We start from the raw sequence: 115,343 nt of genomic DNA, 5'->3' as shown, positions 1-115,343 counted from the left end.
CGCGTATTTTTGATATTATGCTAGCTTTCCCTAGTATGCTACTAGCGATTGCAGTAGTGTCAGTGTTGGGTCCATCTTTACAAAATGCATTAATCGCCATTGCCATTATTAACGTACCGAATTTTGGGCGCTTAATCCGCTCTAAAGTTTTAAGCGTCAAGGAAGAGGAATATATTGTAGCAGCAAAAGCAATTGGCATGCGTGATGCACGAATTCTATTTTCTCATATTTTGCCAAATTCCATAACTCCAATAATTGTGCAGGGGACACTAGCGATTGCGACAGCTATTATTGAAGCTGCGGCATTAGGTTTCCTAGGATTAGGAGCACAAGCACCAGCACCAGAATGGGGAAAAATGCTGGCGGATGCACGGAAGTTTTTATTAAATGCTCCATGGACGATGATTTTCCCTGGTCTAGCTATCATGTTAACCGTTCTAGGCTTTAATCTAATGGGTGATGGACTACGCGATGCACTTGATCCAAAAATGAAAAGTTAGTAAATAGGAACAATAGCCTTCTACAAGTTAGAAGGTTTTTTCAGCTGTTTTGGCGAAACGTACAAATGGATATAAAAGGAACATTTTTAACGAAAAAACGTTCTAAGATATATAGAATGTATGAACCGCTTTCAAAAATAAGTGAAAACACCTTTTCGGAGCCATTAATTGAATTTTTTGTCACGTTATTTTAGACTTAATTTAAGTAGAAATCTTTTAGCTTAGTAGATTATTGCTTACCATAAAATCTTTCGTTTGAAATACATATTTGAGGAGGGTGTTAGAGTTGGGGATTAATTTACAAAAAGGACAAAGAGTTGATTTAACAAAAGGTAACGCAGGTTTAAATAAAATTAAAGTAGGTTTAGGGTGGGACCCTGTAAGTCAAGAGAAAAGTGGCGGCTTTTTAGGTGGTTTATTTTCCAGTAGAAATAGTGGCAGTGGCAGAAGTATCGACTGTGATGCTTCGGTATTAATGTTACAGGATGATAAGGTTGTAGCGGGTGACGATGTTGTTTATTTCGGGAAATTAACAAGTAGCTGTGGTTCTGTTCGACACTCAGGTGATAATTTAACAGGTGATGGCGATGGTGATGATGAGGTAATTACAATTGAGCTATCATCTGTACCTACGCAATATAACAAGCTTGTGTTTGTTGTAAACATTTATGATGCGGCAGGTCGCAATCAACACTTCGGCATGATTCATAATGCATATATTCGTGTGTATGATGACAGGACAGGAAGTGAACTAATTCGCTATAATTTAACTGATAATTATTCGAATTTAACGACGTTAGTATGTGGAGAAATTTACCGTCATAGTAATGAATGGAAGTTTGCTGCGGTTGGTACGGGAACAAATGACATAAAGCTTGGCGACGTTGTTCGAAGATATCAATAAATAATTGACTAAATAGGAGGAATAAAAATTATGGGCATTTCACTACAAAAAGGTCAAAAGGTAGATTTAACAAAAACAAATCCAGGATTAACAAATGTTGTGGTAGGTTTAGGCTGGGATACAAATAAATATGATGGTGGTCATGATTTTGACTTAGACTCATCTGTATTTTTACTTGCTGATACAGGCAAAGTAGCAGATCAAAATGATTTTATTTTTTATAACAATACTACAGGTGGTAATGGCTCAGTTGAGCATTCAGGCGATAATTTAACGGGTGTAGGCGAAGGTGACGATGAAGTGGTGAAAGTGGCATTAACTCAAGTACCTGCACATGTTCAGCGACTAGCCTTCACTGTAACAATCCATGATGCAGAGTCTCGCAGTCAGAACTTTGGCATGGTGTCTAATGCCTATATTCGTATTATGAATGCTGCTTCCAACGAAGAAATTATTCGCTATGATTTAGGTGAGGATTTCAGTATTGAAACAGCTATTGTTGTAGGGGAATTATACCGTCATAATGGGGAATGGAAATTTAATGCGATTGGCGCTGGCTACCAAGGTGGTTTAGCTGCTTTATGTAATGATTATGGCTTAAGTGTAAATTAAAATTTCATCTTTGAACAGAAAGGGAGATTTTGAATGGCTATACAATTAAGTAAAGGGCAACGTATCGATTTAACCAAGCAAGATCCAGGCTTAAATAGCATTGGCATTGGGTTAGGCTGGGATGTAAAGCAATTTGATGGTGGACAAGACTTTGACCTGGATGCATCTGTATTTTTACTAGATGCTTCAGGAAAATGTCGTAATGAACAGGACTTTATCTTCTATAATAATTTAGCGAGCCCAGACCAATCTGTTGTCCATACGGGTGATAATCGTACAGGTGCAGGAGATGGGGATGATGAAAAAATTCTTGTCAACTTAAAGCAAGTATCACCTCAAATTGAAAAAATTGTTGTGACGGTAACAATTTACGATGCAGAGGGGCGTCATCAAAACTTTGGACAAGTCTTAAATGCCTATGTTCGATTGACGAACGAAGAGTCGGGATCAGAGGTATTGCGTTACGATTTAGGAGAAGACTTCAGTATTGAAACAGCCGTAGTATTTTGTGAACTGTACCGTCATAATGGTGAGTGGAAATTTGCTGCAGTAGGCTCAGGTTACCAGGGTGGTCTAGCTGCATTAATCAATGCATATGGACTACAGTAACTAGTAGGATATAGGTACATGACGGAGGATTTTGTGTGGATGTAATAAACGAGATATTAAATACATATGCACAGTTTTTTAACTGGCAGATGTGGGGACAGGTTTTAACAGATCCAGTATCATGGGGCCTTATTTTTTCGTTGATTATTATGGAGGGCCTATTGTCTGCAGACAATGCGCTAGTTTTAGCGGTGCTTGTTAAGCATTTACCGCAACGTCAGCGAAGAAAAGCATTAATGTATGGGATGTTTGGGGCTTATTTTTTCCGATTTCTCTTCATCGGTATTGGTGTATATCTCGTAAAATTCTCTATTGTTAAAGTAATTGGAGCGACTTATTTAATGTGGTTAGTCATACTGCACTTTAAAAATAAAAGCACTGATGAAGGAGAAGCACACGAGTTTAAAAAGACGGGTTGGATGGTTCGTGTCTTTGGTACTTTTTGGGCGACTGTTATTTCAGTTGAATTAATGGATATTGCCTTTTCAGTAGACTCTATTTTGGCGGCATTTGCGATCTCAGATCAAGTATGGGTTCTATTATTAGGAGGCATTTTAGGTATTATCATGATGCGTACCATCGCTGGTGTATTCCTATCATTAATCGAACGAATACCAGAGCTTGAAACGACTGCCTATATTTTAATTGCCATTATTGTACTGAAAATGTTTGCTAGTATTTTTGGCTACCATCTTTCACATGAAATCTTCTTTATTATTTTAATTGCTGCATTCTTATTAACATTTGTTGTTCACAAGTTGAATAAGAAAACAGCAGTGTAAACAAGGCACTGTATTGGTCTGTGTGGAACAGGCTGATACAGTGCTTTTTTCACAAAAGGCATAGTTATTGGGGAGAGGATTAGATGCAACACTTTGCAACAGAAGCAGAGACGATATTTTATAAGAAGCCACAGCCATTTACTAAGTGGGAATCGCCAGATATTTTGTCGTATGCCTTAGGTGCGACTTTGTATATGCCCGCTTCCATGCCTACGATTGTGAGTTTGATCCGGTCACAAAAATATAAGGAACTCACATCACTCGTCATTGATTTGGAGGATGCAGTAGGGGATTCAGAGTTAGTAGATTGTGAAGCTAAGTTGATCGAGGATATTAGTGAATTATATGCACTCTATCAGCAAAAACAGCTATTGCTTCAGGAGCTCCCATTACTTTTTATTCGAGTACGACATGTTGAGCAATTTCAAAAGTTAACGACTGCTTTAGGGAAAAAGCAGGAAATATTAACAGGCTATGTCTTTCCGAAGTTTACTGCAGAACAGGGTGCCCGGTATTTTGAGTTGCTTGAACAAACCATTTTAGAAAATGATTTGATTTTATATGGTATGCCGATTTTAGAGAGTCGTGAGGTACTATATAAGGAATCTCGTATGGAAGCATTATTAGGCATTAAAGAAGTTCTACATCATTACAGAGCCCGTGTATTAAATGTACGAATTGGTGCCACGGATTTCTGTGGTATTTACGGAATTCGTCGCCGTATGGACTCCACCATTTATGATATTAGTGTGATTCGAGATTGTATCGCAGATATTGTCAATGTCTTAGGTCGTGAGGAAGATGGGTTTATTATATCGGGGCCTGTGTGGGAGTATTTTAATAATCAGCGTGTATTAAAGCCCGCATTAAGAGTGACGCCATTTAGTGAGAAAGGTGCTCTCGATGCAAGGAAAGCGTTGTTAGATGATTGTTTAGATGGATTAATGAAAGAAGTTTTAATGGATAAACAAAATGGCATAGTGGGAAAAACAATTATTCATCCGAGCCATATTCGTGTTGTGCATGCTCTCTATGCCATTTCGTATGAGGAATATCTAGATGCCCTAAGTATTATAGAAAATAATGATGGACGTAAAGGTGTTATGAAAAGTCACTATGCCAATAAGATGAATGAAATCAAGCCACATATGAGATGGGCACAGCGAATATTAAAACAGGCTCATGTCTATGGTGTTTATCATGAATCTGTCGATTTTGCCTCACTTTTATTACAGTCTGAAATAGGTGGTAGTGTGTATGCAACAACAAATGAGTAAATTAAGCATTTTACCGAATTATTCAATTGATATTGAAATTACCTACAATCCGCATAATTTTGCGCTAACCGATCTGTTTAGAATGGCAGCTCGGATTAATAAGAAGAGACAATTTTTGTTTGTAAGCACGGTTCTAGGCAAACATTTGGCTGTGCATCCGCAAATCCCCTTACTGACAGGAACTCTTCTAGCTATGCTGTATCAGCAGCAACTTATTGGACAAAAGGAGATGGCTTTGTCAGCTGTCGTAAAAGCTTTAAAAGACGGAGCAAATTTGGATGAAGTACAAAAATCCGTAGAAGGAACCATAGAGTTAACGGAAGAGACATTGTTTATTGGGTTTGCGGAGACGGCTACAGCACTTGGTCATGCAGTATTTAATGCCTTCCATTCGAATGCTATGTATATCCACACAACAAGGGAAGTGCTTCCTGACTTTGAACCGTTTATTACGTTCGAGGAGGAACATTCACATGCGACAAGCCATAGAATTTATACGGAGGAGCCAGAATTTTTACTGCAAGCTAAGCGCATTGTGTTAATAGATGATGAGATTACTACTGGAAATACGGTCATTAATATTATTGAGACATTAAGACAGAAGTTTCCTTTAGTGAAACAATATGCGGTACTATCTATTTTAGATTGGCGTTCTGAACAGCAGCAATCAATCTTTAAGCAATTAGAAGTACAATGGGATATCTCTATCGAATTCATCTCCATTATGTGCGGGAATTTTAGCTGTTCAGGTATTCCAAGCTTAACAAGCACGCAGCCAAATTTACGAACACAGGCTACAGAGGACATGGCACTATGGCCAATTCAAGTGCCTGTTGATCGAAAATTCTATCGATCTGTCGCTGAGAATGGTTTAGTAAATAATCAGCCTTATCTAGTAGCGACAGGGAGGTTTTTGCTCACGTCAAACCAGCATGTTGCACAAAAGAAATCGTTACAAGCTATCGCTAAGCAATTACAAGAGCTAAGAACAAATGGTCCAGCGCTTGTTATTGGCACGGGTGAGTTCATGTATGTTCCTATGCAAATTGCCTCTTATTTAGGAAATAATGTTTATTTTCAATCAACTACTCGAAGTCCAATCTATTGTACAGACGATTTAGGATATACGATTACCGAAAAAATAGCCTTTGAGAGTCCAGAGAATAACGGGGTTACTAATTATTTATATAATCTACAAAGCCTGTCCTACACGGAACTTTTCTTCATTGTGGAACGTATAGCAAGTGAAGAGGTAGTTGCTCGTGTGGTAAAGGCATTACAAGAAGCCACTAATGCAAAAGTATATGTGATTAGTATGGATGAATTGGAGGTAGAGCGATGATATCGACTTTGCAGCCAGATAAAATGGGGAGTTATGCACCAGAGGACGTTATTTTTTTATTGCGTGATATTGGAAGTGCATTTCTTGAAATGGATAATGAAAAACGTGAACAGCTCATTCAATCAGGCATCCATTATTCTGAAATGCTGCCAGTGGAGAAACAACCATCTAATACCTACATGAATCTTTTTTATAAAGCGCTAGATGCTCATGCAGAAAGAATAGCAATCGCCGTTGGAGTGGTAGCAGAACAAATCATTGAGACTAGAGGGTTAGAAAATTTAATTCTTGTGAGTTTAGCTCGTGCAGGTACACCTATTGGCATTTTAATCAAACGGTATATATCCATGCGTTATCGTGTGAATGTCCCTCATTACTCCATTTCTATACTGCGTGGTCGCGGGTTTGATGAAACGGCGATTCGTTATATTTTGACTCAGCACCCTCTAGGATGTCTTCAATTTATTGATGGTTGGACAGGAAAAGGGGCAATTACCAATGAATTAATCCAATCCTGCCAAAAGTTTAATTTACAATATCAAAAACAGTTAAGTGCTGATTTAGCTGTTTTGGCTGATCCGGGACATTGTGCCGCTATTTATGGAACTCGTGAGGATTTTTTAATACCATCTGCTTGTTTAAATTCGACTGTATCTGGATTGGTGAGTAGAACGGTGTTAAATTTGCAGTTTATGGATGCGAACGACTTTCATGGTGCAAAATACTATAAAGAATTAGAGGCCGTAGATGTCTCCAAGCTGTACATAGAACGTATCGTCACATGTTTTGAACAAGTGCAGAATACAATCGTGCAACAAATTCAAGAGGAAGACACCTCTCCGATTACTTGGGAGGGCATGAAGTCCGTGCAAACAATTCAACGAGATTTTGGTATTGATAATATTCATTTCATTAAGCCTGGTGTTGGTGAAACAACAAGAGTTTTGTTGCGAAGGATACCTTGGAAGATTTTAATTAATCCACAGTACATGCATGAATTGAAACATATTTTATTACTAGCGCAGGAAAAAAATGTATTGGTTGAAGAATATTCAAATATGTCCTATGCATGTTGTGGTTTAATCAAAGAATTATAGAGGAGAATATGATGATACTATTTACATCTGACTTAGATCGAACACTTATTTATTCTAAACGCATGATGGAGATGTTTCCGCCCGCTACAGAGACAATGGTCGTTGAACACAAGGCTGAAAAAGCAATGAGTATGATGACACAGGCAACAGCACCCCTATTGCAACAGGTACACCAACAAACATTATTTGTACCTGTTACGACAAGAGCATTGCATCAATATAAGAGAATCCATTTTATTCATGATTTATGCCCTGCTTTTGCAATTACAAGCAATGGGGGTACAATAGTAGAAAAGGGTCAGCCATATGAAAAATGGACGCAAACATTATCTAGACGTATTGAAGATTCTTCGATCCCTCGTAAGGATATGCTAAAGCTATTTGATAGGGTTAAATCTGATACATGGCTACAACGCTCTTTGTATATAGATGATCTTTTTTACGTACATCATGTGGATATTGAAATTTTACCTTCCGATGAATTACAAGCAATGATTCAAGAGTTCGATGTTCATGGTTGGTATGTGCTTCTACAAGGTAAAAAATTATATTTTATGCCTAAGGTACTGACAAAGGAAGCGGCCATAGAATATATAAAAGAGTTCTGTACATATGATGTGCATATCGCAGCAGGTGATTCTATTATGGATTATGGAATGCTTGCAATGGCTGATTTAGCTTATACACCAAATCATGGAGATTTAAAGGATAAACAGCCAAAAGTTTTACAAAATACAACTTACTCGCCTCACAATGGTGAAGCATTTACAAAAGACCTATTGGAAACGGTTTTACAAATGGCTTCACAACAAACGGTCGTATAGATGTTCAAATATTTTTCGTTGTCATTAGGTAGAGGCATTCAATGACAAATGAATGCTTCAGCATAGGCTGAGGATGATTTTTAGGAGGTGCGTTTGTATGCAAACAATCACAATTAAATCAGTGTTGGAGCGTCATCCTGATGATTGGCTACAGGCGTTTCAAGATTCACCAAAGGATCGTGCATTTTATGAAATAACAGAGCAACAAGTGAGCTTTAGTAGAATTGCTGTTCGTGTATTAGGCGTACCAATCGAAGAAGATGATTATTTCAATTCATTATTTACATTGTCACAAAACGCTAACATCCATATTTTAAGTGAGGAATTAAATAAACATATTGAACCAAAAGACTTTCAAGCAATACAAACGATCCTTTCGCAGCATCAACAAACACCACAAGGACTATCTATTAATCGTTTAGTGGCAATGATGTATGGTTATCAATTAATTCCTAAGCATGATGACAGTGTAATGAATCGCCATTTACAGTTAGCAACCATTAAAGTAGTAGAGCTCTTTCAAAAACAGCAATCGTTAGGTTTACTAGCAAATGACTTTCGCCGTTTTTTAATTGATATGGTGAAATGGCTAAAAAACCATTGGATTCTATGGACAAAATCCATGAAACCAACAGATGATTTTCCTAAAGTTGTTTGGTACGGGGAAGCAACTCTTAGTCAGCGCTATTTTTTATTACTATTAATGGAGCTTGGCTGTGATGTATTGATTTTTCATCCAACTAAAATAGATGAATTGGCAGAGATTGATCCTAATGATACATTCTCCATCACTTACGCATATACCAATCAAACAACTTTACAGCCATTCCCTGATAAGTTGCGTGACCGGCAGGCAACGGTCGGATATCGTTCTAGTCAGCATTTTGAACAATTAATGCATGATCAGCAATCAGGTGTCTATAAGCCTTGGCAGTTTAAAGATTTTATGCCGCGTTCCTTAACATTACGGATGACATATGATGATATTTTTATTTATGCAAAAGAGAAAGCTTTGGTTCGACCACAGTTTGAAGTGGTTGGGGATGAGATTGCCATTCCAGTCATATTTGCAAAAATTAGTGGGGTTTCGAGCCAACGTGAAGAATACTGGCATTATATGCATCAGTTATTAGCAAATCCGCAAACTGTTTTTGTCCAGAAATTCCCTTATGCAGCAACGAGCAGAGCCAATTTCCACTTTCACTATAAGCATTGCCTAGTGAATGGAGAGCTGTCAGTAGAGCGTATTATGCAAAGTGATTGGTGGCAATATGGTGAGTTAACATTGGAGCTACAGCGTGCGATTGCCCACACGATAAAAACTTCCTGTGAGCAGCCCATGCTGAAACAACAACCAAATGAGACCTTATATGATTTACAGTTATTTTTATTTAAACAAATGACGATGATTCCACAGGAGATTCTACGATTACTACAAAGCTTTGATTATTCCCAAGAGGTACCGAAGCTGGTATTATACCAAGCACCTCAACAACCAGCTTTATCACGTGAGGATATGGCGTTATTGGCCTTTTTAAATCGATTTGGTATGGACATTGTTTTTTACAATCCGACAGGTCAACTAGATTTAGAAAAGCATTTGCAAGAGGATAGTTATGATGTACACCGATTAGAACATATGCTATTTGACTTGCACTATGAAGAACCAAAGCAGCAAAAAAAAGCACCCGACAAAATCATAAAAAAACTCTTTAATCGTTTTTTCTGATGATAGGAAGGAGGCGACACGAATGTCAAATAACTCGTTGACGCTGGAGCAGCTGACACTAGAAACAGCAGAAGCCGTCAAAGAACAGCTACGGGACCATGCAGAGGTACAGCAAATTGCCAATCAAATCAATATAAAAAATCAGATAGAGCTATTGGCATTGGGAAAAGAGCCAGCAACAAAATTAGCTACATTTGCCGATCAAATTTTAGCAATCATCACCCAGTCAACAACTTTCGAATCAAATGAATTATTTAAGCAACTTGAAGCACTTATGCAGACATTCGACAAACAAGATTTTGCTGAACAAAAGGGCTTTTTTAAAAAGCTATTTGCACGTAAGACTAAAAATGATGGCGATCTATTTACGAAATACAATGGACTGGGTAGAGACATTGAGAAAATCCATTATCAATTTGTGCTGATGGAAGAGGAATTAGCAAAGGATAATCGAGTACTTGCACGCTTATATCAAGAAGACCTAATGTACTACCTTGAACTAGAAAAGTATATCGTAGCAACTGATATGAAACTACATGAGGTCCAAACAACATTGATTCCGATGTATGAAAAACAGAGCGACACAGGTAATCAGCTGGCGAAAATGGAGCTAAATCGTTTGCAAGCAATTGCAGAGTTGCTCCAGCAAAAAATAGATGAGTTAGATAAATCGCGTATGGTGGCGATTATAACAGCCCCTCAAATCGAGATGCTACGAAATGGCAATCGTGAATTAATTGAACAGATTAATGGTGCTTTTGTTAAGACCATACCTGTTTTTAAAATGGGGTTAATAAATGCAGTGAATGACAGGCGTCAACAATTACAAAGTCAATCTGCATCAGCGTTTGAAAACCGTATGAAGCAATTTGGAGGAGCCAGCAATGAAGCAGTGCAACTAAGTACTGCCATGGCTCAACAATCAAGCACAACGCAGACTCTTGAAGAAATGTGGGATACTATTGTTTCAGGTATTGCCAATTATCAGCAATTACGTGATGAGCAAACGGTCAAACGCCAGCAAGCAGAGCAACAGCTGTTAACATTGCGTCATTAGCTTCTATTCCTCTAAGTAGAGCACTACTTGGAGGTTTTTTTTGTATAAAAAAAGCAACAGAGTGATCTTCATTCAATGGGTGTTCAAAAGCCCCCCTGAATCAAGGTAATCTGTTGCCATAAAATGCTAGCTAAATGAATTCTTCTTCAAATTCTACATTGATTTCATGTCCATGATAGCTTTGGTAGGACACGATGAGTGTATCTAGATGTTCTAGGTTTTCCTCATAATCTAAAATACGCGATAAAATATAGAGTAGGTGATAGCTAGAAAACTCCGTATCGCCCTCTTCACGAGCAAAGTTGACTTGTTTAATGAAAATTTCCATTAATTCATTACGTTGGACATAGTCGATGCTTTTGCTCCACTCGGAATGCTCAGGTTTTAATTTCCCTGTATATTTTAACAGCAATTGTTCGTGGTACGTTAGCAAGGAATCAAGTCTCTCCTGAATCATTAAGTGAAATTGTGTAGGGAGCTGAGCTAATTCGTTTTCGTGATTATGCAAACGCTGTAGCAATTCCAAGCTTTTCTTGGAAGTTAAAATCATTTGTCGATAGACTACTAGTTTGCGTGCTTTCACATATTTTTTATTTTTAAAGTAATTACGCTCTTCCTTATATAAATCATACAGCGTATCCACTCGTAACATACGGTTCTTAAACTTACTTAATGCTGTCTTTGTGGATGTATGCTCAGAAGCTTGACGTACAGCCAGTCGTGTCCAACGAATAATATCATCTTGTAAAATATAAATTTTGCGAAATAGTTTTATCTCATATTTTGGTGGTAAGAACACAAGGTTAACAACAAATGCTGCTAATACCCCAACTAATATCGTAACAAAGCGTATCAAACCAAACGTTAAAAAGTCATCCCCTTGAAATTCCATAATAGCTACGACTGATACCAACGCTAGCGAAAGTGATTTTTCAAGTTTAAACTTCAACATTAAACCAATAGCTATTATGACGGCTATACCAATGGCAACAACATGATGGCCAAAAAGTAAGCCGAAAATGACGGCAATTGTCGCACCTATAATATTCGCTTGTACTTGCTCTACAATGGTTTGATAAGAACGATAAATAGAAGGCTGAATAGCAAAAATGGCTGCAATTCCAGCAAAAACAGGTGAAGGCAGTTTTAACAACTCTGCTATAAATAATGCAAATACGATAGCTACACCAGTTTTAAATACACGGGCACCTAATTTCATAAAGATGTCCTTTCTGTCTAATATTTTTTAGCTTCTTTACATTATAGAAGGAAGTGCTCATAAAATACATAGATTTGCACGGATGAATAATAAAAAGGCGACTTCTACTAGCAAGTCGCCTTTTTATTGTCATGATTACAATTGTGAAAACGCAGTATCTACTGCTTTAATTGTTTCCTGAATGTCTGCTTCTGTATGCTCAGTTGTTAAGAACCATGCTTCATATTTAGAAGGAGCTAGATTAATGCCTTGTTCAAGCATAAGTTTAAAGAAGCGTCCGAATATTTCACCGTCAGAGTTTTCAGCTTGCTCATAGTTTTCTACTTTCACGTCTGTAAAGTAAATAGTCAGCGCCCCTTTGAGACGATTTAACGTGATGGTTACGTCATGTTTTTTAGCAGCAGCTAAAATGCCTTCTTCTAAAATTCCACCCAATCTATCCATTTCCTCGTAAATGCCTGGTGTTTGTAGCACTTCTAGGCAGGCAATACCCGCTTGCATAGATGCGGGATTTCCAGCCATCGTACCCGCTTGGTAGGCTGGACCGAGTGGGGCAACAGTATCCATAATCTCTTTACGTCCGCCATATGCACCGATTGGTAAACCACCACCAATAACTTTACCAAGTGCAGTTAAATCAGGTGTGAGGCCAAGTAAATTTTGAGCGCCACCATAGTGGAATCGGAAGGCCGTGATGACTTCATCGTAAATTGTTAAGGCCCCTTTTTCTTTTGCAGTAGCGTGTACTAATTCAAGGAAGCCAGGATGCGGTTCAACAATACCAAAGTTTCCTACAATTGGCTCGATTAAAATAGCTGCAATCTCTTCGCCCCATTTATTCATGGCTTCTGTAAAGGCTTCAGGATTATTAAAAGGTACAGTAATAACTTCTTCAGCAGTCGAAGTTGTCACACCTGCTGAGTCTGGTGTTCCTAATGTTGCTGGACCTGATCCTGCAGCTACTAATACTAAATCGAAGTGACCGTGGTAGCAACCAGCAAATTTCATGATTTTTGTACGCCCTGTATAGGCACGTGCCACACGAATCGTTGTCATAACAGCCTCTGTACCAGAGTTGTTAAAACGTACTTTATCCATTGAAGGAATGGCTTCCTTTAACATTTTTGCGAAAGTAACTTCATATTCAGTCGGCGTCCCAAACAATGTACCATTTTCAGCTGCATGCGTTATTGCTTTTGCAATATGAGGATGGCCATGACCAGTAACGATTGGTCCATATGCTGCTAGATAGTCGATATAACGATTGCCGTCTACATCCCAAAAATAAGCGCCTTTTCCTCGAGCCATAGCTACAGGAGAACCGCCACCTACTGCTTTATATGAACGAGAAGGGCTGTTTACACCACCAACAATATGCTGTAATGCCTCTGCATGTATTGCTTCAGATTTTGCATGATTCATAGAATTGCCTCCTAACTTTTTATACGTAATCTATTGTAGACCTATCGCTGTAAGAAATCCAAAGAAATTAAGAGATATGACTTGATTTGTTACTTAGAGTAAAATAGAACCTACAGAGGAGGAGATTGTATGACTTTACTAGAAGGACAAAAGGCGCCGGATTTTTCTCTAATGAATGAAAAGGGCGAGATGGTGCATTTAGCTGATTTTAAAGGAAAGAATGTTATTTTATACTTTTATCCAAAGGATATGACACCAGGCTGCACGACAGAGGCATGTGATTTTCGCGATAAGTTTGAGGACTTCAGTCATTTAAATGCTGTTGTTCTTGGTGTTAGCCCAGATAATGCAAACAAACATACAAAATTTATTGATAAGCATGGTTTACCATTTTCATTATTAGTTGATGAGGATCATGCAATTGCTGAAGCATATGATGTATGGGTTTTAAAGAAAATGTATGGACGTGAATATATGGGCATAGAGCGTTCAACGTTTTTAATTGATACGGAGGGTAAGCTTGTAAAAGCTTGGCGTAAAGTTCGAGTAAAAAATCATATTGAAGAAGTTTACACATATTTAGCAGAACAGGAGGCAGCACAATGAGAATCTATTTTACATTTGAACCTAGACCAGATTTACGAGAGCCATTATTAGCAGAATTTCCACAGGTTGAATTTATCTTCGAAAAGGGCTTATCAAATGAAGAGCTTCAACAAGCGGATGTATTAGTTACATATGGTGAAGATTTAACAGAAGAAAGTATACAATATGCGACAAAGTTAAAATGGATTTTCGTTGCATCGGCGGGTATAGAAAAAATGCCAGCTCAGGCTATTATCGAACGTGGGATTCTAGTCTCAAATGTTCGTGGCATTCATAAAACACCTATGGCTGAGTCGATGCTCGCCCATATTTTAGCGATTAAACGAGCTTTGCCTTGGGTGTATGAGCAGCAAAAGAAAGGTGAATGGTCGAAAAAAGCGCAGCAAACGGAATTACGAGATAGTACGGCACTTATTTTGGGACCAGGTGCCATTGGTTCGGAAGTTGGGCGTTTATTGCAAGCTTTTGGCGTGAAGACGATTGGCTGTAACCGCTCTGGAAAAGAAGCGGCTTATATGGATACGATGATTAGCTTTGCCCATTTAAAAGAAGCGCTACCTAATGCGGATATTGTTATTTCTGTGCTACCAAAAACAAAAGAAACGACCCATTTATTAAAAGAAGCGCATTTTGCTGCAATGAAAAATAGTGCGATTTTCATGAATTTTGGTCGAGGTAATTTAGTTGATGAAAAGGTGCTCATTCAAGCGATTGAAACAAAGCAAATAGGACACGCAGTTTTAGATGTATTTGAAGAGGAACCTCTGTCATCTGACAATCCATTATGGACATTACCAAATGTCATAGTATCACCTCATGTATCAAGTCATTCTTCTCGTTATGTTGAGCGCAGCTTAGAAATTTTCAAGCCAAGCCTAATAAAATGGCTAAAGGGTGACACTGATTTAGAAAATGTTATGGATTTATCAAGAGGATATTAAGGAATAACCATTGATTTATTGAGAATAAGCAATGTGTGATTGTTGACGAAGTAGTACGAATTGGATACACTATTTATAACAATTATAAATTAATAATACTTATGGAAGAGGTGCATGACGATGTCTGCAACGCATTTACAAGATGCACTGGACACGTTGAAAACAACTGGTGTACGTATTACTCCTCAGCGTCATGCTATTTTGGAATATCTAATTCAATCAATGGCACATCCTACTGCCGATGAAATTTATAAAGCACTTGAGGGCAAGTTCCCTAATATGAGTGTAGCGACTGTTTATAACAACCTGCGTGTATTTCGTGAAGTAGGTCTTGTGAAAGAGCTAACTTACGGGGATGCTTCAAGTCGCTTTGATTTCGTGACAAACGATCATTACCATATGATTTGTGAATGCTGTGGTAAGATCGTCGATTTCCATTATCCTGGACTCGACGAAATAGAGCATTTTGCATCACAGGTAACAGGCTTTGATGTGCATTCGCATCGTTTAGAGATATACGGCACTTGTCCATCATGTAAAGCAGCTACTGCAAAAGTACAATAAAAATCCTAGCTCTTAAAAAAGGGCTAGGATTTTTTTGTTTTATTATTATAGGATTGATCAAACTCTTTACCTTCTAGAGTAGGATCAAGTGTTAATGGCTCATTGCAGTACATGCACATATCTACTCGGCCTAAAACCTTTGTATGTTTATGGCAATTAGGACACTCAACTTGAACAGCTCTTGTTGATAGTAATCCGATCCAAGCATATACAACTGTACTACCGATAATACAAAGAACACCTAAAGACATGAAAATTAAAACTAATATCGGGCTATTTTTAAAGAAAATGCCTCCGTACATGACAATAAAACCAAAAAAGATTAGTGCTAATGCGAATGAACGTATTTTATTAATTTTACTTTTATAAGGTTTCATATTTCATCTTGCCTCCCAATCTAAAATCTACTATAACATATAAGGGCAAAGTATTTTAGCTTTGAACTGAATGAAAGAAGGAATACTTTTAGAGTATGTCGAATTTTTAACGGAACAAAAGAACCTATATGAATAAAGGGGGGCTGAACATGGAGCAAGTACTGCGTCCAATATATCAAGAACGTGCGAGTCAGTCGAATACATTAGGCGTAATTTTAGTGGAAAAGCGTGAAGAACAAAGTAACGTTACAGATACATTTGATACAGTTTTACTCATTATCGTAAAAGAAGCAGAGCAACCAGTCTTTTCAAAACATTACTTATATGAAGGAAATAAAATCGCTCTACATACTGTTACGGAGAAATTAATTCGCAAATGGTTACTCATCGGTTCAAATAGGAAGGTCGTCGATTGGATATTCTTCGGTAGAGTACTATTTGATCGGAATGAGTTTCTGCATAAATTAAAAATAGAATTGCAGGAATTTCCGTATAGCGGCCGTAAAATTAAAACAGGTATTCAATTTTCAAAGTTAATTCGGCGCTATTTGGAAGGGAAAGAATACTTCGATAAAGGAAGTTACTTAGATGCTTATAATCACGTTGTTGATTCTCTACATCATCTAGGCCGTTTATCTATTATCGATAGTGGCCTGTATCCGGAAGTAACTGTTTGGGCACAAGTGAAAAAAATTGAGCCGGCTATCTATAAGCTGTATGAAGAGCTAGTGACAAGTAATGAACCAATAGAAAAGCGCTTAGAATTGTTGTTTTTAGCAAGTGAGTTTTTAATTCACTCTCGTACACGAGATGGAGCACAGCATATATTAGAAGTTATGCAAACAAAAGAAATGTGGACCATTCAAGAACTGCATGACCATCATGAGCTCGTAAATTACTCAGTAGATCTAGAAGTGTTTGTTGAGTATTTAGTGGATAAAGGCTATATTCAAATAGAACCAATTGCTGCGAAAAATGATAGAATATTTCACCGTCATTACAAGGTAAATAAAGATGCTCTAGAAATGGGGTAATGACTGTAGTATGCTTGTAATCGAGGTATTTAAAAATACCTCGATATTTTTTTTAGAAAAGTAGTTGACGGATGGTATTTTAGTATTGTATTATATTAATTGTCGCTAAGACATAACGAACAACTCAGAAAGAAACACAAAAAACTTTTTAAAAAAGTTGTTGACATGTTTTGAATGAGATGTTAATATAAAGGAGTCGCTGAAAAAAACGACTTAAACAATGAACCTTGAAAACTGAACAAGCAAAACGTAATCAATAAAGTTTTAAGTAGCTAGCTTCGGTTAGTGAACGAAACAAAAATTTTGGACATCAAAATTGATGCCAGCAAAACAATTTGAGCTAATCAAATTTCTTTTATGGAGAGTTTGATCCTGGCTCAGGACGAACGCTGGCGGCGTGCCTAATACATGCAAGTCGAGCGAACAGAGAAGGAGCTTGCTCCTTCGACGTTAGCGGCGGACGGGTGAGTAACACGTGGGCAACCTACCCTATAGTTTGGGATAACTCCGGGAAACCGGGGCTAATACCGAATAATTTGTTTCACCTCATGGTGAAACACTGAAAGACGGTTTCGGCTGTCGCTATAGGATGGGCCCGCGGCGCATTAGCTAGTTGGTGAGGTAACGGCTCACCAAGGCGACGATGCGTAGCCGACCTGAGAGGGTGATCGGCCACACTGGGACTGAGACACGGCCCAGACTCCTACGGGAGGCAGCAGTAGGGAATCTTCCACAATGGGCGAAAGCCTGATGGAGCAACGCCGCGTGAGTGAAGAAGGATTTCGGTTCGTAAAACTCTGTTGTAAGGGAAGAACAAGTACAGTAGTAACTGGCTGTACCTTGACGGTACCTTATTAGAAAGCCACGGCTAACTACGTGCCAGCAGCCGCGGTAATACGTAGGTGGCAAGCGTTGTCCGGAATTATTGGGCGTAAAGCGCGCGCAGGTGGTTTCTTAAGTCTGATGTGAAAGCCCACGGCTCAACCGTGGAGGGTCATTGGAAACTGGGAGACTTGAGTGCAGAAGAGGATAGTGGAATTCCAAGTGTAGCGGTGAAATGCGTAGAGATTTGGAGGAACACCAGTGGCGAAGGCGACTATCTGGTCTGTAACTGACACTGAGGCGCGAAAGCGTGGGGAGCAAACAGGATTAGATACCCTGGTAGTCCACGCCGTAAACGATGAGTGCTAAGTGTTAGGGGGTTTCCGCCCCTTAGTGCTGCAGCTAACGCATTAAGCACTCCGCCTGGGGAGTACGGTCGCAAGACTGAAACTCAAAGGAATTGACGGGGGCCCGCACAAGCGGTGGAGCATGTGGTTTAATTCGAAGCAACGCGAAGAACCTTACCAGGTCTTGACATCCCGTTGACCACTGTAGAGATATAGTTTCCCCTTCGGGGGCAACGGTGACAGGTGGTGCATGGTTGTCGTCAGCTCGTGTCGTGAGATGTTGGGTTAAGTCCCGCAACGAGCGCAACCCTTGATCTTAGTTGCCATCATTTAGTTGGGCACTCTAAGGTGACTGCCGGTGACAAACCGGAGGAAGGTGGGGATGACGTCAAATCATCATGCCCCTTATGACCTGGGCTACACACGTGCTACAATGGACGATACAAACGGTTGCCAACTCGCGAGAGGGAGCTAATCCGATAAAGTCGTTCTCAGTTCGGATTGTAGGCTGCAACTCGCCTACATGAAGCCGGAATCGCTAGTAATCGCGGATCAGCATGCCGCGGTGAATACGTTCCCGGGCCTTGTACACACCGCCCGTCACACCACGAGAGTTTGTAACACCCGAAGTCGGTGAGGTAACCTTTTGGAGCCAGCCGCCGAAGGTGGGATAGATGATTGGGGTGAAGTCGTAACAAGGTAGCCGTATCGGAAGGTGCGGCTGGATCACCTCCTTTCTAAGGATTATTTCGGAATACAAACCTTGGGTTTGTAAGATTACGTTTTGCGTTCAGTTTTGAAGGTTCATTCTTCTGAATGAAATGCTTCAAAACTTGTTCTTTGAAAACTGGATAAAACGACATTGAAATTGTAACAAACACATTTATTTTTTAAGTTTTTTATAGGCTTAATAACTTGGTTAAGTTATTAAGGGCGCACGGCGAATGCCTTGGCACTAGGAGCCGAAGAAGGACGGCACTAACACCGATATGCTTCGGGGAGCTGTAAGTGAGCTTTGATCCGGAGATTTCCGAATGGGGGAACCCACTACGTTTAATCGCGTAGTATCTTGACGTGAATACATAGCGTCTTGAAGGCAGACCCAGGGAACTGAAACATCTAAGTACCTGGAGGAAGAGAAAGAAAAATCGATTCCCTGAGTAGCGGCGAGCGAAACGGGAAGAGCCCAAACCAAGAGGCTTGCCTCTTGGGGTTGTAGGACACTCAATACGGAGTTACAAAAGAGCGAGTTAGATGAAGCGACTTGGAAAGGTCCGCCAGAGCAGGTAAAAGCCCTGTAGTTGAAAGTTCGTTCTCTCCTGAGTGGATCCTGAGTACGGCGGAACACGTGAAATTCCGTCGGAATCCGGGAGGACCATCTCCCAAGGCTAAATACTACCTAGTGACCGATAGTGAACCAGTACCGTGAGGGAAAGGTGAAAAGCACCCCGGAAGGGGAGTGAAAGAGATCCTGAAACCGTGTGCCTACAAGTAGTTAGAGCCCGTTAATGGGTGATAGCGTGCCTTTTGTAGAATGAACCGGCGAGTTACGATTACGTGCGAGGTTAAGCTTTAGAAGGCGGAGCCGCAGCGAAAGCGAGTCTGAATAGGGCGAAATAGTACGTGGTCGTAGACCCGAAACCAGGTGATCTACCCATGTCCAGGGTGAAGGTGAGGTAACACTTACTGGAGGCCCGAACCCACGCACGTTGAAAAGTGCGGGGATGAGGTGTGGGTAGCGGAGAAATTCCAATCGAACTTGGAGATAGCTGGTTCTCTCCGAAATAGCTTTAGGGCTAGCCTCGTGATGAGAATACTGGAGGTAGAGCACTGTTTGGACTAGGGGGCCATCCCGGTTTACCGAATTCAGACAAACTCCGAATGCCAGATATTTATACACGGGAGTCAGACTGCGAGTGATAAGATCCGTAGTCAAAAGGGAAACAGCCCAGACCACCAGCTAAGGTCCCAAAGTAATCGTTAAGTGGAAAAGGATGTGGCGTTGCACAGACAACCAGGATGTTGGCTTAGAAGCAGCCATCATTTAAAGAGTGCGTAATAGCTCACTGGTCGAGTGACGCTGCGCCGAAAATGTATCGGGGCTAAACGATTCACCGAAGCTGTGGATTGACATCTACGATGTCAGTGGTAGGAGAGCGTTCTAAGTGCGTTGAAGTCAGACCGGAAGGACTGGTGGAGCGCTTAGAAGTGAGAATGCCGGTATGAGTAGCGAAAGACGGGTGAGAATCCCGTCCACCGTATGACTAAGGTTTCCTGAGGAAGGCTCGTCCGCTCAGGGTTAGTCGGGACCTAAGCCGAGGCCGATAGGCGTAGGCGATGGACAACAGGTTGATATTCCTGTACCACCTCCTCACCGTTTGAGAAATGGGGGGACGCAGTAGGATAGGGTAAGCGCGCTGTTGGATATGCGCGTCCAAGCAGTAAGGCGTGTGTGTAGGCAAATCCGCACACTGTAACGTTGAGCTGTGATGGCGAGTCCGTATGGACGAAGTTCCTGATTTCACACTGCCAAGAAAAGCCTCTATCGAGGTGAGAGGTGCCCGTACCGCAAACCGACACAGGTAGTCGAGGAGAGAATCCTAAGGTGTGCGAGAGAACTCTCGTTAAGGAACTCGGCAAAATGACCCCGTAACTTCGGGAGAAGGGGTGCTCTTGAGCGTGCAAGCGCATGAGAGCCGCAGTGAATAGGCCCAGGCGACTGTTTAGCAAAAACACAGGTCTCTGCAAAACCGTAAGGTGACGTATAGGGGCTGACGCCTGCCCGGTGCTGGAAGGTTAAGAGGAGTGGTTAGCGCAAGCGAAGCTGCGAATTGAAGCCCCAGTAAACGGCGGCCGTAACTATAACGGTCCTAAGGTAGCGAAATTCCTTGTCGGGTAAGTTCCGACCCGCACGAAAGGCGTAACGATCTGGGCACTGTCTCAACGAGAGACTCGGTGAAATTATAGTACCTGTGAAGATGCAGGTTACCCGCGACAGGACGGAAAGACCCCGTGGAGCTTTACTGTAGCCTGATATTGAATTTTGGTACAACTTGTACAGGATAGGTAGGAGCCAGAGATCTCGGAGCGCCAGCTTCGAAGGAGGCGTCGGTGGGATACTACCCTGGTTGTATTGAAATTCTAACCCATGCCCCTTAGCGGGGCAGGAGACAGTGTCAGGCGGACAGTTTGACTGGGGCGGTCGCCTCCTAAAAGGTAACGGAGGCGCCCAAAGGTTCCCTCAGAATGGTTGGAAATCATTCGTAGAGTGTAAAGGCACAAGGGAGCTTGACTGCGAGACCTACAAGTCGAGCAGGGTCGAAAGACGGGCTTAGTGATCCGGTGGTTCCGCATGGAAGGGCCATCGCTCAACGGATAAAAGCTACCCCGGGGATAACAGGCTTATCTCCCCCAAGAGTCCACATCGACGGGGAGGTTTGGCACCTCGATGTCGGCTCATCGCATCCTGGGGCTGTAGTCGGTCCCAAGGGTTGGGCTGTTCGCCCATTAAAGCGGTACGCGAGCTGGGTTCAGAACGTCGTGAGACAGTTCGGTCCCTATCCGTCGTGGGCGTAGGAAATTTGAGAGGAGCTGTCCTTAGTACGAGAGGACCGGGATGGACACACCGCTGGTGTACCAGTTGTCTTGCCAAAGGCATCGCTGGGTAGCTATGTGTGGACGGGATAAGTGCTGAAAGCATCTAAGCATGAAGCCCCCCTCAAGATGAGATTTCCCATTACGCAAGTAAGTAAGATCCCTCAAAGACGATGAGGTAGATAGGTTCGAGGTGGAAGTGTGGTGACACATGGAGCTGACGAATACTAATCGATCGAGGACTTAACCAAAACGTTTGAAACATTCAATGCACGTTTATCCAGTTTTGAAAGAATAAAATATTATAATATACTTGTAATTTTTATAAGATATGTTATAATAAGTATTGTCTTTCAAATAGTCTAGTGATGATGGCAAAGAGGTCACACCCGTTCCCATACCGAACACGGAAGTTAAGCTCTTTAGCGCCGATGGTAGTTGGGGGCTTCCCCCTGTGAGAGTAGGACGTCGCTAGGCTATATACTAAAATTATTCCGAAGTAGCTCAGTTGGTAGTAGCACCTGACTGTTAATCAGGTTGTCGCAGGTTCGAGTCCTGCCTTCGGAGCCATTCTTGGAGAGTTGTCCGAGTGGCCGAAGGAGCACGATTGGAAATCGTGTAGGCGGTTAACACTGTCTCAAGGGTTCAAATCCCTTACTCTCCGCCAGCACTTTGATTTGTTCCAATAGTTGGCCCCTTGGTCAAGTGGTTAAGACACCGCCCTTTCACGGCGGTAACACGGGTTCGAATCCCGTAGGGGTCACCATTTAAATACCCAGATGGAGGATTAGCTCAGCTGGGAGAGCATCTGCCTTACAAGCAGAGGGTCGGCGGTTCGAGCCCGTCATCCTCCACCATTATTTTTTACAATAGTATATATCATTATCGCGGGGTGGAGCAGTGGTAGCTCGTCGGGCTCATAACCCGAAGGTCGTTGGTTCAAATCCGGCCCCCGCAACCAAATGGTCCCGTGGTGTAGCGGTTAACATGCCTGCCTGTCACGCAGGAGATCGCCGGTTCGATCCCGGTCGGGACCGCCATTTATTTTAATAACATGGGTCAGTAGCTCAGTTGGTAGAGCATTAGATTGAAGCTCTAAGTGTCGGCGGTTCGATTCCGTCCTGACCCATCATGTTTTTTTGCCGGTGTAGCTCAGTTGGTAGAGCAACTGACTTGTAATCAGTAGGTCGTGGGTTCGACTCCTATCGCCGGCACCATGTATTCCCGGAGGGGTAGCGAAGTGGCTAAACGCGGCGGACTGTAAATCCGCTCCTTAGGGTTCGGCGGTTCGAATCCGTCCCCCTCCACCAGTTTTAATCTAATAGGGGCATAGTTTAACGGTAGAATAGAGGTCTCCAAAACCTTTGATGTGGGTTCGATTCCTACTGCCCCTGCCAATTTAATTTTATGGCGGTTGTGGCGAAGTGGTTAACGCACCTGATTGTGGTTCAGGCATTCGTGGGTTCGATTCCCATCAGTCGCCCCATTTAATTTTAAATTAGAATAATACCAAATAGTAATTATGGCGGTTGTGGCGAAGTGGTTAACGCACCTGATTGTGGTTCAGGCATTCGTGGGTTCGATTCCCATCAGTCGCCCCATTTTTATCTAATTATCTTTTGGGGTATAGCCAAGCGGTAAGGCAACGGATTTTGATTCCGTCATGCCCTGGTTCGAATCCAGGTACCCCAGCCATTTTTTGCGGAAGTAGTTCAGTGGTAGAACACCACCTTGCCAAGGTGGGGGTCGCGAGTTCGAACCTCGTCTTCCGCTCCAAGTATGATGGCGGCATAGCCAAGTGGTAAGGCACAGGTCTGCAACACCTTTATCACCGGTTCAAATCCGGTTGCCGCCTCCATATTTTAACTGCTAATCGGTTTATCCGATTTTTTTTATCGCCATTATGCCGGTGTGGCGGAATTGGCAGACGCGCACGACTCAAAATCGTGTTCCTTTGGAGTGTCGGTTCGACCCCGACCACCGGTATCTAAAACTAGCAATAGAATGCTACGTATCAAGGCTTCACACTTAATTGTGTGGAGTCTTTTTTGTGTTCCTTTACACTACAAAATCAATTCAAGTAGTGTGCGGAGGTAGTGTAACAGAGCCTTTGTATGCAACAATTGCTGTTAATATCCCGACTTCGATAGTTGATTGTCCAATAGAATAATAGGGAATATAACCCAAAAGAAAAAACGTCACTACGGTTAAGTAAATGACGTTTTGTGATGTTATTGATCTCGTGATTTATTTGTGGTCATTTCTATTAAGTCTTGAATAAACTCAGGAGTCTCAATGGATGTAAAAATTTAGAAACTTGTTGTCGCGCTTGTTTCTCATTGTATGGGAACGGTCATGGGCCAATTTTATCAATTCAATCGCCAAACTCTTCTTGTACACGTTCTTCAATCCATAGGCTTTTGCGTTCAAAGCGATATTTAAGTGATAAAGTTCTTTGTCTGTTAGCGGTCTTTCTTCCATATATAAAACCCTCCGCCGATAATTTTTTTGTATCTTAGTAATTGGTGGATTTTAGTAATTAGTATTATGATAATAAATTGAAAAATAGCAGACAAATAGAAAATTTCCCTATTTTTTATTTTCGAAATATTCTTTTATATAATACCCTTCCTCCTCTGGCGTTGACAAACGAGTTGCTTTTCCTAGGGCTTCTTCACCTCCGCCTTGTTGTAATTTCCAAATTTTATTATGGTCGTCAACGGCGTTTGAAAAATCACCTTTCGACCATCTTTCCAATATTGGAATGTAAAGATCGTTATGTTCATAATCGTTCATTTTACATACAGCCAACAATCGGTCAACCTTTTCTTGTGTTATTTGCTCGTGACCCCATTGAGCACCAGATTGAACCTTTTGGTGAGACATGCTGTGAATGGCTTCATTTATTTTGTCTTCTATTAAGTTGTCAGGATAAAGCAATTCTTCTTTTGTTTTACTTTCGAGAATTGCTCCGTCACCTTCAACAACAATTGTTTTTGTTGAAAGTGAGCAGGTTGAGCAGGTTTTTCTATTGGATTTGTGAATTGAGTGTAAGCAAAAGCTGCACCGATGATGGCTGCTATTACAATGATAATAGTAGTCGATTTTGTTTTTCTTTTCATTCTATTAACTCCTCATTGTAATTTGTATGATTATGTAATTATATATTGCTTTATATTATGTAATTAGGTTAATAATAACAGATTATTATAATTAAACGGGATTGATTAAGGGAAGCAAAACAAAAAAAGTCCATGTTTATTTTTCAAACATGAGCTTTTTTAATAAAATTTAATTTGGACATTGTAAGGCGTTTATTGTTCTTCTACTGATACATTTCTGTAAAAGTATCGATTGCCAATTGATCGTTTCCTTCAATGGTTTCTTTTAGAAGATGTGCATAAGTTCTCATTGTTGTTTCAATGTCTTCATGACCTAAGCGTCTACTTATGTATTCCCCGCAAATCAAATTTTCTGTGAAAAGTGTGAAGTAAAAATGTTCCCTGAGGGCTATTGTTTGCCTGTTACCACATTTGAAGTGGAGACGGACAAGTGTGGGTGCTTTCCCCTCATTTATTTTAATTAGGAATAGTATACTTTTTCTACTTTATATAATGTTTGCTCGATAGTCGAGCAGAGAACGGCATCTACATTGTAAAATTTAACTCGAAAGTATAAACTTTTCAAAAAGTTCTTTATATTATTTTTTTGCTTAAAGGCAGGGAGAAATTCTGAATTTTTCTCCACATCACCAAAACTTTGAATCCATTGCTCTACATGAGTCTGACTAAGTATTTTTCTATTTAATACACTAATTATACATTTTACCATTCTTTCATCTTCCCCATCGGAGTAAACTCGATCTGTTATGGTCATCTTTTCGTAAACCAAATCGAGGATAGTTAAGAGGTCACTTTTATCCAGTTCGGAGCATTGGGCCAAATCATCTAAAGCATCTGCTGCATGGGCTATAGCATGAGCCCAGCCTTTTTCTTCGTCATACCCACGGTAATCTCGCTCTTCCTGTACATTGTAAAATACTTTCTCTTTTATCTGATGAATTTGCTCTCTTGAGAGAAATGGTGATTCTCTATTCCTTGTGAAGAGGAGCGGTATGACTAGCATGGAGAAAGATCGAGTGAAGACAGAGTCTGTATTTGTTTCACCAAGCTTAAAAAGCAGATGGTTTTTATCCAAAACAACTGGTAGAAGTTGTTCTAGTTCGTTTGCTGTTAGAGAATTATCAGGAATCCAATGTGATAAGGTCGTATAAATTAGCTCATCACGTAGTTGGGCATCCAAAGAACCGATGTTATTTATCATTTCTAGCATCAACTGGAATGTATCGGGGGGTGCCTGGTATCCATTTTCTTTTATTAATATCAACTTTTCTTTTAAATTCATTTTACACGCTCCTACTAGAAATTTTCTGAACTAACTTTTTCAAGGGTTTCTACTGACTATACGACTTCTTCCCTTACTATGAGGTACAGATAGGATCAGAGACAATCCGCAATAGCAGAAAGGAATAAATTATTTCCAAGAGGTTTATTTCCTCATAAAATCCATAAAATTCCTCCTCCTTCGATTGTATTTTATACGATAACTTACTATCTAAAAAACTTTCCCACCCGATTTTAGGATAAAGAACCCATATAATAATATTAAAAATTTTCATTGTAAGTTAATGGTTAGATAGTTATCATTTGTATGTTAAATTAAATTAATACAAAGTGCAATAACTAATGGAATTTAAATTTTGGGCGTGAACTTCTACTGAAGTAATAATTACAATCTATCTAATAAGAAAAGACAATATTCAGGAAATATTATCGTTGTCACCTACACAGCAAGGACTACTCTTTAAATATCAGATGGATCCTAAATCGAGCGAATACATGGAACAGGTTGTCCTAAAAATTAAAGGAGATATAACTGATAAAGAGATTGAAAGAGTATGGCATTACTTGATTAGCGCTTTGAAGAAAGAGTGAGAGATTGTACTACCATATTAAATGAAATACGGGATAATGAGCTGAAAAAAGGGATTGATTTAGCAATGGAGAAATAAAAAGCAAAACACAAAGAGGAGAAAGTTTGGCAGAATGTCTCAGCAAGAATTAGCAGAGAGCAACATGTACTGGGATTATGACTAGTCCCAATGCAGAGTATACATGTGGAGAAATCTGGACTAAGCGAAATTGTCGATAAAGCATTTATAAAATCATGATATAATGAAATGGAAGGATAATGAATTCATTCCCTAATATTACATAAATTTGTGGTGGAGGGAAATTTATGATTAGAATTAAAAAGATCATAATTCTTTTGAAAGGGTGATCATAATGAAAACAATTTATATTTATCCAAAATTAGCAATGGGATTTAGGGGATTTGCAACAGGTTTAGATAGAGAAGGATTTTTTTTGAAGAAAAGGTCAACGAGGCTCAAAAAAAATATAGACAATTCATTGAAAGAGAATAATTTGAGTTTTAATGTAGAAGTTACTCATGGGTTTGAATCTCCAGAGGAATTATTAGAAAGTGATGGCGTTTTGGTTTTGATTTCTCCATACTTAAAAAGTTTACTTGGTCACATTGATTTTTCTAAAAGTGGGTACTATCTTTTATCAGAGGCAGAATATAATTCTGAAAATATTGATAACATCTTAAAGTATATAAAAACGCTTTAAGAGTAAAAGAAAACTATTGAAATGCTAAAAAATCCAGTTTAGCTATTAGAAATATATGTAAAACAAGAATGTTTATATTAGCATTCTTGTTTTTTTTGTGTGATACAACCAATTTTATAATAAAAGGAAAAGTAGTAGATAAGGAATGATTCAATTTCAGACGGGAACAGGGAAGTTAAACTCGAAAGATTATGTAATCGAGGAGCTTTTCAACTTATTAACTACTCCAGTTCATTCACATAATTTTAGTAAAATTTGATAACCGTTTAAGACAGATGTATTATATAATTAAGACAATTGACTTAAATGGAAAAGGGGTGAGTATATATGAAAAAATTGCCTGAAGCAGAATTTGAGATTATGAAGATAGTTTGGGAAAGTAATCCTCCAATTACTACAGGTATCATAATGCACGAAATAGGAAATGAGAAAGGTTGGAAAATCCAAACCGTAGTATCTCTTATGAAAAGATTAACTGAACGTGGATTTCTTCGCAGTGAGAAAAAAGCTAAGGAGAGATTTTATTACCCTACAGTAGAAAAAGATGCCTATCTAAGCTTTGAAACAGAACAATTTATGAAGCTCTATCATAAAAATTCCTTTATGAATTTAGTAGGTACACTCTATAAATCCGATACTATTTCTAATGAAGATTTAGCTTCGTTAATTAAATGGGTGGAAGAAAAGAGGGATTAATATGCACAGTATCATGGTAGGTTTATTCTTTAAATCAGTAGTTATGTCCTTTATTGGACTACTCTTTATGGCTGTAACGCCTTTCCTTTTAAAACGATACAGTGCTAGCTGGCTTTATTATGGCTGGCTTGCTATCCTTGCAGGTTTTATTTTACCATTTACAATCAATAGATCGACCCCAGTTATTAATCTATCAGAATCGGTGCAAGTACCATCTAAAGAACCTATTCCAACTAACAGTAGTTACATAACGCTTGTGTCCTCATCCGTAGATACAGTGACAGCACTTTCTGTTTGGCAGATGGTGATGATCATTTGGATTTTAGGAATCGTTGTATTTTTGGCAGTTCATCTTGTAAAACATTATCGATTTATGTACATGGTGAAAAGATGGGGGCAAACGATATCTGAACCGAAAACCCTTCATTTGCTTGAAAAAGTTAAAAGCGAAATGAATATCACGAAGGAAATCGCATTGAAAGCATGTAGCTGTATCCATTCCCCCATGTTAGTGGGATTTACTAAAAATACTATTTGGCTACCTAATAATGCTTATCGAGAAGAAGAACTAACCTTGATATTGAAGCATGAGTTAGTTCATTTAAAACGAAAGGATTTATGGTATAAAGCTTTTGTATTGCTGATTAGTAGTATTCATTGGTTCAATCCATTGTTCTATCTATTCGTTAAAGAACTGGACAACCTTTGTGAACACGCTTGTGATGAGGAAGTAGTAAAAAATACTGACCTCCAACTTAGAAAAACGTATAGCCAGACGATACTACATGCCGAGAAATTAAAAAGAGGTGAGGGTATTTTTGCTACAAATTTTCTAGGAAGTACACAAATTCTAAAAAAGAGAATACTCTCCATTATGGATATGAGTAAGAAGAAATCAGGAATCGTTGTGATGGTACTATTAATTTTATTTACAACAGGTGGAATGGCTGTCAGTTCAGCATTTGCTATTTCCAGCAAGTCATTGAACTATTTAGATGAAACATTTATGAAAGAATCCATTTTAAATGGTGCATCAAGAGGCTACTTTGCAACAGACAAATTTATTATTTACCCAAAGAATATGAGTGATAGAAAAACGGTGCCACCTGAGCCTACTATAAACAAAGAGCTCTATCGAGATGTGTTTTCAGCGGGTGTTATTGGAACTGAAGCAAGATACCAATACCCAATTGAAATTGTGCATAAACAGAATGGACAAAAATATACAACGGTAATTCATATTGAATATGACTATGAGCTACTAGCACCTGTTGAATATGATGAGCTCAATACCCTTATCGAAGCCTATTTGCTGCCATTTAATGAGTTAAAGGCTATACCCTATGCAGATTTCATCGCACCGAATTACCTAGAAAATAGATTGAAGGACTATATGCGAGATATTGATACACAGAATACAGACGCACGAGTGGAATTCACATTTCGTTTTGGTGGTTGGGTAACGAACAATGATCATCTGCCTTTCCCAAGCCAGGATTCTATAGGTACTACACCACGATATATGAAGTCTACACCATAGAAATCGTGTTGTAGTCTTCTTCTTACAAAGAAGATAACGTTTTACTTCATTTGCATAGGATTTATAGATTTCACTTAAAATCTTGATTAGATATCTATTCCATTATTTATATTTACATGCTTTTATATAGAATGAAAATGAGATTCGTTACAGGAAATAACGAAATATTCCTATAATGAAAAAGTATATTATGTATGGATTTTCCAGCACATAATATACTTTTTATTTGCTTAGCATCACTACACATCTTCATTTAACTCTAAAAGTTTTCTCTTTATGAATTCGTCACTGAAACAGGGAAATCGTCCGAGTCCAAGTTTTTTTGAACAATAAATTCGACAAGCAAGTCTTCACCTGTGATCTCCTTTAATACTACTTTAAACAAATGAATATAATGATTATCGAGCCAATCACGAGCAAACACATTTGGCGCACTAATACTCAAAGTTGACCCATTATATGAAAATAGTTTAGTAGATTTCATCCACGTTTCGAAGCTTGGTTTAGAAACCCTTTGTTCAATTTGAGCCAGGACAGTGTTCCATAGTTCTTCTAAACTATTAATCTCTAGTACTACGTTTTTCAAGTTTTCATCTGGCATTTGTTTATTTACTTGTTTTTTCGTTGTAGGTTTAGGTTCGCTCATTGTTGGAATAATTGTGTTCATACACAGATTTCCTAGTTCGCCAGCAATGTAACTGAGGTTTTCATCCATTTCATCAAAACGTTTGTCCAATTTAACTAGGCGTTGATTTATCTTTTGTTGTTCTTGCTTTATTTCTCGTAACAATTCAATCATAATTTTTTCTGTTTCGTTTTCCAATTTAGTTCACCTCCAGTTCTATAATATCACTTAAATCTGTAAGTAAAATTGTTTAGTTTTACTCATGTTAGAATATTAAATTGGAGATTTATGGCCACTTAGAAGGTATGACTAGCTTAAGAAAAAGGCTGAGAGGAAGTAAATCAGTGGCTATTAAAGAATAAGCGCCTAAGTAAATTTCTGAACAAAATAATACAATGAGCTATTTTTTAAAACGATCCCTCTAAAGGATAATAAATGCCCTTTAAAGAGCGGTTTTTTTATATTATCCCTACATTTTAATGATTAGTTCATGCTCTGTTCATTTAACAATTTTAAGCTATGAGTAATCAAAGAAATGGAGGGGTTAGTGATGAATCTTGCCTGGAAAGAAATGAAGAAGAATAAAGTACGGTTTTTAATCTTGGGCTCCATTATCTTCCTAGTTAGTTTTTTAACGTTTATTATCTCGGGATTAGCAAATGGTCTGTCACAAGATAATGCAGCTTTAATTAAGGATTTACCAAAGGGACAATTTTATATGGCTGAGGATGCAGATGGGACGTTTAATCTTTCAAGAATCGATAGCAATCTGCAGCAGGAAGTCATTAGTCAAGAAAAAGAGGCAGTAGCTTTTTCGATACAGATGGGCTTTTTAAACGATCAGGATGATAAACAGCAAAGTGTTGCCTTTGTCACATCTACGGAATCAACGCTATTTAGCAATGTGCATCAGGGTGAGGTACTTTTGGATAGCTCGCTGCAAGATAAAGGAATTCGAGTTGGAGATATATTAACGAATAATCAATACAGTGGAAAGTTCATTGTAAAAGGTTTTATAGAGCAAAAGAAATATAGCCATGCTCCTGTCGCTTATATTAGTGAAGAGGCTTATGAGGAGATGTATCGAGTAAATGATAAGCAGTTAATTTATGTACCAAATAGCGAGCCGAAAGATTTTAAGGGGCTACAAGCATATAGCAATAAAGAATTTCTCAATACAATTCCTAGTTATAGTGCGGAACAGTTATCTTTAAATATGATTATATGGTTCTTAGTTGTGATTAGTGGGATGTTGTTTGCTATTTTCTTCTATATGATGAATGTCCAAAAAATTGGCTTGTATGGCATCTTAAAAGCGATTGGTTTAAAGACAAGCAAGTTATTTAAAATGATCTGGACACAGATGGCTATTATTACAGTCTTCTCACTTGTGGTATCTGTCAGCCTTAGTCAACTATTTAATATTGTTGCTCCTAAGGGGATGCCTTTCACCTTATCAATAGGTACTACAACACAGTTATCCATTGTGTTTCTTATCATTGGCTTTATCGGAGCTACATTGTCAGGAATGCAAATTAAAAAAATTGAACCGTTACAGGCTATACAGCAAGGGGAGGCTTAATCATGACGTTATTTACAATTGATGAAGTACGAAAAACGTTTAAGAATGGTGAAGTCGAGGAGGAGATCTTAAAGGGCATCAATCTTTCTTTACAAGAAGGAGAGATTACAGCATTGGTAGGTGCATCTGGCTCGGGGAAAAGTACATTATTAACGATAGCTGCAGGACTACAACCAGCAACAGATGGGCAAGTGCTATTTGAAGAACAAAATCTAACAACGATGAGCGCTGAACAAGTACGAAAATTACGTGCAAGTAAATTCGGCTTTGTCTTTCAGTTTGCACATCTCGTCCCATTTTTGACAGTTGAGGAACAATTGCTATTAATGCTAGATGTTGCTGAATCTCCATTAAAAAAGAATGAACAAAAACATGAAGTCAATCGCCTATTGCAATTAGTTGGAATGGCTCATCGTAAAACCGCTTATCCTTCTTCTTTGTCAGGTGGAGAGAAGCAACGCGTAGCAATCGCACGTGCTATTATTCATCAACCGAAAGTATTGTTTGCTGATGAACCAACGGCTAGTTTAGATTCCCAGCGCTCCAAGGAAATTATGTTGCTGCTAAAAGAATTAACCAAAACATTAAATATTACAACATTAATGGTGACACACGATGAGGAAATGCTTGCTTACACTGATCGTATTATTAAAATGAGCGATGGTGTCGTGTTACCAAATACTATGTACTAATAGGAATGACCACAATCATATAATAAATGGTTGTGGTATTTTTGTTTGAAGAGTAAGAGATAGCTTAGAAGGGTAATGAATGGAGGAAGGAGGGAAAACATGAAAAAACCATTGAAACTAGTATTTTTGATCCTAATGACGGTTGCCATATTACCTAAGGAAGCACAAGCGGCAAACTTTATAGATTTAGCAGATGAAACATTATCAACAGAGATAGATTATTTAGTGGAGCAGGATATTATAAAGGGCTATTCAAATAAACTATTCAAACCAAATGAAAATGTTACGAAGGCACAGGTAGCTGTTATATTAACTCGTGCCTTAGGATTAAATACAATCAATATAGAAAATCCAAAATTTCAGGATGTAACAACCACACATAAGTATTATAAAGAAATTGCAGCGGTACAAAATGCGGGGATCTTTGAAGAGGGCCGTATATTTAATCCAGATGCAATCATGACAAGAGGACAAATGGCCATTGTGCTACAAAGAGCCTTCCAGCTTAAGGGCTCCGCGCCTGATTACTTTACAGACTTAACAGAACAAACACCAGGATATAAAGAAATTTTAACCCTAGCTTATAATCATTTAGTAAGGGGGTATGAGGACGGTACATTTAAACCAGATGAACCTGTTACACGTGCTCACTTTTCAGCATTTTTAGCACGTGCTATGACGCTATCTAAACCAGATTTGCTAAAAGATCCTGCTTTTATTTATACGTATGCCTATTATTCTTTAAATGATCATCAACGTTATACGTTAAATTATCAATACGATCACCATGACGGTAAAAATGATGTATGGGTAGTCGAAAATTTAAGTACAGAACAAACCTTTCCTAATGAACTGATATACGGCGATGATCGTATCTACGGTCAAGCCATTGCTCGTGATGGTAACACACATTATGATTTATATTTGGAGCTACCGCTTAGAATAGGTGTTATATTACATGAGGATGATGCAGGAGTTACGTCAGGTGTACGAGTGACAGTCAAAACGACTAATGGTATTGTTCAAGCTGGAGAAGTGCAATATTCAGGTGTCGTCATTCTAGAAGAAAAATCCATAACTAATGGTACAGTGAAAACCTATTGTTTTGTGGATGGAATAGGTTTAGTGAAAGAGTTACACAATGACATTGTCGTGTTTGAGCTGCTTAATCGAACAATGAAAAAGTAGAAAGCAAGCCTGCTTTTCGAAGTGGGCTTGCTTTGTTTTTAGTCGTGTAATGTAATATGAAAAAAACGCTGAAGGGCTAGCAACCATTCCTTCTCAGTTTGTGTTGTGTAGGTTGTTAACGAAGAACCTTCATAGATTCTAAATTCATTGTTCATCATAGTATGACGACCACGAGTGGTGCGAATCATAGCAATTTTATTTTTTTGCTTGGAGAGTCGTGGTGCAAATTTTGCATCATTGGCATCGTCGTGAAAACTATATAGCAAACGCCAACTATGTTTAGTTTGTTCCAACAGCATCCAACCATTCGCTTCATCATAATCTATTTTATATAACTCTTTACCTTCACGATGTTGATAGCCAGCAATCAATGGCACTGGTTTACAGGGCGCTAAGGCACCGACACCTACATCTGAGATATAGAATTGACCACCATCGTTCACTAGCAATAGTTGATGCATGGGGATTTCCTCTGGAGGAGTATTTTCCGTTATGTTGCGCCAAAACTGGGCATAACGATTGGTGACAGAATAGCCAAGCTCCCGCAAAAGCCAGCTGAATAAGATATTTAGTTCAAAGCAATTGCCACCACGTTTATCAATAATTATTTTTTGAAATAAATCAGGAATAGCGAAGGAGATACCACGGTTCAAGGCAACATCTAAATTTTCATAGGGAATGGTTAATAGATGTTTAGTTTGTAGTTGTCCAAGTAACTGGATAGATGGCTCTAACGTTCCTTGAAATTGAATATGCTGTAAATAGTGCTGAATCTGTTCATTCATAAAATCGCCTCACTTCCTTATTAATAACATAACCGAAATAGTCTTGGATTACACGCATAAACTGAAGGAGGAAATGATAGAAAAATAGCTAAATAACTAGTAAGATTAATATATTAGCTACTATATAGTGAAATATTTTACATATTAGTTAATAATATTAATGGTAAGGGTAGGTATCGTATAAAGAATGAAATGGATAGAAGTGAATACATATGAGGAAATGAGTGAAGTGGCAGCTAACATTTTCTCGAAGCAAATACAGGAGAAACCTGATAGTGTTTTAGGTTTAGCAACTGGTGGATCACCTGTTGGTATGTATAAGGAATTAGTGACACGACATCAGGCTGGCCGTTTATCTTTTAAGGAAGTACAAACTTTTAACTTGGATGAGTATGTAGGTCTTGAGCAAACAAGTCCAGCAAGTTATTGGACATTTATGCATGAGAATTTATTTAATTTTGTAGATATACAGCCAGAAAATATTCATTTACCAAATGGGAAGGCAACCAATTTAGCTGATGAATGTGCTGCATATGATGAACGTATTGAAGATGCGGGAGGCATTGATTTACAACTTCTTGGCATTGGTGTTAATGGCCACATCGGTTTTAATGAGCCAGGAACATCGTTTGATTCTAAGACGAATATTGTGGAGTTAACAGAGTCCACAAGAACAGAAAATGCAATTTACTTTGATGATCCGTCTGAAGTGCCAACACATGCGATTACAATGGGCATTCACTCCATAATGAAGGCAAAGGAAATCATCCTCATTGCCTTTGGTGAAAAAAAGATCCCAGCGATTGAAAAATTGAAAAGTGGTCTTATTACAGAAGAATTCCCAGCAAGCCAATTATTAAACCATCCGAATGTTACCATAATTTATGGTGGTACGAATTAGAAAAAATAAGCAAAGACTTCTTAGGATTGAAGTCTTTGCTTGTTTGTTTTTCCTGATAGAATAACCCCCGCAACAACGGCTAGCCCACCTATAAGCTGAAATGAATGCAATTTTTCATCAAGAAAAAGGACGGCAAAAATGGAAGCGAAAACAGGAATGAAATTTAAATAAATACTTGCCTTGTTCGCTCCAAGCTGGATAACACCACTGTTCCAGCAGAGAAAAGCAACGATGGAAGCGAAAATACCAACATATAAAATAGCAGCAATGGTTGACCATTCCCAATGAATTACAGTTGCGCTAGACAGTGTTTCATAGAGAGAAAATGGGAATAACACAATAGCCCCAAGTCCAATCGTTACTAGAAAGGTAGATTGCCCTGGTAAACGAGTGGCATATTGTTTAATGAGCAATGAATACACGCTCCAACAAAATACCGCTGCGATCACAATTAAGTCCCCTTTGTTGAAAGTAAAATCTACCATCCTTGTAAAAGAGCCTCCCATTATAATAAAGGCAACTCCACACAGAGATAAAACGGTCCCTATTAACTGAAATTTTGATAGTTTTTCCTTCAAAAAAATAAAAGAAAGTATGTAAATCATTATAGGCGTAGAAGAGTTCATCAACGATGCATTAATGGACGTTGTGTAATGTAATCCAATGTAAACAAGCGTGTTAAATGCTGCAACACCTGTTAACGATAAGATAATGACAATCAGCCAATGTTTTTTCAGTATCCGCCATTCACGCTTTAATTGGCGAAATGCTATGGGAAAAAAGATAATAAATGCGACACACCAGCGTAAAAAGGCAAGTGTTAGGGGAGGGATATCTCCGCTAACGGCACGTCCAATAACAAAATTACCACCCCATAAAAGAGTTGCGAGTACTAATAATATATATGGTGGTATTTTCATGAAGCCATAACCCCTTTATTAATTGAATAGTAAAGTTAATTATAGGCAGTCAGCGTAGCAATAATCAATGCCTCTGAAGTTTTGCTATGCTAAAATAAGGAAAACAAGAGGAGGAATAACTGTGAAAAGTACCGTACCATGTTTACAAAAGGGAGATTTAGTCGGTGTTGTTGCACTTTCAAGTCTTGTAGAGCCTGAAAAACTAGGAGAAGCAGTAGCCTTTTTAGACGAATTGGGACTTCGTTATATTGTGGGTGATACGATTCATGCAAAACATGAATATTTGGCAGGTAGTGATGAAATCAGACTAGCTGATTTTCATGACATGGTGAAAAACCCAGAAGTGAAAGCAATCTTTTGTGTAAAGGGAGGCTATGGCTCTGCCAGAATAGCTGAAAAAATTGATTATGCCTTAATAGAGGAGAATCCTAAAATTTTCTGGGGCTTTTCTGATGTTACATATATACATTGTGCGATTAATGAATATGCCAATATGGTGACATTTCATGGACCAATGCTTATGTCAGCTAATAAGATGGATGATTTATCGAAGAAAATGTTTTTACAACTATTTTCCCCTATGGAAATTCAGTATACAGAGGCAATTTCTCCGTTAACAACGATTGCTGGAGGCATCGCACGTGGTGAAATGATTGGAGGAAATCTCTATCGTCTTGTCAGCACACTAGGAACCAAATTTGAAGTGCAAACTGAGGGCAGGATTTTATTAATAGAGGATATAAATGAAACGATTCCGGTTATTGATTCGATGCTTCAGCATTTAAAACAAGCAAGGAAGTTCGAGCAATTAGCAGGAGTCATCATTGGTTCATTTACACAGACAGGAACTGATGAAGCAGCACTTCATCTGTTAATGAAGGAGTATTTTGCAGATTTAGGGATTCCAGTCGTGGCAGGTTTTAAGATCGGACATGAAACAACGAATATTGCGATCCCATTAGGAACAGAGGCTATTTTAGACGCACAGGAAAAGGTGTTGAAGATACTACCAGGCGTGCATGTATGATAGGGAGAGGGAACTATGGATATTGAAAAAGCACTGTATGAAGCTGCGGTTGCACTAGCAGTAAAAAGATATCCCTCCGGATGGGGAGGAGCTGCAGCTTTATATACCGAAGATGGTCGGATTTTAACAAGTGTTGCACCAGAGGTCATAAATGCAGCTACTGAATTATGTATGGAAACGGGTGCCATTCTAGAGGCACACAAATTTAATACAAAGGTTACGCATTCGATTTGTGTTGCTAGGGAAGACGAAACATCTAAATTTGTAGTGCTAACACCCTGTGGAGTCTGTCAGGAAAGACTTTTCTATTGGGGAGAGAATGTAAAGGCAGCGATTACGAATGCAGATGGTGAATTGATATTTAAATCATTAAAGGAAATTCAACCATATCATTGGTATAAGGCATATGAACAATAAAGCAAAACATACTAACATTAGTAGTACAAACCAAGGCCATGGTTTGTGCTACTATTTTTTATTGTAGAAGTGAAGAAAAGTCGACCAGCCTCTGGGACCATTTGTGAGTCCGTATATAAAACCGGCTAACTTCATACCCTTAGAGGAATCAGTTTAGTATGTTGGGTCCTAAGAGATCGTGTATAAGAAAGTGGAATCAATAAGGTACTGTGAAGGCTTCTATGATTGGTCAAAAGGAGAAGAATGAGATGAAACATGTCATTGCGTTAGATGTCAGTAAAGGAAAAAGTACTGTTGCGATTTATGATGGTCACCGCCAATGTGAATTCGAAGGTGTGCTACTTCATACACGCGGTGATTTTGAGCGATTAAACGAACGAATAGAACAAGATGGACAAGCACCAGCTATCGTATTTGAAGCAACAGGTACCTATTCAAAACCTATCGAAGCATTTTTCAAAGATTACGGCTACGCATACTGCCGCATGAATCCACTTGAAGCGAATTTACAGATGGCAACGATGCGTCGTCATAAAACCGATATTAGTGATGCCCATGAACTTGCGAAGACTCATTTTAAAATGGAACGCGAAATAACGTACATACAAGACGATTATTATGAACAGATGCGTGCACTGACTCGTTACTACGATGAAATTGATGAAGAAATCATTTTACTCAAAAGTAGAATGCATGCCATTTTACAGCTGAGTTTTCCAGAATTAGAAAAGCTGATTACACCGAGTTCAGCACTATTTTTAAATATTGTACAACTCTATCCACACCCCGCACTTTTACAAGCCCATTCAAAAACGATGATTAAAAATCGTTTAAAGGCCAATACGCGAAAAAACCTCTCGCTAATGCGTGCGGAGGCTAAAGCTATTACATTATTAGAAGCAGCTGAAAATAGTTACCCCGCGATTAAACCAACAGATATTCGTTGTGATCAAGCACGAGATTACGCAGCTCGCATTGCGGATTTACAAGAGAAGAAAGATACGCTTGTGAAACAGATGGTGGAATTGTCGGAAGGACGAAAAGAATATCTAGTATTTCGATCGATTCCTGGAATTGGCGATTCAACGGCGTGCCGATTAATTGGAGAGATTGGTGACATCCACCGCTTTCAAAATGCGAAACAACTGAACGCTTACGCAGGCATTGATATTATGCGGTACCAGTCTGGGAATATGCAATATCGAGACAGAATTAATAAACGAGGAAACAAACATTTACGAAAGATTTTATATTTTATGGTGTGCGCAATGCTTATGGCTAAAGGAAAACCGAATCATTTTGTGGACTATTACTACAAATTAAAAAAGCAACCTCAGAGGAAGCCTCATAAGGTTGCGATCATCGCCTGCATCAATAAGTTTCTGAAAGTGACATTTCAGTTACTGACGCGTGGCATTCTTTACGATTATGAGTCCGCACTACCAGCTCAGAAATCGTAATCACCTACATAGAACTATATCATAATGACCTTTCGAAAAAAATAAAAATCGTCAGGTCTTTTTGGCGTATCTAAAAATGAGTGTGAAGTGGTGAGGGATATCCCTCACCACTTCACACTCATAAAAATATAAATTATTCATTAAATAAAGTTGACTAATCGTAAGAAAGAGGCTGGGACAAAAGTGTTTCAGCCAACAAAAAAACCTAACTATCCACTGAAACGCTCACGTGAAGTGTTTCGGAATAGTTAGGTTTTTCTAGTTATCATGTTTTGTTAATTTAGAGATTATTCGGGTTTAAGAAGGTCCCAGTTAGTTATGTTCCAGCCTCTTTTTTAGCTTAGTTAATAAGGCTCGGCATCGTGTCCTTTATTCATAGCATCTTGTGGTGCTTGATCACCATTGATATTGCCAAGTGGTTTTGATGCAGAGGAGCCTTTTCTAGCGTTGTGCAAACCTTCCTTGAGTAAGCTACCATATTCTTCATCGGCTTCTTCTGCCAAAGCAATCATAGCGTTTTGAATGTCCTCATGACAGACCGATAGATCATTTATTAAATTTTCAAGAAGTTCATCGCGCTCCCACTGTTCAAAGTTACGATAAGTCTCACCGGCCTGTTTGGTATTACTTTGACGATCAATCGATTCGCGAACAAGGTTTCCTTCAATGTATGGTGTGTATTCTTTACCCGCTTGTGTTGCTTCCTTTAATCCATTAAGCATGGACGGCTCATAATTAATATGTGGATTTTGGCCAGGTGCCAAATCACGCTTGTACATCATTTGCCCACCATGTTGATTGGTTGCTACACGTTTTTTAGGTGCGTTAATTGGAAGCTGTAAGTAGTTGGCTCCTACACGATGGCGTTGTGTATCAGAATAAGAGAAAGTACGACCTTGCAACATTTTATCATCAGAGAAATCTAAGCCATCAACAAGTACCCCTGTGCCGAAAGTAGCCTGTTCCACCTCAGCAAAATAATCTTCAGGGTTTTTGTTTAACACCATTTTGCCGACTGGATACCATGGGAATTGATCGTTTGGCCAAAGCTTTGTGTCATCCAATGGATCAAAATCAAGCTCAGGGTGTGGGCCATCCTCCATAATTTGAACGTGTAGCTCCCATTCAGGGAAGTCTCCACGTTCGATAGCATCATATAAATCTTGTGTAGCATGATTGAAATTTTTCTGTTGGATTTCTTCTGCTTCTTTTTGTGTTAAATTTTTAATGCCTTGTAGTGGTTCCCAATGATATTTGACAAGGACTGCCTTGCCTTCACTATTCACCCACTTGTACGTATTAACCCCAGAGCCCTGCATCATACGATAATTAGCTGGAATCCCCCAAGGAGAGTACACGAATGTTACCATATGGAAGGTTTCTGGTGAGCTAGCGCAAAAATCAAAGAAACGTTCAACGTTTTGAATATTAGTAATGGGGTCAGGCTTAAAAGCATGAATCATATCTGGAAATTTCAGTGCATCCCGGATAAAGAAGATTTTTAAATTATTACCTACTAAATCCCAGTTGCCATCCTCTGTATAAAACTTTACTGCAAAACCACGGGGATCACGTAATGTTTCTGGAGAGTGACCACCATGGATAACAGTTGAAAAGCGCACAAAGACAGGCGTTTTCTTCCCTTTATCCTGAAAGACTTTTGCGCGTGTATATTTAGAAATGGGTGCATTGCCAACAACACCATAGGATTCAAAATACCCATGTGCCCCAGCACCACGAGCATGCACAACCCGTTCTGGAACTCTTTCTCTGTCAAAGTGGCTCATCTTCTCTAGAAAATCATAATTTTCAAGTGTTGCAGGACCTCGATTACCAACTGTTCTTAAATTTTGATTGTTCGTAATTGGATGTCCCTGTCGATTGGTCAATGTCATATCTTGCTCATGTGTTGAATCATTTTGCTGTGTCATAGTATGACCCCTTTCCTATAGATACTTCCATTTTGTCCTTGAATGGGGCAAACTAGTCATCCAAATTATTCTTTGAGCTAATAAAAAAGCTCTCCATACATAAATGTAGGAGAGCCTTGGATGGCGTTTTCAAATGGAATCAAGTTGTTTTGAGTATGGCCATTGCTTATAGTTGGTCATGAGTCATCGGTCATACAGTAACAGGTAACTTGTCATTGGTTTTTAACTAATTAGCCGAAAAGCTAGATTTGAAAACAGCACATCCAACTCGGTTTGGAGTCTCACCGCACCGAGGCTAGAAATAACGGGAATCGTCAAAGTTAATTTGAATACTGTAATTTTTTGAATTGATAAGATTGGATAGTTTATGTGCATCTTTTTCAAGCTTCGTTGCTCGTTCTCGATATTCATCCGGCTCATACAAAGCGATTTCATATAACATTGTATTTTCGCCATAGCCAAATCTTACACTCTCTTTTTCTCGCATACTGAAATCTTTACACAAATCAGCCTCGGCACGGAGTTGTGTCGCTAGTTCGATGGCTTCTACTAGTGCCAGCTTTTGACCTTTAAAATCTACTGTGTTTTGGATGTTTGCTTCATAGACTAGGCGGTCTAATGTACGTGTATCTAGACGAACTTGTGCTAAGTCAGCTTCAATAAGGGGGAGGGCTCGATTACTTGTTTTAGGAGCTTGTCCCTTTTCAACTGTTACAAAAGCACTGCGATGTAGTTCACTTACTAGCTCTTGAGTTTTCTTTCCTAAAATACTTTTTAGTTTAACAGCTTCTGCAAGATTAATCACGAAAACACGTCCTTTTTATAGTGTTATAGATGGCTCATCATTCGACATGAGGGCGATTTGATAATGTCCGCCATGAATTTGATTAAACATTTTCCCTGCTGATGCAAGTAGTTCGTTCGATACGTCATTTGTTAAAGATGGTCGGAGATAAAATAGATGTAACGCCTCTGTTGTTTCCTCTGTGACAGCTGTGCGTTTAGAATCAACAAAAGGTGAGCCAAATGCTCCTACCTCATCACGACTGTAGAGAATATTAGCTAATGTATTAAAGCGCCCATTCAAACCATCATAACCAATTTCGTCATGACCAAGATCAATTTCTACAAATTCTTTGATTTGAGCGATATCATATAGTCCAATAGGCATTTCATATTGGAGTGAAAAGAAGTTATTTAAATCAACACCTGAATGAATTGGCGTTAAGTAGTTTTGCTTACTAATTCGACGCATTAGGCTTTCTGCTGCGTGACGATAACGGTTTGGATCAGCACCAAGCTTTTTCCAGAGCTGTCGCCATTCTGCAATACCCTCACGCTGTGTTACAGGAAGTTCCTGCATTTCAAGAAAGAGATTTTCCTGATACAATTGCATACGCCCTTTAATCATTTGAGGAGATTCCGCTACGGCAATTTTGGTATAATGAATAATGCCGATTTTTAGCTCGGGATGTTGTGTTAATAGAGATTGGTTAATGGAAATTTCCAATGAACATCACCTACTTTATCTATTTCTATTATTGTACCATGTAAGGAGTTGGAAATAAAATGAAAATACACGACCTACAACATGATTTTGTGGCATATGCGATGTCCATTGGTGTTGATAAAATAGGTTTTACAACAGCAGCTCCCTTTACAGAATTAAAAAACAGATTGCGTCGACAGCAGGAGCTCGGCTATCAGTCTGGATTTGAAGAAAGTGATATTCAAAAACGTACAGAACCCCTTCAACTACTAGATGAAGCAGAGAGTATTGTAGCAATAGCGGTTGCTTACCCTTCACGTATGCAAAATGCACCAATTGGTAAAAAGGGTGCGCGACGTGGAATTTTCTGCCGTGCTTCATGGGGTGTCGATTATCATACAGCATTACGCGAGCGTTTAAAGTTATTATCTGCTTGGCTTGAGGAACATGTCGAAGGTGTACGTATTGAATCAATGGTAGATACAGGAGCACTTGTAGATCGGGCGGTAGCAGAACGTGCAGGCATTGGTTGGAGCGGCAAAAATTGCTCGATTATCACCCCTGAATTTGGTTCCTATGTGTATTTGGGAGAGCTCATCACAAATATTCCATTTGCGCCAGATAAGCCAATGGAGGATGAATGCGGAGATTGTCGCCTATGCTTGGATGTTTGTCCAACGGGAGCCTTAATCCAAGGTGGACAATTGAATGCACAGCGCTGTATTGCTTTTCTGACTCAAACGAAGGGAACATTGCCAGATGAGTTTCGTAGTCATATCGGTAATCGACTGTATGGCTGTGATACATGCCAGACCGTATGTCCTAAAAATAAAGGGAAAATTAATTGGATGCATGAAGAATTTATGCCAGATCCAGAGCTAGCCAAGCCATTACTGACACCGCTTTTAACGATTTCCAATCGAGAATTTAAGGCGAAGTATGGTCACGTCTCAGGCTCATGGCGTGGGAAAAAGCCTATCCAACGTAACGCCATCTTGGCACTTGCTCATTTTAAAGAGGAAGCCGCCATACCAGATTTGATTGCTTTACTTCATAAAGATGACCGTCCTGTCATTCGAGGAACAGCTGCATGGGCATTGGGCAAGATAGGCGGAGAAACGGCCCAATCAGCTTTACATGAAGCCGAAGCTATCGAGCAGGACGAAGAAGTACTGAGTGAAATTCATAAAGGTTTGCAGTTTTTCAAGTAAGATTGGATCTAGGGACAATTGGTTAACTACATTTCAATGTAGGGATGAAATCAGTTGATTGGAGTCCCTATAATTGGGAGAAGAGTCGCTCCAAAAGAAGAGTACCCCGCTCAATCTGTGTGAGAAGCCGCTCTAAAAGAGGAGGGAGCCGCTCTAAAAGAAGAGGGATCCGCTCACACCGTGAGGAGAACCGCTCTAACAGAAGAGAACCCCGCTCAAACTGGGGGGAGAGCCGCTCCAAAAGAAGAGGAATCCGCTCAACGTGTGAGAAGAGCCGCTCTAAAAGAAGATGAATCCGCTCAACGTGTGAGAGAAGCCGCTCTAAAAGAAGAGGGATCCGCTCAAACTGGGGGAAGAGTCGCTCTAAAAGAAGAGAAGCTCGCTCAACGTGTGAGAAGAGCCGCTCCAAAAGAGGGGAACTCCGCTCAACCCGAGAGAAGAGCCGCTCCAAAAGAAGAGAAGCTCGCTCACCCCGAGAGAAGAGTCGCTCTAAAAGAAGATGAATCCGCTCACACCGTGAGGAGAACCGCTCCAAAAGAGGATGAATCCGCTCAACCTGTGAGAAGAGCCGCTCCAAAAGAGGATGAATCTGCTCAACCTGTGAGAAGAGCCGCTCTAAAAGAAGCGAATCCCGCTCAACCTGTGAGAGAAGAGTCGCTCTAGAAGAAGAGAAGCTCGCTCAACCTGAGAGAAGAGTCGCTCTAAAAGAAGAGAACTCCGCTCAACGTGTGAGAAGAGCCGCTCCAAAAGAGGAGAACTCCGCTCACCCCGAGAGAAGAGTCGCTCCAAAAGAAGCGAATCCCGCTCAACGTGTGGAAGAGCCGCTCTAAAAGAAGATGAACCCGCTCAAACTTGGAGAAGAGCCGCTCTAAAAGAAGATGAACCCGCTCAAACCTGGAGAAGAGCCGCTCAAACAGTGAGAAGAGTCACTCTGAAAGAAGAACAACCCGCTCAACCCGTGAGAAGAGCCACTCTAAAAGGAGAGAAGTTGATCCAAAAGAGTCAGACTTCGTTTAATTCTTAAAAGAGGTAGCTTAAAGAAAAATTTAATAAGGAAGTGTGTCGTTATGCCATTGCATATCGTTTTATATCAACCAGAAATACCAGCCAATACAGGAAATATTGCTCGTACCTGTGCAGGTACTAATACATCGCTCCATTTAATTCGTCCACTAGGTTTTTCAACGGATGATAAAATGCTGAAACGAGCGGGCTTAGATTATTGGCATAGTGTGAATATTGTCTATCATGATTCACTTGATGATTTTATAGAGTACTCTAAAAATGGAGATGTTTATTTAATCGAAACGTATAGTGACGAGCCGTTTTCGACACATGATTTTAGCGATCAAGACCGAGATATTTATTTTATGTTTGGGAAAGAAACAACTGGTTTGCCGAAGGACTTTGCTTACGAACGCCGAGATATGTGCTTGCGTATTCCGCAAAGTGATCATGTGCGATCACTCAATTTGTCCAATACGGCTGCGATTGTTATTTATGAGGCATTACGTCAGCAAGGATATCCAGGTTTACATTAAAAAGCAGTTCTCCACATGTGAGAACTGCTTTTTTCATACTAAAACTTTAATAGCACGACATTTCCAGCTGGGTCCTCTGTTTGGAACCCTCCATCGATTTCCGTAACGGGTGACCCCATTACACGAAGGTTTTCTTTCATTGTTGCTGCTTGTTCTTCATTATCTAAGCGCAATGAGAACGTTTTTAAGCCGACCTGGTTTTGTCCAAGCTTTGGCGCATTTTCTGAGTGCCAAGTGTTTAAACCAATATGATGATGATAACGGCCTGTAGAAATAAATAATGCTTGGGACCCGTAGCGTGTGACAATATCATAACCTAATCCCTTTGTATAAAATTGCTCAGCTTCAGCTAAGTTGGAGACCGATAAATGAATATGGCCCATCACTGTACCAACAGGAAGTCCACTCCAGTTCCCATCGCCTTCTTCTAAAATAGAACGAATATTGAGTGGTTCTGTCACCATATGCACATGATCGTTATGCCATGTCCATTCACTTTCAGGACGATCTGTATATACCTCGATACCATTATGATCAGGATCATTTAAATAGAGTGCTTCGCTTACAGCATGGTCAGAAGCCCCAAGGTACACGCCTTTTTCGTGGAAATGAGTAATGATGTTAGCTAAGTCATGGCGAGTTGGTAATAATAAGGCGAAGTGATAAAGACCTGCCGTCATGCTAAGCTTTTCTTCCACTGTTTCAGGCTGAACAATGGTTAATAGAGCTGTTTCTCCATCGGCAGTTAATGTGGCTTTATGTGATTCTTGTTGTAAAATTTTAAAGCCGATGATTTCTTGATAAAAGGTTAAGGAGCGCTGTAGATCACTTACTTTTATTTCAACATTCGTTACATATGTGTTAGGTTTTTCATGAAAATGCATATAGGATTCCTCCGAATAGTTATTTTTTTTCATTAAGTTACTTTATGTAAGTTAGTTTATTTTAAAAATAAAGGAAAGTCAAGTATTTCTATTGTTCCACAAAAAAAGAAAATCACTAAGCTTTTCTAAATGCTTAGTGATTTTCTTGAGATATTATTTGTCAGCTTTGTAGTCGCCTTCGTATCCAGCAGTGAAAATAGCTGTTAAGAAAGCAACTGTTACACCAATGATTAATAATAATTTCATGGAAGTAACCCTCCTCATGTTATAAAGAAATCTCTTTTTAGTATAGCCTATCTACTTTAAAAATGAAACGACATAGCAGAATAAAATATGTCAGAAATGGTTCAAACAGATTAATATCGGGAAAACTATTAATGAGGTGATCATTATGGAAAAAAAGGTGCCAAATATTGAAAATGGGACAATGGTGAGAGATATGAAGGAATTAAAAGATTTGGGCAAACAGATGGAGCATTTACGTGATGGTCTAGAGCTTGCAGAGGATGAGCGCATCGCTGATCCAATTCAATTGGAAGATGTTGAACAAAAGAAAAAGTAGTATATAAAACAGCCGCTTTATTTTTCTTAAATCCAATTTTTTGTATAATGGTACTAGGAAAAGAAAGGGGTTGTGCTTTTTGAATTTACAATCAACGAAAACATTATCAAATGGTATAGAAATGCCTCGTTTTGGCTTAGGTGTTTACAAAATGACAGAACGTGAGGAAACATTACAGGCTATTGATAAAGCACTTCAATACGGTTATCGAGCTATTGATACAGCATCCTTATATGGGAATGAGGTAGAAGTAGGAGAAGCAATTCGTCATTCAGGCATTCATCGTGAAGATATTTTTGTTACAACAAAAGTATGGAATAATGACCAAGGATATGATGCAACATTACGTGCTTTTGAGGTTTCGCTAAAGAATTTAAATATGGATTACCTAGACTTATATTTAACTCATTGGGCTGTCCCAGAAACATTTGAAGAAACATATCGAGCTATTGAACGCCTTTACGATGAAAAATTAATTCGCGCAACAGGTGTATCGAATCATCATGAGCATCATTTAGAAAAAATATTGGCAAAGTCAAATATCGCGCCAATGGTCAATCAAGTGGAGATGCATCCATATTTACAGCAGCAGCCATTAAGAGCATTTTGCAGTGAACATCAAATTGCTGTTACGGCATGGTCACCACTAGGACGCGGAGGTGTACTTGCGGATCCTACCATTATTGAAATAGGGCAAGAAATCGATAAAACCCCTGCTCAGGTAGTGCTACGTTGGCATCTACAAAATGATACACTCGTTATTCCAAAATCAGTGACACCAAGCCGAATTGAGGAAAATGCAAAGATTTTTGACTTTGAATTAACACAAGAACAAATGGAGAAAATGGCAACATTAAATCGTAACCAACGTTTTGGGCAAGATCCAGATCAATTCAAATTCGATTTTTAGCAAATGAGTAAATCCCGCTCTCAGATAGAGAGGCGGGATTTCATATTGTTGAAAAAAGATTGTGTCACTAGCAGAAAAAGAACTTTTGCCAAGGTGAGGGGTTGATTTCCGTTCCGCCAACGTCCTTTCCAGGGGGCGTCCGATGAGCCGCTTCACTCACTTCCGTTCGCTCCAGGGTCTCCTCTGTGACGCTAAATCCCCTAGGAGCGACGCTGGCTCCACTCCAATCAACCATATGCAACCTTATCTTTCATACTAGCCGAAGCGACCAAAATAGCTCATCATTTGTATAATTAGAGATAGGATTGACTCTTATATTAAATGTGTAGTGACAACACCCCTCCATAACGAGTAGTGAACACCTTCATTATATTTGAAAACCTTTGCTAAAAAGTTAACATTTTGTAGGTTGGAGTGGAAGGCTACTTGACTCCCGTGGGATAGCGAGACAGGCGAGCCCCTGCACGGAGCGGTAGCGGAGGAAGCGGCTCGGCGCTCGCCCACAGGAAAGCAAGTAGCCTGCAACGGAAACCATTTTCACCTTTCACCAAAACTCTATTGATAGTTTTGTTTTTCAACACTATGAAATCCCGCTCTCCAATAGAGAGGCGGGATCTTTTTTCTTATTGCTCGTCCTTGACGATAATACGTTTATTTAAAAATGGATGTTCAAATTCTAATTGAATGGCATGCAGTTCGTAGTCATCACTTGCTGTTTCTCGTGCACCATACATAGTATCCCCAATAATTGGATGGCCGATATAGGCTAAATGCACACGAATTTGATGTGTTCGTCCAGTCTCAAGTATAAGATGAACAACACAGGAATTTTTGTAGCGGGCCACCACTTCATAGTGTGTTACAGCATGCTGTCCAGTTTTAGAAACAACACGTCTTGTGGCATGATGGCGGTCTTTGCCAATTGGTTCAGCAATCGTTCCAGAAGCTGTTCGTAAATTACCTTGCACTTCTGCTGCATAAGTACGAATAATGGTTTTTTCCTCAATCATTCGATCAAAAATGGACTTTGCTAAAGGGTGCTTTGCAACTAGTAATAAGCCTTGTGTCCCTTTATCGAGACGATGAACATGCTCAGCATAAATACCACCTTGTTCTTTGATATGTGCCATGACATGATTCATACATGTATGTGTATCACGAGCATCATTAGGATGTGTTGCCATACCTTTTGGCTTCGATACGATTAAACAATGGTCATCCTCATAGACTACATCAATAGCACATACAGGTGTTGGTTTGTAGCTAGATGTTGGAATAGGAAACGTAAATTTGATATTTGTTCCAGTTTGTAAAGGTGTTTTCCATTGAATCAGCTCATCATTTGCCAATGTGACGGCTTTGGCCATACGCAATTCATGAACGAGCTTTTTACCAAGTTGCCACTGATTACGTAGCAATTCTTCCACACTTAAGTTATCTTCAGCGATTTCATAATGAAACATAGATCTTCCTCCGTAGAAAAAACCGTATTCCAAAGGTAGAACACGGTCTTCCGATTATTTTGCAGCTTTAGAAGCTTTTATTAAATAAAAGCTTGCCCCTGCGATTAAAATAAATGCAGTTAATGCTAAAAACGGAATCGTAATAAAGCCTAACCAGTTAATATATTGTCCTGTACAGGAAACTGCGCCACAGGAAGGGGCATTTTCAGCTAAATAGCTAAGCTTTTGAATTCCGTAATGGTAAAGTGAAATACTGCCGCCAATGACAGAAAATACAGCTGTTGTGACAGCAATACGTGCATTTTTTTGTATAAATGCTACTGTCGTCATAATAACAATTGGATACATAAAAATACGTTGAATCCAACATAATTTACAAGGTTCATAGTGACGAATTTCAGAAAAATATAAAGAACCTAACGTTGCTATAGCAGAAACAATCCAAATAAATAATAAGCCATTTTCCTCTTTTTTAGACATATCCAATCTTCCCTTCATAAAACCATGTCCTTGTTCGATTATAGTGGTTCTAGTTTTATATGTAAATCAACTTACACAAAATAAGGTATGTGATGAAATTCAGTCTAAAGTATGAACGGCGGAAGCAGACGCTTTCAATAGCTTAATGGTATCATTAACAATAGTAATGCTAAAGAAGAGGTGTTTTCGTGAGGGAGAATGAGCATTCCAATATCAGTATTTTAAAAGAAATTGCTGAACTATTAAATGAAGAAACTGAAATTGTCACAATGCTAAAAGGTGCACTCATCAAATTTTTAAATGGCACCAACTTTGAAACAGGCTGGATTTTTTTTATTGATGCAAAGGGGCGCTCAGAGCTTGTTGTCCATGAAAATTTACCAGAGGCATTAGAATATAACAATTGTCATTATTTAAAAAAGGGTGGCTGTTGGTGTGTATCACGTTATCGCAATGAAGAGTTAAAAAAAGCCTCCAATATTATCGAGTGTCAGCGTATTGAAAGTGCCATAGCCGCAAATGTTGGGGATCATGAAGGAATTACACATCATGCGACAGTACCTCTACAATCAGGACAAGAACGTTTTGGGGTATTAAATGTCGCATCTAAGGATACAGTGCGTTTTTCAGAGGAGGAGCTAGCTTTATTAGAATCAGTTGCCTTTCAGATGGGTTCGGCTATTAAGCGAATTTTACTGACAAAGCAGGAGCAAGAAATGGCACTTGTGAAGGAGCGTAATCGTCTAGCTCGTGATTTACACGATTCAGTCAATCAACTACTCTTCTCGGTCACGTTAACAGCAAGAGCTGGCATTGAGATGACGAATGATTGTGAAGTAAAAGAAACATTTAAAGAGATTCAGCATTTAACACAAGATGCACTAACAGAGATGCGTGCGCTAATTTGGCAACTGCGACCTAAAGGGTTAGAAAATGGTTTACTTGAGGCCATGAAAGTATATGCTGAAATGCTTGGCTTGAAACTACATGTTACGGTTTCAGGTGTATTGCAATTTCCCTCACGTATTGAAGAAACATTATTTCGAGTAGCGCAAGAGGCTTTAAATAATGTACGTCGCCATGCAGGTGTATTAGAGGCAGCATTGTATATTACTGTTACATCAACAGATATATTGTTGGTTATTCGTGATGAGGGACGAGGCTTTGTTATTGATAACAATACAAAGTTGCTGTCGATGGGCTTACAATCTATCAAGGATCGTGCAAAATCAGTGGGTGGAACTGCTGACTGGGTAAGTGAAATTGGCAAAGGTACGGAGCTGCTAATCCGCTTGCCGTATTAAGGGGGAGAGGACATGATACGTGTATTAATTGCAGACGATCATCACGTAGTGCGAAGAGGACTACTGTTTTTCTTAAAGACACAAAAGGATATTGAAGTTGTTGGAGAGGCGAAAAATGGGCATGAAGCCGTAGCATTAGCGGAAAGCATCCAACCAGATATTATCTTAATGGATTTAGTCATGCCTGAAATGGATGGCATTCAGGCAACTAAACGCATCAAAGCAAAGTTTCCGCAAATAGAAATTTTAATGCTTACTAGCTTTTCTGATCGAGATCATGTGGTCCCAGCAATGGAGGCAGGGGCGGCGGGCTATCAGTTAAAAGATATCGAGCCAGATGAATTGGTCTTATCCATTCGTCGTATTATGCGTGGCGAAAACACTTTGCATCCTGAAGCAACGACAACACTTGAAATGGATCGCCAAGAGTCACAAAACGCACCCCATTTATTAAATCCGCTGACACCTCGTGAGCAGGATGTGCTAGCAGAGCTCACCAAGGGCAAGAGTAATCGGGAAATTGCATCCTCACTCTTTGTCACAGAAAAAACGGTGAAAACCCATATTTCAAATATTTTTACAAAGCTACAAGTACAGGACCGTACCCAGGCAGCGCTATATGCTGTTAAGCACGGGCTAACTGAGGGTAGCGGTATGTAAATAAACGGCGAGCTTCTACTCACATAGTAGCACTCGCCGTTTTTTACATTATTTATGTTGAACAAATAGTTTTTTTGATATCTCTAATAATGTAGAGCTTGGTGTTAGTGCTAGATCTTCCTCTAGTTTTTGTTTATATGTTTGGAAAATTTTATGCGCCTGTTCATGAAGCCCCGCCTGTATTAACGTATATAAATAGTGCTCAAGTTTTTGTTCATTGTATGGATCATATTCTAATAATGCATGTAAAAATTCCATCGCTCTTTCAGTATCTGAAAAGATCGTTGTTTGAAATCCCTTTTCTAATAACTCTATGTATGATTTCATTAATTTATCCTTATAGGCAGTTGACCATTCATAATCATCAAAAACAAAAAGGCCATTCTTATAAATAGAAAGACATTGATTAATCAAAGAAATAGAGGGGAATTCCAGTCGTGAAAAATCTTCATGAAGTTTTTGAAAATCGTATAAATCACACACAATATTTGGCCTTTCAAAGATATAGTATTTATTTGAAAAGACAATACAGTTTTCATAGCCAATTGTATTTAAAGTTTTCCTTAAGTAGGAAAGAGCCGTATGAAGATTGGATTTGGCCCGCACATAATCTAAATCTGGCCATAGAATTTCAATTAAATAATCTCGATGAATCGGTATATTTGGGTGCAAAATAAAATAAGCAAACAATTCCTTCGTTTTTTCAGTTTTAAATGCCACTAAACTATTGTTACTATAGACGGCAAATTGATCAAAGCACTGCACATTTAATAAAGTTTGTGTAGCTTGTTGAAGCATTTGCTGTATAGAAAATTCATGCTCAATACGGGCTATTGTTTTTTCTAAACGGGCATGACTGATAGGCTTTAATACATAGTCAAGACTACCAATCTCATAGGCTTGTAATGCAAATTCATGATAGGAGGTAATAAAAATAACACTGACTTGTGGACGCTCAGTTTTAATAATATCAGCTACTTCAAGTCCTGATAATTCTTGAAGTTTTACCTCTAAAAAGATAGCCTCAAACTCCATAGTCGGCAACTCATTCAGAAATACTTCTACACTTGTAAAGGTTTGAATCACCTGTATTTGTTGAAAGGCATGTAGTTTACTTTGAAAATAGTGTAAAGCTAAAGGTTCATTGTCTATTAAAACGGCTCGAATCACATCAAACTCTCCTTTTTACAATTAAATTAAAAACATTAAACTCTAGTTCATTTTGGGTGAAAAGGCTTTCTATATATAGTGAAGGGCAAGAAAAGTGGATATCACTCAACTTTTCTATTAAAAATTTGATACTAGAAAAAAGCAATTTGTGTTGTAGTACTTCCACAGGTGAGAGTCCATGAATCCTGATGTGTGTTGTTACATCACGTCAAATCCATTCAAAGAAAGTTTCGCCGTTCAATATATAGAAGATAAAAGTTTTGTATGTTGTGTTAAGAGAATTGAAATAATTGTTTAGGCGTTTAAATCAAACTATTCTTATACAAAAATAAAACAACATAGTATTTGGAATGAAAGTTGAATAGGGGCATAAGCCTTGTTTTTTCTTATATTGCTAAAATAGTATAATTGTTGTAACAATAATTAGGCGTTATTATAGTACATTTGTCTTAAAAAATACTCAAAAAGTACTTAAAAAATACTTAAAAAGATAGGATATTAATTAAAATAGAAGTGTATATAGGAATAATGGGATAGCATGAAAGGAGATTTTACCATGAAATTAGAGCGTCTTCTAACAATGACGATGATTTTAATCAACCGTAAAAAGGTGAAAGCTCAGGAATTAGCAGAGCTGTTTAATGTTTCCGTTCGTACAATTTATCGAGATATTGAAACACTGAGCTGTGCAGGTGTACCTGTTATTAGTCAACAAGGTGTAAATGGTGGCATCAGTTTAATCGATGGCTATCGTGTTGATAAGCAAGTGTTGACGAAGGACGAGCTGACGTCACTTTCTATTGCGATTAAAAGTGCTTTGACTACTTATGAAGATTCCCACGCTGAAGCTGTGCTTGAGAAAATAACGAGTATTGCTGATGATCATGTAAAACAATCAATGGATCACTTATTTGTCGATCTTAGTCCATGGGGCCCAAACGTTCTTTTTAAAGAGCATATTACGACACTAAAGAAAGCAATAGAGCGTAAGCATTGTATAAGCTTTCATTACTCTACTACGTATGGGGAGCAAACAAGTCGAATAGTTGAACCACATACAATTGTGCAAAAAGGTAAGATATGGTATTTATATGGCTATTGTACATTAAGAAAGGATTTCCGTTTATTTAAGCTTGCGAGAATGAAAAACTTACTACAAGTTGATTCTACCTTTGAGCGGAAGGAAGTGAATTTAAGTGAACTTCCTTGGGGAAAAGAATGGCATCGACCACAAAACGTAGTCGATTTAGTCATTTCTTTTGATAAAGACATCACGACATTGGTGGAGGAATCCTTTGGTGCAGAACATATAGACCATGACTATTCTATGATTAATATAGCTATACCCGAAGATGAATGGCTTTATGGCTTCTTGCTCAGCTTTGGGCATCGCATTAAAATCATTGAACCTCTTTATATAAGAGATATTATTCAAAAACGCGCACAAGAGGTTGTTCAATTATATAAAAATCTAGACAATTGATGACAGACAGTTGTCAGGTTTCCTTTGCTATAGTAAGGACAAATAAAGCGAAAGGTGGAATGACGATGCAAAGCTATTGTCAAAGCTGTGGTATGCCTTTAGTAGACGAGGCGTTATTGGGCACTGAAAAGGAAGGGGACAAAAGTCAGGATTATTGTACATATTGTTATGAGGGAGGCGAGTTTAAACAACCTCATTTAACAGTGGAAGAAATGATTGAAATTTGTGTACCACATCTTAAGGAAGATGGTATGTCTGAAAACGAGGCACGTAATATGCTGACTTCCTTTTTGCCAAGTTTAAAGCGATGGAGAAAAAATGAGTGGAAAGAACCAAAAGTGGTTGAATTGAACGCATTTAATATCGTAGGCATTTCAACTCAAACAAGTAATGCAAATGAAATAACAGAACAAGCTAAAATTCCGCAATTATGGGATCACTTTTATCAGCAAAATATAGCAGGCAAAATAGCAGAGCGAAAAAATGGTAATGTCTATGGTTTGTATTCGGACTATGAAACGGATGTGAATGGTAATTACAACATTACACTTGGTGTAGAGGTAAATAATGATAACATTCCAGCTGATTTAGTAGTGAAAATGATTCCGGCAGCTAAGTATTTAGTTTTTACATCTGATAAAGGAACAATGCCAGACGTTGTCATTCAAACTTGGCAAGAAATTTGGGCGTGGTTTGCAAATTCTAAAGTTGAACGAACATACACAGGCGACTTTGAACTTTATGATGAACGATGCGCTAACCCACACGAATCACAAGTGGATATTTATATAGCTATTAAATAAAAATAAGTCTCTTACCAATCAATTGGTAGGAGACTTATCGTCGTTTTGTGGAGGGATTATATGTGGTTCAATATGCACGAGAACCTGACAAAAGCGATTTTCACGCATAATGGTATGCTCAATTTCTTCTGTAATGCGATGACTTTCAAAGACATTTAAATAAGGATCCACTGTGACAGTAACGTCGATGAAATACATATTGCCATGTGCACGTCCTTTAAAGTCTAAAAGCTCCATCACTCCGTCTACGTTCTGGATTAAGACCGATAATGTTTCAACTTCATCAATATCAAATGCATCTGTAAGGCTTTGAACAGCTTCCCAAAAGATTTCTACTGCTGTTTTAATAATTAAAAAGGCAACAATGAGAGCTGTAAGTGAATCAATGATTGGGAAGCCGAAAATGGCTCCAAAAATTCCAATAGCTGTACCGATACTGACAAGTGCATCAGAGCGATTGTCAAAGGCGGCTGCTTTAACAGCGGCACTTTTAATTTTTTTAGAAAGTGCTAAATTATAACGATAAACCACATACATGACAGCGGCACTACCGATTGCTACATATGCAGTTAACAGAGAAGGTGTTGTACCAGTAGGCGCCCATAAGCTTTTTAAAGAACTAACTAATACTTGAAGACCAACAACGAGCATAATGAACGATGCTACTAAAGAAGCAACAGTCTCAGCACGTAAATGTCCGTATTGGTGGTTGGAATCAGGTGGTCTTTGGGCAATACGTAATCCAATCAATACGGCGATGGATGCAATGATATCAGTGGTGTTGTTTAAACCATCTGCTTTCAACGCCTCAGATGTACCAATGTAGCCTATTGTAAGCTTGGCAGAGCTGAGGATTAGATATGTACCAATGGATAGCCATGCACCTTTTTCCCCTTGACGTAAATTTGTATAGAGCTCCATTTTGTTTCCTCCTCGCAAAACTTTCGGACATTAGAAAACGACCCCCTTTTAAAAGGGAGTCGCTTTCATCTATTTATTACGGTAGTTGCTCCCACCTATATAAGGTGTGAAGGAAAGACCATATTTATAGCTTGAATTATACAAGCGTGCTTTTTAAAGTACCACGACCAGACAATTCAATTTTAATCAATGACTGCGTCATATTCATTTGATAAATCACTGTTAGGTAATTTCAGAACTTCTAAGTATAAAATATGGTGACCATCTAATTCTTTTGCGATAAATTCAAAACCTTGCTCTTGAATACTGTCTCCTTCGACCGCATCAAAACGCTTCGTCATGAACCAACCACCGATAGTATCAATATCATCATCTTCTATGTCAGTACCTAGCATATCATTCACATTTTCAAGAAGCATCTTAGCATCTAAAATAAAATGATTTTCTGCAATTTCTTGTACTTCCGGGATTTCGTCTTCATCAAATTCATCTTGAATATCGCCGACAATCTCCTCAATAATATCTTCAATCGTCACTAAACCAGATGTTCCGCCATATTCATCCATTAAAATGGCCATATGAATACGTTCACGTTGAATTTTTAGTAATAAATCGTTAATTTGCGTCGTTTCCATCACTCGAATAATAGGTTGCATATAATCAATGACTGGCTTATCACCATTTTTGGAATCTTTAATGTAAGCGGTTAATAAATGCTTCATGTTGACTAAGCCGATAATATGATCTTTATCTCCATCCAGAATTGGATAACGAGTATATTGCTCAACACCCATTAAATCAAAAACTTCTTTAATCGTAAGCTCTTTTTCAATGCCGACGATTTCAGTTCGAGGAACCATGATTTCTTTTGCAAGACGATCTGAGAACTCGAAAATACTGTTAACATATTCATATTCTGAGTTATTAATTTCCCCACCTTTTAAACTATCCGATAAAATCATACGCAACTCTTCTTCTGTATGAGCCACTTCTGATTCTGACATCATTTTTAAGCCAAAAAGACCTGTTAAACCGCGGGCAGATCCGTTTAATAACTTAATAATCGGATACGTAATATTGTGGAATAAAATTAATGCGCCAGAAAAGTTTAATGTGACAAATTCTGCTTTTTGGATGGCTAATGTTTTTGGCGCCAATTCCCCAATAACAACATGCATAAACGTAACGATTGAGAATGCAAGTATAAATGAAAGGATAGATGTTATACTACCATTCAAATTTAGAAATTCAAACACTGGGTGCAAAATGATTTCAAATGTAGGTTCACCTAACCAACCTAAACCAAGTGCAGTGATGGTAATACCTAGCTGACATGCAGATAAGTACTCATCTAAATCTGAAACAACACGTTTTGCATTTTTCGCTTTCTTATGCCCTTCTGCGAGCAATTGATCAATGCGGGTAGTTCTCACTTTAACAATTGCAAATTCTGTTGCAACGAAAAATCCTGTCATTATAATTAGTAGGGCGAATGCCGCCAACCTAATGGTTATCTCCAATATGTCTCCGTCCAAATAATTCCTTTGTTCCCGCCCAAATGAGGGAAGTAAACAAAGTGTACACCTCCTATGATTTAAAAAATTGTTGGATGTTTCAATAATAAGTTATTTAAAAGAAAAACACAAATATTGACAACAACTTTTTCGCTTGTTTTTCACGTATCTTTTTGAAAAAAAGTAGCTAGATTCAAATATCAAAAGATTGTATTTACTATTGCTATATGCTAACTTTAAAAAGAGCAAAGATAGTTTGTTTAGGGAAAGAAGCATTTTGCATCTCATATAATACGACACGTCAAAAATCTCAAGAGTGCTTTAGCTTGCGGATTTTTTTAAATGAATTATTTTTTATAGCTAAAGGGGGAGTCTCAATATTCATTTGAGACTCCCCCTTTCTAAACGTTTACCATCACTACTATTCTTGTTGGAAGCGTAATTTTAAGCACGCTTTCTCAACATCATGAACGGTTTCCTTTAAAGGTATATCACCTGTAAACGGTGCGATAGAGACAGGTGCTTTTTCTGTAATACCTTGCTGTGTTAGAACATAGTTCTTATTGTTGTACGCCAAATAGAACGTTTTGATCGATTTCTTGCCGAAGGAGCTAGCAGAAGAATCAAACAAGCCCTTTAATTGACTGCAATACTCATTGTAAAAGTCGCTTTTATAGCCAGAAAGTTCCTCGAATTTTTTACTATTAACAGCCCCCGCTTCATCCGCTAGTTCGAATATTTTAGCGGAAAATTCTGAAAACAACTCTTTTACTTTTACACGAATTAACGCTTTTGAATTATAGCTATTTAAGTCATCCGAAAGTGTGACTTTACTCATTGAAATGGCCCCCTGCATAAAAAACATTTACTATATAAGCTGATATCATAAATGTATAAGAAAAATATACAAATTTCAACATGATTCAACATAAATAGCTTAAAGGACGTGCTATTTATAGTAAATATAGGTATTTTTGTGCGGGATTAGGGCGAAAAAGTGACTACAAATTTTAATCGTATACATGGAAAAGCATAAGCTCATGTATCATTTTTTTAACATCCTCTTCGTCTGATGGAATGGCTCCTATCCACTGAATCGTACCATCCTTTAAATATTCCGCTTGGTATCGTTCTCGTTGATAAAAAAATGAAATGGCCCACCCTGGTAGTTGAGTGTTTTCAAATAGTGGTTTAAAACTAAAATGCTGAATCATCATCAAACCTCGTTTCTATAGTATGTAGTTCATATTATTTAAGTAGAACGATAATTTTGCAACTATTCACTTCTCGATAGAAGTTAATAGGGTGTGATTGAAATTCTAAAGGGGTATTTCTTTCGTTGAAAATCCTTGCTCTGCTATAATGAGTGCAGAAGGCGACAAAATACGCCAATTGTGAATACAATTGAAATGAGAGGATACTAATGGATAATTTTATAGTGACATTACTTTTTATGGCTATAATTGGAGCTGCAATTGGGGGCGTAACAAATCACTTAGCCATTAAAATGCTTTTTCGTCCACATAATGCAATATACATTAAAAACTGGCGTCTCCCATTTACACCAGGTCTTATCCCGAAACGACGTGATGAATTAGCGAAACAGCTTGGTCTTACAGTAGTAAATTATTTGCTAACTCCTGAAACATTTAAAAAGAAATTTTTCTCAAAGGATATTCAGGACAAAGTAGAACACTTTGTGCAAACAAAAGTTGAAGAAACAATCTTTACAAACGACAAAACAATTCAGGATTGGCTAAACTTAGCGGGATTTTCACATATGCCTGCTACCATTGAGCAGAAGGTTGAAGCGATTGTTGAGGGACAATTTTCGTCAGTAAAGAATACACTATCAACAAAATCAATTCGTACGCTGTTATCTGATGATATTCAAAATACGATTGATGCTAAAATTCCAGTAGCGGTTCAGCATATTTTAGAAAAAGGCGAGGATTATTTTTTATCACCTGAAGGCGAAATGACGATTAAGGCGATGATTGATGACTTTTTATCATCAAAAGGATCTCTTGGTGGCATGATTAATATGTTCTTAGGTGATTCCTCCTCACTTGTTGGGAAAGTTCAACGTGAGCTTGTGAAATTTTTACAAGCACCGGGAACGACAACATTACTAACTAAAATATTTACACAGGAATGGGAAAAATTCAAAGATCGACCAGCTATGGACTTTTTGCAAGATGTTCAATTTGAACCCATTTTATCGAAATTACAAGTGTACGTGAAAGAGCAATTAGCCATCTCAGAACGTTTAAATCAGCCGATTTCTTATTATTGGCCTGAAGGAAATGAGTGGGCGAAGTATACCGTGATCCCACAAGTGATAGAAAAAGCTTTTGTGAAGGCAGAGGAAAAACTTGAGGATGTACTAAAACGTTTAAATTTACAAGAGGTCGTTCGAGAGCAGGTGGACTCATTCCCAGTAGAGAAATTAGAGGAGCTTGTATTAGGTATTTCAAAACGTGAGTTTAAAATGATTACCGTATTAGGTGCGGTGCTTGGTGGATTGATTGGGATTGTGCAAGGCTTGATAGTTTACTTTATTTAAAAGGAGATTGTATGAATGATTAATATTTATAATGACATTAATGCGCTAGAGGCAACTTTCCGTAAGATTCCAGAATTTGAAGCATTAAAAGCTGCTGTTGAAGTTGTTAAACATGATGAAGAGGCATTAAATGTCTTTAAAAACTTCCGTAAAATCCAAATCGAGTTACAGAAAAAGCAATTAGCTGGTGAGGATATTTTGGAAGATGAGCTTGTCTATGCACAAAAAGCGGCACAGCTTGCACAGCAAAATGAAAAAATTTCAACGATGCTTGAAGCGGAAATGAAGCTTAGTAAAGTAATCGAAGAAGTAAATCGTATTTTAATAAAACCTATCCAAGGTTTATATGAAGGAATTCAATGATTGCAATATAAAAAGGAATAATTTTTCTAGGAATTGCACATATAACAAGTAAGAGGAAAACGTGTATCCGCTATTGGTCGGTACACGTTTTTACTTTATGCACCAATTAGAGAGTATTGGAGGTTATGATTATGCATGTCATCATTGAATGGACCTATAAAACACCAAAAGGAGCAACAACGGTTTTACGTTCAGCTGAAATGCCTGCAGCTCAAGCACTATTACTTGCAGAGGATATGGAAAGAACGGGAAGGGTAAAATCGCTACATTGCGTTGATCGGCAAGATACAAATTGGTCACTTAAAGAGCTAAAAGCATATTTAAAGGAAATTGATACAGAGCCACATAATATTACGGTCTATTTTGATGGAGGTTTTGATTGTGGGACAAGGCAAGCAGGACTAGGCTGCGCCATTTATTATGAACAAAATGGTAAACCTTTACGTTTAAGAAGAAATGCGTTTTCGTCTGAATTGAAATCAAATAACGAGGCAGAGTATGCAGCGCTTTATTTAGGCTTAGTAGAGCTTGAACTGTTAAATGTCCATCATTTACCTGTTCGTATTATAGGAGATTCACAAGTGGTCATCAATCAGCTAAATGGAGAATGGCCAGCATTGGAAAAGGAATTAGCAAGCTGGGCAGATAAAATTGATGCAAAATTAGAGCAGCTTCACATCCAAGCAGAATACCAGCTTGTTTCACGTAAGGATAATTCAGAAGCGGACCGCCTTGCTACACAAGCATTAAATGGCATAGATATTACAGGCTTGAGCGAGATTGTAAAAGATTAATAATGAGAGGTGACAGTAGATACTGCCACCTCTTCATGTTGTTGAAAAAAGATGATGTTAACGGCAGAAAAAGCAACTTTGCAAGGTGAGGGGTTGATTTCCGTTCCGCCAGCATCCTTTCCAGGGGGCGTCCGAGGAGCCGCTTCACTCACTTCCGTTCGCTCCAGGGTCTCCTCTGTGACGCTAAATCCCCTAGGAGTGACGCTGGCTCCACTCCAATCAACCATTCTGCAAAAGTGTCTTTACTTTTTTTCATAGTAGCATAGCGATCAAATCGCCCATTAACTGTATTCTTAGAGGGGATAGGCTCTTATTTTCAATGTGGCGAAGTGATGCGTGACAACCTTCACTTTATTTGAAAACCTTTGCTAAAAAGTCAGTGGGTTGAAGTGGAGGGCTACTTGACTCCCGTGGGATAGCGAGACAGGCGAAGCCCTGCACGGAGCGGTAGCGTAGGAAGCGATTCGGCGCTCGCCCACAGGAAAGCAAGTAGCCTGCAACGGAAATCCATTTCTACCTTTCGATTGACAGTTTTGTTTTTCAACACTAATGAGAGGTGACAGTAGATACTGCCACCTCTTTCTCATTAAATCCTTATTTACACTGAAACTTTTTCCATTTTAAAGCTACTACTCCTATGAATCCAAACAATAAGGAGAGATTTTATGAACATGAAAAAAATAGCACCTGCAGCTATGACTGCATTATTATTTGGAAGTGCCCTTGTACCGGTAGCTTCAGCAAATGAGCAATATTCTACAGGAGCAGAGGTACCACAAATACAAATTGATCCTGTACACATTTTCAATGATACTCGTGGTACTGTGGAAGATGTTCGTGTTGGGGAAAATATTACATACTACACAGTAAAAGAAGGCGAGCAAACAAATGTATTAGAAATTACTAAGGATACACTTGTGTTTGACAATACTGGTAAGAAAGTGGAGCTTCAAAAAGGTGATAAAGTATTAGCTTATACATTTGCTAACAAACCTCAAAAATATATTTATCCACCACAATTCAACCCTGAGGTTGTCATTGTTGAATCAGAGGAAGTTGGCTTTGTAGAAGTTGATTATTTCTTTGAAGATTTAACAAATACGTATGATATTTTAAAATTAAATATCGGTAAAGATACAGAGCTATTGGATGTAAAAGGTGAAAAGGTAGAGGCTAAAGATTTAGCAGAGAAGCACCTTGTTGTTTTCTATACAGCCTCTACTAAAAGTATTCCAGCACAAACAACACCATCTAAAGTGATTGTACTGGACGATTATCCCGCAACTACGGTGAATCCAGTAAATGAAGAAATTGATAATATTATCGCATCAGACTCTTACGAAGTAGCTGGTACAAAAATGGTGCCATTACGCGTGATCGCTGAAAAACATGGCTTCAAAGTGGACTCTACAGGTAAAGGGGCTATTCTTTCAAAGGGCAATATGTCTTACACAATTACTCGCGGAGAAAAAACATTTGGCTATAATAAGGCATTACTTACACTAACAGTTGCACCGACCTTGAAAGATACAAAGACATATGTACCAATTGAATTTGTGGATGAATATTTAAAATAATTGAGAAAATAGTATGCCAACAATGCTTGGCATACTATTTTTATTTGTAGTTATTCAGCCATTGCTAGCGTGTAATGGCTTTTTGAGTAAATATAGGTTGGGTACTTTTTCGCAAATTGCTGAAGACATTGTTTAAAGGATACTGTATTCATAAAGCTTTTGGCTAATAGCATTTCATCTGAATACAATAAAAATTGCTGGAAGTGCTGTTGAATAAATACCCTTGTTTTTTCATAATGCTTGTTAATTGAAATAGCACCATAGATTTCTTGTTGGTCAACAATGTAAATAAAATCACAAAGTACTTTATGTGTGCCGTATTTAAGTTTTACCGTGACGTATAATGTTTTTTCGTCACATCGCTCTAAATCAAAATGGTGGAATGCTACTTCTACTTGATGTATAAAGCTCGAAACAGAGGTATAGTTGCCATTTTTTAAAATAAACATTCTCGACACCACCTTTTCTGAAAATTATAATGAAAAAAAAATAGTTTGTCTACATTTAAACTGAATATTCTGTCATTTAAGAGATTCTAATTGTTATTTTGCTTAAAGTCATAGAAATTTGTTAAACTTAAATCTGCAATATATAAAAGAAGAGAGCGAAACGAAATGAAAATTATTCACATAGATCAAAAATATCCTGAAGATTGGATTCGCGTATTAAATCATATTGCGAATTTATTTTTTGAGGATTCCAAGTTGAAGGTTGAACCAAAGGGAGCAGACATGTCCGCTTCATTTGACTATCAGACTGGAGATGATTTTTCCATTTCTACAAAAGCAGTCTTAATTGTAGATGGTCAGCAATATACAAATGAATATCGTATTCAATATGAAACACCAGCAACAGGTCGTGAGCTAAATATTCGTATAAAACGTGCATTGTCACACGTATTTTTAGATGTTCTTGAACAACATACTGGGGTGCATCAACAATGGGGGATTTTAACAGGTGTACGCCCGACAAAGCTATATCATAAATTTAGAAAAGAAGGTAAAAGTGAGCAGGAAATTGCTGATCTATTAATTCGAGATTTCCGCTTATCAAAGGACAAAGTGGCACTATTAAAGGAAATTGTGGACCGACAACTAGTAACCATTCCTGATCTTGATGCGATTGGACAAGAAATTAGTGTTTATATCGGTATTCCATTCTGTCCTACCAAATGTGCATATTGCACTTTCCCAGCCTATGCGATTGGTAGCAATCGTAAGCAAGGGCGTGTTACAACTTTTTTAGATGGCTTGCATATTGAACTACGTGAAATGGGCAAATGGCTGAAGGACAATCAAATGAAAATCACCTCCATTTATTGGGGTGGTGGTACACCAACTTCAATTGAGGCCGATGAAATGGACGCCTTATATCAAACGATGTATGAATCATTCCCTAACCCTGAAACCATTCGAGAGGTTACAGTTGAAGCAGGAAGACCGGATACAATCACACCTGAAAAATTAGAAGTACTTAAAAAGTGGGGAATTGATCGTATTAGTGTAAATCCACAATCTTATACAGACGAAACATTAAAAGCCATTGGTCGTCATCATACGGTTCAGGAAACCATTGATAAGTTTTGGCTTGCAAGAGAATCAGGTATGAACAATATCAATATGGATCTCATTATTGGGCTACCGAATGAAGGAATCGAGGAATTCCAACATTCATTAGAGGAATCGGCAAAGATGCAGCCAGAGTCATTAACTGTTCATACACTATCATTTAAACGTGCGTCAGAGATGACACGCAATAAGGATAAATACAAAGTAGCCGATCGTGATACGGTTGCTGAAATGATGGAAATGGCACAGATTTGGACAAAAGAAAATGACTATGTTCCATACTATTTATATCGCCAAAAAAATATATTAGGTAATTTAGAAAATGTCGGCTATAGTAAAGCGGGAGAAGAAAGTATTTATAATATCGTTATTATGGAAGAGGTGCAGACAATCTTAGGAATTGGCTGTGGAGCATCTTCAAAATTTGTGCATCCCGAAACAGGAAGAATTACACAATTCCATAATCCGAAAGATCCTGCCGCCTATATCATGACCTTTGAAGAGGCTATTGGGAAAAAAATTGAGTTTTTAAATGAATTATATAACGAGTAAGATGAAGGCAATCTGATTTGTTCAGATTGCCTTCATTGTTTGTAGTGCTCGTAATGTACAGGCCATTTTTAGCAGAACAGCATCCTCAAAATATTGCGGATCATAGCCTGTTAATTCTCTTATTTTATTTAAACGATAAGTAAGTGTATGCCGATGAATATTCAATTGTTGTGCACAAAGCTTTAGCTGTAAATTACAGTCAAAAAATGATTGTAATGTTTCTAATTGTTTAGCGTCCAAATTTTTGAGTATACGACGGTAGAATGCTTGTACTTCCTCCGATTCATGAGGTTTAAAAAGGGAAAATAACTCGACATCTTCAAAAAAAGTCAATTCATTATGGATTGCAGAAAATTTTAGAGCAGTTCTGGCACCCTGGTAGCTATAGGGAAGCTGGGATAATTGCTGTACCACGGGCCCTACACCAATTTGAAGGGAGGGTAGTCTCTGCTTCTGCTTGCGAAGTGCTTTTATAATGGGACGGCAATTTTGCTCCTCACAATTTGTTAGCAGGATATAGTATTCCTGTAATTGGCTATGACCTGCAAGAATAGGCTGCTTGTAAAATAAATCCTCAAAAAAGAACGGAATCGTATTTTCTACGTAAGATGCTTCACTTAAGCTTACTAAAATCACTTGAAAGGGTGCCGCTAGGGCAAAGGGTAATTTTTGAATTCGTTCATTTAAGGTTCCTTCTAGCTTACTCCCATGAACGAGTGCTTCAAATATGTAATCGTTATTCTTTCGTTGCCATTCGCTTTTAGATTCAACAATCGCTTGATGGGTCATCATCTCTGTTGTGAGTTGCACGAGATTAGCAATTTCAAGCATCTCCTCTGACTCTCCTGTTATACCAATAACACCTACTACCTCATCCTGATACATAATAGGCATATTAATGCCTGGTTTTGTATTCGGAAACAGCGCTATATTCTCTTCGTTAATAATTAAAGTCTTTTTTGTTTGTGCTACATAAAGCGCACCATCATGAATATTTTCCACCCTCATTTTATCTCCGGAAGCTAAAATGACTCCACTTGGGCTAATGACATTAATATTGTGCCGCAAACGCAGCATCGTTTGATGGACAATTTCTTCTGCTAACTTTTTTGTCAACATGTTTATACACCCCGCATAAAAAACAGCCTGTTATATGACAGTTAAATTGTACACCTATTATAATGTTTTCTGAATTTATTGTCATTATAATAAATTGTAAGCGCTTAACATGGGGATATGAAAATTTACGTAAATATCAATGGACGACATAAGTGGAGGTAGAACATGAAAGTCATAATTAGTCCAGATTCCTACAAGGGTACTCTGTCAGCAGTTGAAGTAGCAAAAGCAATGCAGAAAGGAATTCTGGATGCAAATCAATCGATTGAAACCATTATATTACCAGTTGCAGATGGTGGAGAAGGCACATTGCAATCACTTATCGCCTCTACAAATGGTCAATATTTTTCCGTAACTGTGCTTGATCCATTGGGAAGAGCTATCCAGGCCCAATATGGTGTATTGGGCGATCAAGTAACATGTGTGATAGAAATGGCTCAAGCATCCGGGATAATGTTGTTACAAGAAAATGAGAAAAACCCTGAACTTGCTACATCTTATGGCACAGGACAATTAATTAAAGCCGCACTCGATCAAGGCTTTAGAAAATTTATTATTGGCATTGGCGGAAGTGCTACAAATGATGCAGGTATTGGCATGTTACAAGCATTAGGTGTGCGTTTAATAACAGCGGAGGGGTTAGAGCTTGAGGCTGGTGTTTCTAACCTCATGAAATTAGATGCTATAGATAGTAGTCTGTTAGATGCTAGATTAGCAGAGGCAACATTTACGATAGCTTGTGATGTTGATAATCCGCTCATTGGTGAACAAGGGGCAACTGCTATTTTTGGCCCGCAAAAAGGTGTTCAAAAACATCAGATTGCCGAATTTGATCGCTGTTTAAAGCATTTTGCAGATATTGTTGAAACCGAATTTTCTATTCGATTACATGACTTTAAAGGTGCAGGAGCCGCTGGGGGAATGGGCGGCGCATTAATCGCATTTTTAAAAGGAACCTTTCATGCTGGAATTGATATTGTGCTGGATGCTGTACAGCTACAGGCTCATTTAGCAGAAGCACAGTTAGTGATAACGGGTGAGGGAAAATCCGATCTCCAAACATTACATGGTAAGGCACCATTGGGTGTAGCGAAGGCTGCTAAGCAAGCGAATGTAGAGGCAATGCTGTTATCTGGAGGAATCGATGAAAAAGCGAATGCAGCATTGCAAACGTATTTTACTATTGTTGAGTCATTGGTAGATGAGGAGATTAATGTACAACAGGCAATGCAAGAACCTGCTCACTATATTCGCTTAAAAACAAAAAGAATGATTGAGCGTTACATACAAAAGGGGGATGACTAGATGTTGTTCATCATTATTTTAATAGGGGTATTATTTGTTGTTTTGGGAACGGCTAAGTTGAAGCTTCATCCGTTTTTAGCTTTATTAATTAGTGCTTTCTTTGTTGGGATTGCTTCAGGTATGCCATTATTGACCGTTGTGGAAAGCATTAATACTGGATTTGGAGGCTTGATGACAAGTATTGGTTTAGTCATTATCGCTGGTACCATCATAGGTTTAATATTAGAAAAATCAGGTGCTGCTTATCGTATGGCAGAAGTAGTGTTACGCATTGTAGGACCTAAACGTCCGCAATTAGCGATGTCTTTAATCGGTTATATCGTTTCCATACCAGTATTTTGTGATTCAGGCTTTATTATTTTATCTAGCTTACAAAAATCATTGGCAAAGCGAGCAAATGTCACGATTGCATCTATGGCAGTAGCTTTAGCAACGGGCTTATTTGCGACGCATGTATTAGTACCACCAACTCCAGGGCCTATTGCAGCAGCAGGAAATATTGGCGCAGCGGATTATTTAGGAACAGTCATTGTTATTGGTTTACTAGTAGCGATACCAGCGACATTTGTAGGTTATCTCTGGTCAGTGAAAGTAGCGACGAAAATTCGAGTACCTGAAGATGAGGTAGAGGCATTAGATTATGAGGAAGTCATTAAATCCTTTGGTAAAATGCCCTCAACATTTAAAGCGTTTTTACCAATCGTTCTGCCGATTGTGTTAATCGGTCTTGGTTCTATAGCAGCATTAGTTGGTGATACGGAATCCACTTTCAATACAATCTTTAAATTTTTAGGTTCTCCAACAGTAGCTTTATTTTTAGGTGTAGCATCTGCATTTTTATTATTGCCGGAAATCAGTGAAACGACATTAACAGGTTGGATTGGCGAAAGCTTAAAAGAAGCGGCACCTATTTTACTTATTACAGGGGCTGGTGGTTCATTTGGTACTGTTATTAAAAACGCTGGTGTTGGAGAAATGCTTCAGGAAATGGATTTAGGTATGTTTGCCTCAGGTACGTTATTCCTTCTCGTGCCGTTTATAGTAGCAGCAGCATTGAAAACAGCCCAAGGTTCTTCCACAACAGCTCTTGTGATTACATCTACTTTAGTAGCCCCTATGCTTGTGACACTTGGAATTGAGGGAGCGGTACCATTAGCATTAGTGGTGATGGCAATAGGTGCAGGAGCAATGACCGTTAGCCATGTGAATGATAGCTTCTTCTGGGTGATTACGCAGTATAGTGGTATGGAAGTGACGCAAGCCTATAGAGCGCAAACAGTGGCCACATTATTACAGGGACTTGTGACTATTATTATTACGATGATTTTATGGTGGATATTTGTTTAAAGTAAAAGGAGAGCAGCCCATGGGTAGCTCTCTTTTTGTATAATAGGAAAATAGAAAGGAAGTTAGTAGATGAAAAAAATAATAGTATTACTCCTTTGTATTTTTTTATTAGCTGGCTGTACCGAGGTAGTCAAGACAGAGAAAATTCCTGTAACAGCTGGTCATGAAATGCAGGTTCATTTTATTGATGTGGGTCAGGGGGATTCTATACTGATTGAATCACCGAATGGTAAAACAATGCTTGTAGATGGAGGAGTGAAGGGCGCAGGACAACAGATTGTCTCTTATTTAAAAGAACTTGGGATAAATAAGCTCGATATAGTAGTGGCGACACACCCAGATGCTGATCATATCGGAGGCCTTATTCCTGTATTAGATACCATGCCGATTGAGCAATTTTATGATTCAGGAAAAGTACATACATCGCAAACCTTTGAAGAAATGCTAACACGCATTGATGAAAAAAATATTCCTTATCATGTACCGAAAACTGGTGATGAGATTGAATTTGATAAGGAAGTGAATGTGAAAGTATTAAATGCGAATGAACAGGCTACAGATAATAATGATGCCTCCATTGTCTTAAAAATGACTTATGGCAATGTCTCCTTTTTATTGACGGGAGATGCTGGAGTAGCATTAGAAAAGGACATGCTGCAGTATGATGTGACAGCAACGGTTTTAAAAGCAGGACACCACGGCTCTAACACAAGCAGCTCAGAGGAGTTCGTTCGGGCTGTAAAACCAGAAGTCACGATATTAAGTTATGGAGAAGATAATAAATATGGTCATCCACATACAGAAGTAGTAGATCGTTTGCAGGCTATTGGTAGTAAAATCTATGCCACAGCGGATTTAGGAACGATTACGGTATCCACAGATGGGGTAAACTATGCGGTGAATGGGAAGGAAACTTCTAAAGTAGAAACTGGCACAAAACCATCTAAAGTAGAGGCACCACCAATAGCTATTGAGATCGTTAGCAAGGATCTAGTCACTGAAATTGTAGGTATTAAAAATAGTGGACAACAAGCGGTATCTTTAAAAGATTGGCAGCTTATTTCAATTGAAGGACATCAAGTTTTTAATTTCCCTAATCTTTCTTTACAGCCAGGGAAAACAATATATATTACTAGTGGAACCAATGCGCGAGAAGGGCAAAATTATTTGAAATGGACAACTAAACAGATTTGGTTAAATGATGGAGATGCTGCGCAATTACGCAATGAGAAAGGGGAACTTGTCAGTGAGCTCGAATAAATACACATTAGACCGTATTGCAGATGGCTATGCGGTTTTCTTAAAGTTTCCAGAGGAAGAGGAACAACTCATTATTTCACAGTCAGCCATGAACAAGCCAGTGCGAGTAGGTGATCGTGTTCAGATAGAAGAAAAAGATGGCATTTACTATATTGAAATTTTACAAGATGAAACACAACAAAAAAGAGCAGACATTCAAAGTTTAATGAACCGTTTGCGTAATAAACATAATTAATAGATGACAAGCTGTGAAGATTTGACGCACAGCTTGTTTTTAGATAGAGGAATTGTACATAATTTGTTATCCTAAATATTTTGAAAATATGCTAAAATAGTAGTATTAATCGGGAGCTAGGAGCGGACAAAATGTCGATAAATACAATTATTTTTGATTTAGATGATACACTACTATGGGATAAAAAATCGGTCAAAACAGCATTTGAAAAAACATGTGACTATGCAGCAACAGTACATAATGTGAATCCTGCTGAGTTAGAGGAAGCTGTTCGCCGAGAGGCACGTGCTTTGTATGAAGGGTATGAAACATATGATTATACGGTTTTAATTGGTATCAATCCATTTGAAGGGCTTTGGGGAACGTTTGACGACTCGACGGATTCCTTCCAAAAAATGAAAGAAATTGTTCCTAGTTATCGTGCAGCGGCTTGGACAAAAGGGTTAGCTGCTCTTGGTATTGAGGATATAGCGTTTGGAGCAGAGCTAGGAGAGCGCTTTGTAGCCGAGCGTAAAGTAGCGCCATTTTTATACGAAGATACTTTTGCAGTGTTAGATGAATTAAAAGGAAAATATCAGCTTGTATTGCTAACAAATGGCGCACCAAGTTTGCAAAATTTAAAGCTAGAAATTACACCAGAAATTGCACCATATTTTGATCATATTATTATTTCAGGAGACTTTGGTAAAGGTAAGCCGGACGCATCTATTTTTGAGTATGTGATGGAGAAAGCAGGCATTACAGCTGACGAGGCAATTATGGTTGGTGACAATCTTAATACTGATATTTTAGGTTCATCTCGTGTCGGAATGCGCAATGTATGGATTAATCGTGAAAACAATATCGCCAATGGGGCTGTGACACCTACCTATGAGGTAGACTCTTTGACAGCATTGTCGGAGCTTATAAATAAGCTATAATATAAAAATGTACTGATCCCTCATGGCGTCAGTACATTTTTTTGTTAAAAATAGACATTCAGTCCAAGATATAAACATGTAAAAGCTATAGCTATACAAAGCTGGACAAGAGCGCTAGCTATTAAGTAACCCTGAGGTTCACCAGCCTTTTTACGATAATAGATTTGCATAAAGGAGTAGAGTGAGAAAAGGCCATAAATAATTACTGCATGAATAGTATGGTATACAAGATAGATACCAAATGAAATACCTCCAAACAACACGAGCATGATGGCATTGGCAATAGCATGCTCAACTGTCGCAGCGAAAAAGCGACGTTCTGTATGAGGCATTCTTTTTTTAGCAATCCATAGGATTAAATGCATAAGTAGGATAAAACTGTTCCCAATAATAAGTTTCGTCGACCGCTTCTCATCATAAAAATAGCGTAGTGAGTCAAATGACTCTTCAATCACAAAGGCTTGCTTTGTTTCGACATTGAAGAAAATCTTATTATTAAGTACCTTCCATTTCTCTTGTGTACGGTCATTATAGAGAACCAAAATATCATAGATAGTACCACTTTTCCACTGACTAGCGGATATTGTTACAGGAGAAGCGTTGTCCCAATTTTGTTGTAGCTGTGTGATAGGCTTTGAATGAGCATAGCATTGCTGAGGAACATACAGGCAAGAATCCTGTGCTATAAAGGTTTCCTTGTTCATATTCTCCTTTAAATAGATTCGTTGGATTGCTTTGGAGGAATCCATTGTTGTTGGAGAATTAGTAGAACTTTGAACAAAAGATAATAGTAATATAGAAAGAACTACTATAAATAGCACTGACACAGAAGGGATTTTCCATCTATTTTTAGTCTTTTGTTTACTAATTACTGAGGGCTCTGTCATATTGCGTAATAATTTTTTTTGCTGCTGATCCGATAACATTAAATCATCTAAGTATTGCCATGTCTTTTTATCATTCTTCATACATCTCACCTCCTAACTGTTTTTTTAATGCGATGAGTGCTCGTTTTAATGTGTTTTTTACTTTCCCCTCATTCCAGCCAAGAATAGTGCAGGTTTCCTCGATGGAAAGCCCCTCTATTTTGCGCAGAATGATTACATCACGATAGGTGATTTTTAGTTTACGAATAGCAAGATATAGCATCTTGGCATCTTCTTGTTGCATCAGCCATTGATGAGGAGAAGGTGACGCTTGTTCTTCATGCTGTTGTAAAAAAGGGACAAACTGAATAATCCTTTTTCGACGATAATGATCATAGGCAAGGTTCCGTGCAGTGCACCGCAACCAAGCGAGATCGGCTCCTTCTTTTATTGTTTGGTGATGTTTCAAATAACGGACAAAGGTTTCCTGTGTATAATCCTCCGCTAATTTTTCATCATTTAGTAAGTAATATAAGTATTTAAAAATGGTGTGATTATGTAAGTAAAATATTTCTTCTATTTTCAAGCTGTACACCTCCTTTTCTTTAAAGACGAAGAATCCTTAGAAAAGTATCATTTTACCAAAATAAAAAGCAGAGAGTAGAGACTCCCTGCTTCTTGTTACTATTCATTATAGGTTAATGGCTTTTACCTCATCAATGTTTTCAAGCTGTGCCACAAAAACTAAATCTTCTTCTGTTACAACATTGTCAACCGTTAGCATCATAACCGCTGTACCACCAACCTGTGCACGACCAACTTGCATTGTCGCGATATTAATTTCTTTTTCTGCAAGCTTTGTTGCTACACGGCCAATTGCACCTGGTTTGTCCGTATTTTTAATGTAAAGAAGGTGGCCTTGTGGAATGACGTCGACAACATAGTCCTCTACTTTTACGATACGTGCACCTAAACCGTTTAATAGTGTACCCGCCACAGTATGTGTTTCGTTAGCAGTAATAATTTCAATCGTAATTAAGCTTGTAAAGCCTTTTGCTGTTGTTGTTTTGTGCTCATTAATTTTCATACCGATACGTTCAGATAAGTAACGAGCATTAACATCATTGACATGATTACCGTGATTTTTAGACAGTAAACCTTTTAACGCATTTGAAGTTAATGGACGAACATCATAGTTTGCTACTTCGCCAGCATAAGATAGGTTGATTTCTTTGACCGGCTCTGTTGTTACTTGTGATAGGAATGAACCAAGCTTTTCCGCTAATTCAAAGAAAGGCTCAACTTGTGCAAGAAGCTCTTTTGGTATAGATGGCATGTTCACTGGATTTGTTACAGTACCTGTTTTGTAAAATTTAATGATGTCATTTGATACGTCAACCGCTACAGATTCTTGCGCCTCGATAGTAGATGCCCCTAAGTGAGGTGTTGCGATCACCTGTGGTAAAGTCAGTAGCTTATGGTCTGTTGCTGGTTCAGAAACAAATACATCAAGAGCTGCTCCAGCTACTTTTCCTGCTACAATTGCATCATATAAATCGTCCTCATTGATGATACCGCCACGTGCACAGTTAATAATACGTACGCCATCTTTCATCATCGCAAATTTATCATTATTAATAAGATTGCGAGTTTCAGGTAGAAGTGGTGTATGAACTGTAATGAAATCTGCAGCTGCACAAATTTCTTCAACTGTCGCTTTTGTTACACCTAATTCTTTTGCACGCTCATCTGTTAGGAAAGGATCGTAAGCCATAACGTTCATACGTTGACCTTTTGCACGATAAGCTACTTCAACACCGATTCGACCAAAACCTACAACACCTAAAGTTTTATTTTTTAGCTCCACGCCAACATAAGATTTGCGATCCCATTTTCCATTCTTTAATGTATTAAAAGCTTGTGGAATATGACGGGCAAGTGAAGTCATCATCGCAATTGTATGCTCGGCAGCTGAGTTTGTATTACCATCTGGTGCGTTGACCACGATAATGCCATGTTCAGTAGCAGCAGCTAGGTCAATATTATCGACACCAACACCAGCACGGCCAATTAATTTTAAGCTTTTAGCTGCTTCAATCACTTCACGTGTTACCGTTGTTTGAGAGCGAACAAGTAATACATCTACATCTGCGATTTTAGCGATTAATTCTTCTGGTGCTAGTCCTGTGTCTACAATAATGTTTAAATCTAAATCTTGTTCCTGGCGTAATGGGAAAATACCATCCTCACTTAGTGGATCAGCGATAAATACGTTAATAGTTCTTGTTTTTGTTGCAATAGTCATTATAATTAGCTCCTTTTTCCTCATTATTGGTAGGTTGTGGCTTTATCTACGACAGTCTGAAATTTGTAAAATTCGAACATCTTACAGCATGCAAACAATCTCCTTTCTAAATCGAAAACAATATAAAAAGCCTTCCACGCCTTACAAACACAGTTATTGTGTTGTAAGGGGCGAAAGGCTGAATAAACATTGGTTCGCGGTACCACCCTTAATCACTGCTGGAAAATTTATTCTGGCAGTCTTAGCTATATGCGTAACGTGCATGGGACGGATAAGCTTACTTTAAAGTTGTTCGGCCTATCTATTCAGGAGTGGAACTATTATCGTAGAAATCACTGATTTGCACCAACCATCAGCTCTCTTTGGATTTTCTTGCGACTAGTGTGTCTCCGTCGTTATATTTTGTGTGATTAAATTTGTTAACATCATAATCCCTATTGTTCACCTTTGTCAACGATATTTCTTAAAAACTTTAAAAATAGTGACTTCAAAAGTCTGAAAAATAACTAAAAACGAACATTTTATATGTTTTATCATTTTATTGTTCGTCTTTTTGGAGGATACAATGAAAGCGCTAACGATATTTGAAAAGTCCGATAGTATCAGGTTTCTGTGCAGTTTTAGAATAAAAAAATATATGGGAATTAAATGGAATAAAATAGAGGATTTATGCTAATTGCCGATGGTTTTGTTCCAAGAAAGCGAACGTTTTTGTTTGTCACATTTTAGACAAAAATATGAATGGTAGAAGGTAAACAGACTGTGAGAGAAGAATGTTAGTTAAGGATGATTGATTTGGGGGTGTAAGAATGAAGTACGATGTTGCAATAGTTGGTGCAGGACTTGCAGGATTAGTCGCAGCTTGTGAATTAATCGATGCAAAGAAAAAAGTTCTTTTAGTAGATCAAGAGCCTGAAAATTCAATCGGGGGACAGGCATATTGGTCTTTCGGTGGAATATTTTTAGTAAATTCTCCAGAGCAACGAAGGCTTGGGATTAAAGATAGTAAGGAACTTGCATGGCAAGATTGGCAAGGAACTGCAGGCTTTGATCGTTTAGATGATGAGGATTCTTGGGCATATAAATGGGCAAGAGCCTATGTCGATTTTGCTGCAGGGGAAAAATACGACTGGTTAAAGTCAAAGGGGATAAAGTTTTTCCCTGTTGTTGGATGGGCAGAGCGGGGAGGTTCGTTAGCAGGAGGTCATGGCAATTCAGTACCAAGGTTTCACATTGTCTGGGGAACAGGACCTGGCATTGTAAAGCCATTTGTAGATAAAGTAAAACAGGCGATGAAAGAAGGGGTTATTGACTTCAAGCCAAGACATCGTGTGGATGAATTTGTGCAGCAAGAAGGAAAGATTACAGGAATTAGCGGAACTGTACTAGCTGAAACCTTTATTAATCGAGGTGAAAAAAGTTCGAGATTAGGGATTGGAGAATTTTCCTACGAAGCGAAAGCTGTGATTGTGGCAAGTGGTGGCATTGGAGCCAATTTTGATTTAGTGAGAAAAAATTGGCCTGCTCGATTAGGGACACCACCAAAAAATATGGTATGTGGTGTGCCCGCTTATGTTGATGGAAGAATGCTAGAGATCACGGAACATGCTGGGGGACGTATTGTGAATCGTGATCGCATGTGGCATTACACAGAGGGATTAAAAAATTGGGACCCGATATGGCCCAACCACGGAATTCGGATATTGCCAGGTCCTTCCTCCCTGTGGTTTGATGCAGAAGGGAATCGATTTCATGCACCCAATTTTCCAGGGTTCGATACGCTCAGTACGTTAGAGGCGATTCAAAAAACAGGTTACGACTATTCCTGGTTTATTTTAACGGAAAAAATAATTGAGAAAGAATTTGCTTTATCTGGCTCAGAGCAAAACCCAGATTTAACAAACAAAAGCATTGGCGATGTGCTAAAACGCATTTTGCCAGGTCCACCTGCTCCTATCCAAGCTTTTAAAAATCATGGAGAGGATTTTGTGATTGCACATGATTTAAAAGAACTCGTAGATGGAATGAATAAGCTTGCTGGGAATGACTTACTTGATTTCATGAAAATTAAAGAGCAAATCTTGGCAAGAGATCGTGAAATGGATAATAAGTTTACGAAGGATTTACAAGTAAACGCCATTCATGGGGCAAGAAATTATATTGGTGATAGATTGGTGCGCGTTGCCAAGCCCCATAAAATTTTAGATACTAAAAATTGGCCTTTAATCGCCGTACGCTTAAACATTCTAACAAGGAAAACTTTAGGAGGCTTACAAACAAATTTAAATGGCGCCGTATTGGGCATGGACGGTCAGCCAATACCTGGTTTATTTGCCGCTGGTGAAGTAAGTGGTTTCGGTGGCGGTGGTGTCCATGGCTACCGCGCTTTAGAAGGGACATTTGTCGGTGGCTGTTTATTTAGCGGACGACAGGTAGGGCGTTATTTAGCACAAGAATAGAGTGTATTTCTTTATATGAGTAAGAGCATCGTCTTGATGAACGATGCTCTTTTTGAATGGGTTGATCATGCTGAGGTAGGATCACTATGCTGAAGTTTTTGAGCGGCAATCGCTCTGAAATGAGCACTTAGGTCACGATATGGAGCGGCAATCCACTAGAAATGAGCGCTTAGGTCATATTTTGGAGCAGAAATCCATCAGCAATGATCACTTAGCTCAAATTATTGAATGGATTAGAAATCTCATTTGCTCAAACTACAGAGAAACCAACTTCTAACAATGCATTATCTCTCCAAGTATTAACAACTTGATTGTTGGACCTCTGTAATCTTAGCAATTTGCTCTTCAACTTGTTCCTTTGTCCAACCGTTTTCCTCCACGAAGAAGTTGCGTTCGGCACGACGACAATCATCTGAACAGCTACGCATGTAAAATGCCTCATGTTTTTCTTCACACAGCATTAATTTATGACACTCTGGGTTTGCACAGTTTGTATATCGTTCAGAAGGTTCCCCTGTGAAATAATCCTTCCCAACAATGACATGCTCCACCTGATTAATCGGTACACTTCGACGACGGTCAAAAACAAACATTTGACCATCCCATAATTGGCCTTTTACTTCAGGATCTTTCGCATATGTAGCAATACCGCCATGTAATTGACCTACGCTCTTACCATAGCCCTCACGTTTTAGCCAACCAGAGAATTTTTCGCAACGAATACCACCTGTACAATAAGTTAAGATTTTTTTATCTGCAAAATCTTCTTTATGTGCCTCCATCCAAGCAGGGAGGTCACGGAATGTTTCGATATCAGGTCGTACAGCACCTCTGAAATGACCGAGATCATATTCATAGTCATTACGGGCATCGATAATCACTGTATTGTCTTCTTGCATTTGTTCCATAAATTCTTTAGGTGTTAAATAATCACCTGTGATTTCTAACGGATTGATATCCTGTTCTAAACCTAGGTGAACAATTTCCTGACGAGGACGTACATGCATTTTTCTAAAGGTATGCCCTTCAACCCCATCAATTTTCCACATAATATCATTAAAACGAGCATCAGCCTTCATATGGTTCATGTAGGCATCTGTTTGCTCAATGGTACCTGATACGGTTCCGTTAATACCTTCGTAGCCTACTAAAATGCGACCAAGAAGCCCAATTTCTTTACACAATGCTAAATGTTCTTCTGCAAAAGCTTCAGGGTCTTCAATCGTAATATATTTATAATAAAGTAATACACGATAGTCTTTTTGTGTCAAAATACGTTACCACCTTTATGTCGATATTCGTCCTTTAATATAGCATAACAAGAGCAATTTTGCTTAGCGTAGAAGGAGTTTTCAAGAAAAACACGAATTATACATAGTGAATGACTATTCATAATTGGGGGTTATAGAGATGGAATTTTCAACGATTACTTTAGAGAAGTTAGAACGTCGTGCAACGTTAACGTTGAATCGTCCACAGGCGATGAATGCTATGGATGATGTCATGATGCGTGAACTTGCAGAATGCTTTGAGGCTCTACAACAGGAACGAGATATTCAGGTGCTTGTTATTCGGGGAGAAGGAAAGGTCTTTTCTGCGGGTGGCGATATAAAAGCAATGCTAGATGAAAGCAAACCGCTGAATATTGATGAAGCAATGGTTTATCTGACACGTATCGTGAAGGCATATTATCAGCTACCGATGATTGTGATTGCAGCAGTTCATGGTGCATCAGCAGGTTTAGGATTTAGTCTAACACTAGGGGCAGATATTGTTGTAGCCTGTGAAAATAGTAAACTTGCTATGAATTTCATTGGAATAGGACTCATTCCAGATGGTGGCGGTCATTTCTTCATGAAGGAACGTGTAGGAACGGTTAAAGCGAAACAAATGATATGGGAAGGGAAAGTATTAACAGCAAATGAAGCATTAGATGTAGGGTTAATTGACTATATTGCACCAGAGGGCACTGTATTTGCAATGGCAGATCAGCTTGTTGGGAAAATGCTTGCATCCCCTATCTCTTCCATGATTACGACGAAAAAAATTCTGCATGCACAAAATATGCTACAGCTAGAAAATATCTTAGCATTAGAGGCTGAGGGCCAGTCTGCAATGCGTAAAACAACAGATCATGTTGAGGGCATTCATGCATTCGTAGAGAAAAGAATGCCTATCTTTGTAGGGAAATAAAAATAATAAAAGGCGCGTAGCAAACAATTGACTACGTGCCTTTTATTAGCCACTAAACATGGAATAAAATTAATTTACCCGAAGCGTTTACTAGACGATGCGTTTTATCGGCAACACCTTTTTCCTCAATTTGTTGTTGTCCATTTAGTTTAGCAGCCTCATCATTTTCAAAAGTCCAAGTTTCATCAAACAATGTTTCCCCTGTTTTTTCAAAAGCTGTAAAACGATAATTCTCCATACAGACCCCACCCTTTTACTTGAATATATTTCTATTATACATAGAAGATTTATAAACTTCACGGTAAAACTAGTGAATTTTTTGATAAATTACGAAAATTGTGGAAAAAGTAAGGCAATGTTGTTTTTTTCCGTAATAGCATTTTTCATCAAACAGGAATTATGATAAAATAGAACAAATATTCGGTTTCGATTAATCAACATATTATTACTTTGGTTTGTACGAAAGAGAGAATTATCTACTATTTGAGGTGATTGGATGTCAGCAATTCGTTTTTTCCATATGGCAGATTTACATTTAGATAGTCCATTTAAGGGCTTATTTGGCCTACCCGAACACATTTTAAAGAAAATTCGGTCAAGCACTTTTGAAGCATTTGATAAAATAATCCATAAAGCGATTCAGGAAAAACCTGACTTTTTACTAATTGTTGGAGATATTTATGATGGTGAAAATCGTAGCTTGCAAGCACAACGAAGATTTCAAGATGCAATGGAAAAGCTTTTTCAACACAATATCCCTGTGATTGTGAGCTACGGAAATCATGATCATTTAAATGGCACTTGGACACGTTTTGCTTTACCAAGTAATGTCTATGAATTACCAGCTGAGACGAGTGTGGTTCAATTAAAAATACGTGGTCAGCAAGTGAATATATATGGTTTTAGTTATCCTGAACGTCATTTAAAGAAGTCCGTTATTGAAAGCTATCCAACTGCTCAGGATCAGCAAGCCATTCATATTGGTATGCTACATGGCAGTGAGGCAGGCAATACGACACATGATGTGTATGCCCCTTTTACAAAACAGCAGTTACTTGAAAAGAACTATCATTATTGGGCGTTAGGCCATATTCATAAACGACAGCTTTTACATCAAAACCCAGCCATTGTTTATCCAGGCAATATTCAAAGTCGACATCGTAAAGAACAAGGAATGAAAGGTTTTTATGATGTAACGTTATCCAAAACATCGACTGAACTTGATTTTATCTCTACTTCTGCTGTCGTTTATAGCACGATAGAGGTGGACTGTTCGAGTGTGGTACATGCCAATGAATTACTGAAAAGATGTGCAGAAGCGATTACAGCCAATAGGAAGAAGTATGGGGCATCGGTAGTAGAGCTTCATTTGCAACATATTGATGAGCAAACGGAAGCTTTATTTGAGCATGCAACAGTAGATGCTTGGTTAGAGACTATTCGAGAGGCTGAGGAAGGCATTGAGCCAATGTGTTGGGTACAAAAAATGGTGTTGCACAAGACAGCGAGATTTTATGAGCATACAGCAACAACTCAATCTGTTGTGAGCTTAATGGAGCAGTGGGACAGTAATGAATGGAAGGATATTCTAAAAGATTTGTACCAATATGCCGGTGGTGCTAGGCTGATAGAGCCACTAAGTGAAAAGGATATTGAAAACTTAACGCATCATGCACAAACATTATTAGCAGAAGAAATTCAAAGGGCGTGATTACATGCTGACAATACAGAAAATCCAAATATATGGCTTCGGTAAGCATGAAAATATCGCCATCTCCTTAAGTGATGGCGTCACTATTTTTTATGGATTAAATGAAGCAGGAAAAACGACGATTCAGCAGTTTATATTACAAATGCTTTTTGGTTTTCCTACAAGGCAGCAGACACAGCGCAAATATGAGCCGAAAGTTTCGACGAAATATGGGGGTCAGCTGACAATTTTGCACCCAATTTATGGCCAATGCACAATTGAACGTGTGAAAGGAAAGGCTGCTGGTGATGTTACTGTCTATTTTGAGGATGGTACAACGGGGCATGAGGAGTTGTTAGCAAAGCTTTTATATGGTTATTCTAGGGCTTCCTTCGAATCCATCTTTTCTTTTTCATTGCATGAGCTACAAGGTATTGAAAAAATGTCTGAGGAGGAGCTAACCCATTTGCTACTTGCCTCAGGTACAACAGGTATTCAGCATTTATCCACCCTTGAAAAGAAAATGGATAAAGAGGCTAGCGAGTTGTTTAAAAAGACAGGTAAAGTGCCATTGATTAATCAAAAGATTGAACAATTAAAGCAGCTTGAACGAACGATTAAACAGGAACAAGGGAAGATTCAAACATTTGAGGACAAATTACAGCAATTACAACTACTTGAGCAAAAGTTAGAGCAGCTATATGGTACGCAAAAAATGCAACAGCAACAGTGGCAGCAGTTAACTATTCAAAAACAAGCACTACCTCTTCTTAAGCAACAACAGACTTTACAGCAGACATTGACCAATTATCAACATGTTCAGTTTCCAGCAGAGGGTATCAGACGCTATGAACAATTAAAGGATCGTCTGTTACATGAAAGTCAACAGCTGATGCAATTAAAGGAGCAGTATCAAACATTGCAGGATAAAGTACTTGCAACAGTGGATGAGCAAACGGTCAATGAAATGGCTAGCCTTATGCAAAAAGAGGCAACATGGCATCAACTGATGGTGAAAGAGCAAAATTTACATGATGATCTCTTTTTGCTTGAGCAAGAAATCGAAGCACAATTTCGTTTATTAGGTGTAAAAGAGAAAGAGGCACAAGATATACTTCTGCAAGAAACAGTTTCACTCCAACAAGAACAACAATTTCAGCTTCAATTAGGTAAGTTAGAGGAGGCAGAGGAGGAGTTAAAGTTTCATCTACGTTCTCTTGAGCAGGTTCATCTAGAATTAGATGCAATTGCTAAACAGAAGCAGCGGATCATGCAGGAGTCATTAACAAGTGAAGAAGAACATATTTTAGCACAGTGGCCCCAACAAAAACGAAAGCTTGAGCAATTACGTACTGCCAAATCGCAACGTAGTAAGCAGAAGCAACCTCATTACTTTATCTGGCTTGTACTACTGCTTGGTTTCATGTCGTTTGCCTATGGTGTATTTGAAAAAAATCTAGTTGTAATGATCATCGGAGCAGTTTTATCATTGCTAACCCTTTTGTTTATTCGATATGGTAATCGAGCAGATGAGCCTACTAGTAAAGAGCACAGTTTCCTCCTACGGGAGTTAGAGCAAGAGGAAATGACAGTACAAGCAGTGCTTTTAAAGAAGCATAGATACGAAGATCGTTGGTTACATGTCAATGAACAGCAAAAAGAGAAGGAGCAGCAATACACTTCTCTTGAATATAAAATTCAACAAGCGGAGGTAGAGAGTGAAGAAGCCACTCAGACACTCCAGCATTTTTTAAAGCGTTATCGCTTACAGGGAACGATAGCCCGCACGTTAATGCCCGAATTATTTATGCGTATCCGTGGTGTACAAGAACTAGCAGCTAAAAGAAACAGTACCCTAAGTCTTTTGCAAGAAACTCAGGTAGAAAAGAACAGCATTTATGAGCAACTACAACGGGTTTTAGATGGAGCCTATGATGAACATGAAGTCTATATATATTTACGTACAGCCTACCTTGAAGCACAGCAGCATCAACAGCAAGCACAGCATGCAAAAGATCAGCTAGCTAGCCTCCAAATAAAAATGGAAGGTGGACAATCAAGAATTGATCGTTATTCAGCAGAAATGTCCGAGCTATTTAAGGAAGCGCAAATACAAAACGAGCAGGCATATTATGAAATGCATGAGCAATCTGAGCAGAGAAGAAAAATTGTGACAGAGTTGCAAACTGTTCAGGCTCAATTATCTTCACTCAATCTTCAACAGCAAGCGAGTCTGATTGAGGACACAGTTAACGAGGACATACTTGCTTTAGAACAAGAGCAGCATTCATTGCAACTAGCAATTGACCAATGTCTGGAACAACGCGCTTCTTTGCTTATAGAAAAGGAACAGCTATTAAATGATGAAAAGTATGGCCAAGTGCTTCAACAGTTTGAGCAGGAGAAAACAGAATTACAGCAGTTAGTTGAGCAATGGGCAACTAAAAAAGCTGTAGCGACAGCTATTCATGAAACCTTATTTCGTCTTCGCGAAGAAAAATTACCGCATGTGCTTGCAGAGGTAAATGCCATATTTCGTTTACTTACAGGCGGAAGCTATGACAAACTTTCGATTCATGAGGAAGGTTATTTTGTAGCACAAGATGCTGCAGGATTACGTTATCAAATGGTGGAATTGTCACAGGCTACCAAAGAGCAAGCATATATTGCATTGCGAATGGCCCTTGCAAAAACCCTAGTGAACACGGCTCCATTTCCAATGATTATGGACGATCCTTTTGTCCATTTTGATCGAAACCGCACAGACAAAATGGTACAATTAATGAAAGAAGTAGGATATGAACGTCAAATTTTATATTTTACTTGCCATGACACAATGCTCAAACATTGGCAGCGAGAGCAAATTGTCGATATAGGAGCATTAGCAAATGAAAGGGGAGTGACGTCAACATGAAAGGGATAACGACGCTCCAAGTTGGAGAAGCAGTTGATCAATTTTTATTAATAAAACAAGCGACAAAAGGTGTTACAACCGTTGGAAAGCCATTTATGTCGCTATTATTACAAGATAAGAGTGGAGATATTGAGGCAAAGCTATGGGACACCAATGAGGACCATGAAAAGCTGTATCATGCGGAAGCTATTGTGCGTGTAGGTGGAGAGATTCATGACTATAGAGGGAAGAATCAATTGCGTATCAAATCGATTCGTGTTGCCAAGCCAGAGGAAGGAATCGCTATCCATGATTTAGTGCCGTCCTCTGCAACACCGAAAGAACAACTATATGAAGAATTAAACCAATTTTTCTTTGATATTAAAAACCCTAATATTTCTAGAATTACAAGAGCAGCTATTAAAAGGCATCAAGAGGCCATTTTAGTTTTTCCAGCAGCGACTAAAAATCATCATGACTATGCGTCAGGTTTATTAGATCATATGGTATCCATGCTCAAACTAGGTAAAGCTATTGCTGATTTATACCCAACACTTAATCGTGACCTATTATATGCAGGAATTATCTTACACGATATAGGCAAGGTTGTAGAATTATCAGGACCAGTTGCCACAACGTATACAGTGGAGGGCAATTTGTTAGGCCATATTACAATTATGGTCAATGAAATTGCTAAGATTGCTAGTGAGCTTGAAATTGAAGGTGAGGAAGTCATGCTGCTACAGCATATGGTATTGTCTCACCATGGGAAAGAAGAGTGGGGAAGCCCAAAAAAACCTATGCTTCAAGAAGCGGAAATCTTGCATTATATAGATAACATCGATGCGAAGATGAATATGTTAACAAGAGCATTAGGAAAAACAGCACCGGGTGAATTTACAGAGCGACTCTTCCCACTGGATAATCGTTCATTCTATAAGCCTACTATTTAATAGTAATATAATTCAGACCATAAACTGTTGCTACTTACTAGCTATTCACTTTTAATTTCTCTAAGTCTAAATATTCATATGTGTAATATTGGTGGCTAACTATTGTACCAATATTAGTATTTCTTTTAGAATAGAGAGAGAAATTATAGGAATGGGGAAAAGCAATGGATACAGAGGGACTTTTTTCGCGGAAAATTAAGTTTTGGAAAAGTTTGATTTTCAAAATGATACTAGCTATTGGTATAAGTTTGTTTATAAGCTCCCATATTTCAGAGTTTGTGAGTCGTCAATTCGAAAAGGTAGTGCAATTAAATGGTAGTGCGGGTGTTGTCATTAATACATTTATTTCGTTGTTTATTGGCACAGTAATTATTTCGTTATGTACAAGGTATATCGTCTTAAGGCGTGTAAAGCGTGTGTTAAATGCTATGACACAGGCTGCTGATGGCGATTTAACAGTACGAATTGATGATCATTTGAAAGATGAAATTGGTCAATTATCGACTGAATTTAATCATATGTTGGAGCAAATTGGCACGGTCATTGAAAAGACGAATAAAGCATCTACAGATGTATCGACTTTTACAAAGGAATTTACAACGATTACAGAGCAAAGTAGTCAAACAGTTGAAACCATTTCTAATGCAATTGGGGAGATTGCCTCCAGTGCAGAAGGACAATTGGGGCAAATGGATTTATTATCTGAATCAGCACATTTAATTACTAAAGATATGGATCATGCATCTTCTGCTGTACAGGCAGTTGCCTCTATAGCGAATGAAACAAACCAAAAAGCGGATTTAGGCTTACAGTTAATTGAGCAAACGATTGATAAAATGAATACAATCAATGAATCTGTCCATCAGTCAACAGCAGTTGTGAATGCTTTAGGTGAAAAATCAAAGGAAATTAGTACGATTGTAGCGCTGATTACAAGTATTACAGATCAAACAAACCTCCTTGCATTGAATGCCTCTATTGAAGCGGCACGTGCTGGAGAGGCTGGAAAAGGATTTGCAGTTGTAGCGGATGAGGTAAGAAAGCTAGCAGAGGAATCTGGAAGGGCTGCAGACAATATTCGAACATTAGTAGATGATATCTTAAAGCAAACCTCCAGTGCTGTTTATGCTATTAATAGTGGAACACAGTTTGTGGAGGAAGGGCGTGAGGCTGTTGAACAGACAGGCGATGCCTTTAAAAATATTGTCGTATATTTGCAACAGATTAGTCATCGTACAAAGGAAGTAACGGATATTGTATTGCGTGTCAATGACAAGGCAAGCCAAACGGACGATGCTGTAAAAGAAATTGTAGGTATTGCGAATGGTACGTCTTCAGGCATACAGCACATAGCTTTATCAATCGAGCAACAAAGCGCCTCTAATGAGGAAATCGCAAGCGCGGCAAATGTACTTCAAACAATGTCAAATGACTTACAAGCTGAAATTAGCCAGTTTAAAGTAAAATAGAGAAGAAAAAAAGAAGCATCTGATGTGTCAGATGCTTCTTTTTGTTATAGATATTAACACTAGTCTCTAATTTATTTAGATTCCTTGTCAGTATCTTCTGCTTTGTCTTCAGAATCTTCTTTTGCAGCATTTTCTTCAGCTTTTTTAGCTGCTTCTTCAGCTGCTTTTGCTTGTTCTTCACTTGTTGTTGTGAAGAATTCTAGTGAATCTTTTAAATCTTTATCAGAAGTTTTAACATCTGCATCTTTTGCCATTTTTGCAATGATGTCTTTTAGAATCGTTTGAGCTTCACCAGTTTGATTCAGTTTATTTAACATAGTTGAGCGAATGTTTTCTTCTTCATCTTTAAATGAACCAACACCCTTAACATCACGCTTGTCCGTAATTTCAATTACGTGATAACCAAAGCTAGATTTTACTGGCTCACTTAATGTATTTAATTCAAGAGCATAAGCAGCATCGTTAAACTCGTCTACCATTGAACCTACAGAGAACCATCCAAGCTCTCCACCTTTTTGAGCAGAGCCAGTGTCAGTTGAGTACTCTTTTGCTACGTCCTCAAACTTAGCGCCACCCTTGATTTTTTCAATCACTTCTTTAGCTGTTTTTTCATCTGCTACTAAAATATGACGACCATTTAGTTCTGTTTTCATTTGCTCGTAGTATTTTTTCACATCTTCTTCTTTAATAGCTTGATCTTTTAAAGCTTTTTCTTGAAGAAGTTGGACACGTAAAGAATCTTTAAAGCCTTGTTCTGTTAAGCCACTTTCAGCAAGTGCTTGTGTAAAGCCATCACCAAATTGTGATGCAGTTGTGTCATAAGCTTCTTTGATTTCTTTATCTGTTACTTCATATTTGTCAGCTAAAACTTTTTCAGTCACCATTTGCTGCATTACATATGAGCCTGTTAAAGCTTTTGCCTTTTCATTAAAATCAGCTACTGAAATATCGCCCACTTTAGAAGTAACGATTGCTTTGCTGTCTCCGCCGCTACAAGCACCAAGCGCTAATACAGACGCAGCTAAAGTTAAAGATAAAACTGTCTTTTTCATAGTGGATATTCTCTCCTAACATGGTTTCGTCCATTTTTTACTATAACATAAACGATTTAAAAACAAAATGGTTCCCCCTTGAGTATTGCCTATATTTCAAATTTTGAAGCGCATAGGATATAGAAAAGAAAGGGGGTGAAGTTATGGGCAACGGAGGATACGGTGGCGGTGGCTACGGCTCAGGCTTTGCTTTATTAGTTGTGTTATTTATTTTATTAATTATCGTTGGTGCAGCGTTCCTATACTAATTAATAAAACAGTGAAAAGCTAAGAGCTTTAACTCTTAGCTTTTCTTAACAATGTTAGACATTCGCGCCGCATGCCTGAGATTCTAGCCAATCTGATTGGCTAGAAAAAGTTGTTGCATGGGGGGCTCGACTTATCTTCGAGCGTGCGGACGGGCGCGGATGTCATAAATTTTTTAAAAAAAGCCTAGAAAAATTTAGAAACCATTACGCCGAGGCGTAATGGATTTTTCTGTTATACTGCATATAAAATTTCAATGTAGAATGAGACAAGTAGGATCGTAATAAGTATATTTATAGTTCGGAATATTTTTGGTTGGTTTTCTTCGGGAATTTCACGTCGCATGCATAGAGCATATGTCATGCGGTTAATTTGAAATAAATAGAATACCGAGAATAGAACTACAATCATTAATAGCAAGTCTATTCCTCCCCTCTTTCAATAGTAATAGCATAACAAAGAACGCCAATAAAAAACAAGTACAAGCATTTAGTGAACAGTTGGTGGAACTAAAATTTCATAGCCTTTAGGTGTTTCTTCTATTTGCGAATTTCTAGGTGAATTCAATAGATACTTCACGTAAAGGATATCAATCAGACATAGACTACAATGATAGGCTAACAGCAATGTCCCATAATGTGTATAGGCTGGTAAAAGCCATGTTCCAACTATAATACTAGTGTTTACAACGATAAAAGGCGTAAGTAATGCTAAGATGTAACGATTTTTAGATAAAGGCTCTCGAATTCGCATGTGTAAAACAGGAATTATATAAAATTGACTACGTACGCGTAATTTTAAATGCTGGCGTAAATCGTATAGCGCCAAAAAGTGCAAAAATTTGTGAATGGGATAGAGTGTTAACACAGCTATTACAAAGAGCCAGAATAAACGATCTGTATAATGCTCTTCATTGAATAAATTAAACGTTACATACGAAACAGAAAAGACCACTAAAAAAGTAATGACACTCATTATAATAATACGCGTAGTACCGTAATGATGTTCTAAATTTAAAATTTTCCAGCAATGCATGGTTATTATCAACTCCGAAATAGGAAGTGTCCTATTTAATGTAAATTGAATTATGTTAGAATGCAAGAAAAAGGAGGTACTTCAGAAATATTTCTGAAATACCTCCTTTCACATGACTTATTCCTGAATGAACAGTAGTATAACTCATTATGTTCAACTTATAAATAATTGCAGGAAAAATTATGTGCAGTTTGAAGCTTCGTCTTATCCTTTTACAGGTGTGCGTTCTTCTAGCGTGTCAAAGGAATCGCGGAAATGTTGGAAGGAGCGTTCGAAAATGTCGATGAAATCCTCACCATAGATATTGCGAATAACAGCCATTACATCTAAAAAATCAGGGAAACGGCCATATAAATCTTTTAATGCTAGTGATCCTTCCAGTACGGAATGATACGTATTATGGTAGTTTTTATTCATCTCTATAATGAGCTCTGTGCCAGCTTCGGTAAGCTCAACATACGTATTACGTTTATCGTCATCACGCTTGGAAAACTTAAGAAAGCCACGCTCTTCTAGTTTTTTGGAGAAATTAAATGCTGTAGAAACATGCATCACGCCAAATTTTGCAACATCAGAAATGGAAGCCCCTTTTAAATGGTATGAAATCCATAAAATATGGTGTTCATTAATATTTAAATCATAAGGTTTAATCCATTGTTGCCAATCCTTTTCAACCGCTTTCCACAGCGCTTTTGATAACTGCGCGATTCTTTGACTATAAAGCATCGCTTCTTTTTGTGTATATAATTCCTCTGACAAAGCCATCACCTACTGCTTTCTTTCACATTTTTAAAAATATTATAGCAGTAAAGGAAAAAAGTTTAAAGTTAGAAAAATTAAAAAATTGAAAAGTGGCTAAAAAATAATATTATAGCAATAGTTTTTAATAAAAAAATAGATTATTCACCTATTACCAAGGACTTTAGTCGCTAACTTTTTCTTGCGGTTTTTTCTTGTTTTCTGTGATTTGTGCAATGTTTTTCTCGATTTCGCTTATCGAATTCTGTAAAGCATCTAATTCTTGTTGTAAATTATTTTTTGTAGGTTCAATTTCTTCTGTAAAAGTCGTTATTGTTTGCTTTAAATCATTTATTATTTGCGGGATATTATTTTTAACTTCATTTGTTAATGTATTAACAGATTGTTTAACAGTCCCTACTTGTTGTTTTACATCAAGGAGCATACCTTTTGTTTGGTCAACATTTTGTTTGACAGAAGCACGTAGCTGTTGTCCAGATTGCGGTGTTGAGAAAAGTACAGCGATTGTTCCACCGATAATGCCTGTTGTTAGTCCAAGTAAAAATGGTTTTGCTTTCATATTGGATACCTCATTTCTAGTCATGTTTATCTACTATTAAACCATGAAATACACAAATACAAAAAGAAAAAAGAAACTAAACGAGTGATTTGACCGTCACAGTTTAGTTTCTTTTGATTATTTAAAGTGTTTATTTATGAAATTTGAGAAATAGCTGTATTGAATTTAGAGCGCTTCACTAATTTTGCAATAATTGGATAAATAACGGCAAACGCAACAACGTTAAATGCGACAGCTGGAAGGACAACGCCAATAAATAGCATCGCAAATGTTGCACCAACATTTGCATTGAACACAAAAAGCGCTACTGCCAAAAAGACAGTTCCTGAAAGAATCGTTCCCAAGCCAACTAAGACAGCAGATACGGCGAAATGACCTGCTAGTTTTTTGAGAATGAGTAAAGCAGCTAAAAATACAAAACCAGTAACAGCTTTATCAATAATATTTGGAACTAGACCTGCTGGGAATGTTGTAAACAAACCTGAAAGCACCCCTGTTGAAAGAGAAAGTAGGAACGTTTCTTTCACAGTTGGGAACAATAAAATGCCAATAAACATCATGGTTAACATAAAATCAGGCTTCATCCCATTCACCATTCCTGGTGTAACCACATAAAGTGCAGCACCGACACCTACTAACAGTGCCATTAATACTAAATTCTTTGTATTCATTTGAATCTCTCCTCGACTATGCTAATCTATTTGTCTCCTAGCGTGTCCTCTTGACCGCTAGCGAAACTTATTTGTGATTGTACGCTAAATTTTTAAAATTTGCAATACAGCATTCTGAACATTCCAATGTTAATATATTACAAATGGCTTATAGATTGGCTTTAATATTTTCTGCTACTTCTGCCAACTGCTCTGGTGAGTACTTTTGTGTTTGCCAAATTAGGCCTAGCCCTTCTTTTTCATCGTAACGCGGAATAAAATGTAAGTGGTAGTGGAAAACAGTTTGTCCAGCGGCAGCACCGTTGTTATTAATCGTATTTAAACCTATTGGCTGAAACGCTGCTTTAATAGCATTCGCTATTTTTGGTGCAACAGCATATAGATTCCGTGCCACTTCCTCTGGCATCTCGAATAGATCTTGGCAGTGATGCTTTGGAATTAATAGTGTGTGTCCTTTTGCAACAGGTGAAATGTCTGTGAATGCATAGACATGATCGTCTTCATAAACTTTTGTACTTGGAATGGATCCGTCAATAATTTTGCAAAATAGGCAATCGCTCATAAGAATTTCCCCCTTAACGTATATGTAAGTACATTCTATCATACTCAAACCTGTATCATTTGCTAATTTTTGATAAAATATAAAACAAGAAGAGGAGTGAGGATATGTCAGTATTAGAGGTACAGCATGTGACAGGTGGTTATACAAGAAAACCTGTTATTAAAGATCTATCTTTTACGATTGGAAAAGGTGAATTAGTTGGCTTAATCGGCTTAAATGGAGCAGGTAAAAGTACAACGATTAAACATATTATAGGAACGATGTTGCCAAAGGAAGGGGACATTCGTTTAAATGGTGTGACATTAAAGGAAGATACGGACAAGTATCGTACAGCTTTTTCTTATATTCCTGAGACCCCAGTATTATACGATGAGCTAACATTAAGAGAACATTTAGAATTAACAGCAATGGCTTACGGTATAGACAAAGCAACACTCGATGCTCGTTCTGAGGTGCTGTTAAAAGAGTTTCGAATGGAGAAAAGATTAAATTGGTTCCCTTCACACTTTTCAAAGGGAATGCGTCAAAAAGTCATGATTATGTGTGCCTTTTTAGTGAATCCAAGTCTATATATTATTGATGAGCCTTTTGTGGGATTAGATCCACTAGGTATTCAATCGTTATTAGACCAAATGGATGAAAAGAAAAAAGAAGGCGCTTCTATATTAATGTCTACACATATTCTATCGACAGCTGAAAAGCATTGTGATCGCATTATTTTATTACATGAAGGAAGAGTGCGAGCACAAGGAACAATGGCTGATTTACGTCAATCATTTGCTATGCCGTATGCGACATTAGATGACCTTTATATTGCTATGACAAAGGAGCGGGACCATGAAGAACTTGCGTGATGTATGGTCCTCTCGCTTCATGCATTATATAGGAGAAGTACAAAAATATATGCAATTTATATTTACAGGGCATATTGCCATTGTACTTGTATTTCTAATAGGAGCAGGGGGCTATCAATATAGCGAATGGCTGAAAGTTGTTCAACCAGACTTTCCAGCAGAAATCGTGGTAGCTGTTATCATAGGGATTTTATTGGCCTTTAGCCGTCCGACTACACTGTTGAGAGAGCCAGATCAAGTATACTTATTACCTTTAGAATCAAAAATGTCTCTGTATTTCAGCAAGGCGCTGGCTTGGACGTTTTGGTCTCAGGTGTGGATTGTAGCGATTGTCTATATTGTTAGTATCCCGTTATTAAAAGCTGTGACGGAATTAACAACGGTGGAAATATGGACGATTTTTTTACTTACCATTGTATTGAAATATCTAAGTGTTCGAGGAGAATTCAGCTATCGTTATAGTGAACGAGGACAAATGGTTTGGGTGGATAGATTTATTCGAGCTGTTATATTTGCTGCTGCTCTATATATGGGGCTTCATGCGCAGCTGCTATTAGCAGTAGTCGCTACAGTTATTAGCATTATTTATATTATTGTTTTTAGAAAAAAATCAGTTGGCGAACCTGTGCCGTATGAGCATTTTGTCAAGCTCGAACAGAATCGTATGATGAGCTTCTATCGTTTTGCAAATTATTTTACAGATGTACCTCATCTACACGGAAGCATTCGGCGTCGAGGCTGGATGGACTGGCTCTATCGGTTTGTACCGTATGGTAAGGAGAATACTCAAAAGTATTTGGTGTTCCGTACCTTTATCCGGACAGATGACCATTTCTATTTATGGCTTCGTCTTACGGCCATTTCTGCCGTCATCGCAGCTTTTGTAGACATTCCTGTCGTTACATGGATTGTAGCAGGCGCACTAAGCTTTGCCACAACAATTCAGTTAAAGCAAGCGCTGCTATCTAGTGGTGAATTTCGAATGGACATGCTCTATCCGTTACCAGATCATGCTCGTCAACTAGCTGTAAAGCAAATTGTACGTTTAGCAATGATTACCCAAGCAATTATTGTTGGTTTATGTGCCATTACACAGCCCATGTTTTATATTGCCGTTATCCTAGTTTTAGTGATTAGTGAATTAACAGCGAAAATGTCCAAATGAAGAGGCTATAGCTGACAAATTGAAAAGCTCATTTTCCAATGCTCGCATTCGGAAAATGAGCTTTTTTATTATCTATCTACTCTGTATCTTCTTTCGGTATAGCACTGTAAGTAGTGACATAGGAAGCTGCTGAAAAGATATTTTGCTGACGTACGGCTGTTGAATCGTCTGTTTTTGCATGGGCTGATTCAAACGCTTTGGAGCTCTTCCATGCTTCAAAAGAATGTGGTCCATTCCATTGCGTCATAACAATATAAGTCTCACTCTTGATTGGACGTAATAAACGGAATGCCACAAAGCCTGGCTCATTTTCAATTGCGCGTGAACGCTCTAAAAAGCGGTGCTCGAAAACTGGACGCCCTTCATCTGTTACAGGAATATTGTTGAAAACAAAGAAGCCACGTTCCTCTATATCATTTACTGAATCTAGCACTTCAAATTTACGGGGCGTCGCAAATACTGTTTTTCCTTCTGTTTCATGTATCAATACAGAATTACCTTCCCCATGAATTAAAATCATATGGTCATTAGGATACTTATTTTTTACTTGCTCTAAAAAATCGCCAGTACCAGAAGTTAAATAAATATACATGAATTTATCCTCCTTATGAATCTTACTAATATAGCGTGATTATACCCTTTCTAGCGGAAGTCTAACGCTCCGTTCAAAAAGAATATGTCGAGAAAGAACAATTTTATGACATTTCACTAGGAAAACTATACAATTTCAGAGGAAGCGTTTACTATTGGAAACGGATATCAATAATAAAGGAATAAACAAGCGATTTTTTATAGTAACAATTTAACGAGGGGAAGGAACTATTCATGACAACTTTTAATGATACACTTCTACGTGCTGCACGTGGAGAAAGGACCGCACATACACCTGTTTGGTATATGCGTCAGGCAGGACGATCTCAGCCAGAATACCGTGCCATTAAAGAAAAATATTCCTTAGAGGAAATTACACATCAACCTGAACTATGTGCGTATGTCACTCGTCTGCCTGTAGAAAATTATAATGTTGATGCAGCTATTCTATATAAAGATATAGTCACACCTCTCCCTGGAATTGGGATAGATGTAAAAATCAAAGCAGGCGTAGGTCCTGTTATTTCAAATCCAATTCGTTCAGTAGCTGATGTAGAAAAATTAGGTGAATTTAATGCCAAAGAGCATACACCATTTGTATTAGAGACGATTAAGATACTTGCCGAAGAGCAATTGAATGTTCCTTTAATCGGTTTTGCTGGGGCACCATTCACACTTGCAAGCTACATGATTGAAGGTGGTCCTTCAAGAAACTATAATAAAACAAAATCATTTATGGTTTCAGAACCTCAAGCTTGGTTTGCTTTAATGGATAAACTAGCTGACATGATTATTGCAGATGTAACAGCTCAAATTAAAGCTGGCGCAAAAGCCATCCAAGTGTTTGACTCATGGGTTGGGGCTTTAAATGTCGAGGATTACCGCGTATTTATTAAACCAATTATGACGCGTATTTTTGCAGAGTTGCAAAAAGAAAATGTACCATTAATTCAATTTGGTGTGGGTGCTAGCCATTTAGCAAAAGAATGGAATGATTTACCGATCGATGTTGTGGGCTTAGACTGGCGTTTACCTATTAAAGACGCACGTGCGAATGGCATTACAAAACCTGTACAGGGTAACTTAGATCCATCCCTATTACTTGCAGACTGGTCAATTATTGAAAAAAGAACAAAAGATATTATCGATCAAGGTTTAGAAATGCCAGGTCATATCTTTAATCTAGGCCATGGTGTTTTCCCAGAGGTTGACCCTGATGTCTTAAAACGTCTTACAACGCTTATTCATGAATATAGTGCTCAACAAATTCAAGCTCGTTCTTAATAGAAGTCAATGAAGTGTAAATAATATGTCCTTTTCTATATAGGAAGTTTTAATTTCCATGTAGAAAAGGAGCTGTCCAATAATAAAGATTGGGCAGCTTCTTTTTATCACATAATGTATGAAAACATAAAACAATTTTAGAGGTGAAAAGGGTAATGAAAGAAGTTAAAGGCTTATTAGTAATGGCATACGGAACACCTTATAAAGAAAAAGATATTGAACCTTACTATACGCATATTCGTCATGGACGTAAACCTTCCGCAGAGCATTTAGAAGATTTACGTAGTCGCTATGAAGCAATCGGTGGTTTGTCCCCATTAGCTGCGGCAACTCAAGCACAAGCTGAAGCATTATGTGCGCGTTTGAACGAAGTACAGGATGCTGTAGAATATAAATTGTTTATTGGTTTAAAACATATTCATCCATTTATTGAAGATGCAGTAGAGCAAATGCTGGCAGAGGGCATAAAAGAAGCAGTTTCTATTGTTTTAGCTCCTCATTTCTCTACGTTCTCTATTAAGTCTTATAATGGTCGTGCTGAAGAGGCAGCAGGAGGTCGCTTAAAGATTACTTCTGTGGAATCTTGGTATGATGAGCCGAAATTCATTGAGTACTGGACACAACAAGTGAATGAGACATTCAATGCAATGTCAGAAGAAGAACGTGAGAAAGCTTGTCTAATTGTGTCAGCTCATTCATTGCCTGAAAAAATTAAAAACTTAGGTGATCCATATGAAGATCAACTAATTGAAACAGCACGTCTTATTCAAGCTGCGACAGGTTTAAAAAATGTCGAGGTTGGCTGGCAATCAGCAGGTCAAACACCAGAGCCTTGGATTGGTCCAGATGTTCAAGATTTAACACGTGAGCTATTTGAAGAAAAGGGCTTCCGTTCATTTGTTTATACACCAGTAGGTTTTGTAACAGAGCATTTAGAAGTGTTGTATGACAATGATTTTGAATGTAAAGTAGTTTGTGATGAACTTGGCGCAAAATACTACCGTCCAGCGATGCCAAACACACATCCATTATTTATTGATGCGATGGTAGATGCAATTCATAAAAAATTAAGCTAAGCGAAAAGAAAGTGATGATGTTGGTGACTCAGAAAAGACGAAAGGTAGTTGTCGTAGGCGGTGGCATTACAGGCCTTACAGCTGCGTTCTATATGCAAAAAGAAGCAAGCGAAAAAGAATTGCCATTAGATATCGTACTTGTCGAGTCGTCATTACGTCTTGGCGGAAAAATTCAAACTCTAAGAAAAGATGGCTTTATTATTGAGCGTGGGCCAGAATCTTTTTTTGATCGTGAAAACTATGTCAATGCTTTAGCAAAGGATCTTGGGATCGAACAGAAACTATTAACAAGCAATGCAGGGCCAAATTATGTTGCTGTTGGTAGTCAGTTATATCCAATACCTAGTCATCTCCTATCAGGAGAGACACCCCATATCTCCTCCTTCATAACATCAGGCTTGTTTTCACTTAGCGGTAAAGTTCGTGCGGCTGGGGACTTTTTCATTCCTCGTTCAGCACAGGATGACGATCAACCGCTAGGCGCGTTTTTTAGAAGAAGATTTGGTGCTGAGATTGTGGAAAATCTAGTAGAACCATTACTAGCGGGTACATTTGCAGGAGATATTGAGCAATTAAGTATGAGCTCAACCTTCCCACAGTTGTATAGTTTAGAACAAAAATATCGTAGTTTGCTGATTGGTATGAAGAAGTCAGGAACAAATTTCTTAAGCAATCATCAGATAGCTGAAAATAAGGGAATCTTTCAAACCTTTAGCAATGGCCTTGAAACACTCATTGAAAGTATAGAAGAATCACTACTTCCTGGGACAGTTATGAAGGGTGTCAAAGTAGAGGAAATAGAGCATGGCAAGGATGGTTCAGTTCAAGTGATGCTCAATAATTTCTCGCATATCAAAGCGGATGCTGTTATTATTGCTACCCCTTTTAATATGGCTGAAAAAATGTTTAGTAAGCAAAGTCTGTTACATGAATTGGGAACTATGAAGGCTGCAACTATTGCAACCGTTACAATGGCCTTTAAAAAAGAACAGCTCGGTGATTTAGATGCACTGTCTTTTTATGTCTCGAGAAATAGTGATTTTTCGATTACTTCTTGTACTTGGATGAATCGAAAATGGCCAGGTACCTCACCAGACGATTATGTATTATTACGTAGTTATATTGGTCGAGTGGGCGACGAAGCGATAGTTGCGTTATCGGATACGGAGATTGAAAAAACCGTGCTACAGGATTTAAAGAAAACGATTGGTATTGATGGGGAACCTATCACAACAGTTGTAACACGTTGGAAAAATGCGATGCCACAATATACAGTTGGACATGAAGCGAAAGTTCAACGTATCAAGCAGGAATTACAAGAACATTTTCCAACTATCAAACTTGCAGGAAGCTCGTTTGAAGGAATATCGATTCCAGAGTGTGTGCAGCAAGGTAAACATGTTGCGGATGAAGTATTAATGGAAATATTTAAGTAATGGAAAGCAAATAGTACAAACATTTATTATCAATGTTTGTACTATTTTTTTGTATATTTCTACTAAAAACTGTATTAGCTATCAATGTCCTCGCTCTAAGAAATTCGATGACATGACCAAACGATACCACCAGAGTTAGCGCCGCCTAGTGTAAGACCGATTGTCAGGCCATTGGCTTCATAGAATAGATCAATAGTATCTCCAGCGTTTAGTTGTACCTCACCTGCCAAAGTCACAGTGCCATTTCCAAGAATTGCACGCAATGTTAATACAAGTGCAACGTTTACATTTAATACAGGGAATAATCCGCTAATTAAATTTGTTGATGTATTTCTTCGGATTGCAAATGAAGGATTTACTCCTACTCCTAAAGCAACGGTAATGGCCGCAGTAGTAGAATAGTTGATAGTTGCTTCAAAGGAATATCTACCTGTAGTTGGTACAGTGAATACGCCAGTTATCGGATTAAAAGCAGGAGTAGTAAAGTAAGGCGATGCTATACTCCAGTTAGTGATAGACGTAGACGCACTAACAGCTAAAGTGTTTTTAAATGCTGAGAATCCTTCGGTAAAAGCTGGTCCAGTCGCCCCGGTTACGCCAGTAGAGCCAGCAACCCCAGTCGGTCCAGTAACGCCGGTAGCCCCAGTAGTGCCAGTAGAACCAGTAGCCCCAGCGATCCCAGTCGGTCCAGTAGCGCCGGTAGTCCCAGTCGTGCCAGTAGAACCGGCAACCCCAGTCGGTCCAGTAACGCCGGTAGCCCCAGTCGTGCCAGTAGAACCGGCAACCCCAGTAGAACCGGTAGCCCCAGTCGCGCCAGTAGCCCCAGCAATCCCCGTAGGTCCAGTAGTGCCAGTAGAACCAGTAGCCCCAGCAATCCCAGTCGGTCCAGTTGCGCCGGTAGTCCCAGTCGTGCCAGTAGAACCGGCAACCCCAGTAGGTCCAGTCGCGCCAGTCGCCCCAGCAATCCCAGTAGGTCCAGTCGCGCCAGTCGCCCCAGCAATCCCAGTAGGTCCAGTCGCGCCGGTAGCTCCAGTAGAACCAGTAACTCCGGTAGGTCCTATATCCCCAGTAGAGCCAGTAGAGCCAGTAGAGCCAGTAGAGCCAGTAATGCCAGTAATGCCAGTCAGTCCGGTAACCCCAGTAGCGCCAGTTATTCCAGTCGGTCCAGTAACCCCGGTAGAGCCAGTAGTCCCAGTCGGTCCAGTAACCCCGGTAGGTCCGATAACCCCAGTAGAGCCAGTAGCCCCAGTAGGTCCGATATCTCCAGCAGAGCCAGTAACCCCGGTAGGTCCGATATCTCCAGTAGAGCCAGTAACCCCGGTAGGTCCGATATCTCCAGTAGAGCCAGTAACGCCAGTAGGCCCGGTAACCCCAGTAGAGCCAGTAACGCCAGTAGGTCCGATAACCCCAGTGGAGCCAGTAACGCCGGTAGAGCCAGTAGGTCCAGTAACTCCAGTAACTCCGGTAAGTCCGATAACCCCAGTGGAGCCAGTGACCCCAGTAGCCCCAGTAGCCCCAGTAGCCCCAGTAACGCCAGTAGCCCCAGTAACGCCAGTAGAGCCAGTAATGCCAGTCAGTCCGGTAACCCCAGTAGAGCCAGTAACGCCGGTAGAGCCAGTAACCCCAGTAGGTCCGGTAACCCCAGTAGAGCCAGTAGCCCCGGTAGAGCCAGTCACACCAGTACTACCTGTTGGACCAGTTATCCCACCAGTCGGTCCTGTAGGCTTTACTGGCCAAATTGGACAACTTGGAATAGGGCCAGTTTTACAACAACAAGGAAATGAATGACACTTACTGCAAACTCTATCTATAAAATTTCCAAAATGCATAATCTCACCTCCTCTCTCAAATATCGTATTCTGAATAATGATAGGGGAGGTAGACACATAACTATTAATTACTTGTAAATCGAGAGTTATTTATAGATTCGTTGCAACTGTTTTTAAGATAATTGGATGTTTATCATATGAATATGAGCTAAAACTTTTTAGATGGTTATTGAAATTTTTTAAGAGTCATTTTGATTGATTGTTAAAATACGCTTGAAATATTCTTTATTGTGTAGAATTTTTGGGTCATTTGGAATGAACGAGCCGGCTAATTCATTATGTGCATTGGCTAGTTCATATTGTTGTAGGCGGTCGTATAGCACACAGAGCTGTAAGTGAGGGAGCCATGTAGAAAAGCTTTTGTTTTGAAAAGGAGCGTTTGATTTTTGTTTAATAACAAGTGCTTGCTCGTACCAAAAAACTGCTTCGTAATTCTTGAATTGCTCCATGAAATGATAGCCTAGGCGACAGCAGGCTTCGGGGCGGGGGACATCGTATTCGAAGCTTCGTAAAATAGCATTGAAGTTGTTTTCTTTATCATTTAAATGGGAATAGCAATCTGCTAATTTTAAGCAGGCACGAATATTATCTTCTACCCACCCTAATTTGGAGGTTAAAAATAATTCATAATAGTAAATAGCTTCCTCAAATTGACCATGATCTACTAATTCATTAGCAAAATAAAATGTATCACGTGGTGATAGTGTTTCTCCTGCTTCAATCAGTTGTCTATAAATCGTAATATTACGGGCGTGATCGTGGGTTAACGGTAAATGGCTAACGGCGACATCACTATCAAACAACACGCCACCGACTTCTAAATATTCATGAACTGCACCAATCCATTGAAATTGTTTTTCTCTTCTGACTAGACGATATCTTCTTATTAAGGCGTCTGCATTACCCTCATGATCGAAACTTAAATGATAATTCATTGAAACAGCATCTACATTAGAGGTTAGAGATGCTTTGAGTGTCTTTAATTTTTGTCGATCTTCCTCTAGAAAAACATCATCTGCATCTAGCCAGAGGATGTATTCCTTTGTTGCTTGTTGAAAGGAATAGTTTCGTGCTGCTGCAAAGTGATGTATCCATTTAAAATCAAAAACTCTGTCTGTATACTGTGCAACCACTTGTTTTGTACTATCTGTTGATCCAGTATCGACAATATTAATTTCATCTACTAGATCTTTGACGGATTCAAGACATCGACCAATAACATCTTCTTCATTTTTTACAATCATACATAAGCTAATGGAAATCATACTATATTCCTCCTTACCATTATCTTTGTAATATATGTAAGGACGGAAATATTGGTTGGATGATTGAACTGATAGAGGGATTGTGAGCCTGAAATGTGAAATGTATTTTCATGGTTTGTCATAAATTCACCTTCCAAGTTTCACCCGAATTTCACAATTGTGAAGTATAGTAAAGGGGCAGAGGTGATAAAGTTGAAAAAATGGGCATTCTTCATTTTTTCGTTACTACAAATTCTATGGTTAGCGGGTTGCGCTGAAAAGTCATATGAACCCATTGAAAGGGAACGAAGTTTTATAGCTTCATTAAACATACAAGAACCATCATTAGATTTTATTGATGAGGATGGCAATGTACTTGCAACATGGTTATTTGATAAAGCTTATTCAGGGGCCATCCTATTAGGAGATGACCAAGTTTTATTATATGGACACCAATTAAATAACATCGACGTCTATACAATATCAACTGGAGAAAAGCTCTATTCAAAAAAAGTAGAGATTGGTACGACCAATGTATACTACGATGACAACATCAAGCAATTTTTTATCACGAATAGTAAAACCAATACAGTGACAAGCTTTGATCAAGAAGGCAATCAGTTAGCTACACAACAGCTTGGCAATTATCCGATGTCAATGGCATCTTATAGGGATAAACTGTATGTTATTAATTTTAAAGATACAAAATTATCTGTGTTAAATATGAAGGATTTGACTATTGAGCAAGAGTGGCCGATTCAAAAATCTGCACATGGAATAGCTGTCCTAGAAGAAACACATGAACTATGGATAGGCGGTCATGGAGAAGGAAGTAAGCCAAATAGTTCAGTTAAAAAATATGATTTGACTACAGGCCAACTGCATGGAGAGATTGACATGCCCTTGATGCCAGTAGGGTTAAAAAAGACTAAAGATGCCGTTCTTGTTGTAAGTCATGGTCACAACGAGTTATATGTGGCTGATTTTGATGGTCATATCAAATGGCAGCAAGAGGTTGGAGCAAATCCCTTTGTAGTGAATCAGTTTAAAGATTATATTGTTGTCGCTGGCTATGACGATCACACACTGTACTTTATAAAGGATGGCCAGAAGGAAAAAACAGTTGATGTAGGGAAAGGTGCTTTTCAGCTGTTAGTAAGGGAGGAACAATGATGACAACTGTATTAATAGTTGACGATGAGCAGGATATGCGTAATTTAATTGAAATGATGCTCAATAACTCTGATATAGAGACATTTACTGCCGCTAGTGGAACTGAGGCTTACGATGTAATTGTACGTGAAAATATAGATTTAGTATTACTTGATGTAATGATGCCACATGAGGATGGTTTTGTTGTTTGTCAAAGCATTCGTGCTATGTCCAATGTACCGATTATTTTTCTGACTGCACGTGATGCGAATGAGGATAAGGTGAAAGGGCTTACACTTGGTGGGGATGATTATATTGTTAAACCATTTACACATGATGAACTGGTAGCTAGAATTTATGCAGTATTAAGAAGAAGTGGTGCGAATATTACAGAGCTACAGCAGAAGTACGTGATTTTTGGCTCTATTAAAATAGATGAAATAGCACGAAAAGTATCTGTTGATGGAAAGAGTATTCCACTTACTTTAAAGGAATTTGAGCTATTGCACTTATTTATGAAAAATCCAGGTAATGCCTATTCCAGAGAGCAATTACTAGAACGGATTTGGGATATTGATTATGTAGGTGGTACGCGCACGGTTGATACACATATTAAAACGTTACGAATAAAGCTTGGAAAGGATGCGGCTGCACATATTCAAACCGTTTGGGGAGTGGGCTACCGCTTTGATCCTGGCGAATGAAAAAGATTGCCACTCGCATTTGGTTGTTAATTTTCGCTTTTTTAATTATTACCGTTGTCTTTATGTATGTTCTCACAAATTTTTTGTATCAACGTTTATATGTACAAGATACAGAAGATACAATGGTCGAAGTCGGTTTGAAGCTACAGACAATGTATGACAATGGAAAGGTAACGGATGAATTTATCGCAGATATCGAACAATTTAATGATTATTCAAATTTGAATATATTTGCGGTAAGGAATCCACGTGAATTAAGTGCCTGTGTTCCATTTGATATAGATTATGAGACATTGATTGGTCCTGAGGAAAGACAGAAATTATTAGCAGGAAAATATGTGCAAAAAATTGGGTACGAGCCTCGTTTTGATCGACAACTTATTTCGGTGGTTGTACCACTTGTTGATCAAAATCGATTAGAAGGTATTATTTATATTTATTTCCCATTGGCCAAAATCAGTGAATTGGCAAATAGTGGCGTTATTTTATTGTTTATTAGTGCCTTCATATTTTTAGTAGTCGCTAGCTATTTAATTTATAAAGGGATTCGACATATTATGCGACCATTAAGCGATTTACAGCGTGCAGTGGAACAGATGTCCTATGGGAATTATGAGACACGTGTGCCTGTCAATTCACGAGATGAAATCGGTAAACTATCTAGTACCTTTAATAAAATGGCAGAGGCAATTCAGCAAGAGGATGAAGCACAAAAAACGTTCTTGGCAACAGTCTCGCATGAATTACGAACACCGATAAGCTATGTAAAGGGCTATAGCGAAGCCATGCAAAACGGCATCATTACAGAAGGCCAAAAAGAAGAAACCATTCAGCTAATCGTCCGTGAGGCTAACCGCATGGAACGCTTAACAAACGAATTACTTCAACTGGCAAGAACAGAAAATGAACAAACCGATATTGATTTATATCCAATTCCGTTAGGTGAAACATTACGAGAGGTTCAAAAAATATTAACACATCAAGCAAATAAAAAGAACATAACTTTATATTTAGATGTAGATGATGCACTAATTATTGAAGCGGATGAAGTGAAGCTAAAACAAATTTTTATTAACATTATTGAAAATGCGATTAATTACTCGCATGAAAATTCTAAGGTGGAGATTGTTGCCGCTGAAAAGGCTGGTAGTGCCCAAATTACTATTAGGGATTATGGAATCGGTATTCCAGCTGAGGACATATCACATGTTACAGAGCGATTTTATCGTGTTAACAAAGCACGAAGTCGAGCGGACGGTGGTAGTGGACTAGGCTTATCTATTGTTGAACAGTTACTAAAACAGTTACAAGGTACGTTAGAAATTGAAAGTGTTGTTGAAAAAGGCACAGCCGTGAAGATACGGTTGCCATTAATGGAGGATTAAAAGATGAAAAAGTGGTTATTTGCGCTAATTGCAGTCCCTACATTATTAGTAGGGTGTGGAGAAAAAGAGGCTTTACCAGAACCAGAAGTACCTCAAATCCCCGAAGTTGAGATTTTAACACCAAAAGAAGTAACACTCAATGAAACAATTGAATTGGCAGCACATGTTGAACAAGGTGGAGAAAATGTCGATGATGCTGTTGTAGAATTTGAAGTTTGGGAATCAGGGAAACGTGATGAAGGACAAATGATTGATGGGAAATTAGAGCAAGACGGTGTTTATAAAGCAACGACTACATTTGATCATGACGGTGTTTACTTTATGTATGCACATACAACAGCAAACGGTGTTCATAATATGCCAAAGCAACAAATTATTGCTGGAAACCCAGATATGACAAAGGTTGTACCAGAAGATGAAAAAGCCAATAACAGCATGGATAATAATATGATGAATCATAATTCTGAAACATCAGATGATACGGATCATGGTGACGAAAAAAAAGATGAAAAAAATCATCATTAAAGGCTTGCAATTTTTTTGAAATAGGAATATGATAATGACCAGATGACCGAAATGGTTTTCTGGTCATTTTTATTGAAGTGTACAATAGATGTACATAACCTAACAAGAAAGGATGTTACTAATGGATCGTAGGCAGGAAATTCTTGAAGCAGCTGCAAAATCTTTTACGTTGTTTGGCTACAAGGCAACAACGATGGAGCAAGTGGCGAAAATTGCTAATGTCGGTAAAGGTACGATTTATACATTCTTTGCAAATAAAGAAATTTTATTTCAAGAGATCGCTATGTCACTTGTACGAGAGATGAAAGCGGAAGCGGATGCAGTGTTGGATGCATCAGCAAGCTTTATGGATAATGCGCATAATGCTTTAATGAAAATGCTACAGTTCCGAGAAAAACATCTTTTATTTGCAAAGCTAATCGAGGAAGAAAAAGAATTACGAACACCAGCAGTTAAACAAGTGCTATTACGCATTGAGACTGAAATCTTATCGTATGTCGCAGAGTTAATACAACGACGTATTAATAAAGGTGAAATTAGAGAATGTGATGCGGAACTTGTTAGTTACTTATTGCTGAAGGCATATCTAGCTTTTGTTGTCGATTGGCATGAGTTACACGGTGATGTGATCCCTGAAGATAAGATTCTCAATCTTTTTAAGGAAACGATCTTTCGAGGTTTGATTCTAACTTGATTCGATAAAATACAGCTGTAGAAGTATCGAATCAAGTGTTCTTTTTGCAATATTGTCGAGGTTGACTATTTTTTTTGAATGAAAATGACCAAATGACGTTTTCGGTCAAATAGTTTAGGAGTGAGGATATTATATGATTAAAGCTGAGTGGCTGAAGATCTTTAAAACAAGAAAAATGCTTGTTTCCATCATTGCTGTATTATTTATTCCAGTAATGTATGCGGGTATGTTTTTATGGGCGTTTTGGGATCCTTATGCGGGGCTTCCTAATCTACCAGTAGCCGTTGTCAATGAAGATACTGGTGCTGAGATGGATGGCGTTAAATTAGACTTGGGGGATACCTTAGTCGATAAATTGATAGATAGCGAACAATTTAACTTTATAGAAGTTTCAAAGGATGAAGCTGAAAAAGGCTTAAATAGTCGTGATTATTATATGATTTTAGAAATTCCAACAAATTTCTCTGAACATGCAACAACACTATTAGATGACAAACCATCAAAATTAGTGATGAACTACATTCCAAACGAGGGATTAAACTTCCTTGGTGCTCAAATTGGTGAGACGGCAATGGATCGTGTACGTGCTGAAGTAAATTCACAAGTATCAGCGACTTATGCTGAAAAATTATTTGATTCGATTGCAACACTTGGAGATGGCTTTACAGAGGCAGCAGATGGCTCAAATAAGCTAGATGAGGGTGCGCAAAAAGTAGCGAATGGTGCAAAAGATTTAAAAGGATATCTGGAGCAGCTAGCATCAAGCACAGTTGAATTATCAAATGGTACAGATAAATTAACAAAAGGTGCTGGGGATGCAGCAAAAGGCGCAAATGACTTATCTAGTGGTTTAGTCAAACTACAAGATGGCACTGTTCAATTACAACAAGGTGCACAGCAAGCTGCAAATGGTGCAACGAGTCTTGAACAAGGGTTATCACAATATACACAAGGTGTGGCAAAAGTTGGTGCTGGTTTAAATACTTTAAACGACAAACAACAGCAAATTAGTGCAGGTGCAGCATCTATTGCTGAGAACGCTGGTGCATTGAATGGTGCAGCAACCCAATTAACAGCAGGATCTGCAAAAGTGGAGGCAGGCATTACAGCCCTATCCAACCAATTACAAACAATGATGGCTTCAATGCCTGAAGAACAAGCAGCAGCATTAAAACAAACATTAGCGGAACTACAGGCAGGTAGTGCTAGTGTGCATAACGGTTTAACATCTTTATCAGCTGGTACAGAAAAATTACAAGCTGGTGCCAATCAAGTAAGCTCTGGTGCAACTCAAATTGCAGCGGGTCAGGCAGAAGTATTAGCTGGTGCGAATGCATTAACAGCTAAAAGCAATGCTTTATTGGAAGGTGCAAAAGGTCTACAAGCAGGTAATGCCACATTAGCTGCAAAATTAGGTGAACTACATGCGGGTGTGAATTCAGCTGTAACAGGCTCAAAAACATTAGCATCTGGATTAAATGAATTAGCGAATGGTACAACAACATTAAATCAAGGTACTTCTACACTTGCTTCAAAATCTGGTGAGCTAGCACAAGGTTCTGCAACACTTGCAGATGGTTCTACGGAGCTTGCAGATGGTACAGCTACTTTATCTGGTAAACTAGGTGAGGCGAGTGAAAAAGCAAATGAAGTCAAAGCAAATCAAGACACGTATGATATGGTAGGTAGTCCAGTTGAAGTTGAAAAAGAGTCAGTAAACCATGTTCCTAACTATGGTACAGGTTTTGCACCGTACTTTATTTCTTTAGGCTTATTCGTAGGTGCATTATTAATTTCGATTGTGTTCCCACTTGTTGAACCTGCTATTCGCCCTAAAAACGGAGCATCTTGGTTTACAAGTAAAGTGACTGTACTAGCAGTCGTAGGTTTAGTGCAAACATTACTAACAGTAGTCATTGTAAAATGGGGTCTAGGACTTGAAGTGAATAATATGGGCTACTTTATCTTAACAGCATTATTAACAAGCTATGTATTTTTAGCCTTAATTCAAATGCTTGTTTCGATCTTTGGTGACCCTGGACGTTTCATGGCAATTGTTGTGTTAATTTTACAATTAACAACAAGTGCAGGTACGTTCCCATTAGAATTAATTCCTTCACCATTACAAGTATTTAACAAGCTATTACCGATGACATATACAGTTCAAGCATTTAAATCAAGTATTTCTACTGGCGATACGTCATTCTTAATGCAAAACTATGGTGTTCTAGCTGGTTTCTTAGTAGCATTCTTAGCTATCACATTTGGTTATTTCATGCTACTGCACAATAAACGTTACTCTAAAGTAGCTGAAGAAAACTAATCATGAAGCACTCACCCAATGTACGGTGAGTGCTTTTTTTGTTCATAGGGGTTATGTAATAATTCTTCAACCTCAAATTACATAAATAAAACAAAACCATCAATAAAATTTTTGTGAAAGATGAAAATGGATTTCCGTTGCAGGCTACTTGCTTTCCTGTGGGCGAGAAGCTTCCTCGCTACCGCTTCGTGCAGGAGTCCGCCTATACTCACTAAATTAGATTTTTAAGTTCAATATTTTGAGTGCAGTTCACTCATAAGAAGCTCTTGGAAAGGACGCTGGTAGAACGGCAATCCCCCCTCAGTGACATCGTCCTTTTTCAACAACAAAAAAACAACAGCTGATATGAGCGTATCAGCTGTTGTTTTTTGTAAGTGTAAGAGATTTAATTAAGGGTTCATCAAAATATGATGAAGGGTGTCATGATTACTACGTGTGGGGCACGTATATGACTATATCAGAATAGGCAAATGCTTATAGGTGGTTACATTTTTCACAAGTGTTGCTGTAGCATTCGCTTTGTTCTTCCATTTTTTCACCGCACTCAGTACATTGCTTTGCAGGTAAATTCTTGAAAAATTCAACTACGTTTTCTAACATTGTGGACTCCTCCTTTAAGTTCATCTGTACTATTACTGTTTTGATATTTCCTAGTGTATTATAACAGATGCTTTTCGTCAACACAAAATGCCTAATTTACGGTAAAATAAATATGGATATTTTGTGAAGGAGGAAACGTGAACTATGATTTTCGTTGATAATAAAGGGATCCATGATCCACGCATTAACCTTGCTATTGAGGAGTATTTGTTAAAAACAATGGACGTTGAGAAAGAGCCAGTGCTCCTTTTCTACATTAATCAACCGTCCATCATCATCGGTAAAAACCAAAATACGATTGAAGAAATCAATACAGACTATGTAGAGGACAATGGCATTATTGTTGTGCGCCGTCTGTCAGGTGGTGGTGCTGTTTATCATGATTTAGGGAATCTTAACTTCAGCTTTATTACAAATGATGATGGCGATAGCTTTATGAACTATAAAAAGTTCACACAACCAGTAGTTGACGCTCTAGCGAAAATGGGTGTGAATGCAGAGCTATCAGGACGAAATGATATACTAGCAGAAGGTCGTAAAGTTTCTGGGAACGCCCAATTCTCTACAAAAGGGCGTATGTTCAGTCATGGTACATTGATGTTTGATACAGAAATAGATGCGGTGGTCTCTGCCTTAAAGGTCAAAAAGGATAAGATTGAATCAAAAGGTATTAAATCGATTCGCTCACGAGTAGCAAACATTTCAGAGTTTTTAACCGAGCAAATGACGGTTGAGGAATTCCGTCTTGAAATTTTGAAATCCATTTTCGATGGAGAAGAAAATATTCGTTATTATGAGTTAACTGAGGAAGATTGGACAAATATCCACAAACTATCAGAAGAGCGCTATCAAACATGGGAGTGGAATTTTGGGAAATCACCACGCTTTAATATTCAAAAAACACATCGATTCCCAACAGGAGGCATTGATATTCGCCTAGAAGTAAATCATGGTGTGATGGAAGAAGCGCATATTTTTGGAGATTTCTTTGGTGTAGGTGATATGGCTGATATAGAACAGCGCTTAGTTGGGACAAACTATGACAGAGCGGCTATTGCTAAGGCATTAGCAGACATTGATATTCCTACATATTTTGGTGGAATTTCAACTGAGGACTTTTTACAATTAATTTATTAAGGAAAATACGGTTTCGTGTAATGATTTAGCCTAAAGGTTCGCTGACAATTATGTCGTCGAACCTTTTTTTGATACAATATAGAAAGAAAGGAGTGTTGATATGGAAAAGCATCGAATATTCATAGTTGAAGATGATGTCAAGATTGCATCATTACTAGCGGAAACGCTTAGAAAATATCAATACGAAGTTGCAACAATTCAAGAATTTGATCATCTCATAGAAGAATTTACAGCATTTAATCCACATATGGTGCTGCTTGATATAAATTTACCTGCTTACGATGGCTATTATTGGTGTCGCCAGCTACGTCAGCATACAACATGCCCGATTATTTTCATTTCTGCTCGCTCAGGAGAAATGGACCAAATCTTTGCACTTGAAAATGGTGGCGACGATTTCATTACAAAGCCTTTTAACTACGAAATTGTGTTGGCTAAAATCCGTAGTCATCTACGCCGTACATATGGTGAATATGCAGCAAGGCAAGAGGAGCGGACAATCAAGCAAGGACAGCTTGTACTTCATTTAGAAAGAATGGAGCTACATAAAAATGATTTAGAAATTCCACTTCAGAAAAAAGAATGTATCATTTTAGAGCTGCTGATGGGCAATGCACCGAAAGTAGTGTCACGTGAGCAATTGTTAGAGGAACTTTGGGACGATCAGGCATTTGTCGATGAGAACACATTGAATGTGAATATGACCAGAGTTCGAAAAAAGTTAGCGGATTATCATATATCGTCCACAATCGAAACGGTACGTGGTGCAGGCTATCGATTCATATTAAGTGCAGGTGAGCTATAGTGGGCTGGAAGCTTTTTTTACGTGATTATGCATCATTTATTGTGTTTCAGCTCATATTAGTTGGCTTTATCATGATTATCTATGCGCTAGACGGTTTTCGAAATATTGATACAGCTATTTATTCCTTTTGTATTAGCCTTGTACTATTAGCCTCATTTTTACTTGTCCGCTATTTAATGCGACAACGCTACTTGCTGAAGATAACCCAGCTTCCCACAGCAATGGAGGATGTGCTACAAAAAAATGCAAAAACGCCAGAAGCTATGCAAAGCGAGAAGTATATGCATGAGTTGTATCGACTTTATCAACATGAGCTGCATGCGTTATATGCAAGTCAAAAAAGACATGATCAGTTTATGAACCAGTGGGTCCATCAAATGAAAACACCTATTTCGGTAATTGAATTATTATTACAGGATGACCGTCCACTTGATAAAAAGAATGTCCAGGAGGAAATTGATCGCTTGCGTAGGGGTTTGGACATGGTACTAGTCAATGCACGATTAGAAAATTTTGAGGATGACATGCAAGTAGAGCGAGTTGCGCTAAAAGCCATAGTAACTGCAACTGTTAATGAAAATAAACGTTTATTTATTACGAAAAGAGTTTTCCCGGAAATTCATATTGAGGATGACCTTATTGTTGCCAGTGATTCGAAATGGCTTCGCTTCATTCTTGGGCAGTTTATCACCAATGCGGTGAAATACACGTTTGAAGCCAATAAAAAAATTGTTATTTCTGCCATTGAAAAGGATGACTATGTACAGCTAGCTATTTGTGATGAGGGTATTGGGATTCCAGCTTCCGATCTCTCACGTGTTACGAAAGCCTTTTTTACTGGCGAAAATGGGCGGAAAACAGGGGAATCTACTGGGATGGGCCTTTATTTAGCCAAAGAAATCTGTGAAAAGCTAGGGCATGAGCTGGCTATTACATCAGAGGTAGGAAAAGGAACGATTGTGACAGTAACATTTACAAATTAGGGGGCATTCGGATGGTAGAAGTATGTATAGAAGATTGGAAATTAACGATTGATAAGGAGAAAACAAAAGCTCTTTATATGACGCATCTGCAAGCGGGAGATCCATTAGCCTATCAAAATTTCCTCATGGCAAATGAAAAGCTAGACGAAGAGCTTCTGCATTTTTCAACTAGCCTTGGGTTAAACTTACAGCAACCAACATTATTGAATGCCTTTCCTGTCGACGGTCAACAGATCATGTACAGCGGGTATTATACTGTATGTGGGGAGATTATAGAGGGAGAAACGGATGCGTGGGATGTGATTGTTGGGGAGCATTGCTTTAGTTTAGTAGAGGAAGAGTCACTGCTGGCTTTAACAGAGCCTCATTTTCACATCGGTTTTGAGGTCGTATTACAGTGGCTTTTACCCCAATCCTTAGAATTAATGAAGAAATAAGGTGAATGAAGTATGCCTATTTTACAAATTAAAGATGTAACAAAAGTGTACGAAGGCAAAGTCACACATCGTGCATTAAATCAGTTGAGCTTTGACGTGGAAGAAGGCGAGTTTTTAGCTGTTATGGGTCCCTCAGGAAGCGGTAAAACGACATTACTGAATATTATTTCGACCATCGATGAACCAACTAGTGGAGAAATTATACTAGATGGAATGAATCCACATAAATTGAATGCAACAGAGCTTGCTTATTTTAGAAGAAGACAGCTCGGTTTTGTGTTTCAGGATTTCAATCTTTTGCATATGCTGACGGTCGAGGAAAATATCGTGTTGCCTTTAACATTAGATCAGCAGCCGCTAGAGGTAATGGAGGAGCGTCTGGCAAGTATTGTAGAAAAGCTAGACTTAACTTCTTTCCTTCATAAACGTCCAAATGAAATATCTGGAGGACAGGCACAAAGAACGGCAATTGGTCGAGCGCTTATTCATAATCCAAGTCTCATTTTAGCGGACGAGCCGACAGGTAATTTAGATTCGAATTCTTCACGTGATGTGCTTGAACTATTAACAAAAGTGAATCAGGATAAACAAACGACAATTGTGATGGTCACGCATGATCCGATTGCAGCAAGTTATTGTGATCGAGTGTTATTCATTAAAGATGGTGAATTTTTCAATGAAATTTATCGAGATGACCGTCGTCAGATGTTTTTCCAACGTATATTAAATGTTTTAAGCTTACTAGGAGGAGGGCAAGTAGGTGACCTTTCGACAATTCGCTTACCGTAATGTCGTGCGGAACAGCCGGATATATGGTGCCTTTTTCATGGCGAGCTTTTTTTCTGTGGCTGTATTTTTTATCTATTCCATGCTGATGTTTCATCCTGATATTGAACGTGGGATATTAGGAGAAATGTCTCTCATTGGGATGGTGGGGGCTGAAATTGTTCTGGTCCTCTTCACATTATTCTTTTTATATTATTCCATGAGTGCCTTTTTAGAGGCCAGATCACATGAATTTGCCATTTTATTGCACTTGGGAATGGAAAAGCGTCAGATGAATAGACTTGTTTTTTTAGAGACGATGATTATTGGCTCTGGCTCCATTATAGTAGGGATTGTCTTTGGTTTCTCGTTTTCAAAATTCTTTTTTATGATTGTACGAGAAATTTTACATTTAGATGATTTACCGCTATATGTATCATGGGAGCCATTTTTACTGACGATTGGTGTTTTCACAAGTGCGTTTTTCGTTATTTCTTTTATTAGTGTGTATTTTACACGAGAGAGAAAATTACGAGATCTCATTAAAGGCAGTGATTATTTAAATAGCTTAACAACTTATTCCAAAATACGAGCTGTCTATGGTATTGCTCTAATAGTAACGACGTATATTCTAGCGTTTGTTGTTGGACATACATCATTAATCGGGCTAACGCTGTTAATACCATTTTCAGCAACATTTGGCACCTATTATTTTTTCAGTGATTCCGTCCCTTGCTTTTTAGATTTAGCGCGTGGGAAACGGAAATATCATTGGCAACGCTACCGTCTCCTCTCACTAGCTGAACAAACTCATATTATGATGGACAACGTGAAAATGTTTTTCGTTGTGACGATGGTATCCACACTTGCATTTTTATCCGTGGGTGTTTTAGCGACGATGTCCTCTTATACAACTCAATATGATCGATTAAATCCACTCGGACTGGTTTATAAGGGGGATGTCGATAATCCATATGAACGGGAGCATATCAATTCTTTAAGGCTGCAATTAGAGGAGAAAGGTTTATCTTATCAGCTATCCCGTTTTATTGTTGTGAAGCAAACCTCATCCTTCACTCGAAACGAAGTGGAGGTTTTTCGGGAGTCCGATATGAACGTCTTACTGTCTTCCTATAGTTATCCATTATTGAATCTGGGAGCAGGTGAGGCAGTATTCATTCCTTATTCGGAGGATTCCCTAAAAAAATTAAAAAATCGAATTGTGCATACTGTTTTGGAAGAAAACAATATATCGCTCACCATTGATAGTGTCTATCCCAAAATAGTGTTTCCGGGTTCGATAGTAAGTGTCAATTCGATTGTCATTAGTGATGAAGACTTCGCAAAGCTTATTCATCCGATTTCCGATCAAGACATAATTCAACCAAGCTATCATCTATTTACATTTGTTATTCCTCAATGGATGGAAACAAAAGATATTGGTAAGGATATCGATCATCTAGAATCCAATTTATATTTTATTAAGAAGGATAAATTTAGCCCTTTTTACTTTGAAAATGCAGGATTAAATTATTCTTATATACTAGCTACCTACTCATTATTTACATTAGTGGGTGTCTTAGTTGCCACTGTATTTTTACTTGCGGCTGGAAGCTTTATCTATTTTAAACTGCATACATCCCTCGAACGTGAAAAGCGTAAATTTGATGTATTAAAGCGTATGGGGTTAACGGATACCGAGCTAAAAAAGCTAGTTAATCGCCATTTATTTCCCCAATTCTTTTTACCTTGGGGTGTTGCGATGATGCATAGTGCCTTTGCTTTTCTAATGGTTCAAGGTATTTTGAGAGACTTTGCAAATATTTCGATTGTAAAAGAAGTATTCTTTGCTTTTGGCTTTTTTGTATTAATACAAGTAGTTTATTTTTATTTAATTCGTTGGCGCTATATCTCTCATATTCGTTCATGATGTATTTGTTTAAAAGAGAAAAAAATGAATTATTTGACGTAATTTATGACATGAGATAAAAAGACTCATTGTTTTTTAGATATATTTCTTATATAATATTACTGAATAGCGATTCATTTTATACGATAAGGGGATGGTGTAATTGAATTTAGTTTCACGTGTTCGTCAACAGGCAACAGAACAACCTGAAAAAGTGGCGTATCATTTTATGGGGAAAGATACGACTTACGGGGAATTTGAGCATACTGTTGGCCGCTTTGCAAAGGGATTACAAGATTTAGGCGTTGAAAAAGGGGATCATGTGGCGTTTTTACTCGGCAATACGCCACACTATTTAATTGCCTTATATGCAACAATGCGCTTAGGGGCAACAGCAATACCTGTTAATCCAATCTATACACCGGATGAAATTTCTTACATTTTGCATAATGGAGATGTAAAAGCAGTTATTGCTCTGGATATGTTGCTTCCTTTGGTTGAAAAAGGTGTACAAGCATTTCCTCAAGTAAAAACATTTATAGTTTGTGAAACAACACCAGATATAGCGGAAAAAGTGAGAGCTTTATCACCACAAGCACAAGAAAAAACACATTTATTTACACAGGTTATCGCCAATGCTTCTCAATCTTTACAACCTGTTGAAGTAGCAGATGATGATAATGCTATTATTTTATATACGTCAGGAACTACAGGTAGTCCAAAGGGGGCTATGCTGACACATGGCAATGTGTACTCAAATGCACGTGATGTTGCCCATTATCTAGGAATTAAAGCAGAGGACCGTGTCATTGCAACATTACCTGTGTTTCATGTTTTTGCCTTAACGGTAGTGGTTAATGCACCTTTATTAAGTGGAGCAACAGTTTTACTTGCACCACGCTTTAGCCCTAGTGAAATTTTTGCTTTAGCACGAGAGCAAAAAGCAACGGTATTTGCTGGTGTTCCTACCATGTATAATTTCTTATATCAATTACCTGAAGGCAATCCTGAAGATTTCTCGACAATTCGTTTAGCGATTTCAGGTGGTGCCTCCTTGCCTGTTGCACTATTACATAATTTCGAGCAGAAATTCAATGTGCGTGTGTCAGAGGGATATGGCTTATCCGAAGCTTCACCCGTTACATGTTTTAACCCATTAGATCGTGAGCGTAAAGCTGGCTCTATCGGAACATCCATTAGCAATGTCGAGAACAAAGTTGTCGATGTCAATGGTCAGGAAGTGCCTGTTGGCGAAGTTGGAGAGCTGATTGTACATGGTCCAAATGTGATGAAGGGTTACTATAAAATGCCTGAAGAAACGGCGATGACGATTCGCGACGGCTGGCTCTTTACAGGAGATTTAGCAAAAGTAGATGAAGAAGGGTATTTTTACATTGTCGATCGCAAAAAGGATATGATTATTGTAGGGGGCTTTAATGTTTATCCTCGTGAGGTGGAGGAAGTGCTGTTTGCCCATAATAATATTGTGGAGGCAGCGGTGGTAGGCTTCCCAGACCCGAACTTAGGAGAAGCGGTTCATGCCTATGTAGTGTTAAAAGAAGTAGCGGCTACTACGACAGATGATCTTTTATCCTATTGTGCTAAGCGTATGGTGA

General features: G+C 38.5%; 107 protein-coding genes, 16 tRNA genes and 3 rRNA genes (2 of these 126 cut by a window edge). 88 read left to right on the top strand and 38 right to left on the bottom strand.

Features of this window, described 5'->3' with window-relative positions:
- The 11 genes from nikC to MHB65_RS21000 form a co-directional block, all read left to right on the top strand.
- Window positions 1-500, top strand: the 3' portion of a protein-coding gene (nikC, locus tag MHB65_RS21050; protein ID WP_205445601.1) for a nickel transporter permease. 397 nt of this gene lie to the left of the window's left edge; the window shows 500 of its 897 coding nt (coding positions 398-897); its start codon lies off the left edge, out of view; its stop codon occupies window positions 498-500.
- Between the two features lie 286 nt (window positions 501-786).
- Window positions 787-1,404, top strand: coding sequence for a TerD family protein (locus MHB65_RS21045; RefSeq protein WP_205445599.1), 618 nt, complete (start codon window positions 787-789; stop codon window positions 1,402-1,404).
- 30 nt (window positions 1,405-1,434) lie between these two features.
- A complete protein-coding gene (locus MHB65_RS21040; protein WP_048394760.1) occupies window positions 1,435-2,016 on the top strand; it encodes a TerD family protein in 582 nt (193 codons plus the stop codon).
- Between the two features lie 33 nt (window positions 2,017-2,049).
- Window positions 2,050-2,625, top strand: a complete 576-nt coding sequence (locus MHB65_RS21035) for a TerD family protein (RefSeq protein WP_016994007.1) — start codon at window positions 2,050-2,052, stop codon at window positions 2,623-2,625.
- A 35-nt stretch (window positions 2,626-2,660) separates the two neighbouring features.
- On the top strand, window positions 2,661-3,407 hold the full coding sequence (locus tag MHB65_RS21030) for a hypothetical protein (RefSeq protein WP_342441609.1): 747 nt from the start codon (window positions 2,661-2,663) through the stop codon (window positions 3,405-3,407).
- An 83-nt stretch (window positions 3,408-3,490) separates the two neighbouring features.
- The gene (locus MHB65_RS21025; protein WP_342441608.1) at window positions 3,491-4,684 is read left to right on the top strand and encodes an HpcH/HpaI aldolase/citrate lyase family protein; all 1,194 of its coding nucleotides are present in this window, start codon (window positions 3,491-3,493) and stop codon (window positions 4,682-4,684) included.
- Window positions 4,665-6,026, top strand: a complete 1,362-nt coding sequence (locus MHB65_RS21020) for a phosphoribosyltransferase family protein (RefSeq protein WP_342441607.1) — start codon at window positions 4,665-4,667, stop codon at window positions 6,024-6,026. The genes MHB65_RS21025 and MHB65_RS21020 overlap by 20 nt, the downstream gene beginning before the upstream one ends.
- On the top strand, window positions 6,023-7,123 hold the full coding sequence (locus tag MHB65_RS21015; protein WP_342441606.1) for a cysteine protease StiP family protein: 1,101 nt from the start codon (window positions 6,023-6,025) through the stop codon (window positions 7,121-7,123). Before MHB65_RS21020 ends, MHB65_RS21015 begins: the two co-directional genes overlap by 4 nt.
- An 8-nt stretch (window positions 7,124-7,131) precedes the next feature.
- Window positions 7,132-7,947, top strand: a complete 816-nt coding sequence (locus MHB65_RS21010) for an HAD family hydrolase (RefSeq protein WP_342441605.1) — start codon at window positions 7,132-7,134, stop codon at window positions 7,945-7,947.
- Between the two features lie 97 nt (window positions 7,948-8,044).
- On the top strand, window positions 8,045-9,676 hold the full coding sequence (locus MHB65_RS21005) for a YceG family protein (protein ID WP_342441604.1): 1,632 nt from the start codon (window positions 8,045-8,047) through the stop codon (window positions 9,674-9,676).
- 22 nt (window positions 9,677-9,698) lie between these two features.
- Entirely contained in the window at window positions 9,699-10,733 is a 1,035-nt protein-coding gene (locus MHB65_RS21000) for a toxic anion resistance protein (protein ID WP_342441603.1), read from the top strand.
- A 130-nt stretch (window positions 10,734-10,863) separates the two neighbouring features.
- On the opposite strand, the gene MHB65_RS20995 is transcribed toward MHB65_RS21000, so the two are convergent.
- Both MHB65_RS20995 and MHB65_RS20990 read right to left on the bottom strand, forming a co-directional pair.
- On the bottom strand, window positions 10,864-11,952 hold the full coding sequence (locus MHB65_RS20995) for an aromatic acid exporter family protein (RefSeq protein ID WP_205445590.1): 1,089 nt from the start codon (window positions 11,950-11,952) through the stop codon (window positions 10,864-10,866).
- 135 nt (window positions 11,953-12,087) lie between these two features.
- Complete coding sequence (locus MHB65_RS20990) at window positions 12,088-13,374, bottom strand: glutamate-1-semialdehyde 2,1-aminomutase (protein ID WP_205445588.1); 1,287 nt, start codon at window positions 13,372-13,374, stop codon at window positions 12,088-12,090.
- A 129-nt stretch (window positions 13,375-13,503) separates the two neighbouring features.
- Between MHB65_RS20990 and bcp the strand changes: the two genes are divergently transcribed.
- The 3 genes from bcp to perR all read left to right on the top strand — a co-directional run bounded on the left by bcp (window position 13,504) and on the right by perR (window position 15,485).
- Window positions 13,504-13,980 (top strand): thioredoxin-dependent thiol peroxidase, encoded by a 477-nt coding sequence (gene bcp, locus MHB65_RS20985; RefSeq protein ID WP_205445586.1) that lies wholly within the window; start codon window positions 13,504-13,506, stop codon window positions 13,978-13,980.
- The gene (locus tag MHB65_RS20980) at window positions 13,977-14,921 is read left to right on the top strand and encodes a D-2-hydroxyacid dehydrogenase (protein WP_205445584.1); all 945 of its coding nucleotides are present in this window, start codon (window positions 13,977-13,979) and stop codon (window positions 14,919-14,921) included. Before bcp ends, MHB65_RS20980 begins: the two co-directional genes overlap by 4 nt.
- A gap of 120 nt (window positions 14,922-15,041) precedes the next feature.
- Entirely contained in the window at window positions 15,042-15,485 is a 444-nt protein-coding gene (gene perR / locus MHB65_RS20975) for a Fur family transcriptional regulator (RefSeq protein WP_205445582.1), read from the top strand.
- A gap of 23 nt (window positions 15,486-15,508) precedes the next feature.
- On the opposite strand, the gene MHB65_RS20970 is transcribed toward perR, so the two are convergent.
- Window positions 15,509-15,862, bottom strand: a complete 354-nt coding sequence (locus MHB65_RS20970) for a YgzB family protein (protein ID WP_036077010.1) — start codon at window positions 15,860-15,862, stop codon at window positions 15,509-15,511.
- Window positions 15,863-16,011: 149 nt separating this feature from the next.
- Here MHB65_RS20970 and MHB65_RS20965 point away from each other — a divergent pair, with 149 nt between their 5' ends.
- The 20 genes from MHB65_RS20965 to MHB65_RS20870 all read left to right on the top strand — a co-directional run bounded on the left by MHB65_RS20965 (window position 16,012) and on the right by MHB65_RS20870 (window position 23,645).
- Window positions 16,012-16,896 (top strand): nucleotidyltransferase-like protein, encoded by an 885-nt coding sequence (locus tag MHB65_RS20965; RefSeq protein WP_205445579.1) that lies wholly within the window; start codon window positions 16,012-16,014, stop codon window positions 16,894-16,896.
- Window positions 16,897-17,250: 354 nt separating this feature from the next.
- Window positions 17,251-18,802: ribosomal RNA gene (locus MHB65_RS20960) — 16S ribosomal RNA — on the top strand.
- A 180-nt stretch (window positions 18,803-18,982) separates the two neighbouring features.
- Window positions 18,983-21,910: ribosomal RNA gene (locus tag MHB65_RS20955) — 23S ribosomal RNA — on the top strand.
- A gap of 110 nt (window positions 21,911-22,020) precedes the next feature.
- Window positions 22,021-22,136 (top strand): 5S ribosomal RNA (gene rrf / locus MHB65_RS20950).
- Together the 16S, 23S and 5S rRNA genes with 16 tRNA genes alongside form the textbook arrangement of a ribosomal RNA operon.
- 16 nt (window positions 22,137-22,152) lie before the next feature.
- Window positions 22,153-22,229 (top strand) — tRNA-Asn (locus MHB65_RS20945).
- Between the two features lie 5 nt (window positions 22,230-22,234).
- A tRNA-Ser gene (locus MHB65_RS20940) sits at window positions 22,235-22,326 on the top strand.
- A gap of 24 nt (window positions 22,327-22,350) precedes the next feature.
- Window positions 22,351-22,425: transfer RNA gene (locus MHB65_RS20935), tRNA-Glu, on the top strand.
- A gap of 15 nt (window positions 22,426-22,440) precedes the next feature.
- Window positions 22,441-22,516 (top strand) — tRNA-Val (locus tag MHB65_RS20930).
- A 29-nt stretch (window positions 22,517-22,545) separates the two neighbouring features.
- A tRNA-Met gene (locus MHB65_RS20925) sits at window positions 22,546-22,620 on the top strand.
- Between the two features lie 3 nt (window positions 22,621-22,623).
- Window positions 22,624-22,699: transfer RNA gene (locus MHB65_RS20920), tRNA-Asp, on the top strand.
- Between the two features lie 16 nt (window positions 22,700-22,715).
- A tRNA-Phe gene (locus MHB65_RS20915) sits at window positions 22,716-22,788 on the top strand.
- 12 nt (window positions 22,789-22,800) lie between these two features.
- Window positions 22,801-22,876 (top strand) — tRNA-Thr (locus tag MHB65_RS20910).
- A gap of 9 nt (window positions 22,877-22,885) precedes the next feature.
- Window positions 22,886-22,969, top strand: a tRNA-Tyr gene (locus tag MHB65_RS20905).
- Between the two features lie 13 nt (window positions 22,970-22,982).
- A tRNA-Trp gene (locus MHB65_RS20900) sits at window positions 22,983-23,056 on the top strand.
- Between the two features lie 13 nt (window positions 23,057-23,069).
- Window positions 23,070-23,145: transfer RNA gene (locus MHB65_RS20895), tRNA-His, on the top strand.
- Between the two features lie 39 nt (window positions 23,146-23,184).
- Window positions 23,185-23,260, top strand: a tRNA-His gene (locus tag MHB65_RS20890).
- Window positions 23,261-23,279: 19 nt separating this feature from the next.
- Window positions 23,280-23,354, top strand: a tRNA-Gln gene (locus MHB65_RS20885).
- A 6-nt stretch (window positions 23,355-23,360) separates the two neighbouring features.
- A tRNA-Gly gene (locus MHB65_RS20880) sits at window positions 23,361-23,435 on the top strand.
- An 8-nt stretch (window positions 23,436-23,443) separates the two neighbouring features.
- Window positions 23,444-23,517: transfer RNA gene (locus tag MHB65_RS20875), tRNA-Cys, on the top strand.
- A 47-nt stretch (window positions 23,518-23,564) separates the two neighbouring features.
- A tRNA-Leu gene (locus MHB65_RS20870) sits at window positions 23,565-23,645 on the top strand.
- A gap of 603 nt (window positions 23,646-24,248) precedes the next feature.
- Here MHB65_RS20870 and MHB65_RS20865 read toward each other — a convergent pair.
- From MHB65_RS20865 to MHB65_RS20855, 3 genes are all read right to left on the bottom strand, one after another.
- Window positions 24,249-24,599 (bottom strand): DUF6241 domain-containing protein, encoded by a 351-nt coding sequence (locus MHB65_RS20865; protein ID WP_342441602.1) that lies wholly within the window; start codon window positions 24,597-24,599, stop codon window positions 24,249-24,251.
- Window positions 24,578-24,781 (bottom strand): hypothetical protein, encoded by a 204-nt coding sequence (locus MHB65_RS20860; RefSeq protein WP_342441601.1) that lies wholly within the window; start codon window positions 24,779-24,781, stop codon window positions 24,578-24,580. Before MHB65_RS20860 ends, MHB65_RS20865 begins: the two co-directional genes overlap by 22 nt.
- Before the next feature lie 460 nt (window positions 24,782-25,241).
- Entirely contained in the window at window positions 25,242-26,063 is an 822-nt protein-coding gene (locus tag MHB65_RS20855) for a DUF2785 domain-containing protein (RefSeq protein WP_342441600.1), read from the bottom strand.
- A 941-nt stretch (window positions 26,064-27,004) separates the two neighbouring features.
- Here MHB65_RS20855 and MHB65_RS20850 point away from each other — a divergent pair.
- The 3 genes from MHB65_RS20850 (at window position 27,005) to MHB65_RS20840 (ending at window position 29,588) form a co-directional block, all read left to right on the top strand.
- Window positions 27,005-27,352 (top strand): hypothetical protein, encoded by a 348-nt coding sequence (locus tag MHB65_RS20850; RefSeq protein ID WP_342441599.1) that lies wholly within the window; start codon window positions 27,005-27,007, stop codon window positions 27,350-27,352.
- A gap of 327 nt (window positions 27,353-27,679) precedes the next feature.
- Window positions 27,680-28,048 carry a BlaI/MecI/CopY family transcriptional regulator gene (locus MHB65_RS20845; RefSeq protein ID WP_342441598.1) on the top strand — a complete coding sequence of 123 codons (369 nt, stop codon included), beginning with the start codon at window positions 27,680-27,682 and terminating at the stop codon, window positions 28,046-28,048.
- 1 nt (window position 28,049) lies between these two features.
- Window positions 28,050-29,588, top strand: a complete 1,539-nt coding sequence (locus MHB65_RS20840; RefSeq protein WP_342441597.1) for a M56 family metallopeptidase — start codon at window positions 28,050-28,052, stop codon at window positions 29,586-29,588.
- A 274-nt stretch (window positions 29,589-29,862) separates the two neighbouring features.
- Here the strand turns inward: MHB65_RS20840 and MHB65_RS20835 are convergent, their stop codons facing one another.
- Window positions 29,863-30,411 (bottom strand): DnaA N-terminal domain-containing protein, encoded by a 549-nt coding sequence (locus MHB65_RS20835; protein ID WP_342441596.1) that lies wholly within the window; start codon window positions 30,409-30,411, stop codon window positions 29,863-29,865.
- Between the two features lie 352 nt (window positions 30,412-30,763).
- Between MHB65_RS20835 and MHB65_RS20830 the strand changes: the two genes are divergently transcribed.
- From MHB65_RS20830 to MHB65_RS20820, 3 genes are all read left to right on the top strand, one after another.
- Window positions 30,764-31,795, top strand: coding sequence for an ABC transporter permease (locus MHB65_RS20830; protein WP_342441595.1), 1,032 nt, complete (start codon window positions 30,764-30,766; stop codon window positions 31,793-31,795).
- Between the two features lie 2 nt (window positions 31,796-31,797).
- On the top strand, window positions 31,798-32,487 hold the full coding sequence (locus MHB65_RS20825) for an ABC transporter ATP-binding protein (protein WP_342441594.1): 690 nt from the start codon (window positions 31,798-31,800) through the stop codon (window positions 32,485-32,487).
- A 99-nt stretch (window positions 32,488-32,586) separates the two neighbouring features.
- Window positions 32,587-33,675, top strand: coding sequence for an S-layer homology domain-containing protein (locus tag MHB65_RS20820; RefSeq protein ID WP_342441593.1), 1,089 nt, complete (start codon window positions 32,587-32,589; stop codon window positions 33,673-33,675).
- A gap of 38 nt (window positions 33,676-33,713) precedes the next feature.
- Here MHB65_RS20820 and MHB65_RS20815 read toward each other — a convergent pair whose 3' ends face one another.
- A complete protein-coding gene (locus tag MHB65_RS20815; RefSeq protein ID WP_342441592.1) occupies window positions 33,714-34,460 on the bottom strand; it encodes an arylamine N-acetyltransferase in 747 nt (248 codons plus the stop codon).
- 187 nt (window positions 34,461-34,647) lie between these two features.
- Here MHB65_RS20815 and nagB point away from each other — a divergent pair, with 187 nt between their 5' ends.
- Window positions 34,648-35,361 carry a glucosamine-6-phosphate deaminase gene (nagB, locus tag MHB65_RS20810; protein WP_342441591.1) on the top strand — a complete coding sequence of 238 codons (714 nt, stop codon included), beginning with the start codon at window positions 34,648-34,650 and terminating at the stop codon, window positions 35,359-35,361.
- A gap of 20 nt (window positions 35,362-35,381) precedes the next feature.
- Here nagB and MHB65_RS20805 read toward each other — a convergent pair whose 3' ends face one another.
- A complete protein-coding gene (locus tag MHB65_RS20805; protein ID WP_342441590.1) occupies window positions 35,382-36,281 on the bottom strand; it encodes a DMT family transporter in 900 nt (299 codons plus the stop codon).
- Between the two features lie 121 nt (window positions 36,282-36,402).
- On the opposite strand from MHB65_RS20805, the gene MHB65_RS20800 reads away from it, so the two are divergent.
- From MHB65_RS20800 to MHB65_RS20790, 3 genes are all read left to right on the top strand, one after another.
- Window positions 36,403-37,308, top strand: a complete 906-nt coding sequence (locus MHB65_RS20800; RefSeq protein ID WP_342441589.1) for an LD-carboxypeptidase — start codon at window positions 36,403-36,405, stop codon at window positions 37,306-37,308.
- 15 nt (window positions 37,309-37,323) lie between these two features.
- Window positions 37,324-37,725, top strand: coding sequence for a cytidine deaminase (locus tag MHB65_RS20795; RefSeq protein WP_342441588.1), 402 nt, complete (start codon window positions 37,324-37,326; stop codon window positions 37,723-37,725).
- Between the two features lie 248 nt (window positions 37,726-37,973).
- A complete protein-coding gene (locus tag MHB65_RS20790; RefSeq protein ID WP_342441587.1) occupies window positions 37,974-39,185 on the top strand; it encodes an IS110 family transposase in 1,212 nt (403 codons plus the stop codon).
- 344 nt (window positions 39,186-39,529) lie between these two features.
- On the opposite strand, the gene MHB65_RS20785 is transcribed toward MHB65_RS20790, so the two are convergent.
- The 3 genes from MHB65_RS20785 to MHB65_RS20775 form a co-directional block, all read right to left on the bottom strand.
- The gene (locus MHB65_RS20785; RefSeq protein ID WP_342441586.1) at window positions 39,530-41,116 is read right to left on the bottom strand and encodes a catalase; all 1,587 of its coding nucleotides are present in this window, start codon (window positions 41,114-41,116) and stop codon (window positions 39,530-39,532) included.
- A 295-nt stretch (window positions 41,117-41,411) separates the two neighbouring features.
- Entirely contained in the window at window positions 41,412-41,921 is a 510-nt protein-coding gene (locus MHB65_RS20780; protein ID WP_205445559.1) for a hypothetical protein, read from the bottom strand.
- A 15-nt stretch (window positions 41,922-41,936) separates the two neighbouring features.
- A complete protein-coding gene (locus MHB65_RS20775) occupies window positions 41,937-42,626 on the bottom strand; it encodes a phenylalanine--tRNA ligase beta subunit-related protein (RefSeq protein ID WP_342441585.1) in 690 nt (229 codons plus the stop codon).
- A 59-nt stretch (window positions 42,627-42,685) separates the two neighbouring features.
- Here MHB65_RS20775 and queG point away from each other — a divergent pair, with 59 nt between their 5' ends.
- The 3 genes from queG (at window position 42,686) to trmL (ending at window position 45,357) form a co-directional block, all read left to right on the top strand.
- Window positions 42,686-43,816, top strand: a complete 1,131-nt coding sequence (gene queG / locus MHB65_RS20770; protein WP_342441584.1) for a tRNA epoxyqueuosine(34) reductase QueG — start codon at window positions 42,686-42,688, stop codon at window positions 43,814-43,816.
- A 180-nt stretch (window positions 43,817-43,996) separates the two neighbouring features.
- Window positions 43,997-44,479, top strand: coding sequence for a hypothetical protein (locus tag MHB65_RS20765; RefSeq protein WP_342441583.1), 483 nt, complete (start codon window positions 43,997-43,999; stop codon window positions 44,477-44,479).
- Between the two features lie 404 nt (window positions 44,480-44,883).
- Window positions 44,884-45,357: a tRNA (uridine(34)/cytosine(34)/5-carboxymethylaminomethyluridine(34)-2'-O)-methyltransferase TrmL gene (trmL, locus tag MHB65_RS20760; RefSeq protein ID WP_205445551.1), complete on the top strand. Its 474-nt coding sequence runs from the start codon at window positions 44,884-44,886 to the stop codon at window positions 45,355-45,357.
- Between the two features lie 38 nt (window positions 45,358-45,395).
- Here trmL and MHB65_RS20755 read toward each other — a convergent pair whose 3' ends face one another.
- Window positions 45,396-46,241 (bottom strand): VOC family protein, encoded by an 846-nt coding sequence (locus tag MHB65_RS20755; RefSeq protein ID WP_342441582.1) that lies wholly within the window; start codon window positions 46,239-46,241, stop codon window positions 45,396-45,398.
- 391 nt (window positions 46,242-46,632) lie between these two features.
- Between MHB65_RS20755 and MHB65_RS20750 the strand changes: the two genes are divergently transcribed.
- Both MHB65_RS20750 and MHB65_RS20745 read left to right on the top strand, forming a co-directional pair.
- On the top strand, window positions 46,633-46,803 hold the full coding sequence (locus MHB65_RS20750) for a hypothetical protein (RefSeq protein WP_004230831.1): 171 nt from the start codon (window positions 46,633-46,635) through the stop codon (window positions 46,801-46,803).
- Between the two features lie 79 nt (window positions 46,804-46,882).
- Window positions 46,883-47,713: an aldo/keto reductase gene (locus MHB65_RS20745; protein ID WP_342441581.1), complete on the top strand. Its 831-nt coding sequence runs from the start codon at window positions 46,883-46,885 to the stop codon at window positions 47,711-47,713.
- Between the two features lie 623 nt (window positions 47,714-48,336).
- Here MHB65_RS20745 and MHB65_RS20740 read toward each other — a convergent pair.
- Together MHB65_RS20740 and MHB65_RS20735 are read right to left on the bottom strand one after the other, a co-directional pair.
- A complete protein-coding gene (locus MHB65_RS20740; protein ID WP_342441580.1) occupies window positions 48,337-49,176 on the bottom strand; it encodes an RluA family pseudouridine synthase in 840 nt (279 codons plus the stop codon).
- A gap of 54 nt (window positions 49,177-49,230) precedes the next feature.
- Entirely contained in the window at window positions 49,231-49,656 is a 426-nt protein-coding gene (locus MHB65_RS20735; protein ID WP_205445544.1) for a disulfide oxidoreductase, read from the bottom strand.
- 188 nt (window positions 49,657-49,844) lie between these two features.
- On the opposite strand from MHB65_RS20735, the gene MHB65_RS20730 reads away from it, so the two are divergent.
- The gene (locus MHB65_RS20730) at window positions 49,845-50,960 is read left to right on the top strand and encodes a GAF domain-containing sensor histidine kinase (protein ID WP_342441579.1); all 1,116 of its coding nucleotides are present in this window, start codon (window positions 49,845-49,847) and stop codon (window positions 50,958-50,960) included.
- Window positions 50,961-50,972: 12 nt separating this feature from the next.
- Window positions 50,973-51,620 (top strand): response regulator transcription factor, encoded by a 648-nt coding sequence (locus MHB65_RS20725; RefSeq protein ID WP_004230823.1) that lies wholly within the window; start codon window positions 50,973-50,975, stop codon window positions 51,618-51,620.
- 48 nt (window positions 51,621-51,668) lie between these two features.
- Here the strand turns inward: MHB65_RS20725 and MHB65_RS20720 are convergent, their stop codons facing one another.
- Window positions 51,669-52,790 (bottom strand): response regulator, encoded by a 1,122-nt coding sequence (locus tag MHB65_RS20720; protein ID WP_342441578.1) that lies wholly within the window; start codon window positions 52,788-52,790, stop codon window positions 51,669-51,671.
- A 556-nt stretch (window positions 52,791-53,346) separates the two neighbouring features.
- Between MHB65_RS20720 and MHB65_RS20715 the strand changes: the two genes are divergently transcribed.
- Window positions 53,347-54,273, top strand: a complete 927-nt coding sequence (locus MHB65_RS20715) for a YafY family protein (protein WP_342441577.1) — start codon at window positions 53,347-53,349, stop codon at window positions 54,271-54,273.
- Window positions 54,274-54,338: 65 nt separating this feature from the next.
- The gene (locus MHB65_RS20710; protein WP_342441576.1) at window positions 54,339-55,076 is read left to right on the top strand and encodes an effector binding domain-containing protein; all 738 of its coding nucleotides are present in this window, start codon (window positions 54,339-54,341) and stop codon (window positions 55,074-55,076) included.
- An 18-nt stretch (window positions 55,077-55,094) separates the two neighbouring features.
- Here MHB65_RS20710 and MHB65_RS20705 read toward each other — a convergent pair whose 3' ends face one another.
- The 4 genes from MHB65_RS20705 to MHB65_RS20690 all read right to left on the bottom strand — a co-directional run bounded on the left by MHB65_RS20705 (window position 55,095) and on the right by MHB65_RS20690 (window position 58,725).
- Window positions 55,095-55,997 carry a cation diffusion facilitator family transporter gene (locus MHB65_RS20705; RefSeq protein ID WP_342441575.1) on the bottom strand — a complete coding sequence of 301 codons (903 nt, stop codon included), beginning with the start codon at window positions 55,995-55,997 and terminating at the stop codon, window positions 55,095-55,097.
- Window positions 55,998-56,179: 182 nt separating this feature from the next.
- Complete coding sequence (locus MHB65_RS20700; RefSeq protein ID WP_342443773.1) at window positions 56,180-57,499, bottom strand: hemolysin family protein; 1,320 nt, start codon at window positions 57,497-57,499, stop codon at window positions 56,180-56,182.
- Window positions 57,500-57,932: 433 nt separating this feature from the next.
- Window positions 57,933-58,349 (bottom strand): hypothetical protein, encoded by a 417-nt coding sequence (locus MHB65_RS20695; protein ID WP_205445535.1) that lies wholly within the window; start codon window positions 58,347-58,349, stop codon window positions 57,933-57,935.
- A 172-nt stretch (window positions 58,350-58,521) separates the two neighbouring features.
- Window positions 58,522-58,725, bottom strand: a complete 204-nt coding sequence (locus MHB65_RS20690; RefSeq protein ID WP_205445534.1) for a YheE family protein — start codon at window positions 58,723-58,725, stop codon at window positions 58,522-58,524.
- Between the two features lie 209 nt (window positions 58,726-58,934).
- Between MHB65_RS20690 and MHB65_RS20685 the strand changes: the two genes are divergently transcribed.
- From MHB65_RS20685 to MHB65_RS20670, 4 genes are all read left to right on the top strand, one after another.
- Window positions 58,935-60,077 carry a DUF445 family protein gene (locus MHB65_RS20685; protein ID WP_205445532.1) on the top strand — a complete coding sequence of 381 codons (1,143 nt, stop codon included), beginning with the start codon at window positions 58,935-58,937 and terminating at the stop codon, window positions 60,075-60,077.
- A 15-nt stretch (window positions 60,078-60,092) separates the two neighbouring features.
- Complete coding sequence (locus MHB65_RS20680; protein WP_205445530.1) at window positions 60,093-60,440, top strand: YlbF family regulator; 348 nt, start codon at window positions 60,093-60,095, stop codon at window positions 60,438-60,440.
- 131 nt (window positions 60,441-60,571) lie between these two features.
- Complete coding sequence (locus MHB65_RS20675) at window positions 60,572-61,234, top strand: ribonuclease H family protein (RefSeq protein WP_342441574.1); 663 nt, start codon at window positions 60,572-60,574, stop codon at window positions 61,232-61,234.
- Window positions 61,235-61,899: 665 nt separating this feature from the next.
- Window positions 61,900-62,811, top strand: a complete 912-nt coding sequence (locus tag MHB65_RS20670; RefSeq protein WP_342441573.1) for a copper amine oxidase N-terminal domain-containing protein — start codon at window positions 61,900-61,902, stop codon at window positions 62,809-62,811.
- Window positions 62,812-62,861: 50 nt separating this feature from the next.
- On the opposite strand, the gene MHB65_RS20665 is transcribed toward MHB65_RS20670, so the two are convergent.
- Entirely contained in the window at window positions 62,862-63,260 is a 399-nt protein-coding gene (locus MHB65_RS20665; protein WP_342441572.1) for a hypothetical protein, read from the bottom strand.
- 165 nt (window positions 63,261-63,425) lie between these two features.
- Between MHB65_RS20665 and MHB65_RS20660 the strand changes: the two genes are divergently transcribed.
- Window positions 63,426-64,931 carry a coproporphyrinogen III oxidase gene (locus tag MHB65_RS20660; protein WP_342441571.1) on the top strand — a complete coding sequence of 502 codons (1,506 nt, stop codon included), beginning with the start codon at window positions 63,426-63,428 and terminating at the stop codon, window positions 64,929-64,931.
- Between the two features lie 21 nt (window positions 64,932-64,952).
- On the opposite strand, the gene MHB65_RS20655 is transcribed toward MHB65_RS20660, so the two are convergent.
- A complete protein-coding gene (locus MHB65_RS20655) occupies window positions 64,953-66,050 on the bottom strand; it encodes a sugar diacid recognition domain-containing protein (protein ID WP_342441570.1) in 1,098 nt (365 codons plus the stop codon).
- A gap of 165 nt (window positions 66,051-66,215) precedes the next feature.
- Here MHB65_RS20655 and MHB65_RS20650 point away from each other — a divergent pair, with 165 nt between their 5' ends.
- The 5 genes from MHB65_RS20650 (at window position 66,216) to MHB65_RS20630 (ending at window position 71,117) form a co-directional block, all read left to right on the top strand.
- Entirely contained in the window at window positions 66,216-67,355 is a 1,140-nt protein-coding gene (locus MHB65_RS20650) for a glycerate kinase (RefSeq protein ID WP_205445521.1), read from the top strand.
- On the top strand, window positions 67,356-68,702 hold the full coding sequence (locus MHB65_RS20645) for a GntP family permease (protein WP_342441569.1): 1,347 nt from the start codon (window positions 67,356-67,358) through the stop codon (window positions 68,700-68,702). It abuts the gene before it with no gap.
- Window positions 68,703-68,771: 69 nt separating this feature from the next.
- Complete coding sequence (locus MHB65_RS20640; protein WP_342441568.1) at window positions 68,772-69,962, top strand: MBL fold metallo-hydrolase; 1,191 nt, start codon at window positions 68,772-68,774, stop codon at window positions 69,960-69,962.
- A complete protein-coding gene (locus MHB65_RS20635; protein WP_342441567.1) occupies window positions 69,949-70,197 on the top strand; it encodes a DUF3006 domain-containing protein in 249 nt (82 codons plus the stop codon). Before MHB65_RS20640 ends, MHB65_RS20635 begins: the two co-directional genes overlap by 14 nt.
- 131 nt (window positions 70,198-70,328) lie before the next feature.
- Complete coding sequence (locus tag MHB65_RS20630) at window positions 70,329-71,117, top strand: HAD family hydrolase (protein ID WP_342441566.1); 789 nt, start codon at window positions 70,329-70,331, stop codon at window positions 71,115-71,117.
- Window positions 71,118-71,161: 44 nt separating this feature from the next.
- Here MHB65_RS20630 and MHB65_RS20625 read toward each other — a convergent pair whose 3' ends face one another.
- The 3 genes from MHB65_RS20625 to serA all read right to left on the bottom strand — a co-directional run bounded on the left by MHB65_RS20625 (window position 71,162) and on the right by serA (window position 74,288).
- Window positions 71,162-72,085 carry a hypothetical protein gene (locus MHB65_RS20625; protein ID WP_342441565.1) on the bottom strand — a complete coding sequence of 308 codons (924 nt, stop codon included), beginning with the start codon at window positions 72,083-72,085 and terminating at the stop codon, window positions 71,162-71,164.
- Entirely contained in the window at window positions 72,075-72,578 is a 504-nt protein-coding gene (locus MHB65_RS20620; protein WP_342441564.1) for an RNA polymerase sigma factor, read from the bottom strand. The genes MHB65_RS20625 and MHB65_RS20620 overlap by 11 nt, the downstream gene beginning before the upstream one ends.
- A 96-nt stretch (window positions 72,579-72,674) precedes the next feature.
- Window positions 72,675-74,288 carry a phosphoglycerate dehydrogenase gene (gene serA, locus MHB65_RS20615; protein WP_342441563.1) on the bottom strand — a complete coding sequence of 538 codons (1,614 nt, stop codon included), beginning with the start codon at window positions 74,286-74,288 and terminating at the stop codon, window positions 72,675-72,677.
- 809 nt (window positions 74,289-75,097) lie between these two features.
- On the opposite strand from serA, the gene MHB65_RS20610 reads away from it, so the two are divergent.
- On the top strand, window positions 75,098-76,747 hold the full coding sequence (locus tag MHB65_RS20610; protein WP_342441562.1) for an FAD-binding dehydrogenase: 1,650 nt from the start codon (window positions 75,098-75,100) through the stop codon (window positions 76,745-76,747).
- 299 nt (window positions 76,748-77,046) lie between these two features.
- On the opposite strand, the gene MHB65_RS20605 is transcribed toward MHB65_RS20610, so the two are convergent.
- On the bottom strand, window positions 77,047-78,018 hold the full coding sequence (locus MHB65_RS20605) for a rhodanese-related sulfurtransferase (RefSeq protein ID WP_342441561.1): 972 nt from the start codon (window positions 78,016-78,018) through the stop codon (window positions 77,047-77,049).
- A 139-nt stretch (window positions 78,019-78,157) separates the two neighbouring features.
- On the opposite strand from MHB65_RS20605, the gene MHB65_RS20600 reads away from it, so the two are divergent.
- Window positions 78,158-78,940: an enoyl-CoA hydratase gene (locus MHB65_RS20600; protein WP_342441560.1), complete on the top strand. Its 783-nt coding sequence runs from the start codon at window positions 78,158-78,160 to the stop codon at window positions 78,938-78,940.
- A gap of 52 nt (window positions 78,941-78,992) precedes the next feature.
- Here the strand turns inward: MHB65_RS20600 and MHB65_RS20595 are convergent, their stop codons facing one another.
- Window positions 78,993-79,178 (bottom strand): YhzD family protein, encoded by a 186-nt coding sequence (locus tag MHB65_RS20595; protein ID WP_036075853.1) that lies wholly within the window; start codon window positions 79,176-79,178, stop codon window positions 78,993-78,995.
- 258 nt (window positions 79,179-79,436) lie between these two features.
- Between MHB65_RS20595 and MHB65_RS20590 the strand changes: the two genes are divergently transcribed.
- The 4 genes from MHB65_RS20590 to MHB65_RS20575 all read left to right on the top strand — a co-directional run bounded on the left by MHB65_RS20590 (window position 79,437) and on the right by MHB65_RS20575 (window position 85,945).
- Window positions 79,437-80,651 carry a DNA repair exonuclease gene (locus MHB65_RS20590; RefSeq protein ID WP_342441559.1) on the top strand — a complete coding sequence of 405 codons (1,215 nt, stop codon included), beginning with the start codon at window positions 79,437-79,439 and terminating at the stop codon, window positions 80,649-80,651.
- A 4-nt stretch (window positions 80,652-80,655) separates the two neighbouring features.
- Entirely contained in the window at window positions 80,656-83,544 is a 2,889-nt protein-coding gene (locus tag MHB65_RS20585; RefSeq protein ID WP_342441558.1) for an AAA family ATPase, read from the top strand.
- The gene (gene yhaM, locus MHB65_RS20580) at window positions 83,541-84,476 is read left to right on the top strand and encodes a 3'-5' exoribonuclease YhaM (RefSeq protein ID WP_205445501.1); all 936 of its coding nucleotides are present in this window, start codon (window positions 83,541-83,543) and stop codon (window positions 84,474-84,476) included. The genes MHB65_RS20585 and yhaM overlap by 4 nt, the downstream gene beginning before the upstream one ends.
- A 164-nt stretch (window positions 84,477-84,640) precedes the next feature.
- Complete coding sequence (locus MHB65_RS20575; RefSeq protein WP_342441557.1) at window positions 84,641-85,945, top strand: methyl-accepting chemotaxis protein; 1,305 nt, start codon at window positions 84,641-84,643, stop codon at window positions 85,943-85,945.
- Window positions 85,946-86,016: 71 nt separating this feature from the next.
- On the opposite strand, the gene MHB65_RS20570 is transcribed toward MHB65_RS20575, so the two are convergent.
- Window positions 86,017-86,997, bottom strand: a complete 981-nt coding sequence (locus MHB65_RS20570) for a peptidylprolyl isomerase (RefSeq protein ID WP_205445498.1) — start codon at window positions 86,995-86,997, stop codon at window positions 86,017-86,019.
- Between the two features lie 143 nt (window positions 86,998-87,140).
- On the opposite strand from MHB65_RS20570, the gene MHB65_RS20565 reads away from it, so the two are divergent.
- Complete coding sequence (locus MHB65_RS20565) at window positions 87,141-87,245, top strand: YjcZ family sporulation protein (protein WP_004230765.1); 105 nt, start codon at window positions 87,141-87,143, stop codon at window positions 87,243-87,245.
- 232 nt (window positions 87,246-87,477) lie between these two features.
- Here the strand turns inward: MHB65_RS20565 and MHB65_RS20560 are convergent, their stop codons facing one another.
- The 6 genes from MHB65_RS20560 to MHB65_RS20535 form a co-directional block, all read right to left on the bottom strand.
- Window positions 87,478-87,663 (bottom strand): hypothetical protein, encoded by a 186-nt coding sequence (locus tag MHB65_RS20560; RefSeq protein ID WP_008173337.1) that lies wholly within the window; start codon window positions 87,661-87,663, stop codon window positions 87,478-87,480.
- Window positions 87,664-87,732: 69 nt separating this feature from the next.
- The gene (locus MHB65_RS20555; RefSeq protein ID WP_205445496.1) at window positions 87,733-88,278 is read right to left on the bottom strand and encodes a DUF3267 domain-containing protein; all 546 of its coding nucleotides are present in this window, start codon (window positions 88,276-88,278) and stop codon (window positions 87,733-87,735) included.
- A gap of 204 nt (window positions 88,279-88,482) precedes the next feature.
- A complete protein-coding gene (locus tag MHB65_RS20550) occupies window positions 88,483-89,043 on the bottom strand; it encodes an HTH-type transcriptional regulator Hpr (RefSeq protein WP_004230760.1) in 561 nt (186 codons plus the stop codon).
- Window positions 89,044-89,200: 157 nt separating this feature from the next.
- A complete protein-coding gene (locus MHB65_RS20545; protein WP_048391751.1) occupies window positions 89,201-89,596 on the bottom strand; it encodes a YtxH domain-containing protein in 396 nt (131 codons plus the stop codon).
- A 134-nt stretch (window positions 89,597-89,730) separates the two neighbouring features.
- Window positions 89,731-90,267, bottom strand: coding sequence for a tryptophan transporter (locus MHB65_RS20540; protein WP_205445495.1), 537 nt, complete (start codon window positions 90,265-90,267; stop codon window positions 89,731-89,733).
- Between the two features lie 148 nt (window positions 90,268-90,415).
- Entirely contained in the window at window positions 90,416-90,829 is a 414-nt protein-coding gene (locus MHB65_RS20535; RefSeq protein ID WP_342441556.1) for an HIT family protein, read from the bottom strand.
- Between the two features lie 104 nt (window positions 90,830-90,933).
- Between MHB65_RS20535 and MHB65_RS20530 the strand changes: the two genes are divergently transcribed.
- Together MHB65_RS20530 and MHB65_RS20525 are read left to right on the top strand one after the other, a co-directional pair.
- The gene (locus MHB65_RS20530) at window positions 90,934-91,683 is read left to right on the top strand and encodes an ABC transporter ATP-binding protein (protein WP_115674062.1); all 750 of its coding nucleotides are present in this window, start codon (window positions 90,934-90,936) and stop codon (window positions 91,681-91,683) included.
- Window positions 91,667-92,848 (top strand): ABC transporter permease, encoded by a 1,182-nt coding sequence (locus MHB65_RS20525; RefSeq protein ID WP_342441555.1) that lies wholly within the window; start codon window positions 91,667-91,669, stop codon window positions 92,846-92,848. Before MHB65_RS20530 ends, MHB65_RS20525 begins: the two co-directional genes overlap by 17 nt.
- Before the next feature lie 76 nt (window positions 92,849-92,924).
- On the opposite strand, the gene MHB65_RS20520 is transcribed toward MHB65_RS20525, so the two are convergent.
- Window positions 92,925-93,440 carry an antibiotic biosynthesis monooxygenase gene (locus MHB65_RS20520; RefSeq protein WP_205445490.1) on the bottom strand — a complete coding sequence of 172 codons (516 nt, stop codon included), beginning with the start codon at window positions 93,438-93,440 and terminating at the stop codon, window positions 92,925-92,927.
- 233 nt (window positions 93,441-93,673) lie between these two features.
- Here MHB65_RS20520 and hemE point away from each other — a divergent pair, with 233 nt between their 5' ends.
- From hemE to hemY, 3 genes are all read left to right on the top strand, one after another.
- A complete protein-coding gene (gene hemE / locus MHB65_RS20515; protein ID WP_342441554.1) occupies window positions 93,674-94,723 on the top strand; it encodes a uroporphyrinogen decarboxylase in 1,050 nt (349 codons plus the stop codon).
- A 155-nt stretch (window positions 94,724-94,878) separates the two neighbouring features.
- On the top strand, window positions 94,879-95,799 hold the full coding sequence (hemH, locus tag MHB65_RS20510) for a ferrochelatase (protein ID WP_342441553.1): 921 nt from the start codon (window positions 94,879-94,881) through the stop codon (window positions 95,797-95,799).
- Between the two features lie 14 nt (window positions 95,800-95,813).
- Complete coding sequence (gene hemY / locus MHB65_RS20505) at window positions 95,814-97,235, top strand: protoporphyrinogen oxidase (protein ID WP_342441552.1); 1,422 nt, start codon at window positions 95,814-95,816, stop codon at window positions 97,233-97,235.
- Window positions 97,236-97,330: 95 nt separating this feature from the next.
- Here hemY and MHB65_RS20500 read toward each other — a convergent pair whose 3' ends face one another.
- Both MHB65_RS20500 and MHB65_RS20495 read right to left on the bottom strand, forming a co-directional pair.
- Entirely contained in the window at window positions 97,331-99,064 is a 1,734-nt protein-coding gene (locus MHB65_RS20500) for a hypothetical protein (protein WP_342441551.1), read from the bottom strand.
- Between the two features lie 179 nt (window positions 99,065-99,243).
- A complete protein-coding gene (locus MHB65_RS20495) occupies window positions 99,244-100,329 on the bottom strand; it encodes a glycosyltransferase family 2 protein (RefSeq protein ID WP_342441550.1) in 1,086 nt (361 codons plus the stop codon).
- A gap of 183 nt (window positions 100,330-100,512) precedes the next feature.
- Here MHB65_RS20495 and MHB65_RS20490 point away from each other — a divergent pair, with 183 nt between their 5' ends.
- From MHB65_RS20490 to MHB65_RS20465, 6 genes are all read left to right on the top strand, one after another.
- The gene (locus MHB65_RS20490; protein WP_243456309.1) at window positions 100,513-101,481 is read left to right on the top strand and encodes a YncE family protein; all 969 of its coding nucleotides are present in this window, start codon (window positions 100,513-100,515) and stop codon (window positions 101,479-101,481) included.
- Entirely contained in the window at window positions 101,481-102,164 is a 684-nt protein-coding gene (locus MHB65_RS20485) for a response regulator transcription factor (RefSeq protein WP_205445479.1), read from the top strand. The genes MHB65_RS20490 and MHB65_RS20485 overlap by 1 nt, the downstream gene beginning before the upstream one ends.
- The gene (locus tag MHB65_RS20480) at window positions 102,161-103,549 is read left to right on the top strand and encodes a HAMP domain-containing sensor histidine kinase (protein WP_205445477.1); all 1,389 of its coding nucleotides are present in this window, start codon (window positions 102,161-102,163) and stop codon (window positions 103,547-103,549) included. The genes MHB65_RS20485 and MHB65_RS20480 overlap by 4 nt, the downstream gene beginning before the upstream one ends.
- Before the next feature lie 3 nt (window positions 103,550-103,552).
- Window positions 103,553-104,074 carry a FixH family protein gene (locus MHB65_RS20475; RefSeq protein ID WP_342441549.1) on the top strand — a complete coding sequence of 174 codons (522 nt, stop codon included), beginning with the start codon at window positions 103,553-103,555 and terminating at the stop codon, window positions 104,072-104,074.
- Window positions 104,075-104,195: 121 nt separating this feature from the next.
- Complete coding sequence (locus MHB65_RS20470; protein WP_205445474.1) at window positions 104,196-104,768, top strand: TetR/AcrR family transcriptional regulator; 573 nt, start codon at window positions 104,196-104,198, stop codon at window positions 104,766-104,768.
- Between the two features lie 133 nt (window positions 104,769-104,901).
- Window positions 104,902-107,091: a YhgE/Pip domain-containing protein gene (locus tag MHB65_RS20465; RefSeq protein WP_342441548.1), complete on the top strand. Its 2,190-nt coding sequence runs from the start codon at window positions 104,902-104,904 to the stop codon at window positions 107,089-107,091.
- A 474-nt stretch (window positions 107,092-107,565) separates the two neighbouring features.
- Here the strand turns inward: MHB65_RS20465 and yhfH are convergent, their stop codons facing one another.
- A complete protein-coding gene (yhfH, locus tag MHB65_RS20460; RefSeq protein ID WP_004230455.1) occupies window positions 107,566-107,691 on the bottom strand; it encodes a protein YhfH in 126 nt (41 codons plus the stop codon).
- Window positions 107,692-107,835: 144 nt separating this feature from the next.
- On the opposite strand from yhfH, the gene MHB65_RS20455 reads away from it, so the two are divergent.
- The 7 genes from MHB65_RS20455 to MHB65_RS20425 all read left to right on the top strand — a co-directional run.
- Complete coding sequence (locus MHB65_RS20455) at window positions 107,836-108,828, top strand: lipoate--protein ligase (protein ID WP_342441547.1); 993 nt, start codon at window positions 107,836-107,838, stop codon at window positions 108,826-108,828.
- A 100-nt stretch (window positions 108,829-108,928) separates the two neighbouring features.
- Entirely contained in the window at window positions 108,929-109,633 is a 705-nt protein-coding gene (locus MHB65_RS20450; RefSeq protein ID WP_004230457.1) for a response regulator transcription factor, read from the top strand.
- Window positions 109,633-110,616: a sensor histidine kinase gene (locus tag MHB65_RS20445; RefSeq protein ID WP_342441546.1), complete on the top strand. Its 984-nt coding sequence runs from the start codon at window positions 109,633-109,635 to the stop codon at window positions 110,614-110,616. Before MHB65_RS20450 ends, MHB65_RS20445 begins: the two co-directional genes overlap by 1 nt.
- Before the next feature lie 11 nt (window positions 110,617-110,627).
- Window positions 110,628-111,053, top strand: coding sequence for a hypothetical protein (locus MHB65_RS20440; protein ID WP_342441545.1), 426 nt, complete (start codon window positions 110,628-110,630; stop codon window positions 111,051-111,053).
- 12 nt (window positions 111,054-111,065) lie between these two features.
- A complete protein-coding gene (locus MHB65_RS20435; protein WP_004230460.1) occupies window positions 111,066-111,842 on the top strand; it encodes an ABC transporter ATP-binding protein in 777 nt (258 codons plus the stop codon).
- Window positions 111,814-113,748: an ABC transporter permease gene (locus MHB65_RS20430; RefSeq protein ID WP_342441544.1), complete on the top strand. Its 1,935-nt coding sequence runs from the start codon at window positions 111,814-111,816 to the stop codon at window positions 113,746-113,748. Before MHB65_RS20435 ends, MHB65_RS20430 begins: the two co-directional genes overlap by 29 nt.
- Window positions 113,749-113,890: 142 nt before the next feature.
- Window positions 113,891-115,343, top strand: the 5' portion of a protein-coding gene (locus MHB65_RS20425) for a fatty acid--CoA ligase family protein (protein WP_342441543.1). The gene runs 95 nt beyond the window's last position; only the first 1,453 of its 1,548 coding nucleotides appear in the window; it begins with the start codon at window positions 113,891-113,893; its stop codon lies off the right edge, out of view.

The sequence above is a fragment of the Lysinibacillus sp. FSL K6-0075 genome (assembly GCF_038592945.1).
GTDB classification, from domain to species: Bacteria; Bacillota; Bacilli; order Bacillales_A; family Planococcaceae; genus Lysinibacillus; species Lysinibacillus fusiformis_F.
Note: the sequence above shows the minus strand (reverse complement) of the source record. Positions and strands in the feature narration are given on the sequence as shown.

What these genes read in the sequence shown, in the direction of transcription:
- MHB65_RS20525 (WP_342441555.1), top strand. Translation starts at nt 91,667, where the DNA reads ATGAAGAACTTGCGTGATGTATGGTCCTCTCGCTTCATGCATTATATA.
- MHB65_RS20690 (WP_205445534.1), bottom strand. Translation starts at nt 58,725, where the DNA reads ATGATTCAGCATTTTAGTTTTAAACCACTATTTGAAAACACTCAACTA.
- MHB65_RS20600 (WP_342441560.1), top strand. Translation starts at nt 78,158, where the DNA reads ATGGAATTTTCAACGATTACTTTAGAGAAGTTAGAACGTCGTGCAACG.
- MHB65_RS20595 (WP_036075853.1), bottom strand. Translation starts at nt 79,178, where the DNA reads ATGGAGAATTATCGTTTTACAGCTTTTGAAAAAACAGGGGAAACATTG.
- MHB65_RS20645 (WP_342441569.1), top strand. Translation starts at nt 67,356, where the DNA reads ATGTTGTTCATCATTATTTTAATAGGGGTATTATTTGTTGTTTTGGGA.
- MHB65_RS21040 (WP_048394760.1), top strand. Translation starts at nt 1,435, where the DNA reads ATGGGCATTTCACTACAAAAAGGTCAAAAGGTAGATTTAACAAAAACA.
- MHB65_RS20860 (WP_342441601.1), bottom strand. Translation starts at nt 24,781, where the DNA reads ATGAAAAGAAAAACAAAATCGACTACTATTATCATTGTAATAGCAGCC.
- nagB (WP_342441591.1), top strand. Translation starts at nt 34,648, where the DNA reads ATGAAATGGATAGAAGTGAATACATATGAGGAAATGAGTGAAGTGGCA.
- MHB65_RS20625 (WP_342441565.1), bottom strand. Translation starts at nt 72,085, where the DNA reads ATGAAGAATGATAAAAAGACATGGCAATACTTAGATGATTTAATGTTA.
- MHB65_RS20805 (WP_342441590.1), bottom strand. Translation starts at nt 36,281, where the DNA reads ATGAAAATACCACCATATATATTATTAGTACTCGCAACTCTTTTATGG.
- MHB65_RS20785 (WP_342441586.1), bottom strand. Translation starts at nt 41,116, where the DNA reads ATGACACAGCAAAATGATTCAACACATGAGCAAGATATGACATTGACC.
- MHB65_RS20685 (WP_205445532.1), top strand. Translation starts at nt 58,935, where the DNA reads ATGGATAATTTTATAGTGACATTACTTTTTATGGCTATAATTGGAGCT.
- MHB65_RS21035 (WP_016994007.1), top strand. Translation starts at nt 2,050, where the DNA reads ATGGCTATACAATTAAGTAAAGGGCAACGTATCGATTTAACCAAGCAA.
- MHB65_RS20565 (WP_004230765.1), top strand. Translation starts at nt 87,141, where the DNA reads ATGGGCAACGGAGGATACGGTGGCGGTGGCTACGGCTCAGGCTTTGCT.
- MHB65_RS20845 (WP_342441598.1), top strand. Translation starts at nt 27,680, where the DNA reads ATGAAAAAATTGCCTGAAGCAGAATTTGAGATTATGAAGATAGTTTGG.
- hemE (WP_342441554.1), top strand. Translation starts at nt 93,674, where the DNA reads ATGACAACTTTTAATGATACACTTCTACGTGCTGCACGTGGAGAAAGG.
- MHB65_RS20660 (WP_342441571.1), top strand. Translation starts at nt 63,426, where the DNA reads ATGAAAATTATTCACATAGATCAAAAATATCCTGAAGATTGGATTCGC.
- MHB65_RS20575 (WP_342441557.1), top strand. Translation starts at nt 84,641, where the DNA reads ATGGATACAGAGGGACTTTTTTCGCGGAAAATTAAGTTTTGGAAAAGT.
- MHB65_RS20850 (WP_342441599.1), top strand. Translation starts at nt 27,005, where the DNA reads ATGAAAACAATTTATATTTATCCAAAATTAGCAATGGGATTTAGGGGA.
- MHB65_RS20455 (WP_342441547.1), top strand. Translation starts at nt 107,836, where the DNA reads ATGATTTTCGTTGATAATAAAGGGATCCATGATCCACGCATTAACCTT.
- MHB65_RS21010 (WP_342441605.1), top strand. Translation starts at nt 7,132, where the DNA reads ATGATGATACTATTTACATCTGACTTAGATCGAACACTTATTTATTCT.
- MHB65_RS20795 (WP_342441588.1), top strand. Translation starts at nt 37,324, where the DNA reads ATGGATATTGAAAAAGCACTGTATGAAGCTGCGGTTGCACTAGCAGTA.
- MHB65_RS21005 (WP_342441604.1), top strand. Translation starts at nt 8,045, where the DNA reads ATGCAAACAATCACAATTAAATCAGTGTTGGAGCGTCATCCTGATGAT.
- MHB65_RS20680 (WP_205445530.1), top strand. Translation starts at nt 60,093, where the DNA reads ATGATTAATATTTATAATGACATTAATGCGCTAGAGGCAACTTTCCGT.
- MHB65_RS20475 (WP_342441549.1), top strand. Translation starts at nt 103,553, where the DNA reads ATGAAAAAGTGGTTATTTGCGCTAATTGCAGTCCCTACATTATTAGTA.
- MHB65_RS20965 (WP_205445579.1), top strand. Translation starts at nt 16,012, where the DNA reads ATGGAGCAAGTACTGCGTCCAATATATCAAGAACGTGCGAGTCAGTCG.
- MHB65_RS20655 (WP_342441570.1), bottom strand. Translation starts at nt 66,050, where the DNA reads ATGTTGACAAAAAAGTTAGCAGAAGAAATTGTCCATCAAACGATGCTG.
- MHB65_RS20825 (WP_342441594.1), top strand. Translation starts at nt 31,798, where the DNA reads ATGACGTTATTTACAATTGATGAAGTACGAAAAACGTTTAAGAATGGT.
- MHB65_RS20610 (WP_342441562.1), top strand. Translation starts at nt 75,098, where the DNA reads ATGAAGTACGATGTTGCAATAGTTGGTGCAGGACTTGCAGGATTAGTC.
- MHB65_RS20990 (WP_205445588.1), bottom strand. Translation starts at nt 13,374, where the DNA reads ATGAATCATGCAAAATCTGAAGCAATACATGCAGAGGCATTACAGCAT.
- MHB65_RS20840 (WP_342441597.1), top strand. Translation starts at nt 28,050, where the DNA reads ATGCACAGTATCATGGTAGGTTTATTCTTTAAATCAGTAGTTATGTCC.
- MHB65_RS20790 (WP_342441587.1), top strand. Translation starts at nt 37,974, where the DNA reads ATGAAACATGTCATTGCGTTAGATGTCAGTAAAGGAAAAAGTACTGTT.
- MHB65_RS20545 (WP_048391751.1), bottom strand. Translation starts at nt 89,596, where the DNA reads ATGAAAGCAAAACCATTTTTACTTGGACTAACAACAGGCATTATCGGT.
- MHB65_RS20705 (WP_342441575.1), bottom strand. Translation starts at nt 55,997, where the DNA reads ATGGAGCTCTATACAAATTTACGTCAAGGGGAAAAAGGTGCATGGCTA.
- MHB65_RS20815 (WP_342441592.1), bottom strand. Translation starts at nt 34,460, where the DNA reads ATGAATGAACAGATTCAGCACTATTTACAGCATATTCAATTTCAAGGA.
- MHB65_RS20500 (WP_342441551.1), bottom strand. Translation starts at nt 99,064, where the DNA reads ATGCATTTTGGAAATTTTATAGATAGAGTTTGCAGTAAGTGTCATTCA.
- serA (WP_342441563.1), bottom strand. Translation starts at nt 74,288, where the DNA reads ATGACTATTGCAACAAAAACAAGAACTATTAACGTATTTATCGCTGAT.
- MHB65_RS21015 (WP_342441606.1), top strand. Translation starts at nt 6,023, where the DNA reads ATGATATCGACTTTGCAGCCAGATAAAATGGGGAGTTATGCACCAGAG.
- MHB65_RS20535 (WP_342441556.1), bottom strand. Translation starts at nt 90,829, where the DNA reads ATGAGCGATTGCCTATTTTGCAAAATTATTGACGGATCCATTCCAAGT.
- MHB65_RS20465 (WP_342441548.1), top strand. Translation starts at nt 104,902, where the DNA reads ATGATTAAAGCTGAGTGGCTGAAGATCTTTAAAACAAGAAAAATGCTT.
- MHB65_RS20995 (WP_205445590.1), bottom strand. Translation starts at nt 11,952, where the DNA reads ATGAAATTAGGTGCCCGTGTATTTAAAACTGGTGTAGCTATCGTATTT.
- MHB65_RS20540 (WP_205445495.1), bottom strand. Translation starts at nt 90,267, where the DNA reads ATGAATACAAAGAATTTAGTATTAATGGCACTGTTAGTAGGTGTCGGT.
- MHB65_RS20630 (WP_342441566.1), top strand. Translation starts at nt 70,329, where the DNA reads ATGTCGATAAATACAATTATTTTTGATTTAGATGATACACTACTATGG.
- MHB65_RS20830 (WP_342441595.1), top strand. Translation starts at nt 30,764, where the DNA reads ATGAATCTTGCCTGGAAAGAAATGAAGAAGAATAAAGTACGGTTTTTA.
- MHB65_RS20550 (WP_004230760.1), bottom strand. Translation starts at nt 89,043, where the DNA reads ATGGCTTTGTCAGAGGAATTATATACACAAAAAGAAGCGATGCTTTAT.
- bcp (WP_205445586.1), top strand. Translation starts at nt 13,504, where the DNA reads ATGACTTTACTAGAAGGACAAAAGGCGCCGGATTTTTCTCTAATGAAT.
- yhaM (WP_205445501.1), top strand. Translation starts at nt 83,541, where the DNA reads ATGAAAGGGATAACGACGCTCCAAGTTGGAGAAGCAGTTGATCAATTT.
- MHB65_RS20695 (WP_205445535.1), bottom strand. Translation starts at nt 58,349, where the DNA reads ATGAGTAAAGTCACACTTTCGGATGACTTAAATAGCTATAATTCAAAA.
- MHB65_RS20435 (WP_004230460.1), top strand. Translation starts at nt 111,066, where the DNA reads ATGCCTATTTTACAAATTAAAGATGTAACAAAAGTGTACGAAGGCAAA.
- MHB65_RS20710 (WP_342441576.1), top strand. Translation starts at nt 54,339, where the DNA reads ATGCAAAGCTATTGTCAAAGCTGTGGTATGCCTTTAGTAGACGAGGCG.
- MHB65_RS20495 (WP_342441550.1), bottom strand. Translation starts at nt 100,329, where the DNA reads ATGATTTCCATTAGCTTATGTATGATTGTAAAAAATGAAGAAGATGTT.
- MHB65_RS20450 (WP_004230457.1), top strand. Translation starts at nt 108,929, where the DNA reads ATGGAAAAGCATCGAATATTCATAGTTGAAGATGATGTCAAGATTGCA.
- MHB65_RS21025 (WP_342441608.1), top strand. Translation starts at nt 3,491, where the DNA reads ATGCAACACTTTGCAACAGAAGCAGAGACGATATTTTATAAGAAGCCA.
- MHB65_RS20570 (WP_205445498.1), bottom strand. Translation starts at nt 86,997, where the DNA reads ATGAAAAAGACAGTTTTATCTTTAACTTTAGCTGCGTCTGTATTAGCG.
- MHB65_RS20480 (WP_205445477.1), top strand. Translation starts at nt 102,161, where the DNA reads ATGAAAAAGATTGCCACTCGCATTTGGTTGTTAATTTTCGCTTTTTTA.
- MHB65_RS20740 (WP_342441580.1), bottom strand. Translation starts at nt 49,176, where the DNA reads ATGTTTCATTATGAAATCGCTGAAGATAACTTAAGTGTGGAAGAATTG.
- MHB65_RS20820 (WP_342441593.1), top strand. Translation starts at nt 32,587, where the DNA reads ATGAAAAAACCATTGAAACTAGTATTTTTGATCCTAATGACGGTTGCC.
- yhfH (WP_004230455.1), bottom strand. Translation starts at nt 107,691, where the DNA reads ATGTTAGAAAACGTAGTTGAATTTTTCAAGAATTTACCTGCAAAGCAA.
- MHB65_RS20755 (WP_342441582.1), bottom strand. Translation starts at nt 46,241, where the DNA reads ATGCATTTTCATGAAAAACCTAACACATATGTAACGAATGTTGAAATA.
- MHB65_RS20485 (WP_205445479.1), top strand. Translation starts at nt 101,481, where the DNA reads ATGACAACTGTATTAATAGTTGACGATGAGCAGGATATGCGTAATTTA.
- MHB65_RS20470 (WP_205445474.1), top strand. Translation starts at nt 104,196, where the DNA reads ATGGATCGTAGGCAGGAAATTCTTGAAGCAGCTGCAAAATCTTTTACG.
- hemY (WP_342441552.1), top strand. Translation starts at nt 95,814, where the DNA reads ATGATGTTGGTGACTCAGAAAAGACGAAAGGTAGTTGTCGTAGGCGGT.
- MHB65_RS20650 (WP_205445521.1), top strand. Translation starts at nt 66,216, where the DNA reads ATGAAAGTCATAATTAGTCCAGATTCCTACAAGGGTACTCTGTCAGCA.
- MHB65_RS20725 (WP_004230823.1), top strand. Translation starts at nt 50,973, where the DNA reads ATGATACGTGTATTAATTGCAGACGATCATCACGTAGTGCGAAGAGGA.
- MHB65_RS20585 (WP_342441558.1), top strand. Translation starts at nt 80,656, where the DNA reads ATGCTGACAATACAGAAAATCCAAATATATGGCTTCGGTAAGCATGAA.
- MHB65_RS20750 (WP_004230831.1), top strand. Translation starts at nt 46,633, where the DNA reads ATGGAAAAAAAGGTGCCAAATATTGAAAATGGGACAATGGTGAGAGAT.
- MHB65_RS20670 (WP_342441573.1), top strand. Translation starts at nt 61,900, where the DNA reads ATGAACATGAAAAAAATAGCACCTGCAGCTATGACTGCATTATTATTT.
- MHB65_RS20735 (WP_205445544.1), bottom strand. Translation starts at nt 49,656, where the DNA reads ATGTCTAAAAAAGAGGAAAATGGCTTATTATTTATTTGGATTGTTTCT.
- MHB65_RS20715 (WP_342441577.1), top strand. Translation starts at nt 53,347, where the DNA reads ATGAAATTAGAGCGTCTTCTAACAATGACGATGATTTTAATCAACCGT.
- MHB65_RS20520 (WP_205445490.1), bottom strand. Translation starts at nt 93,440, where the DNA reads ATGTATATTTATTTAACTTCTGGTACTGGCGATTTTTTAGAGCAAGTA.
- MHB65_RS21000 (WP_342441603.1), top strand. Translation starts at nt 9,699, where the DNA reads ATGTCAAATAACTCGTTGACGCTGGAGCAGCTGACACTAGAAACAGCA.
- perR (WP_205445582.1), top strand. Translation starts at nt 15,042, where the DNA reads ATGTCTGCAACGCATTTACAAGATGCACTGGACACGTTGAAAACAACT.
- MHB65_RS20555 (WP_205445496.1), bottom strand. Translation starts at nt 88,278, where the DNA reads ATGCATTGCTGGAAAATTTTAAATTTAGAACATCATTACGGTACTACG.
- trmL (WP_205445551.1), top strand. Translation starts at nt 44,884, where the DNA reads ATGCCATTGCATATCGTTTTATATCAACCAGAAATACCAGCCAATACA.
- MHB65_RS20590 (WP_342441559.1), top strand. Translation starts at nt 79,437, where the DNA reads ATGTCAGCAATTCGTTTTTTCCATATGGCAGATTTACATTTAGATAGT.
- MHB65_RS20665 (WP_342441572.1), bottom strand. Translation starts at nt 63,260, where the DNA reads ATGTTTATTTTAAAAAATGGCAACTATACCTCTGTTTCGAGCTTTATA.
- queG (WP_342441584.1), top strand. Translation starts at nt 42,686, where the DNA reads ATGAAAATACACGACCTACAACATGATTTTGTGGCATATGCGATGTCC.
- MHB65_RS20855 (WP_342441600.1), bottom strand. Translation starts at nt 26,063, where the DNA reads ATGAATTTAAAAGAAAAGTTGATATTAATAAAAGAAAATGGATACCAG.
- MHB65_RS20440 (WP_342441545.1), top strand. Translation starts at nt 110,628, where the DNA reads ATGGTAGAAGTATGTATAGAAGATTGGAAATTAACGATTGATAAGGAG.
- hemH (WP_342441553.1), top strand. Translation starts at nt 94,879, where the DNA reads ATGAAAGAAGTTAAAGGCTTATTAGTAATGGCATACGGAACACCTTAT.
- MHB65_RS21020 (WP_342441607.1), top strand. Translation starts at nt 4,665, where the DNA reads ATGCAACAACAAATGAGTAAATTAAGCATTTTACCGAATTATTCAATT.
- MHB65_RS20640 (WP_342441568.1), top strand. Translation starts at nt 68,772, where the DNA reads ATGAAAAAAATAATAGTATTACTCCTTTGTATTTTTTTATTAGCTGGC.
- MHB65_RS20530 (WP_115674062.1), top strand. Translation starts at nt 90,934, where the DNA reads ATGTCAGTATTAGAGGTACAGCATGTGACAGGTGGTTATACAAGAAAA.
- MHB65_RS20675 (WP_342441574.1), top strand. Translation starts at nt 60,572, where the DNA reads ATGCATGTCATCATTGAATGGACCTATAAAACACCAAAAGGAGCAACA.
- MHB65_RS20970 (WP_036077010.1), bottom strand. Translation starts at nt 15,862, where the DNA reads ATGAAACCTTATAAAAGTAAAATTAATAAAATACGTTCATTCGCATTA.
- MHB65_RS20980 (WP_205445584.1), top strand. Translation starts at nt 13,977, where the DNA reads ATGAGAATCTATTTTACATTTGAACCTAGACCAGATTTACGAGAGCCA.